We start from the raw sequence: 115,343 nt of genomic DNA on the forward strand, positions 1-115,343 counted from the left end.
CATTACTCAACCCATCGCTGCGGAGATTCATCCAGAAATCCCGGTAGCTACCGGTGGTATGACCGTCACCGACTGGAAGGCGCTGAAGTCTGCATTGCAGGAATCAGACAAGCCACTGTTCGTTTTTGGAGGAAATGACTGGTCTCATGAGGGTGCTGAGGCATTTACCCGGTGGCTAGAAGAGCACGACCTGCCTGCCGCGGCCGAATGGCGCTGTGAAGGTACCGTTCCCTTCGATTCGCCGTCCTATGTGGGTCCGATCGGTTACGGCCGCCCGCGCCCAACCTATGACCTGCTCGAAGAAACCGACCTATTGGTCTTCGTCGGCACCGTTCCCGGGGACGTGATCACCAACGGCTTCACCACCCGGCAGAACTGGGAAAAGAAAAACTTCCTCGTCACCATCGATCCCTCGCTGCGCGGTCGTTCCGGTCCGGTCTCTCACCAGATCGTGGCCAAGCCCGATGTGTTCATCCGCGACCTGGTGCTAATGGATCTGCCGGTGAAGGAGTCCTGGAAGGAATGGACCACGCGGATGCGTGGTGAACAAGAGAAGTTCGCTTCGCTGCCAGAAGCCACTCCGGGCGACGGGCAAGCCAAGATGGCCACCTTGATGGCTAACCTTGTGCCAACCCTGCCACGCGATGCCATGGTCACCTTCGGTGCCGGTGAGCATACGAACTGGGCGCACCGTTACTTCCCAACCAACGGTTACGCCTCGATGATTTCGGCGCGCAACGGATCCATGGGTTACTCCATCCCATCCGCTGTGGCCGCCTCGCTGTCCTACCCAGGACGCCGCGTCGTGACCATTGCCGGTGATGGTGAGTTCTTGATGAACGGTCAGGAGCTGGCCACCGCTGCACAGTACGGTGCAACGCCATTGGTGGTCGTGATGGACAACCAACAGTACGGCACCATCCGCACCCACCAGGAACGTGATTACCCGGGTCGTGTCTCGGGAACCCAGCTAAAGAATCCGGACTTCGCGCAGATGGCCGAATCATTCGGAGGCTTTGGTGTCCGGGTGGAGAATGACGCCGAGGTGCCGGCCGCGATCGATGCGGCGCTGGCAGCCATTGATGAACAGGGAACCTTTGCGCTGATTCATCTGGTCGTGGAGCAAGGCGTGAAGGCCTACTAGAGCTCAAAGATAATACTTGCACCTGTCGGTGCGGCCTCGGTGTCCCCTGAAATTTCGGGGAACACCGGGGCTTTTTAACGCCTGATTTCTTCGGAACAAGAACTGGTCCGTCGGCGCAGTTTTCATAGCATACCGTGGTGAAATGCGCGTTTACCCGCGCCGGGTGTGGGTAAGCGAACGGTGGGGGATTCTCACGCAAAACTGGCATGACAGCGGCCGCTAACCGGCATAAGATGAATTGCTACAAATCATCACTCAAACCGAAGCGGAGTAGTCATGGCACAGATGGGCGCAGAGCTCATTGAGCAGTGGGCGGATGTCACTGCGGAAATCTATAACGAGTCGCTCACCGGCATTAACCTGACCCGACTTGAGGGTGCGGTGGATAAGTACATTGAGTTATTCGCCGAAACTGAGAACCTGACCTTTAACCCGGATATCACCCCATTGGACTATTTTGAGCGTCATCCTTTTCACGCGGTGACCTCTATTTTGAATATGCCTGAGGCCCAAGAGCTTCTCGACTCGGACCAGCTTGATGAGCTGGATGCGATTGCGGACTTTACCGAGGCTTGGAATAGCTTCGATGCCGAGCAGGAGCCCGAACTAGGAATCTCTGAAGCAGACGACGAGGACGAAGACTGGTAAGCCAGTTACCGCCTTGCATCTTGGCCCCGGACTAGCTTCCGGGGCCTTTAGCTTCTTCACCCCGCCACAGCCCTTGAATGCATAGCGAGCTATTCCCAAATGGATGCACAACTGGCACTATGCGCATATGAGCCAGTTCACCGTATTCGAAAATGTGGAGATCATTCATTTGCCGGTTGTCCGGGTGTGGGAGCTGCTGACCGATTGGGGCTCGGCCAATTTGTGGATGCCGCAGGTGACCTACATGGAGGCCACCGAGGATCCGCCGCGGGTCGGCACCGTGTTGGATTACCAGAGCGCGAAATTCACCCGACAATTTATAATTCACCAGCTGGTCGAGCACACCGCTCTGGTGTTACATACCGCGGACGACTCCGACAGTTTGTCTTATCGCTTCGACCTCAGCCCCAAGGGCGCCGACACGCAGGTGATCTTGCAGGTAACGATCATTGATCCGGATCTCTCGGTCTCCGATTGTGAACAGCTGGCCGCGCAAGTGCGTGCCGTGGATGCCCCGATGCTTAGCCAGCTGAAAAGCTACGCGCAACTCGCCCCCTGAAACGTGGTGGATCGGTCATCGCTTGACCTAGGGGGTGCGGTTAGCTCCGGCCGAGGTATCCAACTTGGTGTATACCGCTCCGGCGGTGAAGTCCGTGTGCGCGAACAGCTCATCGACGGTTACGAGCACGTAGCCCTGATCGCGCAATTTCTGGATTAGTTCGGGAACCGCGGCCACGGAGCTCTCATGAATATCGTGCAGCAGGATCACCGACCCCGTCTGCACCTCGTCGAGGGCGATCTCGACAGTTTGTGCTGGGTCATGGTGCGACCAATCTAGGGTGTCCACATCCCAGAGCAACAGCGGAGTGGGAATCAACCGGTTGTATACGGCGCCGTGGGCGCCGTAGGGCGGACGGAACACGGTTGGGTTCACCCCCGCCGCCTCCTGGATCGCCTCGGCACTCCACTGAACCTCGTGCTCAATCTCTTCTCGGGTGAGCGTAGTGATGTCCTTATGCGCGAAGCCATGGCTACCGATTTGGTGCCCCTCCGAAACCATCCGTTGTAGCGTTTCCGGGTACTTCGAAACGTTCTTTCCGAGGACGAAGAAGGTACCAGGCGCCTGTGCTTGGGCTAATTTATCCAGAACTTCATCGGTGTACTGGCTGGGTCCATCGTCGAAGGTGAGTGCCACGCACGCTACCTGTTGGCAATCCGTACTTTTGTCGGTGACCGGCTCGATGGACATTTGCGTCTCGGGCTGCGACGAGCAGCCGACGACTAGGGCAAGAATTGTGGCCGTGGTAGCAGCCAACGCGAGGGTACGGGACAGTGCTCGGGACATACTCTCACTGTCACCTCGTGGACTGCCTAGCGGAAGCACGCCACGCTGGGTGAAGCAAATTCTCAGGGAATTGTGGGGTCCTTGCGGGGCTACGCGGTACGCGGGTGGAACGGAGCCGGAGAAAAATTACCGGTGGGTTCTGACGTCAATATGCGTCAGACCCCACCGGTTTACCCTTGCGTCGCGGCCTTGTTTAGGCCAGCAGTTGACGCTTGGAAGAAATCACCCCGGTATTGAAACCGGCCAATCGCAGTCCGCCGTGGAAGCGGGCATGTTCGATCTTCACGCAGCGGTCCATCACCACGTTCAGGCCTGCGGCTTCGGCACGTTCAGCCACTTCCTCATGCCAGGATCCCAGCTGCAGCCAGAGGGTTTTTGCGCCCACGGCCAATGCCTCATCCAGCACCCCGGGCAGGTCATCATGCTTGCGGAAAACCTCGACCAAATCGGGAGTTTCGGGCAGATCGGCCAGCGACTTGTATACCGGCTGACCCAGAATCTCATCCACTACCGGGTTGATGAAGTACACCTTGTAGTTCGAGGAGGACAGTAGATAGGTGGCGACGAAATAGCTGGCGCGCGAAGGTTTATTCGAGGCACCAACGATCGCAATGCTCTTGGTGTTGCGCAGAATGTTTAGTCGTTCCGCGGCGCCGGGACCTTCCCAAGTACGTGTTGCGGTGCTCATTAGTTCGCTCCCTTTCCACCGGTAGGTACGGCGCAGGCGGCACCGTCATAGACTTCGACCGCTTCCGCGGAACCGGCCAGGGCCAGCTGCGAGGCTTCCAATGCCTGATCTAGGTCCCAGAGAATATCTTCAACATCTTCCAGACCCACTGACAGCCGGATCAAGTCCTCTGGTACGCCACCGGCGACCAACTGTTCGGCGGTGAGCTGCTGGTGAGTGGTGGAGGCAGGATGAAGTACCAAGGTGCGTGCGTCCCCAATATTGGCCAAGTGGCTGGCTAACTGCAGCGCCTCGATGAACTTCGCGCCGGCAACTCGCCCGCCCTTGACACCGAAGCTGAACACCGAGCCGACGCCTAGTGGTAGCAGTTCCTTGGCTCGTTCATGCTGTGGGTGGCTTGGCAGCCCAGCGAAGTTCACGTAACTCACCCGTGGATCGTTTTCCAGCCATTCGGCCACGATCTTGGCGTTTGCCACGTGATTGTCCATGCGCTGAGCGAGCGTTTCCACGCCCTGCAACAACTGGAAAGCGGACTGGGCTGGCAGTGAGGGGCCGAAGTCGCGCAGCTGTTCGCTACGCAGTTTGGTCAGGAACCCGTACTCCCCAAAGTTATCCCACCACGACACGTTGCCGTAGCTAGGCACCGGGTCGGTCATCGTCGGGAACTTGCCGTTGCCCCAGTTAAATTTGCCCGACTCGATGACCACGCCACCGAGGGTGGTTCCGTGCCCGCCAATGAACTTGGTGGCCGAATGGATCACGATGTCCGCGCCGTGCTCGATCGGGCGCAAAAGGTACGGCGGGGTCAGGGTTGCATCCACCACTAGCGGTAGCCCGTGGCGGTGTGCCATCTCGGCCAGCCCCTTCAAGTCGGCGATATCGCCCGAAGGGTTAGCCACCACCTCGGTGTACACCGCCTTCGTGTTTTCCTGGATAGCGGCTTCAAAATCGGCGGCCTCGGTGGAATCGACAAAGGTGGTTTCGATACCGAAACGACGCAGCGAGACATCCAGCTGGGTAATGGTTCCACCGTATAGTTTAGCTGAGGCCACAATATGGTCACCGGCCTGAGCCAACGCGGCGAAGGTGACGAATTCGGCGGCCATTCCCGACGCGGTGGCTACAGCACCGATGCCACCTTCCAGCGAGGCCATCCGCTCTTCGAAGGCTGCCACGGTCGGGTTGCCGATACGCGAGTAGATATTTCCGTACTTCTGCAGGGCGAAGAGATTCGCTGCATCATCGGCATCCTTGAACACGAAGGATGTGCTCTGGTAGATCGGCACGGCACGGGCGCCATGCTCGGCATCGGGGGTGCCGCCGGCGTGCAGGGCACGGGTGCGGAATCCAAACTTGTGGTCGGCCATGGGGCGTACGACTCCTTCTCGGCTCGTCTTTCGGCTCACCGTGACCCAAAGATCCGGCGAGCACTCAAGGCTGTATCCCGGGATAGTGACTGACTTCGCTGAATACGCCTGATTGGCCGAAGGCAGCTCCATCGTTCCTGGCGGTAGCACCATATCCACCGGTTGTGGCAGGTTGCTGCGGCGTCATCGAACCAGATCTCTCGGCCGCTCGGGATGGTTACTCCCAGTGTCTCAATATGGAGGAATGTGACCCAAGTTGTGCGTCGAAAGATTGCGTCGCGTGCCACACATTCTTGATTGTATCGATCACAGCTGGCGTTGGCGCTCGGTGAGTCTGGCTAGACTCGTGGATATGGACAGCGTTTTGGCTTTGGTACGTCACGGGCAGACCGATTGGAATTTGGTGGGTCGGTTGCAGGGGTAAACTGACATCCCCCTGAACGACACCGGACGAGAACAGGCCAGAACTGTAGGCAAAGAATTGGCTGGGCAGGGATGGGACTTGGTGCTAGGTTCCCCACTGGGTCGGGCTCAGCAGACCGCCGAGATTATTGCCACCGAGCTGGGAGCTGCCACCGGCCCCGCCGTGGAGCAGATCGTGGAACGCGGTTTCGGGGCGCTAGAAGGTCAGTGTCGTTCGGAACTAGACGATGATTTGGTCCAACAGTTGCTCGAAGCGGCCGAACCTCGCCAACACGTGTTGCAGCGCGCAATCCAGGGCCTGAACGGCATTGTGCAGACCTTTCCGGGACGACGCATCCTCTGCGTGAGCCACGGGGCCACCATGCGCATTGTGCGTGACACCCTGGCTGGATTCCGGCTGGAGCGGGGAGTGGAGAACGGTGAGGTGTTGCCCGTCGACGTGCAGCAGTTGGCTCAGCTACATCGTCAATTGCTCAATGGCAGCATCCCGGTAGTCTAATGCGCGCAGTTGATGGATGCGGAAAGTTTTTCTTCTTCACGGCTCACACTTTGCGCTGCTGCACCGTTTACTAGGAAAGACACCTGAGCCCCGGGAGCCATATGAAGCAGCCCTTTGAATACATCGTGCAACAGCACGGGGTGAGCATATTGCGTGTCTGTCGAGCCTTGTCAGATGAGCATCGAGCCCAAGATGCCTGGTCCGAGACATTCTTGGCGGCCTTGCGCGCCTACCCGGAGTTGGATGCCGAAGCTAACGTCCAAGCCTGGTTGGTACGTATCGCCCATAACAAGGCGATCGATGAGTTGCGGCGGCGTCCGCGTGAGCAGCTGCATGAAGAACCCGGAACGCTACAGTCATCACCGGATCCCGGCCCAGCAGAGCAGGCACAAAACCGGGAATTGTGGCATCTCGTCTCACTCCTACCGGAAAAACAACGCCTAGTAGTTGCATACCGGTATTTGGGTGACTTGGACTATCGCCAGATCGCTCAGATTCTCGGGGGGACTTCGCAAGCAGCACGCCGGGCATCCGCGGATGGCATTGCAAACTTGCGAAGGATATTGGGCGACGAGAACTTTTTGGGAGATAACTGATGAACGAGCAACCCTTTGCCGCCACTGAAGCCGAGACACGTGTGCTTGAGCAATTGCATGACCGGTTGGGGGCGGCCGCAGAACTGGAGGGACTGACAGATCTCAGCTATCGGGTGGTCGATTCACCGCTGGGTAAGCTGCTATTAGCCGCGACCGAGCAAGGCATGGTGCGATTGGCCTTTGACAGTGAGAACCACGAAGCTGTCTTGCAATACCTCAGCGACAAGGTCGGCTCCCGGATGCTGCGCAACGAGGCGAAATTCGATGCTGCCGCGAAACAGCTCGATGAATATTTCAGCGGAATTCGAAAGTACTTTGAGTTGCCACTGGATTTACGTCTGTCGACTGATTTCCGCCGTACGGTGCAATTGGAGCTCGGCGCTATTGACTATGGGCAGACACGTAGCTATGCGGAAGTCGCCCAACGTATTGGGAAACCGAACGCGGTGCGGGCGGTGGGGACTGCCTGCGCCACCAACCCACTGCCGATCGTGTTGCCCTGTCACCGGGTGCTTCGCAGCGATGGAACCTTGGGCGGATATCTGGGCGGCCTAGCGGCCAAACGTGTCCTGCTGGATTTGGAATCCCAACAGTCGCGCAACCCGCGAGAAGTTGGAGAGTCCTAGGACATTATGGTTGACGAAATGTCGCACAACGAAGTTTGCACGTGAAACAACCGTCATAGATTGAACTGCGGGATTTTGTGCATCAAATTCCGGAAGTGTCCATGTCATGAAGATATTAAATTCTTCTCAGAACATTGCCGCCGAATAGCAGGACTGAAGTTGACCGAACGTGAAAACGAAAACGGTTGTTTCCAAGTGCTGACCCAGTAGTTCAGTGAAGTACGGCCCACGCTTGGCGCCGGTAGTGCTGGTACGGAAGAATCTCAGTTTTTCAGATGAACGTTCCGCGTTCTACCGCCGAGTGAAACATGGACGGGTTGTTGATAGATGGCTGGTCCTGCTCAAGCAATTCTCCGGTTCGGGATATTACCAGTGGGTTACTGATGCTTGAAGGGTTGGCTTATATGACCAATCAAATTTCCCGTATCCAGCTGGCAGGACGTGGCTGAGTGCTGTCCATCCCGACGTCGAATCGTCATGGCGCAACTGCTACGGGCGTAGCTGGGAAAGTTCAGCTAAGCCAATGGTTGGGTATCGCTCTACACGCTGGTGGAGCGAGCCCGATCATAGCCCACAATCTCGCCTATGCGCGTCGAGCCGTACAGATCGCATCCAGTTCCGGGATGCACGGCTCGTTTTGAAGGCTGGTGGTATCCCCGAGGGTGGTACCTTCAAACAGTTGAGTCAGCAACCGGCGCATAATCTTGCCCGAACGGGTCTTGGGAACATCCGGGACGAAGACGATATCGCGCGGCTTAGCGATCGGCCCGATCTGTTCGGTCACCGTTGCTCGAAGCGTCGCAGTGAATTCCTCTTGCCGTGCACGGGTCGCTGCATCCGGATTCTCGGCCACTAATGATTGGTCCAAAGGCACCACAAATGCGGTGGCGGCGTGACCGGTCTTGGTATCCGGTGTCGGGCAGACCCCGGCTTCCACGACACCGGGGTGGGTGACCAGCGCGGATTCGATCTCAATGGTGGAGAGGCGGTGCCCGGAAATGTTGATGACATCATCGGTGCGACCCAGGATCCAAATGTCGCCGTCCTCATCGAAACGTGCCCCATCGCCAGCCAAGAACCAGCCCTGCTGCACATATTGCTGCCAGTAGCTGGTGTAATAGCGGTGTGGATCGCCCCAGACGGTGCGAGCCATGGCCGGTCCGGTCTGGGTGATCACGATATTGCCCTGCTCATTCGGCGCCACGCGGGTTCCGCTGGCATCGACGATATCCACTGACACACCGGGGGTAGCGCGGGACGCGCAGCCAGGCTTAAACGTCGTGTCACTGGGGCGAGGGGAAAGAATAGTTGCCCCGGACTCAGACTGCCACCAGGTATCTACCATCGGGATGCCTGAAGGAGTATCGCGACCCACCTGCGCGCGGAGCCAACGCCAGGCCTCGGGGTTCACCGCTTCACCTACGGTACCTGCCACGCGCACCGAGGAAAGATCGTAGTTCCCCGGGATGCCGTCGGGGAACCAACCCATCAGCGAGCGCACCAAGGTTGGGGCCGTGTAATAACTGGTGACCTGGTAGCGTTCAATAATTTCAAAGTGGCGTCCCGGATGCGGAGCATTGGGCACACCTTCGTAAATCACTTGGGTGACCCCGTTGGACAGCGGCCCATAAATTTCGTAAGTATGCGCGGTCACCCAGGCCAAATCCGCCGTGCACCAGTGGACGTCCTGCGCACGTTCGGACTCTTCCGGGTGAGCAAAGAGCAGATTATGGCTGTAAGCGGCCTGCGTCAGGTACCCGCCGGTGGTATGCACCAACCCCTTGGGCTTACCCGTGGTTCCGGAGGTGTACATGATGAACAACGGGGTTTCCGCATCAAAGGCCTCGGCCTGATGTTCTCGCGGCTGGGTTTCCACGACCTCATGCCACCACAGGTCACGGCTCTCGGTCCAAGAGATTTCGTTGCCGGTCCGCTTGATAACCAGCACATGCTCGATATTGTTGTCCCCGGCCACCGCCTGATCGGCATTGTCCTTCACCGGTACTGCGGTCCCACGGCGGAATTGCCCATCGGTGGTGACTAGCAGCTTGGCGCCGGTGTCCTCAACGCGGAACTTCAATGCTTCGGCGGAGAACCCGCCAAACACTAGGGAATGTACCGCACCGATGCGAGCGCAGGCCAGAGTGATGACAATAGTTTCTACCAACACCGGAAGGTAGATCACCACCCGGTCGCCTTTGCCAATGCCCAAGGTTGTCAAGGCATTGGCCGCTTGAGAGATTCGTGCGGTCAACTCGGCGTAGGTGATGGCCGCACGGTCACCGGGTTCACCTTCGAAGTACAGCGCAACCTTGTCGCCGCGTCCGGCTGCCACATGACGGTCGGCGCAGTTGACCGCCGCGTTCAAACGCCCACCCAAATACCAAGAAATCTGTGGGCCGCGTTCGGCCACCGAGTCAGCTGGCACAATCTGGCTAGTCGTGTGCCAACGGGTTTCCCAGTCCAGCAGATCTGCGGCCCGAGCCCAAAACTCCTGGCGTTCGGCCTCGCTGGCGGGTGCGTGGTGATCCAGCTCGGTGGTGGTCATGGACGTACCTTTCGAAGGGGAAGAAGAGTGGGACTAGGCCCAACGGGCGATGGCTTTGCGTTCAGCCACGGAAAGCAATGCGTCGGTAATCTTGCCGAAGATTGCCAACAGGATGATGGTGAGAATCAGCCGGTCGATCCGGCCGTTATTCTGCGAATCGGTGAGCAGGAAACCCAGCCCCATAGATGCCCCGAGAAGTTCGGCCGCCACGAGGAAAAGCCAAGCTTGGGCCAAGGCCAGCCGCAGCCCGGAGAAAATCGCAGGGACCACGGCGGGTAACTGGACGGTGCGTAGTAACGCTAACCCGTTGTACCCGAAGGAGCGTGCGGCCTCGATCAGCTGCTTGTCTACGTGACGCAACGCTAGGGAGACCGTGGTGAACACCGGGAAAAAAGCACCAATAATGATCAGGGTGACCTTGGAGTCTTCACCCATCTTCATCCAGAGCACCAGCAGTGGAACCCAGGCCAGCGACGGTACCGCGCGCAGGGCCCCCACGCTTAGGCTCAACAAGGCATCGGCAAGCTTGGACAGTCCGACCAAGGCGCCGACCACTAGACCTAGCAGCGAACCGATGGCAAAGCCGAGCAGAACACGTTGGGCAGAGATTCCAATATGCGGAGCCAACTCGCCACGTTCGGCCAGATCTACCGCGGCCCAGAAGACCGAGGCAGGGGTCGGCAAAGCATACGCCGGAACCAGCCCGGTGGCCGTGCTGACCTGCCATAACAGGAGTACCAGAACCGGCACTAGCAGTCCTAGTAGCCAATGCGGAAGCCGCAGTAACGCGGCCACTGGCCCGCGGGACTCGCGCTGATCGGTGTGCTGTGCTTTGGATGTCTCGACGGTGCTCATGACCTACTCACCGGCAATCTTTGAAGCATCGGCATTGCGGGCGAACTGGTCATCAACCAGAGTTGCCAGCTTTTCATCCACTACGTCTTGGCTGGTGACATCGCCACTTTCAACGAACACTGGCCCGATGTTGCGTAACACGTCGACGAAGCTAGCCGAAGGGACCGCATCCACATCCAGATTGGAGCGTTCTTCGATCACCACGGTGGCCACTTCAAGATCAAGACCGGCCACATCGGCCAGGATCTGCGCGGTTTCTTCCGGGTTCGCAGCAGCCCACTGGCGTGCCTTTTCGTAGGCGTCCACGACGGTCTGAGCCAATTCGGGGCTTTCCTCGATGAAATCTTCGCGGGCGTTCAATGCTCCATAAGTATTGAAGTCTAGATTCCGGTAAACCAGAGTGGCACCTTCCTGCTCGGCGCCTGCCATAATCGGATCCAAGCCGCTCCATGCTTCCACCGAACCGTTGACCAGTGCGGTACGCCCATCGGCGTGCTGCACATTCTGTAAGGTGATGTCCTTCTCGCTCAAACCGGCTTCTTCAAGTGCCTGCAGGAGGAAGAAGTAGGGGTCGGTACCCTTGGTGGCGGCGACCTGCTTGCCCTTCAGATCCGCAACATCCGTAATGTCTGAATCTGCGTTGACTACCAGAGCAGCCCATTCGGGCTGCGAGTACAGGGCGATGGTTTTGATCGGTGAGTCGTTGGAGCGCGCCAGTAGCGCGGCGGAACCTGCGGTGGAACCTACTTGGATGGCGTCGGCACGCAGTGCCTCATTGGCTTTGTTTGAACCGGCTGACTGAATCCATTCCACGGTTACCCCGTCGTCGGCCAAGGCATCTTCGAGCCAACCCTTTTCTTTCAGGACTAGGCTCAGTGGGTTGTAGGTGGCGAAATCTAACGAGAGTGTGTCGCCGCCTGTGGCGTTTTCGCCGGCGCAACCGCTGAGCGTACTGACAGCCAGTGCCACGGTGGTCAAAGCGAGGGCGGAACGGCGTGAGAAGCTGAATTTTGGCATGGTAATCCTTAAACGAGTGGTGTCAGAGCGCGGCACAATGAGGTCTCAACCCCATTACGGTGCCTGAAAAAGGGAAAGCTCTTTAGTGGTTCGTTGGGTCTACACCCAATAGACGCAACAGATGCATTCGGTGGGAAATAAACTGTGCCGAAGCGTGATCCCGTGGCCGGGTGGTTTCCAAGGTGAGATCCTCAACGACCCCTGCGCCAGGTTGACCTTCGGTGCGACCCAAGACGATCACCCGATCGGCCAAGGTGAGCGCCTCGTCCACATCATGGGTCACCATCAGTACCGTGGTCGGGAAGGCCCGGTGGATATCAAGTAGCAAATCCTGCATTTTGAGCCGGGTCAGCGCATCCAGAGCACCAAATGGTTCGTCCAGCAGCAGCACGCCGGGACGCCGAGCCAAGGCCCGCGCCAGCGAGACTCGTTGTGCCATCCCGCCAGAGATCTCGCGGGGACGGAGGTCCGCGGCATGCGATAGCTCGGTGAGGTCGATTAATTCTTCGATCAGTTCCTGACCGGCCTGCTTGCTCATTGCAGGGGCCAGACCCAAAGCAATGTTTTCACGCACGCTGCGCCAAGGGAGCAACCGTGGTTCTTGGAAGGCGAAGGCACAACGCTCGTCGATGCCTTGCACCACAGTGTCCGCGATTCGCACCGCACCATCGCTGGGGTGGTCCAAGCCGCTAACTGCGCGAAGTAGGGTCGACTTGCCGCAGCCACTGGCTCCGAGAATCGCGACAACTTGACCGGCTGGGACCTGCAGGTTCACCCGGTTCAATACAGTGCGCGAGTCTTTGCGGGTGCTGAAAACTCGGCTGACCGCATCGAAGGTCACCGGCAACGCAGCGGAGATCTCGGCCTGCAAAGGAGCGGGCTGGGCATACGCAGTAGACATCATCAACTCCATCGGTTCTGGCGGTAGCACCGGCCCTCACGGGTGGTTGCTGCGGCGTTATCGAGCCAGATCTCTCGGCCGCTCGGGATGGTTACAAGACAATCTAAACGATTCGAACAGATGGAACGCAAATTCTTCGTAATGTGAGAAATATTCGATTGAGATCCCAAAAACGTGAGAAATTCTGAAAATTCTTTGACCTTTGATCGTTTTCGTTGATGAAAGTAGCTATTGGATGAACTGTCGTTGAGTTCCTCCGGCAGCCTTCTGGTAACTGTTCGATCTGTTTCCCTCGGGTGATGGAGAAATATGACGCGATGGCTTGTGGGCGGGTCAGCAGGGTCGGTAGAAATGTTCGTGAACCATCCAGAGCGGCTGAGAGATCTGGCTCCACGACGCCGCAGCAACCACCCGTGAGGGCCGGTGCTACCGCCAGGACCGATGGAAGAATTGAGGATTGTGCATGTCTGTTGGCGCCGCCGAACCTGATTTTAATGAGCTGAGCAGTCCCGAGCACAACCCCGGCTCGGTTGTTGACCTCGACCAACATGAAGCCCCAAACCCTGCCCGCCAGTTACTCAAGGCCACACCGGGGCCAGGCTCTGATGCACAATACGAGCAATTGGCCAGCATTTTTCGGCCCTTGTTCGCACAGATTGCCGAGGGTGCTGCCACCCGCGACCGTGAACGGATTCTGCCCTTCGAGCAAGTTGGTGTGCTCAACCGCGAACGCTTCGGGGCCTTGCGGATCCCCGTGGAATCTGGCGGCCACGGAGCACGCCTGAGTGATGTCTTTCGGTTACTGATTGAGTTAGCCGAGGCGGACTCACATTTGGCGCAACTGTGGCGGGCACAGTTCGCCTTCGTGGAAAATGTCCTGAAATTTGAGGACGAGGCCTTGCGTAGCAAATGGATCGAACGGCTGGCGGCCGGCCATATTGTGGGTAACGCCTATACCGAGCGTGGCGGAAACCGATTAGGAACACTCAATACAACCGTGCACAAACGTGATGAGCGTTGGCTGGTGACCGGAGAGAAGTTTTATTGCACCGGGACAATTTTCGCGGATTGGACCACCGTAGCGGTGAGCCATCCAGAAATTCCCGGACGACGAATCGCCGTCGTGTCCACCCAACATTCAGGGGTGCGTATTCTGGACGACTGGGATGGGTTCGGGCAGCAACTCACCGGCACCGGGACCACCGAATTCACCGACGTACCGGTGGATTGTTTCATCCCGCAGCCGGACAATGATCCGGAATCGGCGATCTTCCAACTGGTGTTATTGGCAGTTCAAGCCGGAATCGCACGAGCCGCACTCAATGACCTGCGGCGATCGGTTCAGCAGCGCACCCGAACTTTTAGCACCGGTACCGGGGTGCCGGTGCGTCACGAGCCACAGGTTCTGCAGGTTGTCGGAGAAGTCTCCGCTCAGGTCTTTGCCATCGAATCGGTAGTGATGGGATCGGTTTTAGAGGTTGAGGCTGCTCTGGCCGAACCGCATCTGAGCCAGGCCGAACGCTTCGCGGTCTGTGAGCTGGCCGCCAACCGGGCACATTCTATCGTTCAGCCGCTGGCTATCGGGGTGACGAGCAAGCTCTTTGATCCGCTGGGTGCTTCCGCTACCCGGGCTAGCTGCAATATGGACCGGCATTGGCGCAACGCGCGCACCATTGCTACCCACAACCCTGCCATCTATAAGTCACGCATCGTGGGGGACTACGAGATCAACGCGATCCCGCCGGCTCGACTGAACTCCATCGGCGAGGTTCCCGCACATACCTAGTGCTGAAAAGCCACCCAAGTTACCACCGACTGACGAACTTAGCTTCGAGAAAAGAAAAGAGAACACCATGAGCGAAAAACGCCGGGAAATTCTATTCAACGCCTTCGATATGAACTGCGTGGTCCACCAATCGCCAGGGCTGTGGCGTCACCCGGACGACAAGGCCGCGACCTACAACACCTTGGGTTACTGGACCCACCTGGCGAAGGTACTAGAAAAGGGCAAGTTCGATGGCTTGTTTCTCGCCGATGTCCTTGGCACCTACGACGTCTACAAGGGCACCAACGAATCCCCGCTGCGTTCTGGAGCTCAAGCACCGGTTAATGACCCGTTCCTTTTGGTTTCTGCGATGGCGGCGGTGACCGAGAACCTCGGGTTCGGAGTCACCGCAGGCACCGCCTATGAACATCCCTACGCGTTTTCGCGTCGTTTGGCCACCTTAGATCACTTGACCAATGGTCGCGTGGGCTGGAACGTCGTGACCGGTTACCTGCCCTCGGCCGCCCGAAATATGGGTCAGGAAGACCAGATGGAGCACGACGAGCGTTATGACCACGCCGATGAGTACCTCGAAGTGGTCTACAAGCTGCTGGAAGGCTCTTGGGAAGATGATGCGGTGCAGAACAACAAGGAATCCGGTGTCTACACCGATCCGACCAAGGTGCACGACATCAACCACGAAGGCAAGTACTTCAAGGTGCCCGGGATTGCCATCACCGAGCCGAGCCCACAGCGCACCCCGGTCATTTACCAAGCTGGTGCGTCGAGTCGTGGAACCAAATTCGCTGCAGAGAACGCCGAAGCCGTTTTCGTTACCTGCCCCACGCGCGACCTGCTCAAGGCGGCCGTCACCAAGATCCGTGATGCGGCTGAAGCCGCGGGCCGTGACCGCTACGATGTGAAGGTCTTCGCCATGCAGACCCTGATCACCGCGCAGACCACCGAAGAAGCCCAGGCCAAGTACGAAGATTACAAGTCCTACGCTGACGTGGAAGGCGCTCAGGTGCTGATTTCTGGCTGGATGGGTGTGGATCTATCCGAGCTGAACCCGGATGAGCCACTGGGGGCCAATGTGAAATCCAATGCGATTCAGTCCAGTGTGGAGACCTTCCAGAAGGCCAGCGGCGATGAAGGAAACCCGTGGACCATCCGCCAGCTGGCCGAATGGGTGGGCGTGGGTGGTTTCGGGCCGATCATCGTTGGCTCGGGAGCCGAGGTCGCTGAGAAGCTCATCGACTGGGTGGACTACACCGATGTGGACGGCTTCAACCTGGCCTACGCAATCACCCCGGGAACTTTCGAAGATATCGTCGAATATGTGGTGCCAGAACTCCAAGCACGCGGTGCTTACAAGACCGAATACGCCGAAGGTAGCCTGCGTAATAAGCTCTTTGCCGCGGGTGACCGGGTGAAGGATACACACCGCGCCGCGCAGTTCCGCGTGGCTAATCGCCTAGCAACTCAGGCCTAGCTTTCCAGCGGGAGTGAATACCCCGACAGGCACCGGATTCATGAGTACCTGTCGGGGTATTCTGCATTCCATGCTGAAACCCCCACCAGAAACGGACACAGCGGTCTTCCGGAGGATGCCTTCAACTCACCGAAAGAACCCTTTTAGGTGGAGATGAGTTCCTCATTGGATGACCGCAAGAGGTCTTCAAAGATCGCCTTATTCCACTGGAATCCGCGCTTAGCCTCGTCGAGTATGGCCGCGCCAATCTGTGGATCTGCGCCGAGCGCGTCCAATTTAGCGCGGTAGGCATCTTTGTACAGTTTCGGCTTCTCGATTTCACCGAAATCCCACATGTTCAATGCTTCGTAACCAATTCCGTAGTGCCGAGCTACGAGTTTACCGATGGCCAGACCGCCGGAGAGGTCCCCGAGATAACGCAGGTAGTGGTGGGCAACTAGTCGAGCGGGCTCTGTGGCGGCCTGATGAAGGGAACTGTTGCGGTAGATCGCCGCCTAGCCACTCAACTGGCTGTTCGGGTGGGAGGCGAAGGCAATGTCTACCTGAATATCACTGACGTCACGGCCCAAGTTCCCATTGCATGGAATCCCTTCGCACCGGTAGACAGTGTTGTTGGGGTGACCCTGAGTAACGAGGGAAATCTGCGGGCACGTGGCAGCTATACCCTAAGAATATCCGGACCTTTTGGGCTAGGAGCCGTCACCCAAACCTACAGCGCCGAAGAAATGCTACCTGGCTCAACATTATCTATCGAGCAACATATTCCTGGGCTTTGGCCAGTGGTGTGGCAGCAAGCCGAAGCAAGTTTGACCGCGGAAGGTGTGGATTCGATCCCGGCTGGTACCAGTAGCGTGAGCACTACCTTTTGGAGCCTGCCCGCGGGCTGGATCATCATCCTCTTGCTCATCATTTGTGCCGGAATCGCCATCGGAGTTCGTCGTGCTCACAGGTGGGAGGATGAAGATGACCATGGGGAAGCGAACAATCCGACCTAACTAAACGACAGCACATCGATTCAAGGTAGCGGTAATCCATCGACCGCCAGATACTGAACGGCCCGTCCTCGGCACCTGAGGCTACGGGCCGTTAGCAATTTGCGAAGGTCATCACGCGTCGAATTTCTCATCGAAGGTTGTGCCGAAAATACGTTGCTACGACGGGTTGCTAAGGAATGAAGTTCAATCTTGAATGGCGGAGCATTCCATCGTCTGTACAGTGGCTGAACGCTTCAATTAGTCAGATTCCACATTCTTATGAAGGCAGACCGAATACGGTACCTGCGGCCACATTGGGTTGACCCAGTCCGGGTTCTTTCGACGTGCATTCTCTGCCAAGCGGTTAGCCGGCAAATCGTCCCTTAACGCATTTTGCAGAGGCTAATTATCCCATCACAGGTCACTGTCGCGGGGGAGGGTGCCTTTAGCGATGTCATATTTCGGTCATATGACGAAGCATCTCCTGCTGTTGGGCATTCTGAGCGGCCCAATAAGGCGTCTGATGACTTTGTGACGAGGTTATTTCGTCATCCTTGGTCACATTCGCTAATGCGCCGCAAACTGAATTGGTCGGCGATGAAACCCGACAGGAAACCATCCAGAGCGGCCGAGAGATCTGGCTCGATGACACCGCAGCAACCACCTACTTAGGCCGGTGCTACCGCCAGAACCGATGGAGCGGTCTTGCTAGCGCTACCTGTGACCTTGAGTCTCACCTGTAGTGCGTGGTGACCACATCGGTGCTTCCAAGACACAGGAGACACGATGAAAACCCTTGGTAGTTTGGAGGGTCGCGCATGATTGAGATACGTGACTTACACAAGCACTACGACACTACTAACGGCCGTATCGAGGTGTTGCGGGGTATCGATCTGCAAGTCCATTCCGGATCGATTACCGCAGTCGTTGGCCCCTCAGGCGCGGGCAAATCCACGCTCTCACATTGCATTTCCCTATTGGAGAAACCCAGTAGCGGTCAGATACGTATCGATGGGAAAGACCTGTCCGCGCTTTCTGGTAAGACCTTGCGTGCCGAGCGGCGCGCCATCGGAACAATTTTTCAAAACTCTGCGTTGTTGCGTCGGCTCACGGTCGCCGAAAATATCGCGCTACCGCTACGCAACCTTGGAGTTGTTCATCACCAGATGCAGGATCGGGTGGCCGAACTTCTCGAACGTGTGGGCCTTGCAGATAAAGCCAACGCCTATCCAGGGCAACTCTCTGGTGGTCAGCGTCAACGAGTTGGAATCGCCCGAGCTCTAGCCCTACGCCCACGGTTGCTGCTTTCCGACGAGTCGACCTCGGGTTTGGATCCGGAATCCACGGCTCAGGTGTTGGCATTGCTCGATTCCTTGCGCAGTGATTTGGGGTTGGCAATTATCTTGATCACCCATGAGATGGACGTGGTTCGCCACATAGCTGACAACGTGGCACAACTGGAGCACGGGCGGATTGCAGAACATGGGGCTGTCCGCGAATTAATCGCAACCACCGATTCGGAAACCGGAGCCAAGCTACTACCGTTGCGTCCGGAAACTCTGCCAGACGGATTCGACTACCAGTTGGCCGTGGCCTATCGCCAACCGCATGTTGATCCGACCTGGCTTACGCGGTTAGCGGTGGAACACAATGCGTTGGTCGCTCTGCTAGGTGGATCGGTGGAATCTCATCATGAGGGGACACTGGGACGGGTGCGTCTTGGCGTCGCCGGAATCGAAGCACACAAAGCGATTGCTCTGCTCGACTCTTGGGGATTGACTGCGACGTTGAGTGAGCATGTGAAGTCCACGGAACCTGAACGAATTGAGATCACGGTATGAGAATCCCTACCGAAAACGCGGCAGTTGGTACCGACACTCCATTGGCGGAACTTCCAGCGCTGCTACTACCGGCTTATGGTCAGACTTGGGCGATGGTCGGCATTGTGATGGTCTTAGTGATCACCTTGGGTGGGGCCATGGGTATCGCGTTGTACAACACGGATCGTGTAGGTCTTTTCCCGCGGCCGCGGATTCATGCGGTGCTTAGCTGGATCGCGAATATGGGCCGTTCACTACCTTTTTTGGTGCTCATGGCGGCAGTCATTCCCTTCACCAAATGGGTCACCGGGACCACAATTGGTATCGCCGCGGCAGTCGTTCCGATGACCTTGGCCGGAATCCCGTTCTTCGCTCGATTGGTACAGAACGCCCTAAACGACTTACCTCGCGAAAACCTTGCTGTGGGATTGGTGACCGGTGGTTCTCCGGCCCAGGTAATTTCTACAACGCAGATCCGCGAAGCACTACCGGCTCTCGCTTCGGCGATTACGTTGAATCTGATCTCCATGATCGAATACTCGGCCATTGCCGGAACCATTGGTGCCGGAGGTATTGGCTACCTTGCAGTGACCTACGGGTATCAACGTTTTGATATGAACGTCATGCTCGCGACAATCGTGGTGTTGATTCTCACCGTTCAGATTGTGCAATTCCTTGGCGACCGCGTTTCCCGCGCGCTGACTCGCCCATAACGCAACCGCTACGAATTAGGCAATAACTACAATGACAACACCGACAACCGGACATCAGCACGGATTCACGTTGCGCAAGAGCACTCATACCCTACCTTGGACTATTGCTGGCATCGCCACGATACTAGCCATTGTCTTGGGCATATTACTGATACAACAGCGTAGCCAGCCCGCACTGGCAGCGGAAGCAGGTACCAAAACCGAATTCAAGGTCCACTTCGAACCAGCCATGGCTGGTGAGGAAAAGATCCTAGAATTTGTGGCAGAAACGATTGCGCCCGATTATGGAATCACTATTGAACCCGTCGGCTTGCAAGATCCGATACAAGCCAACCAAGCGGTAGCTTCAGGACAATTCGACGCGACCATTTTCGAACACGAATGGTATATGCGACAGTCAGCCGAAGCCGCAGGGGTGGAATTGACACCTACCGTCGAACTTTACCAGTGGGGCTTCGGGCTCTATTCGACTCGCTACACTTCGGTTGACGAACTTCCTCAAGGCTCAACCTTGCTTTTGCCCAATGACGTGGCCAATCAAGGCCAAGCGCTCTGGCTATTGGACCGTGAGGGTCTGCTTGGGCTAGACCCGAGTATCGAACCACGTACCGCGAAGATCGCCAATGTTATTGAGAATCCACGCGGTTTTGACCTGAAAGAAGCTGATCTGCTGGCCATGCCTCGCATGCTCGACGACGTCGATGTTGCCATCGGCTATGTGTCTCAATTCGATGCCGGCAAAGTTAGCCGGGATAAGGGAATCTTGTTCCCGGAGCCGCCACGCACATTCGCTTCGCGTCTGATTTTCGGCAGCGATTTCGCCCAGAGCGCCGACGCGCAGAAACTGATCGAAGCCTTCTCGGATCCGCGTTTGCAGGAATACCTGAAGACCACGGAGGATCCGTTGGTCCAAGGTGTGCTGACCCCCGTCTCGGAAGATTAGGGGTCTACCAGCCCGAAATACGGTTCGCGGGTTACCTCCCATTCTGAGGGCGGTAACCCGCCTAACTGTGTGATGGGTTGGAACTTTTTGCTCTCGTAAGAATCAACCAAAAGTGCTTCATCGCTTTGGCCAGCCAGTTGCTCAGTCGGTCAACGCTTGGGACTCGCAGTGTTCCCTCATGCCCCGCAAGCTTGTAGGGTGACGCCATGAGCTCAGCACATGTTAACGACCCAGAAGTTGTCCACCGACTACTGACCACCCCAGCACGTTGGGCCGTCGTTGGACTGACAAATAATCCGCGCCGGGTGGCCCCGGCTATCGCCAAATACCTGCGCGATGAATTAGGCATGCAGATCATCCCGGTATCGCCACGTGCCGAAACAGTCTTAGGCGAACCCGGCTACGAAAGATTAGCCCAGATTCCCGGCCCCATCGATGTTGTGAACTGCTTCGTCAATTCCCACAAGGTCGGAGACATCGTTGATCAAGCGATTGACGTGGGTGCCAAAGCGGTGTGGATGCAACTCGGGGTGATCGATCAGTCCGCTGCGCAACGTGCAAAGGCTGCCGGGCTAGAAGTAGTCATGGATACCTGCCCCAAAATTGAATACCCGTTGCTGTAAGACCACGATGAATACCAAAAAATTCAAAGATCGATTAGGGGTGAAAGTAGGGGTGAAAAAATAGATTTCGCGCGGTAATCTCCAATTCCCTATATAGGCTCCAAGTAGTACAACTACTAGTTGGGTGCTGGGGACCTAACAAATACCTGAAGGCTCGTTCGAACTCGCAATCCGAAACGAGTATTTAGATACTGCATACCCACATACTCGTCCGAACTCGCAATCCGAGACGGGTATTGGGTAATGCAATAACGTATCTCGACGGTGTTGACTATTTCCTATCACCCATGCATATTAATGGGGATTCTTTGGTGTTAGGCAAATCTGTAAGGGGCATGCCTGCGCAAGGGCAAGGTCGTCGACTTAATCGCAAGAGTCAGGCGCGGCGAGCTTCTTGGCGCAGTCGGTCGTTACACTCACTCGTTGGCTTGACGCTGAGCGCTACGCTCATTGCTAGCATGACTTTTTCTGGTGGAATGTCACCAGCTTCCGCGTCCGCGTTGAACGAGGGCGGAATCCCATCTAACAAGCAGCAGGTTCAGACAACTGACCTAGTGCCGGTAGAGTCTAAAGCTGCTGAAGCGTTCCTTCCAGAAGCTGAATCAATCGACGTAACTGTGCCAGAGGCAACCTCGGAACCTGTCACCGAAGAGCAAGAAACTGCCGCCGAGGACCAGAAGCTGGCGGATGAACCAGCTCCCTCCGCACCTGTCGAAAAGCAGGAATCGGAAACTGTGCGTGAAGCTCCACTTCCAGAGAGCGACGCCCTTGAAGCCAGTACGCCCACTGCTGAGGAACCACGCAACTCGGTGTCCAGCCTGGACGGTAACGGAAACATCGTTGCTACTTCCCCGAGTGCGAACACCAGCATTATCAAGGTCACCAAGCGGGACGTGCGCACATCGCCTACTGCGGTTGGCTACAAGTATGCCGAAGGCGCCAGATTCCGCTTGTATAAAAGAACTATGTCTTGGGGTCAAGAGACCATCACCGAGATCACCGCAGCGTGGGGTACCTGCCAAATCCAGGCCACCGACAACGGAATCTGCTATTTCTCGGTTCCCAACACGAATAGCAACAATGGAAATCGTGACGCCCAGTTCTATGTCCGTGAAATTGCGCCAGCTGCTGGAACCCCTGCAGCCGCGAACTACGACATGATCGATACCTTCAATACCGGTGAGAACGGCGTAGATACTACGCCTCGTCAGTACCGTACCCCGGCGATGCGAGCCAACATGACTTACGACATCCCAAGTCAAGCGACCTCACCTTCATCCAACGGTGGCAACAATTTCTGGGCTAATCCGATCAAGAACCCGTCTCTACCATTGCGCTGTGAGTCAGGTATTCGCGTTGCGATGCTGTTTGACCTTTCTAACTCGGTTCCAAATGCATATGCCAGTGCATCACTTGGCGAAGCCGGCAAGAGCTTCGTTGACGCACTAGCAGGCACCCAGTCTTCGGTTGCGCTCTACTCTTTCGGTACTGCATCTCCTTACCGGAACACGTCAAACCATACGAACTTGCGCAGCACTCTTCTGGATGCTGATGTAACAACGCTAAAGAACCAGATCCAGCAGTATGTCAACGCACTACCGACGCCTAACAACGGTGGTAATTACGGTGGTACCAACTGGGATGAAGGCTTCTGGAAGGTTGCCGAAAACTCGGCCAACTATGACCTAGTTGTAGTGCTCACCGATGGCAACCCAACTTTTTCGGGTCCCGGCGGAAATACTGGTCCGGGAAATAGTACTCATATGCGCGAATTGGAACGTGCAATCGCTTCGGCCAACGCTATCAAGGACAAGGGAACTCGCGTGATCCCTGTCGGTATCGGCGCTGGCCTGAACGCGGACCACAATCTGCGCTCCATTTCTGGCCCAAACAAGTATGTGCCTGGTGCTTCGCTGAACACCGCTGACTACGTGAACGTCAGCTGGGAAGCGTTGGATCCGCTACTGCGAGATTTCGCGCAGGCGATCTCATGCGAAGCGGATCTGGTCGTCACCAAGATGGTCAAGGACTTACAAGGGCAAACTTCGCCAGCCGAAGGGTGGGCCTTCAACGCGTCGATCAACGGTGTAGGTGCCATGATTTCTCCGGAAGTCGAGACGACCACCAACGAACAGGGGCAGATTGACTATGATTTAGCCTTCACCACCCCGACTGGTAGTTCAACCGTTGATATTACTGAAACCCAACAGGATGGCTACACCTTTGAATCTGCCGTCTGCACGGTGAACGGGCAAACTCGTCAGGTAACTCAGAGCGAGCAATTCCAGCTGCTGCTGACTGTCGGTGACAACGCTGAGTGCACCGTGGTGAATGCGATGGTCCCATCCTCACTGGATGTTTCGAAGTCCTCGAACCCGGTTTCGGGAACCGAAGTCCAGCCCGGTGAAGAAGTCGAATACTTTATTAGCTTTGAAGCCGAAGGTCACTTCCCGATGGACGTGGCCTATGTCGATCATCTTACGGGAGTTCTCGATGACGCCGACTTCATCGAAGGTTCGCTAACCGCAGGCAACGGCCTGAACGCTGTTCGTAGCGGAAACCAGATCGCTATCACTGGTTCGATCGAACCTGGAGAGACGGTGGTGGTCAGCTACAAGGTCAAAGTCAAGACCGAAGACTTTACCGACGGTTGGCTGCGCAACTTCGTACGTCCGGCCGGTGAGCAACCCCCGACCGAGTGCCTGCCCGAGGATCCACTGTGCACCGAACACCCGATCCCAGGTGAACTAACTGTAGGAAAGTCTTCGGATCCAGGATCTGGTCAGTACGTGGCACCTGGTGAAACAGTGGACTACACCTTGACCTTCGATAATTCAGGAGCCTCTGAAGTTGAAGTCAACTACGTAGACCACCTAGTCGACGTACTTGATGATGCCGAGTTCGTTGAAGGGTCGCTCGTGGCCAGTAACGGTTTGAGTGCCGTGCGCAATGGTAACCAGATCACCATCACCGGTGATTTGCCCAAGGAAAGCACCGCTACCGTCACCTATTCGGTCACCGTCAAGACTGCCGAGTTCGGCAACGGGATCGCCCGCAACTTCCTAGTCCCTGAAGGTGAGACTCCTCCAGAGGAATGTGAGCCGGAGGACCCGAACTGCACCGAGCACCCTATCCTGGGCTCAGTGATCTGGGAAAAGGTAGACGAAGCCAACAATCTGCTAGAGGGTTCCGAATGGAAGCTGACCGGACCAGATGGTGCCGTCATCGAGATCTTGGACTGCACTGTTGAACCTTGCACCGGTGCAGATAGCAACCCGAATGCAGGTAAATTCCAGGTCACCGGTCTGGAATGGGGACAGTACACCTTGGTGGAAACCAAGGCACCTGCTGGCTACTTACTCAATGAGAAGGAGTTCGACATCGACATCCAGGGCGATATCGAGCCAGCAAAACTTTTGATTGACCTTGGTCAGATCACAAATGAACAGCGAGAGGGGCTTGCCCTTCCGCTGACCGGTGGTCTGGGAACCGATGAATTCCTGATTGGTGGGGGAATCGCACTTGTTGCAGCCTTAGGAATCATTGCCTGGAACCGTCGGAAAGGGGCTGCGGAAGTAGTGCCGCTAAAGATCGACGGCTAACGCCGGCTGCTTACGCGCGGGGAAATCCTCGCAATCTCACAAAATAGTTTTTCAAAGATGTGACCGCCGCAGGGGATGCGACGGCACCGTAGAAAGGAACGAACTCGCATGGCTGAATTCAAGGCAGCCCGAGGAAAGCGTGCATTGGCAGGTATCGGTGCACTTGCACTGGCCGCTGCAGGCCTGCTCGGGGGAAGCACCGCCGCACTGGCAACCACACCCGAAGGTCTGAACTTCGGTAACATTGATGAGACCGCCTCTGGAACCATCAACATCCACAAGCACGAGCACCAGAATGGTACCGATGCTACGCAGAATCCTGATGGTTCCGGTACCGCCATCCCAAGCGATGGGATTGAAGGCGTAACGTTCACCGCGTACCCGCTGACGGGCATCAACCTCAAGGATTCCGAAGACTGGGATCTGCTAAACGATCTACAGGGACAGTTGACCTCCGCGTGTGCGATTCCTGGCCAAACTCTTGGCACCGGTATTGTGTCTGCAGCGACCGACCAGACCGGGTTCACACAGATCAACGTCGACTCCATTGGCGCCTACCTGATCTGTGAAACCGGCGCGCCGGCCAGCGTCGTAGACCGTGCCTTACCATTCGTTGTCACCATCCCATTCCCTTGGGATAACGGCTGGCTCTACGAAGTCAATGTCTACCCGAAGAACGGCTTAACCGGTATCGAGAAGACTATTGAAGCTCAGGAAGGCCTTGGCCTCGGTTCGGTGGTCAAGTTCCCGGTGACGGTGACTGTGCCGTTGACCCAGGGCACCGATGTCCTGACCCGCTTCGTGGTCCAGGACGTCTTGGATCCTCGCCTGAGTGACGGCGCTGTTGAGAGCGTAACTATTGGTGGCGTTGCAGTAGACCCTAGCTACTACGATGTCGCGGTGGACGGGCAGACCGTTGAGGTTGTTTTCAACGTGGCTGGCCTGAACTGGTTGAAGGGCCGCGGGCAGCAGCAGATTGAGGTTGTCTTCACCGGTATCGTGGCTGATGTCCATGATGGTGAGATCAAAAACGACGCGACGCTCTATGCTAATACTCCACACAATGAATTCGAATTGGATTCCAATGAGGTTCAAACCAACTGGGGTAACGCAGTCATTACCAAGGTGGACTCCGCTGACCCTGCCACCGTGTTGGAAGGCGCCATCTTCGAGGTTTACGAAGCCGCTAACCCATACGCAGTTACCTGTGACAAAGCACTGCCCGACCCAGCGAACCTGATCTCCATTGATGGGAGAACCCAGTTCACCACCAATGAGAACGGCATCATTGAGCTCCTCGGCTTGTTCGTTAGCGATAGCGAAAACCCAGCGGTCAACGCCGAGCAGCGCTGCTACGTGCTGAAGGAAGTCAAAGCTCCAGCTGGCTTCGTCACCCCTGAAGGTGACGCTGCATTGACCGCGTTGGCAGTGAAGACCGGCCAGACCACCGGTGTTGACGTTGAGATCGCGAACGTCCAGCAGGATGTTCCTGAACTGCCATTGACCGGTGCGCAGGGCCAGCTCCTGATGATTGTCGGTGGTACCGCAGTATTGCTGATCGCAGGTGGCCTGGTGGTATTGAACCGCCGCCGTGCAGCAGCTGACAACAGCTAAGAACTGAAGGCTAATCATTAGCCACCCACTGATGGCGGGAAGAGCAACAGCGCTTCCCGCCATCAGCATTTTTGATTATTTCCTCTCGCATGTTGTCCGCGCGACACCATCCCGCTACGACAAGTAGGACATCACCATGTCACAGGCTCCTCACCCGGTTCCCAGCAGCACCATGGGTCATGCCACTCCCGGACGGCTCGACGCTAAACGGTCTTGGCGACCCAGCAAGTTGACCATCCTGAGCGTGATCTTGGCGGTGGTTGGAATGAGTGTGCTCCTGTATCCCAGCGCTGCAAGCTGGATGAGTTCATACAACCAGTCGAAGCTTATTGAGAACTTCACTCACAGCATTGACGAGGCAAGCCCCGGGCCCGTGCAACAAATTGCTACCGCCCACGCCTACAACGATGCCCTCAGTTCCGGGGTGCGGCTTGATGCCAACACCAACGTACCCACCGGTGAAGGAACGAGTGCCGATAAATCCTTGGTGTACGAGGATATGCTCGCTACCGCTCAATCAGACATTATGGCCCGGGTCCGTATTCCCACGATCGACGTTGACCTGCCAATTTATCACGGGACGAGCGACGAAACTCTACTTAAAGGTGCCGGACACCTCGAAGGATCGCACCTGCCGGTTGGTGGAACCGACACCCATTCGGTGATTACCGCGCATCGTGGGCTGGCTCAGTCTACGATGTTCTCGAACCTCGACAGGGTTGAGGTCGGAGACACCTTCACCATCGAGGTCTTCGGTGAGGTACTCAGCTACCAGGTCCGTGAGACTAAAGTGGTTGAACCGGAGGACACGGACACCCTACGAACCGTTTACGGCAAGGACATGGTGACTCTCGTGACCTGTACTCCGTTGGGTGTCAATAGTCACCGGATATTGGTGACCGGTGAACGCATTACCCCGACTCCCGCTGAAGATTTAGAAGTCGCGGGCCAAGCCCCGAATATTCCAGGCTTCCCGTGGTGGGCCGCCAGCTACGGTGCAGGTTTGTTACTCAGCGGGATCTATCTTTGGCGCGCCGGTTACACTGACGCGAAACGAGCACTAGCTAGGGTCTCACGCGGCCGGTGAACGGCCGTGACCACGGTACTGGTGCTACGGTGAAACCGGGAACTGGAGAGCAGGAACCCGGGAAGGAAAGCCATGGCTAATTCCGAGCACGAGCAGCTGCATGAACAGTGGCGATCGCTCTGCCTTTCCATGCCCGGAGCCTACGAGGACCACCCCTTCGGCGCGGACAGCACCGTATTCAAGATCGCCGGTCGTGACCGCAGTCGAAATAAGATGTTCGCACTGCTGATGATTCACCAAGCAGAGCTGGTACTAAACCTGAAATGTGAGCCGGCCATAGCCGAGGAACATCGTCGAGAATACCCGCAAATCACGCCCGGTTATCACATGAACAAGAAACACTGGAACTCTATTCGTGCCGGATTAGACCAACGGATACTGCGGGAACTGATCGAAGACTCTTATGACTTGGTGGTCGAGGGTTTGCCCAAGCGTGATCGAGAATTCATCGCGCTGCAACGGCATATCGACGAAGGGTCACTAGACTAGAAGAATGTACTTCATCGTAGTTAAATTTCAGGTAAAGCCAGAATTCACCGAAGGATTCATGGAACGAGTCGCGGACTACACCGCCAAGACTCGTGCCGAAGAGGGAAACCTCTGGTTCGATTGGTCCATCAGCGTAGAGAACCCCAACGAGTATGTTCTCGTCGAGGCCTTCCGCGATGACGAGGCTGCCGCGGCCCACGTGAACTCCGCTCACTTCAGCGAAGGGCTAGAAGCCATGCGCCCGGCACTAGTTGCCACCCCCAAGATTGTCTCCCGCAAGGTCGATGGCGAGGACTGGGACGACATGGGCGAATTGCAGATCGGCTAGTTCCTCTGCAACTCATATTCACGGCGTGGTACGGATATTTCCGTACCACGCTTTGTCGTTGGTGAGCGCTAACGAGACAACGCAGGCTAAGCCCGGGTAGCGCAAAGACTTCCAGAAATATCTCGATTCGCTCTTTTCAGGCTCACCTTTATGGCTTGCATCTGGTGGCCGCGGTGTGAATACTCGGCCGTGGAGAGCAAGCTACCGACGGATGAGAGGTAACCATGAACCAGGATCTAGATGTCATTATCATTGGCTGGGGCAAGGGAGGGAAGACTCTGGCGGGAACCTTGGCCCGTAACGGACAGCGGGTGGCCATGATCGAAGCCTCGGCAGACATGTTTGGCGGCACCTGCATTAACATCGGTTGTGTCCCCACTAAAGCGCTGATCCATGACGCGCAGATTCGTGATTCTGTGGGCTTTGACCCGCAGTATTTTGAACACTCAGTCAAGCGCCGAGACCAACTCACCGCCATGATGCGGCAGAAGAACTACGCCATACTCAACGAATTGGACGCGGTGGCCTTGTTTACCGGCCGCGCATCCTTTACCGGTGCTGACACTGTCCGGGTGAGTACCGATACCGAGCAGATCGAACTACGAGCGGCAAAGATTGTTATCAACACCGGCTCGTTGCCCACAGTCCCGGCGATTACCGGTGCACAGGTTGGCGGACGGATTCATGATTCGACAACGCTGCAACATGCCGACCTGCCGCACCACCTAGTGGTGGTGGGTGGTGGCTACGTCGGTATCGAGTTCGCCTCAATGTTCGCCCATTACGGGTCTCGGGTCACCATTTTAGACCGGGGCACCAGGCCGTTGAAGAAGGAAGACCCGGATGTCGCCGCCGAGGTTGTCTCAGCGTTGGCTGATGCCGGGGTGAAAATTTTAAGTGCGGCCACGGTGACTGAGCTTTCTGCGGAGTCAGACCGGGTGATGGTGCAATACCAAATCGCGGGGGAGCACTTTCAGCTGAATGCCGATGCTGTGCTCTTAGCTTTGGGTCGAACGCCCAACACCGTTGGACTCAATCTTGCCGCGGCTGGTGTCGAAGTGGGTGAGCGCGGGGAAATCCTGGTGGATGAATACCTGCGAACAAGCGTGGAAGGCATCTATGCGGTGGGGGATGTGAACGGTGGTCCACAGTTCACATATATCTCGTTGGATGATTATCGGATCTTGGCCGATCAGTTTCTCGGGGATGGCACCCGCCGTACCACTGATCGAGTGGCTGTGCCCAACACCATCTTCACCACCCCGCCACTGGCGCGGGTGGGATTGAGCGAAGAACAGGCCCGCGAGCAGGAATACCGGATCAACGTAGCCGTGAAGCCGGTTTCCGAAATCGCCGCGATGCCTCGACCGAAGATTGTCGGGGAGACCCGCGGGATCGTCAAATTCGTTGTTGACGCCGTTGATGATCAGATTCTTGGGGCAGCTTTAATGCATATCGACTCTCAGGAAGTAATCAACTTGGTGGCCTTGGCCATGCGTCAGTCGGTAACGGCCAGCGAACTACGCGACCAGATTTTCACCCATCCGTCCTCAACCGAGGCTTTGAACGAAGTGCTGGGTCTACTGGACTAGTTATTGCCAAAGAACACAAGAACACCGCTGGTGGTCTCTGTGAGGGGAGACCATCAGCGGCGTTCTTGGTGTGGCTGGCGCCTAGTGGGTGTTCTTGCGGCTGCGGCTACGCAACAGCACTAAGATGATGCCCAGCAAGAGGACGGCAGCCGCTCCGATACCGATCCATGCGGTATTGAAACCGGTGTTCACCAAGTCGCGGTCCTCATCTGGAGACTTGGAAGTATCCGGGGTTTTGGTTGGTTCGCTAGTTGGCGTAGTCGTCGGCTCAGCGGTCGGTTCCTGAGTTGGGGTTGGCGTCGGGGAAGGCTCTGGTTCTTGGCTACTGACAATCAGTGGAACCGAGATGTCCTCCCGTGCTACCTGCGAAATGCTTAGGATGTAATCGCCTTCGGCCTGATCGGCTGGAACCTGAACCTCGAAGCTGGTGGCTCCGGCGGCATCTGCTTCAGCAATGTCCGGCACCGAGACCGCACCGTCAAAAGCCGATGCGGTGATTTGGGCGCCTTCTTCAAGCCCCGTAACCTGGACGGTCACCGATTCACCCGGGGCCGTGGTTGGGCTGGAGAGGCTAACGGTAGCCCAATCGGTACCAGCCACGACGGCACGGCCAAGTGGGGCCGGGTCGACTAGTTCGTGGGACTTGAAGAAGTTTACGGTTGCCTCCAAGTCGATCTGGCCGGTATCGGTGTGGCCGGTCGCCTCACCGAACGCAGCGAAGTTATCTCCGCCGGAGGCTAGGAAGGAATTAGCAACCACCCGGAAGCTTGCTTCCTCGTTCAGCGGTTCGCCGTTGAAAGTAACAGACTTGATGCGTTCGCCACGGGCAGCGTCCTCATCGTAGGTGTAGCTCAGTCCATCGGAGATGCCCAAGTGGAGCTTGGGGCGGGAAGAACCATCTGGCTGCCACTGCTGTTCCAGTGCCTCACGGATCTGGGCGCCGGTCATGTCCATGGTGATCAGATTATTCGCGAAAGGCTGGACTTCGGCTGCTGCCTTGTAGGTGACTGTCCCATCCTGACCATAGTGCAGGTCGGCGCGCAGACCCCCGGGATTCATGAAGGCGATTTCGGCTGGTTCTCCGCCAAAGCCTTCGTTCGAGGTTGCCCAGAGATGAATGTCAGCCACGGTGTTACCCAAAGTGGACTCGACTCCGCGGTCATCACCTGGAACTTCACCGCCGCGGAGGATATCCCCGCTAATCTGGCCGATCTCTTCCTGTCCGACCACCTCTGACTCTTCTACAGCCTGATCAACTATTGCGCTAACCTCTTCGGAAGCGTCGAAGAGCGGCTCATCATCCTCATCGGTAAGTACAATCAGCTCGGTGGCCGACTCCTGAACCTCACCGGTGCTGGCATCCACGTCGAGGGTGATTTTGCCCAAGGTCGTGCCGTATTGGTCGGCCTGAATCACCGGACGAGTCTGCTCCCCGCCGGCCACTGGAACGTCACATTCATAGGCCTTATGCGTATGCGCGGAGACGATCGCGTCGATCTCTGGGCTGGCTTCGCGAATGAGCTGACCAAAGTTGGTGTTCTCGACCGAGAGGGTTTCACAAGCGGTGGCTTCGGAGCCATCGTGAGTCAGCAAAACCAGCACATCGGCTTCGCCGTTGGACTCCTCGCCATCGGAGAGTTCTGCGGCTACACGGTTGGCCGCTTCAAGCTGGTCACCGAAATCGATAGAGGTGATGCCATCCGGGCTGACCATGGCTGCGGTGTCGGTGGTGACGGTTCCGATGAATCCGACCTGTACCCCCTCAACGTCGCGGATGGTGTATTCCTTCAGCGCTGGAATGTCGGTGCCCTTGTCATAGACGTTGGCACCCAAGGCATAGTCGGTGCCATCGGCCCCAGTCTTTTCTGCGAAGCGTGGGATCACCCGGTCAACGAGATCGGCGAACCCGCGGTCGAACTCGTGGTTACCCACGACGGACACATCCAAGCCACTGGCGCTCAGTGCGTCGATGGTGGGGTTGTCTTCCTGGGAAGCTGAGGCGAAAGTCGAAGCACCAATGTTGTCACCGGCGGATACTAACAGGCTGTTGGGGTTTGCCTCGCGGTGGGCGGTGACCGCACCGGCTAGTACTGCAGCGCCGGCGCTGCTCCCCTCTTGCTGAATACGACCGTGAAAGTCATTGAAAGTCAGCAGGTCAATGCTGACTATCTCGGGATCAATGGGAGCGGCTTGGGCAGCCACTGTTCCGCTGGCAACCAGTGAAACGGTTGCTAAAGCGGCGAGTGAAGTGGACCTGATTCTTCGTGAAACAGACATAGAGTCTCCTTGGAATGCGCAAGTGAACTGTCATATGTCTATCGCACTGTGGTGAACCTGTCGATGTTTTTTCTTAAATTCGCGTTAATGGAACATAAAGTCTTGCCCCTCGAGCGGCTCCTGCGGAGGCTATATGGTGTAGTTCATGAGTGAAAATTTACCGGCATGCCCGCAGTGTTCGAGCCCGTACACCTATGAAATGGACGCTTTGCTGGTCTGCCCTGAATGCGCGCATGAATGGAATCGCGATACCGACGCCTTGGAGCCGGAAACCGGGGCAGTTATCAAGGATGCCGTGGGCAATGTCTTGGCAGATGGCGATACCGTAACCATCACCAAGACGCTGAAAGTTAAAGGTGCGCAAAGCGCTCTGAAAGCCGGAACTAAAGTGCGCAACATCCGGCTGGTCCAAGGTAGCGGGGACCACGACATTGCTGCGAAATTGGACGGCTTCGGGCAGATGGAGCTGAAATCGTCGATCGTGAAGAAAATCTGAGTCTTATTTGATGCGTGAGACGTGGGTGACGCGCGAGGCGCTGACCATTCGGGAGACAGTGGTGATCACGGCCAGAATGAACAGCAAGTATGCGGTGGAGAGCAATCCGTAGGCAAGTTCTCGTTGGTCTGCGTTCAGCGACAGCACAAAGCTTGCGGCGCTAAGAGCGAGCAACAGTACTCCGAGGATCCGTCTTTTCATATTTTCGCCCCACCTGAACTTTCGTATCACGACAAGCCGGATTAGCTAATCGATGTACTTATAATGATTGCACAAACGATTTGACTTTCCATCGTCCGAAAGTAGGATTTTTGCGCTGGCGGCATCCGTCCGAGGTGCGAAGCTGCGCTGAAAAGTTAGAGGCAGTCGCGCAATAGTTTGCTGATCGCCTCATGCTCCGCCTGCGTCATCCAAGCCTGATACTTGGCTTTGACCTGTGTTTGACGTGAAACGTAGGAGCAACGGAAAGAACGGTTTGGCGGTAGCCAGGTTGCCGCATCTTTGTCACCCTTGGCGGCGTTGGTGGGGCCATCCACAGCCATCAGGTTCAGCGGGTCATTAGCGAAATTCAATCTAGTTTCCGCATCCCATTGCTGCGCGCCCTTCTGCCAAGCATCGGACAGGGCTACCACGTGGTCGATCTGTACCGCAGTGCTGGTGCCCTGCCCGCGGGTGAAGGGGATTTCCTTGCCGCTATAGGGGTCATTCAAGACACCGCGCAATACGACGCATTCGATGCGTGCTTCGCGGAATTCCACATTTGTTAAATCTCGCGCCAAAATGTCATTGCGCGCATCGCAGCCATTGCGGTCCGGATCTTTCCAGCCTTTCCCGAAGAGGTCGCGATCATAGCCGGTCTTTGGAGCCCGGCCTTTGACCTCGATCTGCTCCAGCAACGCTAAGGACTCGGCAAACTCCACGGACTGATCCGCGGTCAGCGGTATGGCGCTGTCGGAGGTTGGTACTTCGCTTGGTGGCAGAGTCGCCGGGACTGACTGAGAACTTGGGGCCGGGGCGGTGTCGATCTCTCCCACGGACCCCACAGAGCACGAAGAGAGGGCCAGAGACCCAAGCAGTACAATCAAGCCAAGTGTGCGACGCGAGTTGCGCATGCGAAAGCAGGTTCTCCTAGAAATGGTGCGGGGCAATGGGTAGCGTCCCCATCGCTACTCATGCACCATATCGCCTAGTCCCGACAGGATGGAGTGAAACGCCGAGATTAGCCGTGTGGCATAGCTCCCGTTAGGCGCAGCGGTGCCACACGGTCCAATAGGTCGGTCTACGACTGGTCACTCGTTGCCCATGCCGCGGATTCAATGAGGGCTGCCAAATTCTTGGTTGACTGATTTGCTCCGAAGGCGGGTTGGCCCGGCTGGAGCCGCTTGCCTTCGCTCAGTGCACCGATGGGCAGTGGATCAAATCCAAAGTCATCCACAATCTGGGCGGTCACCGATACGTCCGCTGCTGAATCGCCGGCGATCGCAATGGCCTTGCGTTGCGTTTCGCCGCTGGTGCGGGCTTCATCCTCAAGATCGTGATAGCCCATGTGATTGAAGGCCTTGACGATCCGTGAGTCGGGTAGGAAATCCTGAACGAGCTGACTCGTCGAAACCTTGGGATCGGCGAATTCCTCTCTGATGCCGTCGGTCTCCCACCAGTAATTCATCGCATCGATGACCAGTTTGCCGCGCAACTCGGTGACCGGGATGCTCTGATATTTACCCAGCGGAAGAGCCAAGATTACCGTGTCGGCCTGCTCGGCGGCGGTCACCGCATCTACAGCGATGGCTCCTGGAGTAAGGATCTCGATGGTGAGAGCAATTTTTTGCGGATCACCCGACCCCGCAATGAGTACGCGGTAGCCAGCGTCGAGGGCGCGGCGAGCCAGGACGGTGCCAATCTTTCCAGCACCCAGAATTCCGATGGTTGGTTTCGTCATGCTCAGTCCTTTCGTACTCAGCGGGCGGCCGTGGCCAGTTTGGGTTGTTCGGCGAGGATTTCACGAACTAGTGGAATCACCTTGGTGCCGTAGAGTTCTACGGCGCGCAGGCGGGCTGCGGAGGAAACTGCCCCGCCGGTGTAGATCAGATCGAATCGTCCGATCCCGAGCGTGCTAATGGTGCGTGCGATTTTGCGCGCCACCGTTTCCGGGGAGCCGATGTAGAGCGAGCCATGTGTGGCCTCGTTCTCGAACTCATCGCGAGTCATCGGGGTCCATCCGCGGGTGGCACCGATCCGATCGCGTTGAGCCTTGTAGTGTTCAAAGATCAGCTCCTTGGCCTCATTATCGGTGTCGGCGATGAATCCCGGGGAGTGCAAGCCGACGGGAAGAGCCGGGTTGCCGAACTCGTTGGCGGCCCGCTGGTAGAGGTCGATGTATGGTGCGAAGCGCTCTGGGGGACCGCCAATGACGGCGAGCATCAGGTTGAAACCGTAATGTGCGGTGCGGATGACCGACTGTGGTGATCCACCGACGCCCACCCAGGTTTTCAGGCGCCCCGAGTCGGTTTTCGGGAAGACGTCGGCATCGGTCAACGCGGCGCGGGTGGTGCCTTGCCAGGTCACCGGCTTCTCGTCGAGTAGCTGGTGAAAGAGCTCGATTTTCTCTTCAAACAACACCTCGTAGTCGGCCATATCGTAGCCGAAGAGTGGAAAAGACTCGGTGAAGGAACCGCGGCCAAGCATCACTTCTGCGCGCCCATTGGAGAGCGCATCCACGGTGGCGAAGCGCTGGAAAACTCGTACCGGATCATCCGAAGAAAGTACGGTCACGCCGGAAGCCAGCTTGATATTTTTCGTCGCGGTGGCAATGCCTGCCAGAACGGTTTCGGGGCTGGATATCGCGTAATCGGGGCGGTGGTGTTCACCCACGGCGACCACGTCGACACCTGTCTGGTCGGCGACGATGGCTTCTTCGACGGTGGCGCGGATGGCCTGTGCGTGAGACACGACATTGCCTTGATTATCACGTGGGACATCACCAAAGGTATCGAGCCCGAATTCGATGTTTTCGATGGCAATCATGGAAGCTCCCGCCCTAAAGATTTAAGTTGATATATCAATCATGACATTAGTTTATTGACGTGTCAACTATAAGGTCGGTGTGCGATTCGTTGATGGGAAGGATGATTCACGGTAGCGGCGTCAGGAGCGGCAGTTATCCTCGACGCTGCTTCCTTGATCTAGATTTAGGGTCCAGCTCACCAGATCATCGTTGAGCGAAGATTCTTCGCCTACCAAGCCCATGTGTTCCAGACCCGGATACTCGCGATAAAAGATCTGAGTACCTTGGGTGCAAGCTGCATCCCGCCAACTACGCTGCATCGCGGGGGTTACCAGCGAGTCACCGCCGCCTTGGGCAAGAAAAACCGGACCCGGAACTTGTTGTGGGGCAGAATTCTCCATCAGTCTGTCGCCAATCGGCCCATCAAGGGCTGCTGCCGGAAAGATCGGCTCAAAGAGCTGGCTCGCCTCAGCCAACGCGGAGAGGACCTCGCTACCGCTAAAGCAGTTCGCGCCGATGCGCTCCAGCGAACGGGTTGTTGACCCCTGCAAACCCTGCAGAATGTCTAACTGCGGGTACAGCTCATCCCAGCTGGTGGCGATATAACTGCTGATCACCTTGCCTGCGGCGGTATCCGCGACGGAAGCCGCCAAAAGTGGCAGATCGCTGGCTGGTGCCATGGCCGCGGTACCCAGCACGGTGAATTCTGGGGCGTAGTCGGGCGCATAAGCGGCTGCTGACAGGGCGGCATGACCGCCTTGCGAATGACCCCAGAATACGGTGCGCTCCGAAAGTGTGAACTGCTTTAACTGCCCAGCTGCACGGGTTGCGTCCAATATTGCGGCGGCTTCGGCCTGCGGCACCAGATAGGGGTGCGGGCCGCTGGTGTCTAGGCCGGGGTAGTCGGTGGCGACAATTGCCCACCCGGCATCGAGCATTGTGGTGCGCGCTCGGCTCGGACCATCCTCATAGGGATTGTCAGCCAGCGATAAGGCGCAACGTGGTTGGACCCCCTTGGTTCCGTTGGCCCAGGAAACCACTGGTAGGTTCGTGCCGCCCTGCGCTGGAACTGTGACTACGCCCGAGGATAGGGTTGGTTCGCCGATGTGATCGGTGGTCGTATAGAGAATTCGCCAAGCCCGGGCGGCTGCTGGGACTCCACGTTCGAGCGGCTCAGCCCGCACGAGTTGCCCTGGTTGCTTAGGAACGGACGCCGGAGGCAGATAGAACTCGTCCGGGGCCGCATGAGGGCTGGAAGCATAGAGTTGTGCGGTCACGACGCCAAATCCCAGCGTGATCAGTAATCCCGTCGCGGTGAGTACGCCGTGACCAAACCGAGTCAATCTCGGAAGCCACCGCGGCGCGGCTGGAAGTCGATCGGCCCACGCAAGATACAGCGTATGTAGTCCGAGTAATATCAGCCAACCGCCGAAAGGCCACAGCCACTACCCACAGCGAGAGTCGTGGCCAGAAGAGCACCAATACTGAAGCGAAGAGCCCGGTTAAAGCGCTGAGCAAGCCCCGCCAACGGGAACCACGGGGTTGCCCAACTGTAGAGAGCAGCCGGGCGATACCGCTGACCAGTAACACCAAGGACACGCTCAATGCGAGAACCGGTAGGCTCGCGGTACGCCAGAGCAACAACACCACTCCGGACACAACGAGCAACATTGCAGCAGTTAGGTGCACCGGACGCCATCGAGTACTCTGCAAGGCTTCAATGAACCGCAAGACGCCCACCAAAACAAGGCCGCTGCAAAGCAGCGCAAGCAACAGCGCAATCGCGGCCGAGGTGTTGGCCAGCAACATGGTCCCTAGACGCGCGAGCGTTACACCCAACAAAGTTTGCCCAGGCCGCTGCATGCGATGCAGAAATTCCATGTCAGAGTCCTTGAGGGTTAACGGATTGCGGGTCACCGGCCAAGCCTATTGACTAGTCCCTCAGCGGCGCACCTTCTTGCGCCGTAACGTCCAGTAGGAAGAAATATGCACCATTTTCTTCTCTAACCCCCACTGGGAAACAATCTCGCTCATGGCTTTGCTGGCGCTTCGCTCAGCATGAGCCATGACCGAGGTCATGCGGGGCGGTGGTGGTATCTCGCCTAGCGCACTCGGTAAGAGGTCGGTCGTTCCGGCTGCAGCGCCAGCGCGGTGCAGCCAACGAAGCTCGATGCCCGCCGGATGCGGGATCGGAAACTCACCTTCGACACCTGCAACTTCCAAGAAAGCTACGCCTTGAGCTCCTTCTGGCAGCTGAGACAACGCCGAAGAAATCGCCGGGATGCCAGCCTCGTCCGCGGCAAAGAGGAAATACTCGGCGTCTCTCCGGGGAGTAAATTTGCCGCGTGCCGCGGAAATTACCAAGGTGTCACCGACCTGAGCGGCGGCAGCCCACGCACCGGCCGACCCGGGGTCTTGGTGCAGGACAAAATCGATGGCTAGTTCCTCGGCAGCTTCATCAACCCAGCGGATGGTGTAGGAACGTGAGCGCGGCATGTGCTGGCGCGGGAGAACCTGCCGTAGCTCCTTCAAATCATAAGGCGGCTCCAAACCGAGTGCAGGGTCGGCATAGTACATTTTCACGTATTGATCAGCTTTGGAACTCGGGCGGAATCCGGCTAACCCCGGAGCGCCGGCAACAATACGCACCATCTGCGGACTCAAGGACTCCAGACGTCTAATATGCAGCACATGCTGGCCCTTGCCTTGCAGCTGCGTGCCGCGGGAGCGTTCGGAAGCCAATATCGCTCCGGGGGTGTAGCCAGGGGCCGGTACCTGGCGTGGATCCACTGATGCCATCGGTACATGTTCGGGGATGCTGCCGGTCGGCGCTGGGGCATCGTGGGCAAGATTTTTCTGCAGTATCTTTCGTGCGGCATGCACCGCCGCCGCGGCGCCCGAGCGTTGCGCCGCGGCGTAGAGCTCTTCGAGTTGTTCCCCGGTAAGTGTTACGCCATCCTGTGCAGCACCTTTCAAGGCCTTCTGAGCCGTTTTCTTTCCGGCCTTCGCGCCGCGTGCCTCAGCTAACTGAAGTACCCGTAACACCAAATGTTCCTGTACCGGTACCGCCAGCTGCGCGGTGGGCCCATACTTTCCTTGATGCTTCCGATAGTTCTTGTACTTCTTCTGGTGCGACATCGCTAGGCTCCTTAGGCTGCACTCTTGCGCCACTGTGTCATGACTCGAGTTTGCAGGCTAACTAGGCGGTAGACAAGAGGTCGCAGCTTGCCATTGCTTCTTTCCCAAAACGCAATGTTGCCGTGCTGTCATCGTCTTCCTGCCGGTTTTACGGTTAAGACCCACCATCACTAACCGAGCTAAGGCAGTGAGAACAATGAAAGCCCGCTGGATACCGCGGATCTTAGGAGTCGGAGCACTGGGACTGAGCTTGGCACTGAGCGGTTGTACTACCGGTGATGAGGCCACCGTGGAGCCAACTTCGGCCCCCATGCCGGTTGAGAGTAGTCTGCCAGCGCCAGATCCCACGAGTCAGCCGCCGGTACAGGGTGAAACGGCCGAAAGCACCCCGTTACCAACCACCTCTGATCCCACTACCGCGGCCCTAACACTGTTCTACGTGGCCGTGGGGGACGCTGGAGTTGCTGGGCCAGAAATTGGTTGTGGGGATTCGATTGTCGCAACCGAAACCACACCAATGGAGTTCACGGACCCAGTGGGTGCAGCACTCAGCACGCTCTTAGCGTTCGATGAACCAGAGCACGGCGCTTCGGGCCTGCAAAATGCGCTGGCTGAGTCGGATTTGCATTATGTATCGGCGACAGTGGCTGGGGACACCGTCACCGTTGAACTCAGCGGGTCGGTAGTTTCCGGAGGGACGTGCGATGATCCACGAATTATCGAGCAATTGCAGTACACCGCGATGACTGCCGCCGGAACCGGTCACGCCGAGATTCGGGTGGATGGCCAGCCCCTTCAGGAAGTACTGAGCGTCAAATGAGCGTCCTACGATCACCCCGTGAAAAGCGCTGTGGCTCGTTTCCCTAAGGAAACGAGCCACAGCGCTTAGCCTGTCAACACCACGACTTTAGCCGAAGTACTTGACCATAGTGCCTTCGTGAGCTTCACGCAGTTCATCCACGGTGGCGGTGAACTGACCCTGAACTTCCAAGGCACCGGACTGTGCATCAACTACACCTAGACGGGCCACGGTGATTCCGCGGGCGCTGGTCATATCGTTGAAACGCACCTCTTCACTGCGCGGCACCGCAACCAGTGCGCGAGCCTGCGACTCGGAGAACAATGCGGTGAACGCGTCGATACCATCGCGGTCCATGATCTCGTCCAAGGCCACGCGGGCACCCACACCGTAGCGCAGCACCATCTCGGACAGGGCGGCGGCCAGACCGCCTTCGGACAAATCGTGCCCGGCATCGATCATGCCGTCACGGCTGGCGTTGATCAGCACCTGACCCAGAGCCTTTTCTGCGGCCAGATCAACCTTCGGTGGTAGACCGCCGAGATGTCCGCGCAGGTTCGCGAACTCCGAGCCGTCCAGCTCGTCAAAGGTCTTACCGATCAGGTAGATCGCCTGCCCATCGGCTTCTTCGCGCCAGCCCGAGGGGGTACGGCGAGCCACGTCATCCAGACGGCCCAAGGTGGCAACCACCGGGGTTGGGTGAATCGCCTTGTCGCCGGTCTGGTTGTAGAGCGAAACGTTGCCGCCGGTCACCGGAACACCGAGTTCCATACAGGCATCGGACAGTCCGCGGATACCTTCGGCCAGCTGCCACATGACATCCGGATCCTCAGGTGAACCGTAGTTCAGGCAGTCGGATACCGCTGCCGGAACGGCGCCGGAGGTGGCGACGTTGCGGTAGGACTCGGCCAAGGCCAGCTGCGCACCCACGTAAGGGTCCAAGTACGCATAACGGCCGTTGGCGTCGGTGGCGATGGCCACACCCAGCCCAGTTTCCTCATCCACGCGTACCACACCGGCATCATCCGGGGCGGAGAGGGCGGTATTGCCGCCCACATAACGGTCGTACTGGCGAGTGATCCAGGACTTGTCACACATGTTTGGGCTGGCGATCAGTTCCAGGACCGCGGCCTTCAGCTCGTCCCCGGTAGCTGGCAGGTTGGCGCCAGCCGCGGAGGAGCGGAAGGTATCGGCCTGCAAGGCGTCCTGCCATTCTGGGCGGGCGTACGGGCGGTCATAAACCGGGCCATCGTGGGCCACGGTCTTGGGATCCACGTCCACAATGACTTCACCGTTCCAGGTGATCACCAGACGGTTGGTGTCGGTGACTTCACCCAGCCACGAGTATTCGACGTTCCACTTGGCCATGACCGCTTCGAAAGCTTCGACGTTCTGCGGGGTGACCACAGCCATCATGCGTTCCTGAGATTCCGACATCAGAATTTCGCCCGGGGTCAGGGTGGAGTCGCGCAGCAACACATTAGTCAGTTCCACATGCATGCCACCGTCACCATTGGACGCCAGCTCACTGGTGGCGCAGGAAATACCGGCAGCCCCCAGATCCTGAATACCTTCCACCAGTGAAGCCTTGAACAGTTCCAGACAGCACTCGATCAGGACCTTCTCCGCGAAGGGGTCACCGACCTGCACGGCTGGACGCTTCGAAGGCTTCGAGTCGTCGAAGGACTCGGAGGCCAGCACCGAGGCGCCGCCGATACCGTCGCCACCGGTGCGTGCACCGAAGAGCACTACCTTGTTGCCCACGCCGGAGGCGTTGGCTAGGCGTAGATCCTCGTGGCGCAGCTTACCGACGGCAAGCGCGTTGACCAGTGGGTTGCCCTGATAAATCGGGTCGAACACGGTTTCGCCACCAATGTTCGGCAGGCCCAGCGAGTTACCGTAGCCACCGATGCCGGAGACCACCCCGTGCACCACACGCTGTGAATCCGGGTGATCGATGGCGCCGAAGCGCAGTGGATCCATCACGGCAATCGGGCGAGCGCCCATGGAGATAATGTCACGCACAATACCGCCAATACCGGTGGCCGCACCCTGATAAGGCTCGACGTAGGAAGGGGAGTTATGCGATTCGATCTTGAAGGTGACGGCCCAGCCATCGCCTAGGTCGGTGACACCGGCGTTCTCGCCGATGCCGACCATTAGATCCTTTTTCATCTCCGGCGTGACCTTCTGGCCGAACTGGCGTAGATGATTTTTGGTGGACTTGTATGAGCAGTGCTCGGACCACATGACCGAGTACATGGCCAGTTCCGCGGCGGTCGGACGACGTCCCAAGATCTTGATGATCTCGGCGAATTCGTTATCCTTGAGGCCCAGTTCGGCCCACGGCAGCTGTACATCCGGGGTGCTAGCCGCATTTTCAACGGTATCGATGTTGAATTCCTGGGTCACTTCTTGCCTCCAACAAGCTGGGTCACGACGCTGGTGAAGAACCGCAGTCCGTCGGTTCCGCGGTGATCCGGACCGAAGCCGGATTCGATGGCGTGCTCCGGGTGCGGCATGAGACCCACCACGTTGCCTGCCTTGTTGGTTACGCCGGCAATCGAGCGGCGTGAACCGTTCGGGTTCCAGCCCACGTAGCTGAAGGCCACGCGGTTTTCGGCTTCCAGTTCATCCAGAACCTTTTCTTCGGCCACGTACTGGCCATCCTGGTTCTTCAGCACGATGGTGATCTCTTCACCCTTGGCGTATTCGTTGGTCCACGCGGTCTCATTGTTTTCCACGCGCAGCACCTGATCGCGGCAGATGAACTTCAAATGATCGTTCTTAATCATCGAACCGGGCAACAGATGTGCCTCGGTGAGGATCTGGAAGCCGTTGCAAATACCTAGAACTGGGAGTTTGGCATCGGAGTTTGCGGCATCCACGATCTTGCCCATCATCGGAGCGAAGCGGGAGATGGCCCCGGCGCGCAGATAGTCACCGTAGGAGAAACCGCCGGGGATGATCACCGCATCCACATCCTGCAGATCGGTGTCGGCATGCCACAGTGCCACCGCGTCGGCGCCGGCGGCGCGTACGGCGCGGGCCGCATCGCGGTCATCCAGTGTGCCGGGGAAAGTTACCACGCCAATGCGGGCACCAGACAGTTCGGTAGTAGGCGTCGAGTAGTCGCCAATCAGGGGTAGTTCGGTACTCATTAGTCCGCTACAACCTCGACGTTGACTACATCTTCGATCACCGGGTTGGATAGCAGGGTAGCTGCTGCCTCACGGGCTTGGGCGAGAATTTCCTCGGTCACCTCACCGTCCACGGTCAGTTCGAAACGCTTGCCCTGACGGACAGCATCGAAAGAGGAGAAGCCTAAGCGGGGTAGTGCTCCCGCAATCGCCTTGCCCTGAGGGTCAAGGATTTCTGGCTTGAGCATGACATCAACAACGATCCGGGGCATCCGGCATATCTCCTGTGCGCGAGGGTGGTTAAATGCCACACGGAGTGCCGTCTCACACCAGGGGGAATTGGCGCTCCGCGAGCTTGCTGTTCCAGTCTACCGGCAATGTGACCAATCACCGGGCCCAGTGTGAGCTAGTTATCCGTTGCCGAGGAATTAAATGCGGTTCAACGCCGACCAAACTGGAGGATAACGCAAAGAAATCTGCGGATGTAAAGGCCGCGACCGTAGGGAAGCGGCGGATTCACGATATTTCTGCCACTCACCTCGCCGCGGATGTTCACTTGCTCACAGCGAAGTCATTTAGCCACTTTTCCAGACCCTACTTATCAGTAGCGGTGCGTGGTTTCTGAGCCTACTGCGTGCTTTGTCTTAGCGGCGGGACTGTGGGGCATAAATCCGGTGCGGCCAGTAGGCTGGTGAAGATGAAGATTTTGCCTGATGCCACGTGTCCCTGCCGGGTTGGCCAAGCCGAAACGTTGAGTTACGCAGAGTGTTGCGAGCCTTGGCATGCCGGACGCGCCGATGGCAGTGCACAAGCACCCACCGCGGAAGCTCTCATGCGTTCGCGCTACAGCGCTTTCGTCCTGGAACTGGCCGATTACCTGTTGGCGAGCTGGCACGAAAGTACCCGACCACGAACTCTGGAGTTTGATCGGCAGACGCAATGGTTGGGCTTAGAGATCCTTCAGACCCGATCCGGTGGAGAAGCTGCCCAGCAGGGCGTCGTGGAATTTAGTGCCCGCTACCGCAGTGCCGGACAAGTTGGCCAGCAGCATGAGAAAAGTACCTTCGTGCGGGAAGCTGGCGCGTGGTATTACGTGACAGCGATCTGACCGGGCGTTAGCGTGCGGCGCTGCGGATGGCCTGCTCTATCTGCGTCTGGCCCCACTCTTCGGCCAATTCCAAAGCATTATGGCCGGTCCGGTCGCGGATCGTGGGGTCTGCTCCCGCCAAGAGCAATAAGCGAACAATGCTGACGTAGTTTGAGGAGCCTTGGCCGAGCACAATCGCCTCATGTAGCGCGGTCCAACCCAGATCATTGACATGATTCACGGCTACATCATGCTGCAATAGTAGCCGCACGGCCTCCACCTCACCGTTTTCACTGGCTACCAAGAGTGCGGTGCTGCCCATCCGGTTGGTGTCATGGAGGTTCGCGCCATGCTCGATTGCTGAACGCAGTACCGGCACCTTGCCGGTGGCGCTGGAGCGTAAGAACGCGGTGTCTTGGAAATCATCAGGATTATTCGGGTCTGCGCCCCAAGACAGCAGCCGCAATGCCATGGCCTCATCGTTGTTGACCAGCGCTCGCATCAACGCGCTACGCCCGTAGGAGTCCTTGGCTTCTAGATCTGCGCCCTGCGCTACCGCGTCCTGTGCCGAGTCCAGATCCTTGGCAGCGATCGCGGCGGCAAGTTTGGCCGTTACCGGGTCATAGTCATCAGCGGCACTAGGAGCCACCGACACCGGGGGGAGACTTGCGCTGGCCCCCGCGGTAGACAGGGGAGCGACTTCAAAATCTGATACGTCCGAAGTGGGTGGCTGGCCGACAGTGGCCGAAACCGTCACGGTGGCCTCTGGCCCGGCGTCGGATTTGGGTGAAGTATTCTCTGGCAGGGCAAACGGGGTGGCTTCGGTGGCCGCGACATCGTCCAAGGGTGCGCTCGGCGTGGAACAACCGGTGCAGCTGACACTCAAAGCGGCAATCACGGGGACTGCCGCGAACACCAAAGAACGGCGAGGTGAGGAGCGACGAATCTGCGGTGCCATTGTCCCTTTCCGGATTCCGTGCATAGTCAATCGGGTGGGCTCATGGTTGAGCCTTCTAGGATTGAGACTATCGTTCAAACCTGAAAAAATCCGGGCAATCAGCATCGAGGACCCTTGGCTCGTCGTTCAGCTGGATTCGATAACATGGCGATCACCATGGAATGTCTATATTTCGCAGCTGATCGTTGCCGCTCCTGCACCTTGCTGTCGCTCCCATACACGCAACAGCTGCAAGATAAGGTCGAGGACTGCCGATCCTTGCTGGCCGAACACACCTCGCTGCGTTTCCTCCCTGCCCAGCCCAGTGCCGAATCCGGGTTCCGAAACAAGGCAAAAATGGTGATTTCGGGCACGAGCGAGAACCCTAATATCGGCATTCTGGACGCTGACGGTCAGGGGATCGATCTGCGGCATTGTGGAGTGTGTGCTCCTGAGCTGCGCGCCGCATTCCCGGTGATTGAACGCTTCATCCGTCAGCTTGGGCTGATTCCTTATGATGTCCCCAAACGCAAAGGCGAACTCAAACACGTGATCATTACGGTCTCGCCGAAAGGTGAGCTGATGGTGCGTTGGGTGGTGCGTACCAAGAAGCACTTTGTGGCCTTGCGGGATTCGCTCGAACTGTTCCGCAAGGCTTTGCCGGCGGTGCGAGTAGTCTCGGTGAACTTCCTGCCCGAACATAAAGCGGTGCTCGAAGGTGACGAGGAAATCGTGTTGACCGCCGCTCAGACCCTAGAAATGGAATTGAACGGAATTGGGATGCACCTGCGTCCACAGGGTTTTTTCCAGACCAACTCGGAGATTGCTGGCGCACTGTACCGACAAGCCCGGCAGTGGGCTGATGACCTACAGCCGCAGAGTATCTGGGATTTGTACTGTGGGGTCGGTGGCTTTGCTCTGCATTGCTCCGACGCGGAACGTACGGTGATCGGCGTGGAGTCCAGTCACGCAGCGATCCAGGCCGCCGAACGCAGTGCCAAAGATTTAGGATACGAGAACACCCGGTTCATCGCCCAAGACGCCACCGAATTCGTGCTCAGCCACAAGGAATCACCAGACCTAGTGGTAGTGAACCCGCCACGTCGCGGAATAGGTGCAGCGATGGCTGACTGGCTGAATAACTCCGAAGTGAACCAGCTGATCTATTCAAGCTGTAACGCCAAATCATTGGCAAAGGATCTAGCGCGGATGAGTAACTTTGAGCCGCTGGACGCCCGGGTGATGGACATGTTCCCACAGACCACGCACTATGAAGTGATCGTGCGCCTGCAGCGGCGCGGATCCTAGCGTAGTTCCGCCTCAGCGTCTGGCGCCCGCAGTGAGCGGTGGGTCCTAGACGCACCAGCAGGAGAAGACGACGCAGCAGATTTTGATGACAAGGAAACCTAAGCATATTTGCTGTCCTTGTGTGACAGTGCCCAACCATTAATGAGGAAGTATGTCTCGCACCCCCGTACGCCGCGCAGCCGTTGCCGGCCCCTCCACGACTGACCAACTGACCATCGCCGTGGATAAAGATTCCGGACCGGTGAATATTTTTGCGGGTACCTCGGGTGACGCGATCATTGAATTGGTTTACGACAAGCTTTTTGCGCCGTCACCTTAGGCGGAAGAAATCCAGCCATGGTTGGCCACCGAGGCTCGTGCGATTGATGCCTCGACCTGGGAAGTGGACCTGCGTACGGATGTGACTTGGCAGGACGGAGAAAAGTTCACCCCGGAAGATGTGGTGTTCTCCTTCAACTTCATGCATCAGGTGCCTACCGGACGCTACACCCACCACGTGAACGACACCCCGATCATTGAGCAGGTCGTCAAGATGGATGAAGACACGGTGCGTTTCGAATGTGGGGGGTATTGCCCGTCGCTGGCCGAAGTCACCCTGGCTGACCTTCCGATCGTAGCTGAACATATCTGGTCCTCGGTGTCGGCAGATGATGCCAAGACAGTACAGGATTTACCCATCGGAACCGGACCGTACCAGCTGACCAGCTACAGCCCAACCGAGGGATACATCTTCACCGCGAACGAGAATTACTTCGCGGGCACCCCACCGTCAAGACGCTGTCGATGCCGATCATCACCGATCAATCGGCCACCTTTACCGCCCTGCAGTCCGGGGAAATTGATGCCACCGTCCGCCCGGTCAGCCCAGAATTGGTTGAGGAGTTTAAGGAGCCATCAAACCTGACCGTCTTTAACACCACCGCGTTGAACTTCCCGGAGGTCAAAATGAACTTCCGTGAAGCCCCGTTGGATGAAGCGACGTTCCGCCGCGCGATCTCGGTGGCCCTCGACAAGGAACAAATGCTCGAGGTAGTCGCCCTGGGTCAGGGAGAATCCGCGGTGAAGGGCTACCCACACCCGGCTGCCCCGTTTGCGAACCCGGACAATGACCAGCCAACCGATCCCGAAGCTGCTAAGAAGGCGTTAGACGAACTGGGCTACACCGACACCGATGGTGACGGAATTCGTGAAATGGACGGACAACCGCTGACACTGACGCTGCTGGTCAACTCGGGACTGCCGCAATATGTCAGCGCCGCCTAGCTCGTGGCCGAGGACTACGCCAAGGTCGGTATCGACATTGAAATCAAGGGCATGGATACCGCCTCGCTCTCCGAAGCTTCGGCCGAACGCAACTACCACCTGCTCATCGGCTCAATTGGCGCCCACGGCGTAGCCGACTCGGATCAGTTCATCATGTCCCACCGCTCGGGATACCTCTGGGAAGAGGGCTTGGAATGGGAAGCCTGGGATACCACCTATGAGAAGTGGTTGGAGCAGACCACCCATGAGGGCCGGGTGGCTGTGATGAAGGATCTGCAAAGCGTCCATAATGAAGCTCCAACGAGCATCCCGCTGTTCTACCCGGATGAATACTTCGCGGTGGCCAACACCTTCTCCGGATGGGTTGAAACTCCCGGCTACGGTGTGCTGCATAAATGGTCCTTCCTACCGGCCGAGGTAGTTGAAGCGGCCCATGCAGATACCTCGGGCACCGTGGTCTACAACTAGGCCCGGATTCGTTCGCACAGTTTGCGCCCATCGCCGGTTCTGCGCTCCGTCAGGACCGGCGATGATTTTCGGAGAGGAAGCATCCCCATGCGTCGGGGAGCGTGGGTATCTAAACTAGGCCAGTACTTGGTGGTTTTCTGGTTAGCGGTGACCATCAATTTTGCGTTGCCACGGCTGGCGCCGGGGGATCCGGCACTCATGCTTTACACCGGCGAGGGGATCCCCAGTGCCGAAACCTTGGAAGAAATTCGCAAGATCTATGGGCTGGAAGGGTCGGTTCTCTCCCAATACCTTAATTTTTGGGGAAATCTCTTGCAGGGGGATCTGGGGCTATCCACCGGACATAATCGTCCGGTGACCGATATCCTGCTCGAACGGCTCCCTTGGTCGATCACTCTGATTGCCCTGGGGCTCGGCACCGCGGTGCTCTTAGGCGCCCTCTTGGGAGCTTGGTCTGCGTGGCGGCGTACCACTGGGCGCACCGGTAGCGATAAAGGAATGATGGTCACCGTCCTAGGGTTCAATTCGATGCCCGGGTTCTGGTTGGCAATGCTCCTCATCACCCTGTTCTCCGCCAAACTTGGCTGGTTCCCTTCCTATTCGATGACGCAGATGCCCGAACCGGGCTACCGTGCTTGATCGAAATGAGCCGGCGCTTGTTCATGCCGGTGCTGACCATGACACTGGCAACTTTCGGGAGCTATTACCTGCTGGCCCGAGCATCAATGATCACCGTGCTCGGCGAACCATTTATTCGGATGGCCCGCGCCAAGGGGCTGGCCGAGAACGCCATCGCCATCCGTCATGCACTGCGAACCGCCCTGCTCCCAGTGGCCACAAATGCTGCGATGGCCGCCGGAGCCGCAGTGTCCGGTGCCGTAGTCATTGAAACCGTGTTCTCCTTCCCCGGACTGGGGAAGGTGATCGCAGATGCGGTCACGGCCCGCGACTACCCACTACTGCAGGGTGCATTCTTACTGGCCACCATTGGTGTCATTGCCGCCAATATTCTCGCCGATGCCATCTATCCGCTCTTGGATCCGCGCGTCCGTAATTCGAAAGAGGTCATCGCGGCATGAAGAAGTTACTAACCGGATGGCGTGCACTTCCCGTCACTTCACGCATCGGCATTGGAATCGTGGCGTTCTTGGGACTATTGGCCATTTTTGGGCCATGGTTGGCCCCCTATGACCCCACCGTGCGCAGTGGCGCACCCTTTGCTCGCCCCTCGGCCGAGCACTGGCTGGGAACTGACGATTCGGGACGGGACCTGCTGAGCCTAGTGATTGTCGGTGCCCGACCCTCCTTGCTGGTAGGGGTGCTTGCCGCTGTGGTGGCAACCGGCATCGGCACCGCGGTGGGACTCGCCGCAGGATATTTGCGCGGTGCGACCGACACCGTGCTGATGCGGCTGGTAGATATCATCATGTCGCTACCGGTGGTTCCCTTGACCTTAGTGATCGGCGTGCTCACCGGACCCGGATTGTGGACCCAAGCCTTCGTGATTGCCATTGCGCTGTGGGCACCGATGGCCCGTGAACTACGATCGCAGGTGCTATCGGTGCGCGAACGTGACTTCATCCAAGGGCTACGTTCCATGGGTGCACGGAACGGCTACGTGTTGACGCAACACGTTTTGCCCACCGTAGCCCCCTTGCTGGTGCCGCAACTGGTTTTGGCGGTGCAAACCGCGATCATGCTTGAAGCTTCACTGGCCTTCCTCGGCTTGGGTGACATCAACACCATGAGCTGGGGAATGATCCTCGCCACCGCCAACCAACGCAGCGCCTTCCTCACCGATGCTTGGCTGTGGTGGGTGGTGCCGCCCGGAGCGCTGATTGCTTTGACGGTACTCGGCTTCGCGCTCGCCGGCGGTGCCATGGAACGCTCGGCGGGTCTGAGCGCCCAGGTCCGCTCGCGCGCGCGGAAGAAACCTCAGATCCTGGCACAGTCCCCGGGTGACAACGTTGAACACCGCAGCGCTGCGGAGGAATCAGCGCCCGAAACACTGCTTGAGATTTCGGGACTGAGCGTACGCTACGGTGACACTGAATCAGGGGTAGGTGGTTGTACCGCGGTCGATCTGCGGCTGGGACGCGGACAGATTCTCGGCTTGGTCGGCGAATCAGGGTCAGGAAAATCCACCGTTGCCGCCGCCATCATTTCGCTCTTGCCAGGCGCCGGAACGGTGCACGAAGGACGCATCGTGCTCGCTGGACGCAACCTGTTGGAACTGAGCGAAAATGAGCGGCGAGCGCTACGTGGAGGACAGATCGGATTAGTTCCCCAGGAAGCTCAATCCGCACTGAACCCGGTGCAGCGCATCGGTTCCCAACTGATCGAAGCTATCCGCGGTCATTCGACGGTAGACAAAGTTGCTGCCCGGCAGCGAGTGTTGGAGCTCCTTGCTCTGGTGGGGCTGCCTGCGGAGAAGTTCTTGGCCTACCCGCATCAACTCTCCGGTGGTCAGCGTCAACGCGTGGTGATTGCGATGGCTTTGGCCGGTGACCCGGTACTGCTCTTGGCTGACGAACCCACCAGCGGCCTGGACGTGTTGGTTCAAGAGGAGATTCTGGACCTGCTGACCAAACTGCGCGAGCAACTGGGATTGAGCATCATTATTGTCACCCACGATCTGCCGGTCGTCGCCCAAGTCGCCGATCAGGTAGCCGTGATGCGTGCGGGTCTTGTAGTGGAACAAGGAGAGGTCTGCACGGTATTCAACCGTCCGCAGCACCCGTACACGCAAACCCTGTTGGCTTCACTCCCGGGGATCGAACAGCTGCAAGGAGCTACGCCATGACAATGACCGATACCGCTGTCGCGACGCTCAGCGTCCGCGCGCTGAACGTGAGCTATGGAAAAACCACGATTGTTAGTGATGTGGACCTGGACCTCTTCCCCGGTGAAACCCTAGCGCTCGTTGGTGGATCCGGTGCCGGGAAATCTACCGTCGCCAAGGCCATCGCTGGGTTGGTTAAACCCTCCGCTGGCCGCATCATGCTTGATCGACCGGCGGCCGGTATCCAGCAGCCGGAGTCCAGCGAAACAGCGATCGACCTGCTAACGCTTTCGCGGAAGCAGGCTCGGGCGGTGCGCCGTAGCATCAACTTGGTGATGCAGGATCCCTATACCTCTCTGCCACCGCATCGACCCGTGGCAGAGACCGTGATGGAACCGCTCAAGATTCACCGAATTGCCGATAGGGCACATCGCTTAGCGCAAATGCGCCAAGCTCTCGACGCGGTGGGCTTAGCACCGGATCGCTACGCGAAACGTTACCCCCATGAACTTTCCGGAGGGGAGCGGCAACGCGTAGCCTTCGCCCGGGCGATTATCTCGCAGCCGCGCGTGATTTTGGCCGATGAGCCCACCGGAATGCTCGATGCCAGTATGCGGGCCGAAGTATCATCGCTGATGACCTCGCTGGCGCGGGATTTGGGCACCGCATTTCTGCATATCTCGCATGACCTGGCCCTAGCTACGCATACCAGTGATCGGGTAGCGGTGATGCACAATGGGCGTATCGTGGAACAGGGACCGTGCCAGCAACTGCTCAATCAGCCCTGCCACCCCACGACGCAACGGCTACTCGATGTGGCCTTCCGCGGGTTACGTCGCGTGCAGGCTGGCTAAGTTTGCCGAAGTGCTTCCCACTCAGCTCGCACCCCACCCGAAACCTTGGGGTAGTGCTTTGACCTCGGCTAATCAAGCCGATGGAAGCGAAAGCACCTCGGCACGGGATCTAAGCCGGAGCTCTGGCCGTTAAAGCGTAAAGACCCTTGCAAGATTCCGTGGGAGGACGCTGTCACTCCAGCTAATTTATTGGCAGGTCACTGCCTTGGCCCAAAAGCGAGGCAAGCGTGTCCCATTCATCGATGTAGCAGCCGTTGCTGCGGGTGAATTCGGTGCTGAACTCTTTACCGTTCAGGGTTCCACTGACAATAGCTTTACTCGGCCCGCCATAAATCTCGGTGCACATCCGGTTTCCGCCTCGTTGCGGGGTGAGGATCTGGGGGTGCTCATGAATTGTTTGGCATGCTGCCTGCGGATCCGGGGCTTGGCTCTCACCGATCGGTTCAGCCGCAGCACACCCCAAGCTGTACTGACTACCCGCTGTGCTGCCATCGGGGAAGAGCTGTACCGTGAGCGTTACGCTCGAGTTGGTACTCCCGGAGGGTTCGGAAGCCGAAGCAGTCGGCGTGGCGGAAGGACTTGGCGTGCTCGATTCGGGTGCTGCGCTACCAGGTTCGTCGGCCGCACCACATCCGACACATAAAACTAATGCCGCGAGAACGGCGCTGGTGGTACCGGCCATGCGGATGGCTCGAGAAGTCTGCATAGTTCATTGTGCCCCGAAGGTGAAGTTCGAGACTAGGCAATTCGCTGTGAATTCAGCATCTGGCCGGTTAGTCCGAAGCTGGCTCTGAGTTACGCGGTCAGCACAGCTGTGTCGGGGTGCGCCCGTTCAACGCCCCTCTTGGGTCACAGTCTCAGTGGAGCCCGTCGGTAATTTGATCGAATTCACTACGTCGAGTAGCCGGGTGCGCAAGACTTCAGCACGCTGCGCAAAACGTTTTTGTGCACGCACGTATTCGGCCTTACCTTCGGGGCTCTCAATGCGGATGGCCGCATAACCCCATTCGGCCAAATCATAGGGTGAAGCCTGCATGTCCATGGTGCGGATGTCCCACGCCAGCTCGAAGCAATCCATCATCAGCTCGCTGGGGACCAGCGGCAGCAACTTATAAGCCCACTTATACAGGTCCATATTCGCGTGCAGACAGCCCGGCTGCTCCAAGTCTCGTTGTGTTTCACGTGTTGGTTGCAACTCATTGAGTTCCACGGCCTGCGGCGAGTAAAAACGGAACGCATCAAAGTGCGTGCAACGGATTCGGTGTTCCTCCACCACCCGATCGGTTCCACGCGCACCCAAGCGCAATGGGAGATAATCGTGACGGATCCCGTTGACTTCTGACTTATAGGCCATCGCCCATTCATGCAGACCGAAGCACGCAAAATTTGCCTGACGTTGGCTAGTTTTACTCAGCAAAATTCGCGCAAACTCAATCATCCGGGCGCGTGCCGCAGCGAAGGCCGGGACGTCCACCTCTGCATAAGAGTCTGGGCCGGCTTCAGTGAAGCGATAGAACTTCACTTCTTGGTAATCACGGGCCTGTTGGCCGACTAACCGCACCCCAGCTCCGGGATGCCACCGATAGAGCTGCCCTGGCTTCTGCGTGTAGTAGGTGAACAGGAAGTCTTCGATGGGATGCTTAGCGCCGGTCATTCGCCGGGTAGTAAAGGGCTCGCCAAAACGCCGAGCTCGCCGCTGATGAGCGGCGGCAAGCTCACTCCACTGTGCGGCGGGCAATTCAACGAGCGCGGAAACGGACATGACTTCCATTATCCAAGGTGAATGCCTAAGGCTGCCAGCTTTCGTCGTACAGTTCACAGCCCGCACAGCACTAGACTCCCGTGCCCGTGCGGCTTAGCGGACACGGGGCGGCCCCGGGAGAAACTGTTAGCCCAGCTGGAGCAGACCGAAGAGCCACAGAATTAGCGGGAACCAACGCAGACTGGATTGCTATATCGGCTGGCCGGTGAGCGTCACGACGTCCAGCAGCATTCACAACACACCTCGCTAGTTTCGGCAGTACTGGGCAATGCGGTAGGGGAACTGCAACGAGGTGACGGAACTCGAGGGACGCCCGAACACCGTTATCTGACGCTAAAGCGATAACTTAGTTAAGATTGGTTCGATCAGCACACGTTCGAAGGAAGAATAAATCAGTGATGTCTCTTCGCGGTGGTAAACCGTCAGGTGCCGGAAAAGCTGGCGCTCCAGCATGGATGAAGCCGGTACTCACGGTGGTCTCCCTCCTCGTGCTGGCAGCCCTTGTGGTGTTGCTGGCACGCTGGTTGCGCACACTGGAGCCGGTGCAAGAATTTATTTCCCAATATCCCGGGCACGCCACACTGCCTGATAACGCCCCGGTTGGTTTGCCGGCGTGGTTGGGGTGGCAGCACTTTCTGAATATGTTCCTGATAGTGCTGATTATTCGTACTGGGTGGCAAGTCCGAACCACCGAGCGGCCTAAAACCTTCTGGACCCGAAACAACAAGGGTCTGATCAAGACCAAGGGAACGCCGAAGAAGATCAGCTTGGAACTCTGGCTACATTTGAGCCTGGATGCGCTTTGGGTGCTCAATGGATTGGTCTTTTACGTGATGCTATTCATCACCGGGCAATGGATGCGCATCGTGCCCACGCATTGGGATATATTCCCCAACGCGCTTTCTTCGGCCTTGCAGTATGCCTCCTTCGACTGGCCACTGGAGAATGGGTGGACCAACTACAACGCACTGCAGGTTATCGCCTACTTCCTAGTGGTCTTCGTGGCCGCTCCACTGGCGGTCATTACCGGGTTGCGAATGTCCAACGCCTGGCCGAAGGACTGGAAGCTGAACAAGATCTACAAGATGGAGTTGGCTCGGGCGATTCACTTGCCAACGATGCTGTTCTTCGTGATGTTCATCGTGGTGCATGTGGTGCTAGTCTTTACCACCGGCGCGCTGCGCAACCTCAACCACATGTACGCCTCGCGCGATGACACCGGCTGGCTGGGGTTCTGGATCTTCCTTGGCTCGGTGCTAGTGATCGCGGTGGCTTGGGTTTTGGCCCGGCCTATCTTCCTGCGTCCGATCGCCGCCTTGAGCGGCAAGCTCAGCCGCTAAGCAGCGGGCTTCGACCTAAGACGAAAGATCGCCTCGACCGTTTCGGTGAACGGTCGAGGCGATCTTTTGTCTTGTGCTGAGTTGTCGAAACTTAGCGTCCGGTGCCACCGTAAACGGTTGCTTCCACATCGGCGTCCAAGTTGAAGGCCGTGTGGATGGCTCGGACCGCGTCGTTGAGCTTGTCGGCATCAGTAACAACCGAGATCCGGATCTCCGAGGTGGAGATCATGTCCACATTGACTCCGGCCTGATGCAGGGCCTCGAAGAACGTGAAGGAAACCCCAGGGTTCGAACGCATGCCGGCACCGATCAGCGAGAGCTTGCCGACCTCTTCGTTGTATTCCAAATCCTCGAAACCGATTTCACCCTTGGCAGTGTTCAGCGCATCTAGCACGCGCTTGCCCTCAGTCATCGGTAAGGTGAAGGAGATATCGGTCTTCCCCGAACCGCGGGTGGAGATGTTCTGCACGATCATGTCGATATTGGCCTTGGCAGCGGCAATCACACCGAAAATCTGGGCAGCCTTGCCAGGAATGTCCGGAACGCCGATGACGGTGACCTTGGCTTCGGAGTGGTCGTGGGCGACACCGGAGATGATTGGCTGTTCCATGGGTTCTCCCTCTTGGATGGTGATCTTGTCGTCGGGGTTGGGAATAACCCAGGTACCCTCGTTGGTGCTGAATGAGGAGCGTACGTGTAGCGGAACGCCGAAGCGGCGGGCGTATTCCACGCAGCGCAGGTGCAGAATTTTAGACCCGCTGGCGGCCATTTCTAGCATTTCTTCGCTGGAGATCTTATCGATCTTGCGGGCTGCTGGCGCGACGCGGGGATCGGCGGTGAACACGCCGTCCACATCGGTGTAGATTTCGCAGACATCGGCACCCAGTGCGGCCGCCAATGCCACGGCAGTGGTATCTGAGCCACCGCGACCCATCGTGGTGATGTTCTTGGTTTCCTTGCTCATCCCCTGGAAACCGGCGACGATAGCGACATAGCCACGTTCGATCGCACGGTGTACGCGTTGCGGGGAGACCTCCATAATGCGAGCCATACCGTGGCTGGCATCGGTGATCAAACCGGCCTGTGAACCGGTGAAGGATGCAGCTTTTTCGCCCAGTTCGTCAATGGCCATGGCTAGCAGTGCCATGGAGATGCGTTCGCCGGCGGAGAGCAACATATCCATTTCGCGGGCTGGGGCATCGCTGGTGAGCTGCGCGGCTAAGTCCAGCAGTTCATCGGTGGTGTCACCCATGGCGGAAACCACCACGACAACATCATTACCGGCGGCCTTGGTGTCAATAATTCGACGCGCAACACGCTTAATACCTTCGGCATCCGAGACCGAGGAACCGCCAAACTTTTGGACAATCAGGCTCATGGGCAAGCACACTCCAACTGATGAACGTTGTTCTCAACCGCGAGATCAAAAACAACCATGAGGAGGCCGAGGTGACTCTTCCGGAAAGTGCCGGAGAAACTCGACCCTACTTTCAGCTTCCTATTGTGACAGCCGCGGCCCGCTTGACCTAGTTGATGTGCTTAACATTAGTCATATTGTCCAGCCGCAGGACACATAGCTGTCAATAATCCTCATTAAACCCGTTTTGGGTCGGGCAAAGAGTGGATTATTGGCTCATCGAGTCCAAGAGCGAACGCCAAAAGTCCCTCCAGCTCGGAATTTGATCGGGATCCGGATGCTTGCGGTGATTGATCACCAAAGAGGTCTTTTCACCCTTGCGACCAATGTCGACCGAGATCATGGTTCCGTCTTGCAACGCAACGCGCCAATAGCGCCATTTTTCGCTGCTGCTAATGTGTGGCTGGCCGGTGGCGGCCTTCCCGTGGAAATTCGGCATGGAGCCGACCGTCTGTGTCCAGCGTTCCAACGTTGTATCCAAGTCTGCGTCGAAGGTGCGGCTGAGGGAGAACTGGAAGCTGCCATCCGCAGCTTGTCCGGGCAATCTGCGACCAATGTGCTGTTCATAGGCCACCGCTACTGCCTGTGCCCACCAGCCGGGATTCGGAACCGAAGAATCTAACTTTTTCTCTGCTAGTTGGGCGATAATTCGGTGCGGCTGGTTCGCGGCATTGCAAGATTTCAAGTATTGCACCCAGACATCCCACTGCAGGCCGGTAGCACGTTCGATGGCGGACACATTGCTGGCTTTGCTCATAATTGACTGTAGAGCGCTGGGCGCGGTGTTGTCACCGGTTGATGAGTAAACCCAAAAAGTGCGGGGACAAGAAAATAATTCTCGTCCCCGCACTTTGGGGTAACTTTACGGACTAACGTTGTCGAAACTCGATGTTTAGTCGGGAGAGCAGCGAAATCAACTGATCAATATCCTCCACAGGCCAATCCTGCATCCGGGCTTTCCACTGGGTTTGATGAGACTGCATGACGCTCTCCCATCTGGAGGCGGCTAGCTCAGTTGCACTGATGCGGGTGACACGGCGATCTTCCGAATCAAGCGTGCGGGTGAGGAATCCCGCTGCTTCTAAGCGAGTGACCAGCCGCGACAGGCTCGCCTTGTCCACCATTAGGCGTTCGGCAATCTCGAACTGCGAGATCTGGTCGTGCTGTAGTGCGAGCGCCAATACGGGCACAGCAGCCGGTGGGAGATCCTCTTGCAGCATAGTTGCGAACTCGCGCTTGGCGTGGGCGTTAGCAATCTGCAGTTGGAGTAGCTGCTGATTAAGTGCCTCAAACATTTGCTCGGTAATTTGCGAGTCTGTGGACACCGCTACGATGTTGGGCATCTGTTACCCGTCGGTTGCTTCTTTGCGTTCACCAGTCACAGTGCCGGTGCTAACAGCCGAGACGACCGCGGGTTCTTCGCTACGAACCATGCCGCTCTCAGCAGCTTGTTCTTCCTTGAGCCTTTCGGCGCGGGTCTGGTTGCTCAACGACTGGTTAGGGATCAGTAGCACTGCCACGATGGTAATCAGGCTCAGTGGAGCGGCCAAGGCGAACAGGCCAGCGACCGCATCGCCGTAAGTTGATTCAATGATCAACTGGATTGGGCCAGGAAGGGCCGTGACATCGGGTAGCGAGCCGGAGCTCAGTGCGGCGCCCACCTCGGCGGCTTGATCACCCAAGGCGGCCAGCGCATTGGTCAGTTCGGTTTTGCGTTCGGCGATCATCGCAGGAACGCTTGCGGCAAGAACCGCACCCAAACCTGCGGTACCTGCGGTGCCACCCAAGGTGCGGAAGAAAGTGACCGCGGAGGAAGCCACGCCCAATTCCTTCTGCGGGACAGCGTTCTGCACAACCAGCACCATATTCTGCATGACTAGGCCAACGCCGGAACCCAGAATAAACATATAAATGCCTACGAGGACGAAGCTGGTGTCGTAATGAATGGTTCCTAAGAGGAATAGCCCTGCTGCTTGTAGCACCGATCCGATAACCACCAGCATTTTCCAGCGGCCATACTTCGAGATCATCCAGCCTGCGCCGGTGGAGATAATCAGTAGTCCGGCCATCATTGGGAAAGTCATCAGGCCGGCTTGAGTGGCGCTAGCGCCACGGGCCATGATCATGTACTGGCTAAGGAATACCGAGGTGCCAAACATGGAGATGCCAACGGCAAGCGAAGCAATCACCGCGAAGGTAAAGGTGCGATTGGCAAACAAGCCGAGGTTGATCAGCGGCTCCTCTGCCTTGAATTCCACCAAGACAAATAGACCCAGAGAAAGTACTGCGCCACCAATCATGAGGTAACTCGTTGTCGAGGCCCAATCGAATTCGCTACCGCCCAGTGACATCCAGATCAGTAGCAGCGCCACACCGGTGGAGAGCAAGATGATGCCCAAGTAGTCGATCTTCACGGCGCGCTTGGCGATCGCTGGCAGGTGCAGTGTGCGCTGGATAATGATCACGGCAACGATGGCCACCGGCAGCGCGACGAAGAAGTTCCAACGCCAGTTGATGGTGTCGGTAATGAATCCGCCAATGAGTGGACCGCCGACGGTACCAACGGCCATCACAGCACCGAACAGGCCCATGTACTTGCCACGCTCACGTGGTGAAAGGATGTCCGCCATGACGATCTGACTCAACGCGCCCATGCCGCCACCTGCCAGGCCCTGAATGATCCGCATGGCGATCAAGAAGTTAGTGTCCTGGGCAAAACCTGCGGCTGCTGAGGCCAATACGAACATGATCATCGACAGCTGCAGTAGCAGCTTACGGTTACTAATGTCGGCTAGTTTGCCCCAAATAGGGGTGGAGATGGTCGTCGCGAGCAAGGTCGCGGTAATGACCCACGTGTAGGCGGTCTGGCTGCCGTTCAGGTCGGAGACGATAACGGGCAACGAGCTGGAAACAACGGTTCCAGCCAAAATTGAGACGAACATGCCAAGGAGCAGTCCGGTTAGTGCTTGCATGACCTCGCGGTGGGTCATGCGCGGCGCTTCGGCCACGGCGGGGATCGGGGGCATAACACTCCAAAGAAATAGTTGATTTATCTCAACTGTATAATAATGGTTGATATCTATCAACTAAAATGTTGGACTACACACGCGGCGGTGACCCCCGGGACATTTCTCGATGTGGAGGTCGAAGACCAGAAAACCGCCTCCCACCGTGACATACGGTGAGCAGGCGGCTTTGCAGACTGAAGCTTTTTGGTAGCGGGCCCTAAGCTAGGAATCGCTGGACGGGGTTACCGAGGCGGAAGGGGCCGTGTCGCGACGTCCTTCGAAGGCGCGAGCCAAGGTGACTTCATCGGCGTATTCCAAATCGCCACCCACGGGTAGGCCGGAAGCTAGACGCGTGATGCTGATCCCCAAGGGGCGAAGCGCGCGAATCAAATAGGTTGCGGTGGCTTCACCTTCAAGGTTCGGGTCGGTAGCCACAATCAGTTCGGTGATTGATTCATCGCCCAGGCGGGCGAGTAGCTCCCGGATACGAAGCTGTTCCGGGCCGATTCCCTGAATCGGGTTAATCGATCCACCCAAGACGTGATACCGGCCGGCGTAGGCACGCGTCCGCTCGATGGCAAGCACATCCTTGGACTCTTCCACGATGCATATCTTGCTGCCATCACGTCGTTCATCACGGCAGATAGCGCAGATGTCCTGCTCGGTGATGTTGAAACAGATCTCGCAAAAGCGGACCTTTTCTTTCACCGTTTGAATGGCCGCGGCCAGCTTCGTCATATCCGCGGGATCGGCATCCAAAATGTGGAAAGCGATGCGTTGAGCTGACTTGGGGCCGATCCCGGGAAGCCGACCGAGCTCATCGATCAGATCCTGAACTGCACCTTCGTACACTGCTGCTCTCTTTCCATGGGGGTAGTGGCACCGGATGGCCCATAACGGCCAGCAACACCACCTTCTAGATTAGCGTCTCGCACCGACACCTCGACAGCGGATTAGATGTTGCGTCGGATTTCGACAATGTTGCCGTTTGCATCGCGTTGCTCGATAACCATGCCATCGAGCAGACGCTCGATCGCCGGAACACCGATCAACGCGGAATCCTCGACCGCGATGTCATCATCGCTCGGAACGAATTCCTCGGGCTCTGGAGTCGGTTGTGGTGTCTGGCGCCGGGGGACCGAAGGTTGCGGTTGCCCCCAAGAGCCGCCGCTAGTTTCCACCGGCGTGTTTGCAGCACCCTTGGACTGGTTCATCAGTTGCTGGTAGCGACTGAGCTTCTGACCTACCGCTGGCGCAGCCGCCAGAGGCGGGTCAACCGGCGGCGTAAGATCTTGAGGCTGACCCCATGTTGAGGTGGTTGTTGTCGGAGGCTGACTACTCGGCGGCCGCGTAACGGTTGGTTCCGCGGGCGGTGGCGCAACCGGTGTGGCAAGTGGCTGTTCTTGCGGGCGAACCACGGGTGTTGAGCTGGCAGCCTCGGCTTCGGCAATAGCCTGAACGCTCTGCGGGAACGAATCTGTGGTGCTTCCCGGACGCAATGGAACATCGCTGACCGGCCGGCTGAAAACTTGAGCTTGGGTTACCGGGAATGGGGGCGCGTCGACTTCTTCCTGTCGAGCCGCCATACCCGCGGTCATCCGAGGAGGGGGAGCGATGGGTGGACCGTCAAAGGTTCGGGTAGTTCGCGGGGCTGGATTGCCGGAGGTTTCCGGGCGCGGCGATGTGACCGGAGCAGGTTTTACCGATTGCTGCTGCGTCGGATCCGAAGCCGTAGCGTCCCGGGACACGAAACGCTCTTGGTTATAGCCCGGATCTTCCGGTGGGTAGGCATCGACATAGGGGTCGAAGGGTGGCTCATCCAGATACGGTGGTTCGTCGCTAGGGACATCAGTGGGCGCGGGTTCAGGCCTGTGCCTTGGCGCTTGTGAAGATGCCGCAACCGCCGAGTGCGGGGCTACCGCCTGAGACGCAGATGCATCCGCCTTGTTGCTCTGTGCACGATCAACTACTGGGGCGGACGCCGGCTGTGGCCGGCGTTCACCTTTTGGGGAACCACCACCGGCTGGAGCCGAACCGCCCTCGGTGATAACGACGTCAACCTGTTGTCGCATGACTTGAGATATCGTGTTAGTCAGCAGACCCATCATGTCCGGCCGGTTACGCAGGTTCACCAAAGGCCCGGAGGCAGAGAACGCCAAGGTTAGGGTGCGTCCGTCAAAACCAGCGACCTGAGCATAGTTCGCAATCATCGAGTGCAGCACCCTTGAATTGCCTTGTACCTGCTCCAAGATTGTCGGCCAAGCTTGCTGGAAGGCCTGAACGGATCCGCCCTGGCCCGGCGGTGCACTGACAGGCTGCTGAGGGGGCTGTTGACGCTGTGCTTCGCGGCGCGTTTGTTCTTCGGCTTGCCGTTGTTGTTCGGCGAGTTGCGCGGCGTCGCGTTGTTGGCGTGCTGCTTCTTCGCGTTGGGCTTGTTCGCGGCGTGCTTGTTCCTCGGCTTGGCGCTGTTGTTCGGCATCGCGTTGGGCTTGTTGGCGTGCGGCCTCGTCGCGTTGGGTTTGCTCGCGGCGCGCTTGTTCCTCGGCTTGGCGCTGAAGGGTGACCTGATGCTCCGCAGTGTCATTTGTCGCAGGTTGTTGCTGCGCGGCCTGCGCAGCTTGATTTACCTGCTGTGCCGCGGGTTGCTGCTGTGAACGCTGCTCCGCAGCACGTTTGGCGAACTCTGCCATTGCTGCGTTTTGTTTAACGTCATCAATGGGTACTCCGGTTCCGAAGGAGAGATCCTCCCCGCTATTCGGGTCCGGCACCAAACTGAACGGCGAAACACCCGCCGGACGATCTGCGGGCACGCTTGGAGTCGGAGTGACTTGGGTGGTGACAGGATTGTTTGGTTGATCATCAATGGGACCCCAAGTGGCTCCCCAATCTGCATCCGCTCCAGTGTTCAGCGTCCCGCTGTCTTTCAGGGGATCGGATTCCGCAGCCGGCTCGGGCTGTGGCTGCGCTTGGGGGACTTCAGAAGCACGTGGATCGACGACTACTTGGGGCTCTTGTGCCGCGGGTGCAGGCTGGGAAGGCGCATCCGGCGGTGAGGCGTCGTCAGCTTCCGGCGAGATTCCCTGCGCACGTGCGCGGGCTGCGGCTAATGCTTCGCGTACCGCGGCGGCTCCTTGGCGGTTGGATTCGGGCGAAGGGCGGTAACCGCTTGGGGCAGCAGGGCTGTCCTGCTGTGTAGGAAGATCGGGAAGACCGCCACCGGTCATGGCATGGCGTTCAAGTCGGTCTAGACGAGCCGCGACCGAGCTTGCGCTGTCGTCGGAGCCCGGTAACAGGAGCCTTGCCGCAAGGAGTTCAAGATGCAGCCGAGGGGAAGTCGCCCCGGTCATTTCCGTTAGCGCTTGATTAGTCACATCAGCCCAACGGCTGAGCTCGGAAGCACCGAAAAGTGCTGCTTGATCAGACAAGCTCTGCAACTGATCGGCGGGCATCCCGCGCAGGATCTTTTCCACGCCCGCTGGGACGGCCTTCGCAATGATTAAGTCGCGGAAGCGTTCGAGCAGATCTTCAACGAAGCGTCGTGGATCCAGTCCAGTTTGCACGATTCGATTGATGGCGCTGAAGAGTGAGGCCCCATCATTCTCATGCAGCGCAAGAGCCACTTCATCAAGAAGCGTGGCGTGGGTGTAGCCCAGCAGTGATACCGCGGTTTCGTAATCCACGCCGTTGGCCGTTGCACCAGCCATTAATTGATCCAGAACCGAGAGGGTGTCACGAACCGAGCCACCGCCGGCACGGATAACCAGTGGTAACACTCCGTCGGCGACTTCAACGTTTTCGCGTACACACAGCGTCTTGAGGTATTCCAGCAAGGCCTCTGGTGGCACTAGTCGGAACGGGTAGTGATGGGTACGCGAACGAATGGTCCCAATGACCTTGTCCGGTTCGGTCGTGGCGAAGATGAACTTAATATGGGCCGGGGGTTCTTCAACGATTTTCAGCAGTGCGTTGAAGCCAGCGGAGGTAACCATATGTGCTTCGTCGATGATGAAGATCTTAAAGCGATCACGGGCAGGCGCGAAGGTGGCGCGTTCACGCAGATCGCGTGCATCTTCGACACCACCGTGACTAGCGGCATCGATCTCGATAACGTCGAGTGATCCGGGGCCACCGCTGGCTAGCTCGACACAGCTTTCACAATTTCCGCACGGGGTAGGGGTAGGGCCCTGCGCACAGTTCAGGCAACGAGCCAAGATGCGCGCACTGGTGGTCTTGCCGCAACCGCGAGGGCCAGAGAACAGGTACGCGTGGTTAACCCGGTCCTTGGCTAGCGCCGTCATCAACGGAGTGGTCACGTGCTCTTGCCCGATAACGTCGGTGAAGGTGTCAGGACGATATCTACGGTAAAGCGCTGTACTCACACCGGTACCCTATCCGTTATGCGATGCGTTAGGCATCAGCTGTTGAACTATTTCTTCTGGCCGCACAATCCATGGTTCTCTGGGTAGCTGTGCCGGGTCAAATGCCCGTAACGCAGCATCCAAAGATTCAGCGGGCAAGCCCAACGACTCTAGCAAGAGCTCCCGTACTTGGGCTGGATTGATGCCTCTTTCGGAAAGGTCTTCGAGAGTCACTGAACCGTCTCGCTTGGCCAAGCGTTTGCCATCGGTATTCAAGGCTAACGGCACATGTGCGTAGCTGGGAATCGGCAAATCCAAGAGGGACGCGAGATAGGCCTGACGCGGGGAAGAGGTCAGGAGGTCGTCACCGCGGACCACCTGATCGACCCCGGACTGGCCATCATCGACGACGACTGCGAGGTTATAAGCCGGAGTTCCGTCATTGCGCAGCAATACGAAATCATCGACCAATCCAGAATATTCTCCATGGAGCTGATCGGTGATGGTGAAGCTGGAGACCTTAGAGCGCAAACGTAACGCCGCCGGACGCTCAAGCGCTTTTTCGGCGCGCTGTTTCTCCGTCAGCTCACGACATGTGCCAGGGTAGGCGCCAGGGGCGGCATGCGGTGCGGAACCCGCCTCAAGAATGTCTTTGCGAGAACAAAAACACTCATAGACCAGACCTTGAGCTCGGAGCTGATCAACGACCTTGAGGTAGGAGTCGAGACGCTCATGCTGACGGATCACTGGACCATCGAAAGTCAGCCCGAGGTCGGCCAGCTCCTTGAGTTGAAGCTGTTCAGCCCCGGCGCGGACTCGGTCGAGATCTTCGATACGAAGCAAAAAATCGCGATCGCTGGATCGCGCGAACAACCATGCCAGAATGGCGGTGCGAAGGTTCCCAAGGTGAAGAGGCCCAGAAGGGCTAGGGGCGTAACGTCCTGCGCCCAAGGAATCTCCATTCACCATGCTTTGAAAAGTAAAGACCCCTCATGCACCTGCCAGAGCCCATCTACCCTTGCTACCTTCCGGTCCTGGGGGAGTTCAACAGGATGACACCACACGAGGGGTCGTAGAAAATACTACCGGAGAGCACGGTCGTAGGAAAATCGGCGATGAGTGCCCTTGCTCTCACTGCTATGTCGAAGCGCCGCGCTACCGAACCCATTGCTTAGCTGGCTTGTCGCTCCGGCGGGGGATCATGCCACCCTAGAACCCGTCGCAGCTGATCCGTGACTTCGATGCTCGGCAACATTGGGTTGCGAATCGGATCAGGATCAAAGGACTCCAAAGATCGGATACTCCCGGGCAGTTCCGTTTGGATAACCCCATGAGGGGATCGCCAAAGTACGGAACCATCAGGCATATACGTGGACTGCCAGCCCAATGCATGTTTGTACATCTGATGCTGGCGGCAGAGGAGCCGAGTGTTGCGTTTGCTGGTTTCCCCGCCCTTCGCCCAGTCCTTAATATGATCGATTTCGCTGTTATCAGGTTGCTTTCGACAACCGGGGAATCGGCAATGCTCATCTCTGACTCGGAGGAAGTCACGCAACACCTGCGATGGCCGATAACGCTGTCTACCGATGTCAATCGGTGCCCCAGTCCAAGGATCAGTGAGAACCCTGAGGAACGAGGGCGCTTCTTTCGCCATTTGAAGCGCTAGACCCATAGGGATGGGGCCATAACCTTCCAAATCAGCTAGTGAGCGGTTGCGGTCGACTAGCATTTCCACGGCAGGGATTGTGATGGTGACTCGTGGACGAGCCGCCGCACCTTTAGTTTCAGGCCATCCGTTGAGGAATACATCGCAGAAAATGTCAGCTCTTATCTGCTCATCGGTGCGTTCATCGTTGGGATCCCTTAGATCTTCGCGATGCCAGTTCAACGTATTGACTAACGCCATAGCGAACGGGGCAGCGACATATGCCTGAACCAGAGCCATTCCGTTCTTTTCTGCCCACCAGCGCACATAACGGGATCTATGATCCTTTTCATGCCGTTCCTGTGCCGTTTGCGGCAGCATCCGAGCGCGAAGTTTGCTGGCGTGACGAGTGACGGTGTCGTCGGTACTGGTCCGCGCGACCGGCAAAAGTACCTGTTCAAGCTGACCGACCTGTTCGGGTTGCAAATCCTGGGCACTCGAAACGATCTCAATAGCGCTTTTAGTGGTGATATTTCCCAGACACAGCTCGGCAAGGGTCGCTGGGCAGAGATTTCGTAGCCCCTCGGCGGTGGTGAGTTTCCTTCGCACTACGCGCTGCGGCTGACGAGAGACCATGGCGGCCTCCGTGACGAAAGAGGAGCGGACTAACTCGGAATCGCTTGGGTCGACCTGATAATGATGAGCAGACTTTTCTTGCAGCTCATCTTCGAATAGCGTGCCTTGCACTGCGGCTTCGGTCATTCCCCGTTGCGCCATCTCGTGACCATCTGCCAGCAAAATGGCTTCTAACGCATCGAGTTGAGAGCGCAATTTGGCTGCGATTTTTAGTTGCTTGACGATTTCTCCGGTGTTGCTAGCGATCTCTTTCGCGTGCAGCTTGCGCAAAGAATCTTGCATCGAGCTGAGTATCACTTCGCGTTCAACATGCGCGGACCATTGCCCATCCGACCCGCAGAAATCTCGATAACCGGATGGGAAAATCGCCATTCGCCGAGGATCATCCTCGGTGTGAAATGCGTCTCTCTTTCCCATGTCCTCATTATCCTCTATGGGTCCGACAGTTTAGTTCGGGCTGGTTCGAAGTGGGGAGAATGGTTGAAAATTCCCGGAATTACGGGGTTCTTTCTATCCTGTCGGGAGCATTTGTGAGCCGGTTTGACCCGATTCGTGCTTCGTGAAAAATTTCGATATGCTAGAGCCTGCTCTACAGAGCGCTATTGGAGGATTCGCCTAGCGGCCTATGGCGCACGCCTGGAACGCGTGTTGGGTTAACGCCCTCGGGGGTTCAAATCCCCCATCCTCCGCAGTGAAAACCCCGGAATTTCTTTGAAATTCCGGGGTTTTCGTTTTACAGGGACGCTGGATAAAGGGGCTACACGCGGTGTAAGTGCTAGCGGATGTAACATCGGCGGACGATGCCTCCTCTTCACAGCTTCCTAAACCCGCACCGCAGCGATACTCATCCAAGCCGGAGAACCAGCAACACAATTCGCCAAAGACATTGGAAAGTACTGTGTAATGCTCCTGCGACGATTGCCCGCCAGCGTGCACAGAGTTCACTACCTTAGGCAACCTTGTCAGAACCTAACTTAAATCGTCGCAACAACCGGCTATGCTGACGCACATACGCTGCACACCGACCGAAACCGGAGCTGGGACTTGGCCAGAATCAGAAAATCCACTACTGAGGTTGTAGAGCTACTACGCAACGGGAAGACATTGCCCACTGCCATAGAGGTCGAGAATCATACTGTTTCGTTCTACCCTCGGCATTGGCTGAATCGGTGGGATGAGGGTATGCCATCCGTTCCTTCCATCCTTCAAAGCGAAGAAACAGACGGGCGCGGTCGCATCGCTTTGAGTCGAGGCGACCTGTTCGATTTGGGCTCCAAAGTGGCGACTGTGCAGGACGCCGTGAACTTCTATGTCGCAGTCTGTTCCTGGGGTGCAGGGACTAAGGCCCGCGATATTTACCGCCGTATTGCCACATTGAATGACCGGGACGCTGGAGAAAAACTCCTTGGCGGAATTACGCTAGCGAGAGACGCGCAGGTCGCAGCAGAAGATGCCTACCACGCCTTCTATACAAGTGCCCGATACCGGCTCAACGGACTAGGCCCAGCTTTCTTCACTAAGCTTCTCTACTTCGCAGCCGGCCCCACCGATAGCCGGAAAATGCGCCATTTAATTCTGGATAAGAAAGTCGCAACTTCCATTGGTTGGCCTAACAAAGTTTGGTGGACTCCGTCGGAGTATCAAGACTATGTTGAGCTGATCAACGAAACTATTGACATCATGTCTGAGGCGGAGCGCTCCGACTGCATCGAAATGCGCCTCTTCAGCCCATAGCGCATCCTAGAGACCTGTTCCAGAAACGCCGGAACTCGGTCTCGGTCTCGGTCTCGGAGCAGTGAACATTCAAAACATAGTTTCAGGAAACCCGGAACCTCGAAAGGCTGTGGCTAAAGTGTGGCCGGTGAATCACGGCCTCCCACTTCCCGTGCGCGATCGTTTTGGGGTCCCCTGATTCGGGTTATGCCGGAAAAGCGTCTGAGAACATACATCAACTGGTAAGTTATGCCCCAAGACCACCCGTGATCATGTGGAGAGGGGTGCAACATGGCGAGCCTGTTTACAGAGCTTTGTATTGACTGCAAGAATCCCCGTCAGTTGGCTCAATTCTGGCAAGAGGTGTTGGACTACGCCGTGATTAGCGTGGATGAAGACCTCGTCAGCATCGGGTCGTCAGTGGCTGCCCCGCCTAGTGGTGGAAGCAATTCGATACCAGTCACGCTGACTTTTGCGCGAGTTCCAGAAGACAAAGCGGTAAAGAACCGGCTGCACATGGACTTACGGCCCCAAGGTACTAAACAACAAACCGAAGTTGCGCGGCTGTTGAGCTTAGGCGCATCCTTGGTAGATGTCGGACAAGGTGAGAGTGAGTGGGTAGTGATGGCAGATCCGGAAGGTAATGAGTTCTGCGTCCTTGCTCAGCTTTCATAGACAGATGATTGTCATGTTCGGCTATGAAAGTCATGCAGATTGGCGCAATTTCGCCGACGAAATGGGCTCACTGGGGTAGTATCGGCTGTACTTGGGACAGTTTTTATCGTTCATCGAATGTTGGGGCATAGAAGATGATGAATGAGAAGCACAGTGCTCTGCTCATTTTTGACGACAAATCGCTTAGTGCCGAGCTGAGCGAAGTTCTTCGGCATGCCGGATTCATGGTGCGGGAATCGGACGGACGCCAGACCGGCACCCAACTAGTTGAGCCCGATACCGATTTGGTGGTCTTGGGGAGTCTTCTACTGGGTTTAGACGCGCATGAAGTGATCCGCAGATTGCGATCGCACACCAACGCTCACATCATCCACATCATGGATCAGCTAGACGAATTTGATGCGGTACTTGCGTTGGAAGCCGGTGCAGACCAGTTCATGGTCAGCCCAATTAGCCTCAGAGAGTTTCGAGCCCGAGTCAACGCGATCTTGAGGTTACGGGATCGTCTGATGAGGCATCCGGAGGTTTCTGAGCTGGAAGCTTCGGAGCTCGCACAGCATGGGGACCTACTGCTGAATGCTGGTACATGGGAAGTGTCGATCTCCGGTGAGATCATTCCGTTAACCGCCACGGAGTTTTCGTTGCTGCAGGTGCTGATGTCACCGCCTGGGAGAGTGCGGAGCAAGCAAGAACTTGCCCGACATGCCAACGGTTATGACGAGCATAAGGATAGCTATATTTCCGAGGCGGATCAGCGAAGTATTGAAGTTCATATTGCTAATCTGCGGCGCAAGTTAGGCGACTCGGCGCGGGATCCCAAGTGGATCGAAACAGTGCGCGGCGTGGGGTACCGGATGGTAGTTGAGCACCGCATGCCGAACTCACAACAAGGTTAGCAAGATTAGGTTGTACCTGAGAGTAATTGCGGCGAAAATTAAGTCTTAAAGCTGAGAATAGGGTCACGGCATTGGCCGAGAGTGCTTTGACGGTGACTGGCTGATTTCTTGGGGGAGTAGTCCACGGTTTTATCACTCGCACTCATACAGCAATGCTGGCCGAGACCAGCCAAGAGGCGGAATCGACCAGCATTGCTGTATTTCAACTTAAGCGGAGATCTTGTTCTTCACTAGCTGTGGGTAATGAATGGCCGCGGTCTGTGGGTGTGCGCGCAACCATCCCTTCAGCACGTTAGCGCCGTAGGAAGCCAGCATCGGGTTCTCTGGATCATCCGACACACCGCGAGCATCTGCGGCCAATTCGGCAGGCAACTGCACCTTGTCGATGACCGCATCAAGTCGTGGCGAGTAGAAGAACGGTACCGAGTAGCGGTCGACGCCTGCTGGCGGGGCAATCACTCGGTGGATGGTAGCCATGAGGTAACCGTCGGTAGCTACTTCCAGCATTTCACCGAGGTTCACGACCAATGCGCCAGGAGTTGGTGGCACCTCAATCCATTCCTCTTGACCGTAGGGTTGGACCTGTAGGCCGCCAACGTCGTCCTGCAGCAACAGCGTTACGAACCCGTAGTCGGCGTGCAAGCCCACACCCTGGTCGCCAGCGTCCGGCACCACGTCGCCGGAGACATAGTGAACCAACTTGCCCATCCATGCCGGAGTGTCGGCGAATGGCTCGTCGAAGTGATCTTCGGGAAGGCCCAGGCCCACGGCAATGGCCGACAGTAGAGTATGCCCGGTTTCGTGCATCAGCTCGGCCCATGCCATGGCACGTTCCTGCAGCTGTGGGTAATCAGCGGGCCACTGGTTCGGGCCCTGCAGGTTCAGGTACGGTGCATCGGCAGGGACGCTGTCCAAGGCGGGACGTTCCGGACCGTAATCGATCTGTTCGCGGGCGTCGGCTCGGCCGCGGGTAATTTCGGTACCCATCCGGGTGTAACCACGGAATTGCGCACTATTTCGGTTATCGAGTTCGAGCTTGTCTGCTTCGGGCTTGGCGAAGAACTCTGCCAGCGTCTGTAACAGCTGCTGATCCTGATTTTCGGTTTTGGCGTAGCCAATGATCTGGAAGAAACCTACGCGGTGCGCCGCATCGCGTAGTGCTTCGACGAACTGCTGATTAAAGGAGCCGTCGGCATTGCGGGCGGTGGAGATGTCAAGGACTGGAATCTCAGTGACTGCGTTGTTCATGCCCTCAATGTTGCACCGAATCACCCGATTGTTACTAGCGAAAGTTACGCGCGGTTCCCTCCGGTGAACTAATGCGTCGAAAAGTTTGAATCGTCGATGAAATGGGTCGATAATGCCTTTTTGCATCTTGCGTGCGATGTTTGGCGGGGCTTCTAGGCTCCCGGCTCGGCGTGATCATACCCTACTTTTGGATGGTGCGTGGCAAACGTTGCGAAGTACCGCTGAGCGCGCGGTGTTTTCTATGCTGGAATGGTGATTTTTAAAGCCGTTGGAGACTCTCGCCCTTATCCAGACCATGGTTTCAGCACCACTCGCCAGTGGGGAACCATCGCGCCGCAACAAGTGCGGCTCGAAGAGTTGACCACCACCAAGAGCACCTTGGATCTCTCGGCCTTATTGTCCGAGGACTCCACCTTCTTCGGGGATCTCTTTCCCCATGTAGTTCAGTGGGAAGGAAAGCTCTACCTGGAGGATGGGTTGCATCGGGCGGTGCGTTCGGCGCTGCATCACCGTTCGATCATTCACGCGAGGGTCTTGAACCTCGACGTGTAGCCGGTAAGCTTCAGGACACGAGGAATCCCACGTCGGATGCGATATCCGCGAAGATGAGCAGGGGTGGTGCACGATGAGTTCACGAGATGACCGGGATAACGCCACGCGTTGGCATGGGCAACGTATCGTTGGCGAACGAGAACTGGATTTCCACTCCGATGCGCAAGCGCTTCGCCGCCGTCGGCGCCGGCAGAATCTGATTTTTGCCCTGGTTGCGCTGTTGGTCAGCGGCGTGCTGGTGTTCGCCGTGCTGGTGTTTAGCGGCCGAGTGCAATTGCCCGGTCAAGGCACAGGTTCGCTGATGACCCAGCCCGAAGAGATCGAAAACCCGCAATGTCCGCAGCAGGAGTTTTCATATCTAGAACCCGAAGGAGTACAGGTGCGCGTGCTCAATGCCACCGGTGTTTCGGGACTGGGTGGACAAACCGCAGAACTGCTTGAAAGCCGCGGTTTTGTGGTGAGCTCGGTAACCAGTGCGGTTAGCGATTATTCGGAGGAAGTCGGTGTGGTGGTTTCCGGCCCACACGGGTACGCCCAAGCCTTGAGCTTGCAACGGCATCTGCCGGGGGCACTCTACGTTTATAACGAAAATATGGTCGATGACGAAGTGGATTTTGAGGTGGGCACGAAGTTTGCCGAACTGACCAAACAACGACATTTGGAAACCACAGCCGGGATGTTGCAGTGCGCTAATCCTCCGGCCACGGACGAAGCCTTAGACGACCAGTGACGTGATGAAGCGCCCGCGGCCCAAGCAAAAACCTTTGCGTGGACCGCGGGCGTCATATTTATTAGAGTTCTGCGTGCACGGTGCGTAGTGCCTGAGCGAAAGCCTCGGCCGGCTGCGCCCCGGAAATCCCGTACTTGCCTTGTAAGACGAAGAACGGCACGCCGCTGATCCCTAACTGTTGAGCTTGGGCGATATCCGCGTTGACTTCATCGGTGTAGCTACCATCCGCTAGCGCTGCGGCGGCGTCCTGGGGGTCCAGCCCGATCTCGGTAGCCAACTGAACCAAGGTGTCATGATCGCCGACATTGGCTCCTTGGACAAAGTGAGCTGCGAGGAGAGACTCCTTCATGGCATCCCCGGCCCCACGTTGCTTAGCGAACTCCAAAAGCCGCAAGGCGCTAAAGGAATTAGCGGGCTGCACCCTGTCGAAATCGTAGGCCAGCCCTTCGGCCGCGGCCTGTTCGGTCACATGGGCCAGCATCCCGGCAACTTGCTGCGGATCCATCGCCTTGACCGTGGACAGGTACTCTTGCTCGGTACCGTGATAATGCTCGGGCAGGGAGGGATCTAATTGGTAGGCGTGCCAGTGCACCTCAACATCCTCGGCAAAATCCACTAGCTTCAGGGCAGACTCAAAACGGCGCTTGCCGATATAGCACCAGGGGCAGGCGATGTCGGACCAAATATCTACGCGCAGACGGTTTTCACTCATAGTCTGGGCAACCAACCGCGCTGCTGGTTCATTCCCGAGAGGCTGACTGGGACGTGACCGACGGTGCGGCTTGCGGTACCGCGGCTTGTGGCTGAGGTTTAACGAGCAGCTTGTAGCCAACCAGGAGCAGCAGGAGCCAGCCGCCACCCACATAGAGAGCCACGCGGGTCTGCTCGCTCAGGGCCAACAGCACCACCACGAAAGCCATGAAGACCAGTGCGGCCCAGGCCGTGGCGGTACCACCGGGAACCTCGAAGGCATTGCGTTTGGCACCGCTGCGGCCCATTTCGCGGCGCATCGCAATATAGGAGGCCAGAATCATCACCCAGACCCAGACGGTGGCGAAGGTGGCCAAGGAAGCGATCATCAGGAACAAGGATTCGGGCAGCACAGCGTTGAGAATCACTCCGGCTACCAGCACCGCGGCCATCACCATCACGGTCATCCACGGCACTCCGTTAGCGGAGACCTTGGTGAAGGAACGCGGAGCCAAACCCTTCTCCGCCAAGGCAAAGAGCATTCGCCCCGCTCCGAAGGTGTCCGCGTTAATCGCTGAAATGGCCGCAGTAATCACCACAAAATTCAGCACGTGGGCTGCCGCTGGGATCCCCAAGCCTTCGAAAATCTGGACGAAGGGCGAGGCTGAACCATCAATCTTGCGCCAGTCGAAGAGCATCATAACCACGGCGAGCGAACCCACATAGAACAAAAGGATGCGCAGCGGAACGGTGTTGATCGCCGCCGGCACCGACTTGGCCGGATCCTTTGCCTCGCCGGCGGTGATACCAATGGTCTCGATCCCACCGAAGGCAAACATCACCACGGCAAAGGACAACAGCAAACCGACAAAACCATTAGCGAAGAGTGAACCGGAGCCTAGCAGAGTGTCAAAACCCGGGGCGGTGCCCTGGCCCTCGACGCTGAAACCGAAGATGATTAACGCCGCTCCACCGAGGATCATCGCCACAATGGCGCTGACCTTGATGATTGCCAACCAGAATTCGGTTTCCCCAAACACCTTAACTTTCATCAGGTTGATCGCCGCAATCACTAGCACAATCGCGGCCACCCAGATCCACCGAGGCACCTCGGGGAACCAGAAACCCATATAGATCCCGAAGGCGGTGACATCGGCGATGGCCACGATGGCCATCTCGAAGGTGAAGGTCCAGCCGGTGATAAATCCGGCAAAGCGACCCAAATAGCGTCCGGCGTAGTGCGCGAAGGAACCGGAAACCGGGTGCTTGACCGCCATTTCACCCATGGCGCGCATGACGATAAAGACCGCTGCACCACCGATCATGTAGGCGAACAGCACGGCCGGGCCGGCGGCCTGAATCGCTGCGGATGAGCCGTAAAACAGACCCGTTCCGATGGCTGAGCCCAGGGCCATAAAACGGATATGTCTAGCGCTCAGGCCGCGGGCAAGGGCCTGTTTTATTTCACTCACGGTGCGTGTCTTCGTTCTTGGTTGGTTAGATTGGTGTGGTGGCTCGCCGGCTGCGCAAGCGCAGGACGCTTTGTCGGTCCGCGTCTGACCAAACCACGCGGGAGCCGAAGAAATCATACATTTGATGTTCGACGCAAAGTCCGACATTGTGTTGTAGTTCAATATGAGCTTGCTCATGAAGGAGGCGCCCGGTGGCCAGAAATCTATCCATAACCGGTGTTTTCTACGCCGGTGGGGTGACCGCGGTGGCGGGGTTCGTCGATGGGGTGGGGTTCATCCACTTTGGCGGATATTTTCTGTCCTTCATGTCTGGCAACTCCACGCGTTCCTCCGCCGCTTTGGCCGACGGGGACCCTTCTGGGTGGCTGCTAGCCATGAGTTTAGTGGGCTGTTTCGTTTTGGGGGTGATGCTCACGACGTTGCTCAGCTCGCGGGTGCGCCGCTACCGGAGGCCAGCGGTGATGTACACCAGCGCCTTGTTCCTCTGCTGCGGCGCACTGCTCGGAGAGTCTGGCGGGGTATATACCGCCGCGGCACTGGCTGCCTCGATGGGGTCGGTGAACGTGAGTTATTCGCGGCGTGGTGAGGTCTCCTTGGGGTTGACCTATATGACCGGAACGTTGGTAAAGCTGGGTCAGCAGTTAGCCGCGGCACTGAGCGGTGGGAGTCGGACGTTGTGGATCCCCTACGCCATTTTGTGGTCAATGATCACCTTAGGTTCGCTGGCCGGAGCCTTTAGCTATTTGGCAGCGGGGCTGAGCGTGTTGTGGCTGGCCGCCGCGGCGATGCTGCTGTGGGCCAGCTTGGGGCTATTGCGCGAGCGTCGGCTGAACCGGTTAGCGGCCAACACTTAACAGCCGCCCCACCCTTGAGCACAACGCCCGGATGGCGCGCTGGACCTAGTGCGCGGAAACTACGCTTGGCCGGTTACCTGTTGGGCGAGATGACGCAGCCACGAATCGCTAAACCGATGCCGCTGCGAATCCAACCAGGACGCCACCGCCAGATAGGCTTTTTCGCGGACGGCGGGTGCGGAAAGAAACACATCGTGCAGTGCCCCATCCAGCCGCACCAGATTCAGCTCCTGCCCCAGATCCGTGCTGCGTCGCGCGACTTCCTGCACATTGAGGGCCACATCGGCTCGCTGCGCATCGGGGTTCCAGCGAGGCAGTAGGTAGTCGCGGGAAGAGAGCAACACCTGAACCGGGATTTGCAGGTTTAAACCTTTAGCAACCTTAGCTTGGGCTTGGAGCACGGCGTTGATGAAACCGGTGGTTACCCTAAACCCTTGAACCGGACGCCAATCGAGGTTGTAATCCCATTCCCCGTCGTAGGCGCTGGAGATGCTGCGGGTATAAATACCTGAATCGACCCGCGGCAATTCACGGTGCGGGTTGAGGCGGGAACCGGTAGCAAACAGTGCGGAGACGGCGGTTCGCCCAAATTCGGTGGCTTGAAACTCCAGCCAGGGACTATTGAGCACTAAGGCGTCGATGCTGCCAGGGCGGGCCGCAGCATAGAGTGAGGCGCTAAGCCCTCCGGTGGAGTGCCCGAGCAGTACCAGCCGGTGTCGTGGATGTGCGGCGCGGATGATCTCTCTCGCCGCATCAAATTCTTCGAAGTACTGCTCCAAAGAGGAAATGAACCCGGGCTGGGCCGACCCATCCAAATTGCGTCCATAGTGGCGAAGATCCACCGCGTAGAATTCAGCCCCGGCAGAGCTGAAAAATTCGGCCAACTCGTGTTGAAAGAAGTAATCGGACCAGCCATGCACATACAGCACCGCATGACCTCGCAGCGTGCCTGGCGGCCGCCAGCGCAGACCCGGCGGACGATGCCGAATCAAGGTGGCGGTGCCGCCGTCGGCGAGCAGCAACCGGCGATTCTGGAACCGTTCTCCCAGGACGTCCGGCCCCCAGCTACTCTGCTGTGAAAAATGCGATGCTGACATGTTACTAAGCATAGATCGAGGATCTTTGGCCGGTGAGCGGCACAGCTACCAGCCACATGCCGAAGCACCTGCCTGCGCGGTGCGCGATCCGCTTTACCCACACCCTGGGGAATCACCGGGTGAGAACTGACGGACCGACCACTCACGTGCTCAGGCAGGTGCTCGGTGTCTCTGGGCTAGATTAGCTGGCCATCTGGTACTGACGGGCCGGCTTATCTAGATGCCGCAGGTAGGCGTTGGAGGTCAAGAAGCTGGGGAAATCGTCGCGTAATGAGCAAGCCTCGAAGATTTCCAGGGCTTCTTCGAACCGATCGCCCTCAAAACGTTCAAAACGCTCCATCGTTTCCTCCACAAGCTCGCGGACCCAGTTCCGGGTGATGATTTCGCCAGTATCGGTGATTGCCGACTGGTGAATCCACTGCCACAGCTGGGAACGGGAGATTTCGGCGGTGGCCGCATCCTCCATCAGGTTGCGCAGGGCTACCGCCCCGTTGCCACGCAGCCAAGACTCGATGTAGCGGAGACCGATTTCGATATTGTCGCGGACCCCCTGCTCGGTGATCTTGCCCTGAACTCCGGTGACATTCAGCAATGCGACAGCCGATGGTTCCACATCCTCGCGCAACTTCGCGTTCTGGTTCGGGTTGCTGCCCAGCACCTGGTCGTAGATTTCCTGAGCCACCGGCACCAGATCCGGATGCGCTACCCAGGACCCGTCGAAACCGTCATTGGCCTCACGCTGCTTATCTTCGCGAACCTTGTCGAAGGAGCGTTCATTCGCCAGTGGGTCCTTGCGGCTAGGAACGAAGGCGCTCATTCCGCCGATGGCCATCGCCGAACGACGGTGGCAGGCACGCACCAACTGTTCGGTGTAGGCGCGCATGAACGGGCTGGTCATGGTCACTGTGTCGCGGTCCGGGAAGACGAAGCGCGGCCCACGGGATCGGAAATTCTTGATGATTGAGAAGATGTAGTCCCAGCGGCCAGCGTTCAGTCCAGCCGAGTGATCACGCAGCTCGTAGAGGATCTCCTCCATTTCGAACGCCGCGGTGATGGTTTCGATCAGCACGGTGGCTCGGATGGTGCCCTGCGTGATGCCCAGCAGATCTTGGCTCATCACGAAAATATCGTTCCACAACCGAGCTTCCAGATGGTTCTCCAGCTTCGGCAGGTAGAAGTAGGGGCCGCGGCCAGCGGAGATCAGACGCTGGGCATTGTGGAAGAAATGCAGCCCAAAGTCGACGAAGGCTCCGGCGATCGGCTTACCGTCGATCAGCAGATTTTTCTCCGGCAGGTGTAATCCGCGGGGACGAACCACAATGGTGGGTAGTTCGCGCAGATCGGTGCTGTGCAGCTTGTACTCGCGGCCCTCCGGGGAGGTGAAATCGATGGTTCCATCGAGCACCCGACGCAGATTCACCTGATTTTTGATCACGTTCGCCCAGGTGGGGGAGCAAGCATCTTCCATATCGGCCAGCCATACCTTGGCTCCGGAATTCAGCGCGTTGACGGTCATTTTGCGTTCGATGGGACCGGTAATTTCCACCCGTCGGTCCTCCAACCCCGGAGCGATCGGGGCGACCTTCCAGGAGTTGTCTTCGCGGATATGTCGGGTTTCTTCCAAGAACTGTGGGTCCCGGCCATTGGCGATGCGCGCCCGGTTCAGTTGCCGGCGCTGCATCAACTCGACACGGCGAGGTTCGAAAGCTCGGTGCAGCTGGGCGATGAAGTCCAAAGCATCGGTGGTCAGGATCTGCTCCTGGTAGCGCACGGGGGAAGCGGTGATGGTGATGTTGTTCAAGGTGATTGGGGAGTTCATGGCTACATATCCTTAGAAAACTGTGAATGCTGGTGGGGCCCGAGAGTTGGTGACCGGTGACGACTGAGACTGTTGAGTTTGTCCGGTCAGCTCAGCTCCGGGCCCCACCAAGACTCGCAAGGAGTCCGATTAGTGGAATTGGCCTTCCTCGGTGGATCCCACCAAGGCCAGAGTGGAAGCGTTCGGGTTCAGCGTGGTCGAAATATCATCGAAGTATCCGGTGCCGACCTCGCGCTGATGCTTAGTCGCGGTGTATCCACGATCTTCGGCGGCGAATTCGCGTTCTTGCAGGTCCACGTAGGAGGTCATGCCGTTGCGGGCGTAACCATGGGCCAGATCGAACATGGAATAGTTCAGGGCGTGGAAGCCAGCCAGGGTGATGAACTGGAAGGTGAAGCCCATGGCACCTAATTCGCGCTGGAATTTGGCGATAGTGGCATCGTCCAGGTGCTTCTTCCAGTTGAAGGATGGCGAGCAGTTGTAGGAGAGCATCTGATCCGGGAAGTCCTTCTTAACCGCTTCAGCGAACTTCCGGGCCAGTTCCAGATCTGGGGTGCCAGTCTCCATCCAGATCAGATCGGAATATGGGGCGTAGGCTTTGGCGCGGGCGATGCAAGGTTCGATGCCGTTGCGAACCTTGTAGAAGCCTTCTGCGGTGCGCTCGCCGGTGATGAATTCGCGGTCGCGTTCATCGACATCGGAGGTGATCAATGTGGCTGCTTCGGCATCGGTGCGGGCGATGATGACGCTCGGGGTGTTGGCCACATCGGCGGCCAGCCGGGCAGCGTTCAGTGTGCGGATGTGCTGCTGGGTCGGGATCAGCACCTTTCCGCCCAGGTGGCCACACTTCTTTTCGCTGGCCAGCTGGTCTTCCCAGTGCACGCCCGAAGCGCCGGAACTGATCATTGATTTCATCAACTCGTAGGCGTTCAGTGGGCCACCGAAGCCGGCTTCTGCGTCAGCGACGATGGGAACCATCCAGTCTTCGACGGTTTGAATGCCTTCGGAGAATTCGATCTGATCGGCCCGGAGCAGTGCGTTGTTGATGCGGCGAACTACTTGCGGGACGGAGTTCGCCGGGTAGAGCGACTGATCCGGGTAGGTGTGGCCCGAGAGATTGGCGTCGGCTGCGACCTGCCAACCCGAAAGGTAGATGGCGCGTAGGCCGGCCTTGACCTGCTGTACGGCCTGGTTTCCGGTCAATGCACCGAGGGCGTTGGTGTAGCCTCCGGTCGGAGCTTCCTCGGTCAACTGATTCCATAGTTTTTCGGCACCGCGCTTGGCTAGGGTGTGTTCCTCCTGAACTCGGCCTTGGAGCTTGACGACGTCGGCGGCCGAGTAATCGCGGGTGGTGCCGGCCCAACGTGGGTTGGTCGCCCAGTCGTTTTCGATGGCGGCGATCCGGTTCTCGGTGCTGTTCTGCTCGGTCATCTTGTGCTCCTTTGCTTAGTGCTGTCCGTCCGGAAGTGCTTTCCGTGGACTTCCTCGTGACAACTACTTTTCCGCACCTGCAAGGGCTCCGCTAGAGATTTTTTGCGGAAAGATTGGCGATTCTTTAGCGAGAGAAAATTTTTGAATTTTTGCGACCAATAAGTGAATAAACTGCGCGAGTACCCTCAAAGTTCAAGAAACAGAGAGGAAGAACCGCTGATATTTGTAGCTTCTATGGTTGCTGAAGGTCCGCAGCGGGGCGGTGCGTAACCTGAACTGGGGCGATGGGAGAGAGTGTAGGTGTCGCCATACCGTCGGTTGACCCGAGATTATGCGACGCGTTGCGGGGTAGGTGAGCCCTCTAAGGCAGGTCGCAAACGCCGCACGGGCAGGGGGAGTGGCGGAAAATCCGGAGAGTTTCCCGTATCAGGAGATTCGCCGAGCGGCGATCCCTTTCACTCTCATCTGCCAAGACTCGCAGCGAGAAGAATGGCGTTTCTTAAGAAAGGACGCTCGGAGGCAATAGCGCGGAAAAGTGAGGTGTACTGCCCCAAGCGAGTCAGTCAAGCTAAGCATCGACCGGATCTAAAGACACCACCGCAAGTACTCCGCGCCCGCTGAGTCGAACCTGAGCTTGATCGCCACCAACCACGGTGTCACGTAATTGCAATTTGGTCTCTCCGGTTTCGCTCATAACGACCGCTTGGCCTTGCAGCAGCATCCCTAACTGGCCGTCAAATAAGTGTTGTTCGCGTTTTTTCGAGAGCTCGATAATGCGCACCGTGCCTCGAACGCGTTCGGGATCTACCGCTAGATGGAGGAAGAGTAGTTCTTCGGCCGGTTGACTGAACTGAACAGGTGTTTGGCTGACGAAGGGGTAGGGGCGCAGTGGTTCTAAGCCTTGCACGGTCCCATCGGCCGAGAGCTGCAGAAAGTCACCAATAATCAGGGTCAGCGTATGCCGCAGTGATTTGGTGCTAAAGGAGCCGGATCGAAGTACGGAGCGTACCGAGAGCTCCCAACTGGACTGCTCCACTCCGGTAGCATGCAGTTTCCCATCCGCATCCAGGGTCCCGGAAGCTAGCTGCCGCAGTTCACCTAATTCCCACTGAGTTTTCTTCGCGGAAGACAACGCCAGGGTTGAACCTGCGGTTAGTGCGGCACGGTTATCGCTCATATAGGTAGTCTACCGGCGGGTCATTCGTACATGCGTGGCTAGGCGACGAGAAACTGTCGTGCGGGGTAGCTGCGGCGGGTTCCACCGAGACAGCGCAGGCGATAACAGTTACTGATCCAAGTCAGCGCAAGGTTGCGGAAGGATCTTCCTTGCTTTTGGCATCCCGCAAGAGGTAGTGCCCGCACCATGGTGACGGTGATGCTCGGTGCTCGGCATGGACGAGGAGATGGTTTGATGAGCGCATGCAAGGTCGGACGATCCGTCCGTTCCCGGTGGCTAGCCACCGCTCTGTCATTGATCGTTGGTTGCCCCAGCGCTGGTTCAGAGCGGCCGGTTCCATTGAGTGCTACGCCGGTAGCTGTGGGCCACGAGGGTGCGGTTTCTGATATCGCCGGAGCCTACGGGCCTGAAGTAACTGTTCGCATGATCGATGCAGTGATGAGCGCCAAAGTGGGTCCCGAAATCCTCTGCCGCACCTCCGGTAAGGATGAGTACTTCACTTAGCTGTTGCGGAAGCCTAAGCTGCGGTGGCATATGTCCGCTGTGTTAATGCGTTCCCGTACTCATTGACGCAGGGTTGAAGAAAAGAGAAATTTTCACCCATTGGTTTGTTAGAACACGGGTTCGGCCCGGATTCTCCGTATGTTTGTGGAAAAATATCTGGTTCTTCTAATACCATGGCAGGTGTGAGCGTAAACACATGGAACCGTGGACCGGGTGACTCGGTCGATGAAACCCCGCAGAGTCAAGATGAACTGGACGTGATCGCCTTAGGGCGTCGGATCAGGCATCTGCGGAAGTTGCGGAGAATGACCTTAGACGATCTCTCGGCGCTGGTGGATACCGCTCCGAGCCAGCTGTCGCTGATCGAAAACGGCAAGCGTGAACCAAAGCTGTCTCTCCTGAAGACTTTGGCCGCGGCCTTGGACTCGGGCGTCGACGAATTGTTGGGTTCGGAGCCGCCCTCGCGTCGTGCGGCTTTGGAGATCGCGCTGGAGCGCGCACAACGTGGTCCGCTGTATGCGGCACTCGGATTGCCGAAGGTCCGGGTCGGTTCTCGGCTTCCGATGGATGTGTTGGAATCCTTGGTGGGGCTCCAATCCGAATTGGAACGCCGGTTGAATGAACAGGCTGCCACGCCTGAGGAGGCGCGCAGAGCCAACACTCAATTGCGCGATCAAATGCGCCAGCGCAATAACTACTACAAGGAGATCGAGCGGGAAGCTAGCTCGTTGCTCAATGCGGTGGGGCACTCGGGAGGTCCGCTATCGCACCACCGTGCCGCGGATATTGCCGAGCATCTGGGTTTCAGTCTGCGCTATGTGGGGAACTTGCCACACTCCACACGCTCGGTGACGGACTTGAAGAACCATCGGATATACCTCACCCAGTCACATACCGCGGATCATGACCCGCGGTCGGTGTTGCTCCAAGCCCTGGGGCACTATGTGCTGGGACATCAGACGCCCACCGATTACGCGGATTTCCTCGGCCAACGCGTGGCCACCAATTATTTCGCCGCCGCCTTGATGATGCCGGAAAAGGAAACCACAGCATTTTTGCAACGGGCCAAGAATGAACGAGAACTCGCGGTGGAAGATATTCGCGATGCCTTCGCGGTCTCCTACGAGTCCGCGGCCCACCGATTCACCAACCTCGCCACTGAGCATCTGGGAATTACCTGCCACTTCCAGAAAGTCCACGAATCAGGGATCCTGCATAAGGCCTACGAGAATGACGGGGTGAACTTCCCCTCCGATCACACCGGGGCCATCGAAGGGCAATCAATTTGCAGATACTGGACCAGCCGCGTGGTTTTTGATGTGGCAGATAAGTTCCGGTCCTTTGAGCAGTTCACCGACACGATCCGCGGAACCTACTGGTGCACTGCACGCACCGAACGCCATTCCTCGGGACTCTACTCGCTGTCCATCGGCGTACCTTTCGAACATGTGAAGTGGTTCCGCGGACGGGATACCAAGGAACGCTGCCAGTCGAAGTGCCCAGATGAGAATTGTTGTCGACGTCCACCGGCAGATCTTTCCTCGCAGTGGTTTGGTCATGCTTGGCCAGCAACGCGGGCCAATACACACTTGCTGGCGGCGTTGCCGACCGGCGCGTTTCCCGGGGTGGATGAAACCGAGGTGTACCGTTTCCTGCAGGCTCAGCAGTGAGACCGGCCCTTAGGGGTTAGATCAGCCCGTCAATGAAGGCGTGCACCGGGGTGGCTAACTGGGCGCCGTCCTGCAACACGCTGCGACCGGAACGTGCGGTCTTGAAAGAATGATCCCCGCCTTCAATCATTTCCACGCTGGCACGCGTTCCCAATTGAGCCAGGATGTCCTGTAAGAGCGGGACTTGTGCGAAAGGATCCTTGGTTCCTTGCAGGAATAGCATCGGTGCGGTGATGTCGTAGAGATGCTCTGTGCGCAACTTCTCGGGTGTTTTGGGGGAATGGAGCGGGTAGCCGAGAAAGATCAGTCCGGGCACGTCGCGCCCCTCGGCCACCATCATTGAACCCATGCGTCCACCGAAGGACTTCCCGGCGACAAAAACCGGCAAAGTATCGGCCAGGTTTTGTTGTGTCCAGTCGTAGACGGTGTTCCAGACGCTCACCGCCACGGGTGCACGATCAGGAAACTTCTTACCGGCATCCATGTACGGAAAATTGAAACGCAATACGTTGATGCCTAAAGGCGATAGGGCTTGGGCAAAACCTTCTAGGAAGGGGTGTTCCTTGCCCGCTCCAGAGCCATGCGCAAGCACCACTACAGCCCGGGCCTCGTCGGTAGCATCCCATAGCGCGCTGAGTTTGCTCTCGCCAAAGGGAATGTCAAAGTTTCTTGCCATGCTTCTCAGACTACGCGCCGGATGGCGGCTTAGTGCGGATCGGAGAGGCAGAAAATCACGCCGAATGGATCACGCAGTACGCTCCACCCAAATTCTTCACCGCCGCCGTGGGTTTCTAGCACGGTGGCGCCGGCAGCGACAAATTGTTCGATCTCCGAAGTCCGGTCGGCGGCAGATTCCAAATCCAGATGTACTCGATTCTTTCCGGAGGTAGGCTCGGCAACCTGTTGGAATGCAAGGTGGACCGCGGTGCCGGGAAGCGAAAGAATTGTGAATCCCGGGTACTGACCCACGTACTCTGCAGCTAACTGTTCGCGCCACCACGTTGCGGCGGCACGCTCATCCTGAACATCGATAGTGATCATTCCCAGAGTTGCCATGCGCATAATCTACCGAACCCGCGGACCGCTGGATAGGGGTTACCCCGGACAGATTCTGGGCAAAAAGCTGGGCCCGGGATGAACCATCCAGAAGGAAAAATTCAGCCCGGGCCCAGCGCCTATGCTCCTAGTGCTTCTAGACGCCGAAGTACTCCACGGAAGCCGGTACGCTTACTGGCTGCTGCTTGGCCACGGAAAGCTTACCGTCAAGCACGTCCACCACTACGGTGTCCCCAGCGCTCAGCGCATCGGCCACTAGCAGGTCGGCGATCGTGTCATGCACCTGGCGTTGCACCAACCGGCGAAGTGGGCGGGCACCGAACTCCGGATCGTAGCCCTCCTTGCCCAACCACGTGGTGGCCGCATCGGTGACAACCAAGGAAAGATCCTGATTCGCTAGGTGCGAACGGGTTTCCTCCAACACCAAGCTGACAATCTGTGCGATCTCGGATTCGTTGAGCTTGTTGAATAGCAGCACCTCATCGAGCCGGTTCAGGAACTCGGGGCGAACGAATTCGCGAACCTTGCCCATCACCTTGGCACGGATTTCATCCTGCTCACTTTTCGCATTGGTCGAAGCGAAGCCGAGCGCACCGGTGCGGCTGGCCAGGTATTGCCCGCCCAGGTTACTGGTCATCAGGATCAGCGTATTTGAGAAGTCCACGGTCCGGCCCTGCGAGTCGGTCAAGCGTCCATCATCCAAAACCTGCAGTAGCACGTTGAACACATCCGGGTGGGCCTTCTCGATCTCATCGAGCAGGATCACCGAGTATGGATTGCGCCGAACCTTTTCGGTCAGTTGGCCCGGTTCGTCGTGACCGATGTAGCCAGGAGGCGCTCCGATCAGCCGGGAAACGGTGTGCTTCTCGCCGTACTCACTCATGTCCATCCGGATCAACGCCTCGGACTTGCCGAAGAGGTTAGTGGCCAGTGCCTTAGCCAATTCGGTCTTACCGACACCGGTGGGTCCCAAGAACATGAAGGAAGCGATCGGACGGTTGGCGTTGGTCATCCCGGTGCGTGAGCGACGCACCGCACGAGCCACGGCCGACACCGCTTCGTGCTGCCCAATCACTGAGGCGTGCAGCTCGGTTTCCAAGTTGGCCAGTCGCGACTTGTCATCGGCGGTGATCTTAGCGGCCGGAATACCGGTGGAGCGTGCGATGACCTCGGCGATCTGTGCCTCGTCAACGACCCGGGTGACGGTTTCGCCGCCGGACTCTTCAACCTGCACAATGCGTTCGGTCAGTTCCTTGATGTGATCGCGCCAAGCCCCGGCATCTTCAAAGCGTTCCTCGGCGATGGCGCGAGCCTTGTCACGTTCGGAATCGACCAGTTCGGCACGCAACGCCTGCACGTCCTCGGTGCCGCCCGCAGCGATCGAGCGTCGGGCCCCGGCGATATCCAGCAGATCGATGGCTTTATCCGGCAGTTGGCGGTCGGTGAGGTAGCGTGCCGAGAGAGTGACCGCGGCCTGCAACGCGGCTTCGGTGTACTGCACCTGATGGTGATCCTCGTAAGATTCCTTCAACCCGGTCAGGATCTGTAGGGCATGCTCTTGGCTTGGTTCCTTGACAGTTACGGTGCCAAAACGCCGGGTGAGCGCGGCATCCTTCTCAACCTTGCGGAACTCGGCCAGCGTAGTAGCACCGATGAGCCGTAGTTCCCCGCGCGCCAGTCGTGGCTTGAGAATATTTGCGGCATCCATGGTTCCGGACTCTCCGGCCCCGGCACCAACCAGCAGGTGAATTTCATCGATAAATACGATGACTTCACCTTCAGCATCCTCGATTTCCTCCAATAGCGAGGTCAAGCGTTGTTCAAAGTCGCCACGGTAGCGGGTACCGGCGAGCATGCCGGGAAGGTCAATAGAGATCAGCCGGGCACCGGAAATTTGCTCCGGAACTTCATCGGCAACTATCGAACGGGCCAACCCTTCGGCGATAGCGGTTTTACCCACGCCGGCTTCACCGATCAGCACCGGGTTGTTCTTGGTCCGGCGGGCCAGGATTTCGATTACCTGTTCCAGCTCTTGATCGCGGCCGATCACCGGATCGATCTGTCCATCGACGGCCAGTTCGGTCAGGTCGGTGCCGTAGCGCTCGAGCATTGACTCGTTCTGTTCCGCAGATCCTTGCGAATTCTCTTCCTGAGCACGCTGCACCTGTTCGGCGGCGGCCTGCTGGAGCGATTGCGCGGTGACACCGTGCTCGGCCAAGAGGACACCCACCGGGGATTCCGGGGTGAAGACAAAGGCGAGGAACAGGTGTTCCGGATCAATGTAGGTCGAGCCGTAGTTGCGTGCCACCTGATAGGCATCGAAAAGTGTGCGCTGCGCTGCGGAAGAGAGTCGCGAAGTTTTTTCAGCACTTTCGCTACGCTGCGGCATGCGCCGTGCGGCGGCGGTGGCGAGCGCCTCAAGATCTACTCCCATGAACTTCAGGTGGGAGGAGACCGGCTCACTCTGCAGCAGGGCTGTTAGTAGGTGCAGGGCATCGATTTCATCGTGGCCATTGTCGGTGGCTACACCGGCAGCGCGGGAAACCACTTCATGGGTGCGCTGGGAGAGCAATCGGGTGATGTCGATGGGGCGTGCTGATTGGGCTCGTGAGGAGAGGAACCGTGAAAGGAATTCCTCGAACGAGCCATCGGCGGAAGAACCGAAGAATGCTGGCAAGTGAGCCTCCTGAACTTGAGTGTCATGTACTCATGTTCAACGCTGTGGCTCTAGATCTATTCCCTGCCGACAAAAAAATTTCTCTTTGTTGTGTGACTCACAGGCGTAGTGAGGGCATTAATGATGCGGCGGATTGATTTCGTGGGAATTCAAATCCACCAGTTCTAACTGAGCGGCGACAATCAGAGCCTGCACCCGATCGCGTACTCCGAGCTTGGTAAAAATTTTGGCCATATGCGTCTTAACCGTGGTGTCCGCGACGTTCAGGTAGCGGCAAATCTCAGTGTTATTTTTTCCCTGGGCGAGTAACGAAAGGATTTCAAGTTCCCGGTTGGTTAACCCCAGTTCGTTGGCAACCTCATCGGTTACTTCGGGTTTGCTGTAGGCATTCTGCACGGCGGCGATGAGGTCGGTGGAGACCGAAGGAGAGATCGCGGCCGTGCCGGAATGCACCGAAATGACGGCCTTGACGATGTCTGCCGGGTCGGTGTCCTTGACTAAGTAGCCCGAGGCGCCCGCCAGTAGCACAGGAACAAGGTAGTCATCCGAGGCAAATGCGGTTATCGCCAAAACCGCAGTGTCGGGTTTAGCGGCTTTGATCAGTCGGGTAGCTTCCACTCCATCCATGATCGGCATTTGCAAGTCCATCAGGACAACGTCCACGTCATGGGCGGTGCAATAGTCTACTGCTTCTTGCCCATTTTGCACGGAATTTAATAACAATGTGGCATCGTCTGTTGCTAGGATTGTGCCTAGGGCGCGCCGAATGAGGGGTTCATCGTCTGCAACTAGAACCTTGATTTGCTCCATGATTCGTTCCTCAATCGTTGGGCTCCGCAACCGCGGACCTGTGCCTGCAGTATATAAGCTCACCTTGTCAGGCAAGTTAATACCATTGGAGTACATCATGAAGCTCGCAAAGATGCTTGCAATTGCAGCCCTAGCCATTGCGCCCATTGCTGCAGTGCAGACCGCAGCGCCCGCAGAAGCAGCCGTTACTACCGTTGCTGGGCCACCCGTAGCCGAAACTGCCGGTCTAGCCACCGAGTTCTCTAAGTGGGTATGTCAACGTTTTGGTATCGGTTGCGGTTCCTAAAGACTCCATGCCGTGCTCCGAACTTTTGCTAAGGCACGTCATTAGATGACGGCACAGACCAGCACGCGCTGGAGGGGACTCTTGGGTGGGCCGCGCACCATCGTTCTTACCGGCCTACTCGTCTTAGCGATAATTTTCGGCACGGAAATCCTTACCCTCGTCCAAGAAGATGGAGGGCTCGAGTCATCAGATGTACTAAGTACAGCAGCTTTGGGGGCGCTGCTGTTCTTAGTTCTGCTGGTGGCCTACTGGCAGATACCAGCTGCGCTGGGAGCCTATATTGCGCTCTTGCTCTTTGGCTTCAGTAGCGCAGACCAATTATTCTGGCTCGTCACCTCTCTGGTCGTCTTTACCGCCTTGGCGGCTAGCCTTGAATCGGCGCTTATTCGGCATCTGTACCTTGCCTTTATCGCGATATGGATGCTGCAATTCGCACTCCGCTCTGAACGCGACGCCATTATCTTGGTGGTACTGGCCCCCGTTGTCGCGCTGACCTACTTGGCTGCGCGCAGCATTTTCGTTCTGCGCAAAAAGAATCAGCAGAGCATCAGCCAGATGGAAGCGTTACGCCAACGTACCGAAGAAGCGATCCGTAACGAGCGCAAAAATATTGCCCGCGACCTCCACGATATCGTCGCTCACGACATCACCATTGTGGCGATGCAATCCAAGGCCGCAAAGTTCGCGAATGATGAGCAGACCAGCCGCGAGGCCATCGAAATTATTTCCAAGCTCAGTTCCGAGACATTGCACGATTTGCGCCTAATGCTCAATGTGCTGCGCACCGACGGCACCATGAGTGACATTGGGGCGGCGGATGAGATGAATCCTGCCGCGACCACCATTCATGCCCTGCATGGGGTTCAGGTGTTTTCGCAGCGACTGAAAGATGCCGGTTTCGAGGTAGAAACGATATCGGCTAAAGAAGTTTCGGAGCTTCCGCGATCGGCTCATACGGCGCTTTACCGGGTGATGCAGGAAGCCACGACCAACATCATCAAACATGCTGAACCTAACAGCCGATGTTCTATCTCGCTTCGCCGGGTGGGGGAGAAGGCGGTGTTGCGGATGGTCAACCAGCTACCCCAACAACGTACCAAATCGACAAGAGATGCCTTGTGGGGCGGCAGTGGGCTGATCGGCATGGAAGATCGGATGCAGGCTTTCGGAGGGCATTTTCAGGCCGGTTCGCAGGGTACTGACTGGGTGTTGATTGCCGATATTCCCTTCTAAAAAGGTGGCATCCTACTTAAGTACGATTTCGCATTTTCGCTGAACGGGTTAAGTTAGATATGTATCGGTGAAGACCGGTCACAGCGGCACTTGACTGTTGAGGTTTTGCGAGTGGCTTCAGCAGTCAGCCGTGGTGATTAAAAGGTACGTTGCATGAATAACGAACTTGAATTATCGGTGATGTGCCCCCATCGCATGCCGTGTTCGAGCATCCGTGCGACGTACCTTTTATAACGTCATGGTTCATTCAACGCTACTGAATCCCCCAAAGCAGTGGCTGAACCTAACCAATCACCCCGGGTAGTCCCACCAAATCGGTGGAGCTACCCGGGGTGATTGGTTCTGTTGGGGTCTTAGCTATTTAGCGTCGGCCCAGGTTGTCCGGTGTGCTCAACGAAACGCACCGTCATGGCTTTGAAACCTGGAGTGTTGGACTCGCGAGCCACCAAGTCCCGGTGCACCAGCGCGTTGGCTTCAGGGAAATACGCTGCGGCACACCCTTTGGCCGTGGGGTAGGAGATCAAACGGAAACGGTTCGCTCGTCGTTCGGTTCCCTGGAACGTGGAAATCACGTCCACCAGTTCGCGGTCTTCGAAGCCAAGCTCGCGCAGGTCCTCCGGATGGATCAGAATCACCCGACGCCCGTCCTTGATGCCGCGGTAGCGATCGTCCACCCCGTAGAAGGTGGTGTTGTATTGATCGTGGCTGCGCATGGTCTGCAGAATCAGGTGTCCGTCGGGGGCATGCAGGGCTTCGAATGGTGAAACCGTGAAACGTCCCTTACCGATATCGGTGGCGAAGGAGCGAGAGTCGCGTGGTGGGTTAGGTAGCACGAAGCCATTCTTCTGACGGATCCGACGGTTGAAGTCCTCAAACCCGGGCAGTACGCGGGAGATATGATCCCGAATCACATCGTAGTCCTCGGCCATGGCTCGCCAGTCAACGATATGGTCCTCACCGAGAATCGCGGTGGCCATCCGCGCCACGATGACCGGCTCGGCCAGTAGGTGGTCGGAGACCGGGGTGAGGCGTCCTTGAGTGGAGTGGATAACCGACATGGAATCTTCAACGGACAGGAACTGTGCTCCCGCCTGATGCTTGTCATCTTTGTCGGTGCGCCCCAGCGTGGGCAGAATCAGTGAGGTCATGCCATGCACCACGTGGGAGCGGTTGGGCTTGGTGGAAATGTGCACGGTCAGCTTGGCGCGTTGCATGCCAGCTTCCAAGATTTCGGTCTCGGAGTTGGCCAGCGCAAAGTTTCCGCCCATTGAGACGAAGACGTCCACCTCATCCTTTTCAAAGGCGTGCAGGGTTTCGGTGGAGTCATAACCGTGCTCCCGCGGGGAATCAATCCCAAACTCCTGATCCAGAGCCTTGAGCAGTTGTTCGGTTGGCTTTTCCCAAATACCCATGGTGCGATCGCCCTGCACATTCGAGTGTCCACGCACGGGGCAGGCGCCGGCGCCGGGTTTACCGAAGTTCCCCTGCAAGAGTAGGAGGTTGATGATTTCTTTCAGGGTGGGAACCGAATGTGGTTGCTGAGTTAGTCCCAAGGCCCAACAGATGATCGTGGCCTTGGACTTGATCAGCAGCCCCGCGATCTCGGTGATTTCTTCGCGGGTCAAACCGGTGGCTTCTTCTGTCGCCGCCCAATCCAGCGTGGCTCGGGCCTCCTTGTAAGCTTCGAAGCCGTCGGTGACCGAGGCGATGAACTCATGATCCACGGCACTACCCGGGTTGAGTTTGTCTGCTTCCAAAATCAGGTGACCGAAGGCTTGGAACAATGCTAGGTCCCCGCCCACCTTGATCTGCAGGAAGTCACTGGACACCGGGGCGGACTTGCCCAACATGCCCGAGACACTCTGCGGATCTTTGAAGCCAAAGAATCCGGCCTCGGGAAGTGGGTTGATGGCAACCACCCGGGCACCGCGCTTGCGAGCATCGGCCAGCGCGCTGAGCATCCGTGGGTGATTAGTGCCCGGGTTTTGCCCGACGACAAAGATCACTTCGGCGTGTTCGAAATCTTCCAGCGACACGGTACCCTTGCCGATGCCGATCGTTGGATTAAGCGCGGATCCGGAAGATTCGTGGCACATATTCGAGCAGTCTGGCAGATTGTTGGTACCGAGGGAACGTGCCAACAGTTGGTACATGAACGCGGTCTCGTTAGCGGTGCGTCCGGAAGTGTAGAAGACGCAACGCTCTGGGGTGGTGGCGTTGACATGCTCGGCGATGGTCGAAAAAGCATCGCTCCAGCTGATCGGGGTGTAGTGAGTTTCGCCCTCGCGAATGATCATCGGGGTGGTGATGCGGCCCTGAGAACCAAGCCAGTATTCGGTCTTTTCACGCAACACACTGATCGGGTGCTCGGCCCACCATTCGGGAGTCACCGTACGCGCACTGGCTTCTTCGGCAATCGCCTTGGCGCCGTTTTCACAGAATTCCGCGGGCTTGCGGGCCCCGGTGATGGACTCGGGCCAGGCACAGCCGGGGCAATCGAACCCCCCGTGCTGATTGACCCGGAGCATCGAGCGTAGGGTGCGGGATACCCCGGCTTCGGCAAAGCCGCGTTCCATCGAGACTAATACAGCCTTCGGCCCGGCGGCTGCGCGCTTGGGGTCGGTGACCTTCAAATCATCTTCGTTGATGTCCTCAGTTGGTGCGGGGCGATGCATGGCTTCTACTCCATCTAAGTCTGCTGCTGAGCGGATCGGGTGGTTTCAGGCACCCACGACGCGTTGTGCATGAGTGTATAGGTTGATGCTGGTGCCACGGGAGAATGCGGCGAGGGTGAGTCCGGATTCATCGGCTAGATCTACAGCTAAGGAAGACGGGGCGCTCACTGCGCTGAGTACGGAGATCCCGGCCATCGCGGCCTTTTGAACTAGCTCGAAGGAAGCTCGGCCGGAAACTTGGAGAACAGTATCGCGTAGCGGCAGTCGGGATTGGCGGAGCGCGGCACCGATAACCTTGTCCACAGCGTTATGTCTTCCCACGTCCTCACGCAGGATCAAGAGCTCACCGGAGGTATTGAAGAGTCCGGCCGCGTGCACCCCACCGGTAGCCGAAAACAGGCTCTGAGATTTCCGCAAGGTATCTGGCATCCCGAGCAAGGTTTCAAGTTCGATCAGTCCGTCGGTGGGGGACAGGACATAGCGCGACTTTTTACGGACTTCTTCAATTGAGTTGGTGCCGCAGATCCCGCAGGCGGAACTGGTCACCACATTTCGAGCTAGGCTCAGATCTGGAAGTCGAGCGCCGGCTCCTAAGTGCACCTCGATAACGTTATAAGTCTGTTGCCCTTCGGCATCAGTTCCCGCGCAGTAGCGCATTGAAGTGAGTTGTTCGGCATGATCAACTATGCCTTCGGCTAGCAGGAATCCTGCTACCAGATCGAAATCATTGCCGGGGGTGCGCATGGAAGTGGTGAACGAGGTGGCATCAAAACGGATCTCTAATGGTTCTTCTCCGGCTAGTTTTTCCTCGCGAGTGATGCAGCGCCCATCCAGGGTGGCGCGAATTATGCGCCGTCGGGTGATCTTGCGTCCCATGATGGTGCTCCTTTGCTGGGCGAGTAACGCGTTTGGTTGCTGTGCACCGTCCATTGGGGATCGAGGTAGGCAACCGCGCGGGCACGTATCCGTATCCTCTACCGTAACCCTGCAAGGTTACGGCTTGCTAGTGATGCGCAATACGTATATCTAAGGTATATCAATTACTGAGCCTGTGTCGCTGGTCACAAAAACTTGTCGCGCCTTGTCTGCATCGATAATGATTGAAGTGTCAATCTTTTCGATACTAGGAGCAATTCATGACTGAACAGCTAACCGCCGCCGCAACCGATGCCTTTACCCTTTCTCCCGAGGTGATGGATCAGCTGTTCTTTGAAGCACGTAGCGCCAACTCCTTCAGTGAGGAGCCAGTCTCCGATCAGGTCCTCGATGCCATCTACCAGGCCACCAAGATGGGCCCAACGTTGATGAACAACCAGCCTCTGCGGATCAGCTGGATCAAGTCCGATGAGGCTCGTCGCGCCGTAGCTTCTACCATGGCTGGACCGAACGCAGCCAAGGCGCTGGCTGCACCGGCATTGGCCGTGCTCTCCTTCGACCCCGACTGGCATGAAGAGTTTGAGTTCTTCTTCCCGCATGCCGCAGAACGAAAGGCGATGTTCGAAGAGCCAGGGATGCGCGCTGCGGTGGGCGGGAATAACGCTTGGCTGCAAGCCGGATACTTCATGATGGCCGTACGCGCCGCAGGCCTAGCTGTTGGGCCGATGGGTGGTTTCGATAGTGCGGCTCTGGATGAGGCGATCAACGCCGAAACCGGTCACAAGTCATTCCTGATCGTGAATGTTGGCAAGCCGGGCCCGAACCCTTGGTTCGATCGCCTGCCTCGTCACGACGCAGACTTTGCGGTACGTAGCCTCTAGGATTTCGGTCAATAGTATGAGACCGCGGCCTATCACTGAGCATTCCAGTGGTGGGCCGCGGTCTTTTTTGGCTGTCGAGCTCTACTTGGCGGTGTCGTCGAACAGTAGATGATCCGAGACCTTTTCCAGGGCGCGTTCCAATGATGTGCGAACAACCTCAGGAACCGTAATATACTCATCGATCACGACAAGGCCCTCGCGTTCAAAGCAACGTAAGATGCGCTCCACCTGCGGAACCGTGGCCTGCAGTTGCGGCAACAGGTGCTGCTGCTCTTCAGGGAGATCTTCTGCCGAGGGGACTTGCAGCGCGAACTCAGTCCGGGGTTGAGTCGAGGATGCCGCGCTACTGAGCACACCGGCTACCATTTCGGCCACATGGCCTTGACCCGGAACGGCGAGGGCGTTGGTCAGGACGTGGGAGAACAGAACTTCCGCGATCAGTTCCTTGATCAACCGCGCCCCGGGGCCAGTGTTCGACTTGAGCGCCTGTGACAGGTTTTCGGTCGGTACGGCATTCGGTTCCTGGTAACGCAATAGCGCTGTGCCGATAAATGCATCCCAATAAGCGGCCAATCGTGGAATGTCACCCAAGACGGCTACGGTGCTTCCGTCGGCTGGCTCCCACGCGGTGTCATCGGGCTGCGCCGATTCGTCAACGGTCACGATGATGCCTAATGCTTCGGCCGCGTCGGCTAGGACCGTTGCGGAGAGTACTCCGCTGGGATCGGTGGGTTGACCTTCTGCGACCCACTGAAGCAGTTCACGTGCGGCAAAAACCATCGGGAGCTGTTCGAAGGCTGCGTTGGCCTGATCGTCTTCCATGAAGGGAGTCACGATGGGTGAATCCCCGGCCATTTTGGAGAGGAATTCGAAACTGGTCTTAAACTCCTCGACGCTGCCACCAAAATTCGCGCTTTGACCCAGAAAGACCAGATATTGCTTCAACAGATTCGCGCTGGTCTGCTGGACCTGTTCGCCCAGTGAGCGAAGGTGGCCGAGCTGTTCGCCCAGCGCGTTCGTGTCGAAGCTAGTGACATCGACCTTCTGGCGAAGTTGCGCGTGAACTGTTAACAGGGTGGTCACCCCTTCGATGGCCGAACGGGTTTCGCTGGCCGACCCCTGGTGGAAATGCCGATGCAGGGCCTGCTTGAACGGTTGCAGAGCCTGACGAACCTCGGTTTCAAAGGGTACGGAGCTACCCCCATCGCGTCGCGCGGGGTGTCCCTGAGAAGTCTTTTTCTTGCTGGGCTTACGTGTTGCCATGATCGGCGTAGTGTCCTTAGTTCAGCGTGTAAGTCGTGCCTCCAGTCTACGCAAGCCTCAAGGTGTGGGAGTTGAGCAGGGGAACGCGATATTTAGCAGGGATAAGTATGGCTAATCGCTATGAAGTCGGGGAACTATGAGTGAATATACCTAAAGATCCGTATATATTTCGATAGAAATCGAAAAGTTGGCTACTTAATACGATTATTGCTTGAATGTGCTCCGGATCACCGCTGATTTATCAGAATGCGTTGCATTTGCCTTGAAAAGCAGAGACAGTGAGTGCAAAGTCCTTCCCATGATGGGAAGCCGAGAAAAGTCTTTAAAGGAGTGCGGCTCATGGCCAAGGGTGCAATGCCGGATCATGTTGTCATTGTCGGTGCCGGTTTCGTCGGGCTATCCACTGCCTGGTATTTACAGGAGCATGGTGTCAAGGTGACCGTCGTGGATCGTGGCGGTGTGGCCTCCGGCGCTTCATGGGGTAACGCGGGATGGCTTACTCCGGCATTGACTCTGCCGATCGCCGAGCCGGCAGTCTTCACCAATGGGTTGAAGATGATGTTTGACCCGGCTTCCCCGCTCTATATTCCGTTGAAGGCCGATCCGAAACTGATTCGTTTCTTGCTTGGCTTCGCTTGGCACAGTACCCCGAAGAACTGGGAACGCGCCATGCGGACCTTCTCGGAGATCGGAATCACCGGTCTTGATGCCTTCGACGAAATCTCCGAGTCGACGCAAGCTGGCCCCGGGGTCCAGGAGCAGACGATACCTGCAAACCCCTTCCTGACCGGCTTCCGAAACTTTGCCGATCGTGACGGGCTGCTTCGCGAGTTCGAAATGATCCATAAGACCGGTGGCCACGTGGAATACGAATTGCTCAGTGGCGATGAGCTGCGCGAACTTGAGCCCACCCTCTCTGGGGAGGTGGCCGCGGGTATCGCCATTAAGAATCAACGCTTCTTGAACCCACCGAAGTACATGCTATCCCTCGCGGACTCGGTGCTGGCACGTGGCGGCGATATTATCGGCTCCTTCAACGTCACCGATGTGCGCGACAATTCAGGATCGGTCACCGTGATCGGTTCCGAAGGCCGTGCAATTACCGCAGATCACGTGGTGATGGCCACCGGTGCGTGGATGAATGATCTGACCAAAAAGTTTGGTGTAAATATCGTGGTTCAGGCTGGGCGCGGCTACTCCTTCACCGTGGAACCAGAGCACATGCCAACACACCCGATTTACTTCCCGGCGCAGCGTGTGGCGTGCACCCCGCTGGGGGATCGTTTCCGGATCGCTGGAACCATGGAATTCCGCGATGTGAACCACAAGTTAGAGCCCAAGCGTATCGAGGCAATTGTTGCGGCCGCGAAGCCGGTCTACACCGGTATTAATTGGGAAAGCCGCAAGGAAGAGTGGGTGGGTGGACGCCCATGCACCGCCGACGGCCTACCGTTGATCGGTCAGACTAACTCCGAGCGCGTCTCTGTTGGCGGTGGCCACGGTATGTGGGGTGTGGCCCTGGGGCCACTGACCGGCAAGATTCTGGCTAACCAAATTACCGGCCAGCCGGTGCCAAGTGTGGCACGGCACTTCAACCCACTGCGCAAGGGGTTCTAAGCCAACGCCATTTGATCGAGCGTCCTGCATAATCCGGACAGGGTTGTGTTGGACGCTCGGGCGTTTAAACGTTCGTGGCGCAGTGAAAGAGCCGGTGTCTTTAGGGGTGCCGTGCGGCCGAGCCCCGCAAAATTGCCCGATAGCCTTCTTGATAGTTCGGAAAGGTGGGTTCCCAGCCGGTGGAGCGTAATAATGCGTTGCTCAAACGCCGATCGGCCCCCGCGGCAGCTTTCGATTTATCGGGCTCTGGAACGGGCAGCCGCAAGGAGTCTGCTAGGTATTGGTAGACCTCCGCCAGCTGAGCGGGCTGATTGTCGGTCACGAGATAAAGCTCGCGGACGTCTGTGCCAAGTTGCGCCAGATGCACCACCGCTTTGGCCAGGTCGTCACGGTGAATTCGGTTGGTCCAGCGCGAGCCGCTGGGAACTCGGGCCTGCCCGTTGCGTATTTGATTGATGAGGTAGTTTCGACCCGGTCCGTAAATGCCAGAGGCACGCAGGATTGTGACCGGCAGCGCGGAACCTAATAAGAGATCTTCGGTACGCGCCAAGATGTGCGCGGTATCCCGAGACGGTGCTTTGGGGTGCTGCTCATCAATCCATTGCCCGTCGTGGCCGGCATTAACTGCGGTGGATGAGATGTAGAAGAAGCGGCTGAGATTCGGGGCCTGTTCCTGTAGGGCGTCGAGCAGGCGTCCGGCGGTCTGCAAGTAGTCGCGCTCATAGCTGGCGGCATCACGTTGGGCGGGCACCGGGGTGAAGACAACGATGTCAGTTTCGGGGTCGATACTCGGCAACTCATCGGTACTCAGATCCACCCGGTGCGCATGAAAGGTTGCTGGCAGGCGGCCGGGGTTACGTCGCCAAGCGGTCACCTGGGCACCGCGAGCTTGAAAACGCAACCCAGTTTCGATTCCGACATCTCCGCAACTAACTAGTAGTACCTTCGTCACCGTGACTCTTTTCGTGGCTGGAACTCGCTGGGTGGATCGCATGCTTGTATCAAGCATAGGCATCAGTGAGAGAAAACTTGCTAGAATTTGAATTGTTCGAATATGTGTTCTAGGAATGGTGGGGTGCGGTGGCGGAACAACAGGTTATCCCCGAACCGTCCAGCTCTGGTCCGGTCGGCGCCGTGCAAGCTATGGGCTTTCCGTCACCGGCTAGGGATTACTATGACGCGGGACTTGATCTCAACCGTCTGCTGATCAGTGACCGGGTTTCCAGCTTCATTATGCGAGTCAGTGGTCATGCCATGGAATCTGCCGGTATCTATGACGGGGATGAAATCATCGTCGACCGTGCCAGAACACCACAGCACGGCAATGTGGTGGTGCTACGACACAATGATCAACTGTTGATCCGCCGCTGGATGCTCGACGGACCTCGGGCTGGACTGCTCAGCGACGAAGCTACCGAACCGCAGTGGCTCAGCGAGGGTGACGACGTGGAAATCTTTGGACTGGTGACCCGGTGTTTGCATTATGTCCGCTAGAGAGCGAAGCGAATCGCGTGAACATATTGCATTAGTAGATGTGAATAACTTCTATGTCTCCTGCGAAAGAATTTTTGACCCGACCTTACGTGAGAGTCCGGTAGTGGTGCTGTCGAATAATGACGGGTGCGTCGTAGCGCGTTCGCAGGAAGCTAAGGACTTGGGCATCTCCACTGGTGTTCCCTATTTCAAGGTTCGCGACCTCGAGAAGAGCCATGGCTTGCGGGTGCGCTCAAGCAACTACGAGCTGTACGGGGATATTTCTGCCCGCGTGATGAACCATCGACTGTTGCGCGAAATGCAACTCGCAATCATTCTATGACCCCATAATAAGCGATCATTCTCATCTAGTGCTGTCGCTTTACCTAGTATATCTCGGGTTTGCTCGGTCGGCTATTGACCGATGATGCATTCACCCTTACATTGTTGTATGTGGTGCAACATTCAGATGATGTAATGCGGACTCTTCGCGCCGTGTCGGACTCGTCCAATGTGGCGTTTGCGACGCCGGAAGCGACGGTGTTTGAGGCCATGCTTGGTGGTTGGGACAGCCAACAGCGCAGTCGGGGGCTGCGTTCGACGACTATTGCGACTCGGCGGCGTCTGATCCTGCGGTTGCAGGAGTTTTCTGGAAGGATGCCGTGGGAGTGGAATGCTCAAGACGTCGAAGAGTTTATCTCGGGACCAGATCAACGGCTCAAGTCGCTTTCAACTATGCGGCACAATCACAATGCGATTAAGACGTTCTGTGCGTATTTGATTGATCCGAATTATGACTGGGTGGCGATTTGTGAAAACCAGTTTGGTAGCCACCCGGTGCAGGTTTGTCTGCCCTGGAATACGGTGGCACATAAGGCTCAATATGAGGGGTCTGGAAAACGTCGTCCTCTGTCCTTCGACGAGGTGGAAACCTTATTTGATACGGCTGATGCCAAAGTCGAAGAACTCGCTGCGTCAGGGAAGAAGGGCGCGCTGGCCGCGCTTCGAGACTCTCAGATATTCAAGACGGCTTATGCTTTTGGGCTGCGACGAAATGAGCTGGCGCAGTTGGATCTTGCGGATCTGCACTACAATCCCGAAGCTAAACAGTGGGGACGTTATGCGGCTTTGCATGTGCGATGGGGCAAGGCCGCCGGCGGCGGTGCACCTCGACGTCGTACTGTTTTGCTCGTGCCAGAATTCGATTGGTGGGTACCGGGTATGCGGCAGTGGGTTGAGCAAGGCCGTGATCGGTTTGATCCAGGAGAACTCGATGCTATTTGGGTTACCGAGCGACGGACTCGCATCTCTGGGGGTTATCTTGATCGCCGGTTTGCCGAGCTTCGTGCCGAAGCTGGGTTGCCGGAAGAGCTGACGTTGCACAGTTTGAGGCATTCGTATGTCACGCATTTGATTGAGCATGGGTATGCTGACCGCTTCGTGCAGGAACAAGTGGGGCACCAGCACTCGTCTACCACCTCGATTTATACCTCCGTGAGTGGAGATTTCAAGAATAGAATTTTGGCCCAGGCGCTGCGAAAAATTACCGAGGAGGAGGAGGGGTAGGAATGATTGAGCTGCATACTACGTGGAACCTTCGAGCCATTATGGCTTCGAAAGGGCTATTCCAAACGACTGATCTTCGCCCTTTATTGGCCGAGCGAGGCGTTGAGCTGTCGCGGGAGCAAGTGTATCGGTTGGTCACAACGCCACCTCGCCGCATTAGTCTGGAGGTGTTGTCTGCGCTGTGTGATGCGCTGGAGTGTTCTAAGGATGAGTTGATCGTGACGGAGCGGCGTGAAGTCGAAGCGCCGAAGACTGCTGTGGCTGAAGGTAGTAAAGCGCCTATTGGTGATCTGCGTCCGGTGCGGGCCAGGATCAGACGGCCTAAGTACTAACGAAAGCTCCTTATGGATACAGTGACACAAGACATTGTCTTGATTCTGGAGCCTTATGTCCCAGAAATTGCGCCGAGTGTTCTGGCCGCCATGATCGATTCTATTGCGCCGGTCCATCGGACGCGTCGGAGGCTGTTCATCGCGATCAGTAAACGGCCCGGGATTCTGACTGGTGAGGACCCGAACGTGCCCGTGACGGTTCAAGCCTTGACCGCTGCTCTCAGGGAGGCTGGGGCCGTGGCGATTGTGGTGCCGGGATGTGAGAGTTGTGGCCGAAAGATGCAGTTGCCGCATCGAGCTCCTCAAGGAGGTCGCCACTGTTCTCGGTGCGAGAAAAATTATCGAGCGAGACCATGTGTTGGCTGTGGGCAACGGCGACCCATCCATAAAAACCTTGATGGACAGTACTTTTGCAGACCGTGTTGGAGGCTCGATCCACGCTCCTTTGGCGTATGCCATCGCTGTCAGGAGACAACCTCTGTTAAGAATGCTTTAGACGGAACGTTGGTCTGCAATCGCTGCTATGAGCGTCCCAAGGCTGATTGTTTCGGCTGTCAACGTCTTCAACCCATAGCCCTACACCTGCAAGGGAAGACGATCTGTCCCAATTGCTACTACGGGATGCGTTATCCTCGGCCTTGCCCAGGCTGTGGTGAACAGAAATTCCTCACCCACATTGTAAACGACCAACTGTGCTGTGCTTCGTGCGCAGGTCAACCCGAAGTTTTAGCATGTCCGGGATGCGGTTCAGTGAAGAACGTGCGCAAGTTCCACCTGTGCATCGAATGCCACCGCCCTGAAACAATCCGAACGATGCTGGCAGATGCCGACGGGGCTGTGCGGCCTGAGCTTCGACCGTTAGAAAAGTATTTATTGGAAGGGCCTGCGCGAGCTGACTCCCTCATGGGGTGGCAATACACCAACCGTGTCAGTGCTGCGGTGCTGCGAGAATTAGCCACCGGGCAGTTGCCCCTAGAATTCGAGGCAATCTTTACCCGATGCGGAGGAAAACAAGGGGCAACGTTCTTACTGAGCCTGCTCGTGACCTCCGGCGTGCTCCCAGACATCGATGTCAATGAGGAACGATACTACCTCTGGTTGACCTCGTGGCTCTCGGAACAGACCAACTCGACTCATCGGTTGTTGCTGCGCCGATACGCGCAATGGGGGCTCTCGACCAAACCCTGGGCAGGGTACGCGATACGACCTACCGATCCCAATAACCGGTTTCACCGGCTCCGATCTCGACTACAGACCTGTGCTGAATACCTTCAATTCGTCGAGGAGCAGGGATATACGACCTTGACCTTGCCCCAACGCGTGCTCGACGCCTACGTTGCTGGCTCAGCGAACCGGCATGATCACATAAGCCACTTCACGCGATGGCTTAAAGACAATGGACTTGCTACAGCTGTCTCATCATATCGTCCAAAAAGAGAACCCGTAAGTTCGATGCCTCCGGATGAACGCTGGGATCTAGCGCGCTGGTTGCTCCGAGATCAAACCCTAGAACCGCAAGACCGTGTCGCAGGACTATTTGTGTTGTTATACGGACAACCACTGACTCGTATTGTCGCCATTCCACGTACTGCGGTGCATTTCAGCAAGCAAGGCGTTTCCGTCACCCTCGCCGATGATCCTATTGAGCTGCCTGAACAACTCGGGCATGCTGTCACGCTGTTGTACCAGAACCCACCCAGAACTCACCGGGATATAAATGACACATGGATATTCCCCGGAAGGTGGCCAGGTAGACACCTCACCGCAGGGGCCTTAGGAAGCCGGTTGAATCGATTGGGTATTCCGGTCAATCGTTCTCGTTCGGCCGCACTCCTGGAACTTGCCGCTGAAATACCTGTGCCACTCTTATCGGATCTGCTCGGTATCTCCACCGTCTCAGCTGCAGCCTGGGCAACAGCAGCAAACCGCGACTGGTCAACATATCCTGCACTACGCACGAAGGCTTGCCCGGCAAGATATCCGCCACGGAACTGATACAATCCAGGGTATGGCAGGTTCCTCTGCGGCTGCAGCCGCCGTGACGAAGATGCTCCGCTAGCGGCGGAGCACGTAGTCCTTTAATCTTTAGATGCTTCGCCGCTCTACGGCCAGTCCGGAGCGGCGCTTAGTGCTGCCCGGAGTTCTTCTGAACGATGGAGCACGACTTGGTTCCCACTAATCTTTCTTCTCAATCTAAAACCACGGCGGTGCGGGCTTGGGTGACGCTCGCCTGTCTTTCCATGTTGCAATTCTTGATCGCGGTAGATGTGACCGTAGTGAACGTTGCCCTTCCGTCCATCGGTGCCGAGTTCGGTGCCAATGCTAGACAACTGACATGGGTTGTCGTCGGGTACACGATCACCGGTGGCGGTCTATTAATGCTTGGCGGCCGGCTCGGGGACCTACTCGGGCAGCGCCGGTTGTTAATGATCGGCACAACTGTGTTCGGCCTCGCTTCACTGCTGGCGGGACTTGCCCCTACGTATCCTATTCTTGTAACCGCGAGGCTGCTTCAAGGGGCAGGCGAAGCAATGGCTTTGCCAGCCGCAATGGCTGTGATTGTTCTCTTGTTCCCCGAAGGTCGTGGACGATCACGCGCGCTGAGCGTGTGGGCGGCAGTTGCTAGCTGCGGGCTTGTGCTTGGCTTCATTCTCTCCGGAGTCATCACTGAGTTTTTAGGGTGGCGCTGGATCTTCCTTGTATCGGTACCCTTTATCGTGTTCGTCCTCATCGCTTCGGGCATTCTCATCCCGGCAGACCAGCCAAGAAGGCGTATGAAACTCGACCTTCCTGGTTCGGTCCTGTTGACAGCTGCGCCACTTCTGTTGGTATTCGGGATCGTCGAAGCAGGAGAGGCTGACGGAATCCCCCGTTGGGCGGCCGTAGTCGTGCTAATCGGAGCTGTGATAGCCGCATATTTGTTTGTTGTTGTTGAACGACGGGCCACGAATCCGCTGATACCCCTGGAGTTCTTCCGAAACCGAACGCGGGTGTGGGCCAATCTTGCGACTGCTCTGCTCAGCGCTGCTTTGTCCACATCGTTCCTGCTGTTCACTTTCTACCTGCAGAACCGGCTAGGACTCAGTCCGTTGACCACAGGACTGACGCTGGTGCCACTAGCGATCTCGCTTGTTGCTGCCGCAACCTTGGTACCTCGATTCCTCGGACGATGGGGTGCCCGATTTTGCGCCGTGACCGGCATCGGGTTTACGGCTCTCGGGATGGTGGCTATCGCCATCGTCACGTACGTGGAGGCTGCAGCTATTGCGATGATTCCAGCTATGGTTCTCATCGCAGTCGGGATGGGTTTTGGGCTAGTCGGGCTTCAATACGCGGCTGTTACTGGAGTGACCGAATCGGATGCCGGTACAGCTTCTGGAGTCCAGCGAGCAGCAGATCAGCTCGGCGGGTCAGCAGGCATCACCCTCTACATCGGCGTCGGTTTTTCTGGAGCTTCCTTCGGAATAGACCCATTTCTGCTCAGTAGTACGTTTGCCGTCATCGGGTTAATCGGGGCAGGACTGATAGCCATGCGTATATCCATGCCGCGTCATGGTGCTGAGGAAGACGCGTAGCAACGAAACCATCCGAGTCAGCTCCCGTGACATATGCTGGGCGCATCGTGACACCGTTTTCTCCGCCTTGGCACAGCGCAGTGACAGGCCCACGACGCGCCCAGCAGGGTATATCCTGCTGTAACGCAATCGACACGATTCAATAGTGAACAAATTGATATTCGCCAGTACCAGTAGAAGTGCTGGGACGGTTCGGCAGCTGGCAGGAAGTGTACTCCATTGATGAATCCTTTTTAGGACTTACTGGCACCGTCCGGCAGGTACAACGTGCCGCCGCGGAAATTCGAGCAGCGGTGTATCAATCGATTGGGGTTCCGGTGTGCGTTGGAGTTTCCTCCACCAAGACTCTGGCAAAGTTTGCCAACCACGTGGCCAAGAAAAACTCGAATATGGAGGGGATCTGCGTTACCGACCTCATGAATCCGGCGGTATTGCATAAGATCAAGTCGCGCGTGCCGGTCACCGAGGTCTGGGGTGTTGGTGCGAACACTGGACAAAAACTTACCGGGATGGGGATTCAAAGTATCGCGGATCTAGCTGACGCGGACCCACATCTCATCCGCAAAAAGTTCTCGGTGGTTTTGCAACGCACGGTCTTCGAACTCAACGGTACACGGTGCATTGGGCCCGTTGAGGAACGATCCAATAAAGGGCAGGTCATGTTCACCAGATCCTTCTCCCAGCCCGTACGCACTAAAGAACAAATGCGGGAGGTGATGAGCTTTTATGCGCAGAAGGCTGCAGCACGGCTCGCCAGTGAGGGACGCTATGCGAGTTTAATGACCGTGATGGCCGGAACCAGCCGGTTTGCGGCAACTGGCCAAGCATTTCCTTCCACCCAGATTCGGTTGCCACACCCGACCCGAGATCCGATTCTGCTCACCAAGCTCGCAGTGGCAGCAATGGACGAAGTGCTAGAGCCGGGCTATGACTATGTGCGTGGCGGCGTGATCCTCTCCGGATTGAGCACCCAACCAGCTGCCGAGGAACTTGACCTAGACTTCGGCGAGCTGGCCCACCCGAACGACCAGAAGAAGTCAGGCGCCGATGGCGAACAGATCAGCCAGATGATGAGCCAGGTGACGCAACGCTTCGGAAACAGTGCGATCGGGCTGGGCCGTAGCGGAATGCTGGCCGCACCCGAATGGTCGATGAAGCGGGAGTTTATTTCCCGCCGCTACACCACCGACTGGCGCGAATTGCCGGTGGTCGACGCCTAAACGTTTGCGAGGAAGTTGCGCAGAATCCTTGAAAAGCAGCCCTCGGTGATGTTCCGCGTTGCTAGGACAGTGCCACAATGAGTTTATGAACCTCAGACGTAGCGCCCGTGTCCTAGCCCCATTGCTGGCGTTAAGCCTAATCGGGTGCGCGGTGGACGCCCCGCTCCCGTCCGAGACTACCCGCCCGAGTGAAAGCGGTGACTCGTCGAGCAGGAATCCTGGGCCGAGCACTACTCCTACTCCCACTCCCGAGCCAGCCGACGTGGCTGCCGAGCTGGTGAATGAGATGGATCAACGTCAGCAGGCGGCGTTGTTGGTGATGGCCGGGTTACCAGCAACTGGAGCAACTCAAAGGCAATTACAAGCGCTCGCCGAGGCCGGGATCAACAGTGTTTTCCTGCGGGGCCGTTCGCAGAAATCATTGACGGCTACGCGTGCGGTGGTCGATGAGATCACCGCGGAATTGGAAGGAAACCTTCCCGAGAATTACCCGGTGTGGGTTGCCACGGACCAAGAAGGTGGATTCGTTCGGGTGCTACAAGGTGCGGGATTCAGCGAATTGCCCACCGCGGTCGAACAAGGTGGCTGGTCCGAATCTCGGCTCCAAGAGACCATCGAAGTGGTGGGTGCCGAACTGGCCGAAGCCGGAATCAATATTAATCTCGCTCCGGTAGCCGATACCGTGCCGCAGCAAACAGCCGGGTCTAATGCCCCGATCGGTTACTGGAAACGGAACTATGCTTTCGAGCCGGTGCCGGTGAGCATGGCGGTGCGGCAGGTTAACGAGTCATTCTATGCCGCTGGAGTCCAGCCGGTGGTGAAGCATTTCCCGGGGCTGGGACGAGTGAAAGCCAATACAGACACCGCGGCCAATGTGATCGATGCGCAGACGACGACGCAGGATGAATACCTTTTGCCCTTTGCGGACTCGATTACTCAGGACGTGGCATGGGTGATGATTTCGAACGCCAGCTATCCCGAGTTGGATGAAGAACACCTGGCCCCATTCTCCGAGGCCATCATTACCGATCTTTTGCGCACCGAACTGGGTTATGACCGGCTGGTGATCTCCGATGATCTGTGCGACGCCGTCGCGGTGTCGAAGCTTGATGTGGGCCAGCGTGCGGTTCAGTTCATCGAGGCTGGGGGCACGTTAGCGCTCTGTGTGCAGAGCGGACCGGCGGTGCAGATGGTGCAAGCGCTGATCGATCAAGCCGAGGCAGATAGCGAATTTGCGCAGAAAGTTCGGCAAGCCGCCACCGTGGTGATGACCGAGCGTCTTTTGGCGGCCGAACAAGACTGATCCCCGGCACTGGGTGTAGTGCCGGGGACCGAATCTCAGTACGGACTATTTCTTCCCTTTCCCTTTTCCTTTATCCTTGCCTTTTCTATCGGCTTCGATGGTCAGCACCTCGGCCCGGTCACCATCATTTGCGCCGTGCTTCTTGCTCTTGCGTTTGGCGTCCAAGTCTCCGGTGGCGTTGTGCAAGTGAAGCAGCAACACCTCGGATTCCTGTTTGGTGTCCTTCACCGTTACCGGGATGCGGGTGTTCTTCACACTGGTAAACAGTGAGCCGGTAGCACCGAAATCAAGTTGCGGAGCAGTCACGTTGAAATCGATCCATTCGGTGGTGTCTACCGGGATCAGCGCACCGTTGGCATCGGTGTGGTACCAAGAGTAAGTTGCTACTCGGTAAGAGATGTCATTGCTCGACTCATCCAACCCCAACGCCGAAAGCGCTACCGGTAGTACCGCGACGTTCGTGTCGAAGTTATTGGTGTCGACATCTCCGAGCACCCCGTTGACCGGCTGCAGATCTACCTGGGTCCCCGTCGCCAGATCAAAAGTGGCTGCTAGGTCCAGATCAATGCCATCGATCTGCGTGTTGAAGGTAACGAAATCCGCTTTCCCGTCCGAGTTGGTGTCAAACTCGATATTCAGCTCGGTGGCGCTGGACATGCTTGCCCAGTTCTGCCACGTTGAGATGCCGATATTGAGCAGACCGTCGGCGACACCGCTTGTCGGTGCGGTGGAATTAGCTCCCACATACTGCAGATCCATTGCACTTGCTGCAGGAATCGCAGCAAGACGATCGGTTTCTCGCTTACTCTTCGCACCTAATTCGAAGGCTCCGAGTAACGAGGTGATTTGACCGTTACCGCTGCCCAGTTGCAGATCCTGTCCCTTGAGCTTGATGGTCGTGGTGTTCGCACCCTTCTTGAGCTTGTCCACCTGTCCACTCATTGATGCTGTGGGTTTCGGCGCGGCCTGAACCGGCACACGCAGGGTAGGAGCCTTGGAACTGGTCATTTCCACACGACCGGTGACATCGCTGACCCACTGTCGTGGAAGACCGGACTGCAGGGAATCCATGGTCGGATCCATGGTTTTGGAGAACTTCCGTGGATCCACCCTCAGCGTCACCTTGACCGTGGCCGATGCCCGGGGAGCAAGCCTGAGTGACTTGCGGTCCAAGCTGTAGCTAGCACCGGGAATCTCGGTAGCTGGCACGTACTTCAGCTTGTAGTCCACTCGTTTATTCGAGGTGTTTTTCACCGTAATGGTGCGGGTAGCGGAGAACTTCTTCTTTGCATCCAGTTCGATGACTCCAAAGACTACCGAGGTCAGATCCGGATTCTTCGAATCGAAGGCATAGGCTGGGGAAGTGATTGCCGCATCGGCCATCACCCGACCGGCGCCCACCCGATTGGGGCCGAATGGTTGACCATTGGCTGCCAGCACATCGGCGGCCGCAGTGTTCATGATCAGGCTCTTGGCCTGTTCGGGAGTGTAGTTGGTTCCTTGCAGAACTAACGCGGCGATACCGGCAACCATCGGGGTGGCCATCGACGTACCGGACTTAACAGAAGGTTTATTGCCGGTGCCCACGGCCACCGAACCGATCTGGGTACCCGGAGCGGCGACGTCCGGTTTCACGATTCCATTGGAACCATGAACGCCGCGCGAAGATGAGGCGTTCAAGGTATCTTGCGCCCCGGAGTTACCGGAAGCCGCACCGATGAGCTCGGGAGACAATGTCACATTCAGGGTGCCATTCTGCGCTGCGGGACGCAGCTTCTGGGAATTATCCAGGGTCAACTGAGCTCCCGGGATCACCGCGTTGCCGGCGATCCCGGCATCGAAGAGGTTGGTCTCGGCATCCAGCAGCACGCCGGTTGCGCCGCCGGCGGCGGCATTATCAAAACGGGCGCCCGAACCACAAGGGAACTGGCCATCCTCACTCCATTGCAACCAAACCCATTTACCGTCCAACGAACCGGGCTCGAATGCCTGGCAACCAAAGCGGTTACTTTCGGGGGCCATGATCACCGCACCGCTCAAGGCGGCTGGGTCGGCCGACGTGTAATCGAAGTTCACCGAATACTGACCAGCAACGTTTCCGCTCAGTTCCGCCGGAGCGTCGACCTGAATGGCATCCATGGTGACCTGAGAACCGACGGTATTGGCCACCGTCAAGGAACTGCGTGAGTTACCCGGCGACCCACCGATGTCGGTCACATCGCCGGCATTACCGCTAGCTACCACCGAGAGGATCCCGGCTTTGGTCAGCGCATCGACGATATCGTTTTCTGGGTCATCGGTGGGCGAACGATCTGAGCCCAATGACATATTCACGACATCCGCGCGATCGGAGAAGTCACCATCCCCGTTGGGATCCAACACATAGTCCAAAGCCTGACCCACCACGGCCGAAGACCCGGCGCAACCAAAGACGCGAATGCCAATAATCTGCGACTTCGGTGCAGTGCCGGGGCCAACACGCATTTGTGCAACGTCCTCGGCGGACAGCGAGGAATAATCGCCACGGAAAGTGGAACCGTCGGCATTCACGCCGTAGCCGGAGGAGCTACCGGCCACGTGGGAACCGTGTCCGGCAGTCTGGCAATCCAGCGGGTTCGGATCCGGTTGGGGAACTGGCTGATAGGTGGGGTCCGAAGGATTCGCGTTATAACTATCGCCCACAAGGTCCCAGCCGCCGACAAACTTCTCGGGATCGATGAGCCCGGAATCTGCCGCGGGCAGTTCGGTGGAAGCCTGTGCCTGGGCGTATCCTTCCGCGGTGCCCGGTCCGCCAAAGCCGGAATGGGTGTAATCCACGCCGGTGTCTAGGACGGCAATTTTGATCCCTTCACCGGTTTTCTCTAGCACAGTCCAGCTTTCTAACGAGCCGGTATCGATGACGGAGCCCCGATTGCTCGGGTATTTGGGGACGATGGCGCTGATTTTGGCCACGTCATCGCGGGTTGCCAGCTCCCGGAGTTCTTCGGCATCGCCGCGAAGTGCCACGCCACGTAGGGCGTTGGAGGTGGTGTACAGAACCTTTGAGCCGGATTCGCGGGCGAGGGTCTTGCCCTTGCCCTCAACTTCGGAGCGGATCTTTTTGACCCGGTTGGTGTCACGTTTCTTGGCTTTGACCTCAACTTCTTCGAACGCCCCAGCACCTTCAAGCTGGACGTAGACCGATACTTCGCCCTGGGCCTTAGCCAGTGGGCCGGAAACTTTTAGAGCAGAGAGTGACGAGGTGCTCTTGCCTCCGAGCGACAGTGCCTCTTCACCATCAGCCGGCCGCGGAACGGGGTCCGCGGCGGCGGGTGAAGCGACGGTGACGGCTAATGCCAAAGCAGTAGCCGACGCCATGATCGTCCGGGCAAGGCGCGGGGTGCGCCGAGTGATCATGATTCTCCTAGGTGAAACGCGGAAGTAGCACTTGCGAGTGCCGATAACCGAGCCGGAGTCCCCATGTCACTATGCTTGCCGGTTATCGCTTCCGGGTTCGGCGTCCGCAACTGCGCCTGATCCCTAGTTGGCAATCATATGTGACTCACGCTACATTTCAAGCGGTTATTGAACATCAATTCCATGACTTGAGCGCAACCGGCTAGGCGCTTCAGACCTAGAAATACTACTGAGTAGGTATGATGCGACTTGGCACGGGGTTGACTAGGTGGCTAATTTCATATTAACCATTCGGCTAATTAAGTGAGACACCTGTCTAGGTGAGCCCTGGGCGGCGGCCTTCCGCTTGTCAGAGCCTAAAATCGTTGAAAGTTGTTGCTAACTTGTGCATGCGTTTTCAGGATCCGAAGGGCGATAACTAGTGCCGGATCGTGAGGGGCGGGGTGCCTCGGAGAGGCCACACGGCTATTCGAGCGACCCTGAGAGTGTGAGCAGATCACTATCCCGATTGGAATGTCACGAGGTCTTCATTGGCCGGGGCGCTTGACGCTCAACGTATGTACTGGGCATGACGCGGTGTTATCGCGGCCCATTTCGCGCATGGCTGCGTTTCCAGCCGTGCCGGAGCCGTCCGCGACTTGCGAGCAAATCGCGGGTTTGCTCCACCGCCGTGAGATGGGCCAAGTAACCTTGCTTAGCCATCGTGGGATCGCATTAGGCCTAGCACTCCGGTTCTGTCGAGGACAGCGCATCGAACGTCTCACCTTCCTGCCAATTGTCGGAACGCACAATTCTGGCAAGGTCGATGGGGTCCGCGCCTGAGTGTGACTGCGAGGGGCGGCGGGGAAGACCTTAGTCATTAAGAGGAGCCGAACCAGTTTGGATGCGGTGTTCGTGACCACCGCGGAAACAGGTGGGAGAGGAGCCGAGATGGCCCGGATGAACGCACTCGTACCCGTTCTCGTGGACATGCGATCGAAGGAGAAAATATCTTTCAGCCCGATAGGTCGTTCACCACGAATGGACAGCGCCGAAGGCTGTTGGCGCAAAAGCTACAGGAGCTGGCAACATCTTGTGTCACCAGCCCCTGTGAGATGGAATTTAGCGGCGTCCGCCCTGCCATAGTGCGTCAAAGGGGGTCGCGCCGGAAACTCGGTTGTGAATGCCGGCGGTAACAAACTCCTTCGCCGTACGTGCCGCTTGCAACGGGGTGGCGCCCTTGGCTAGCTCGGCGGTAATTGCCGCTGCCAGTGAACAACCTGCTCCGGAAACCGCCACGTTGCCGATCTTCTTGGCGCGCAGAACTTCCAGGGTTTCTCCGTCGTAGAACACATCCACCGCGTCCACGCCAGCGATACGAACCCCACCCTTGGCTAGAACCGCAGCACCGGAGATTTCGTGAATCTTTCGGGCGGCGTTGATCAGATCCTGTTCGTCGTTGATGGTCAGTCCGGAGAGCTGCTCGGCCTCAAAGTGGTTCGGGGTGATGAAAGTTGCCAGCGGCAGAAGGTTCGTTTTCAACGCTTCGTCGGTATCCAAGGCGTGCCCGGGTTCTTGACCCTTGCAGATGAGGACTGGATCCAACACGATGTTCTTCCAAGCCTGCCGTCCCAGTGCGGCCGCCACGGTATCGATGGTGGTCGGTGAACCCATCATCCCGAGCTTGACCGTGTCCAGTGATTGGGCGTAGCAGGCCTGAACCGCTTCGAGCTGGTCGGAAATAACCTGAGGATCCACTGGGACGAAACGGTGGTTCCACGAGTCCTTCGGGTCGAAGGACACAATGCACGTCAAAGCAATGATGCCGTAGGTATTAAGTTCTTGAAAAGTCTTCAGATCCGCCTGTGCTCCAGCGCCGCCGGTGGCTTCGGAGCCGGCGATGGTGAGCGTAATGGCGGGACGAGTTGCGGTGCTGGAGGAGTTCATAGGCTTAAGTGTAGGGAATGCACGGCGATGGCCTAAGCCGAGGTGCGCATCATGACTTCGATCGGCGTGGCCTTCGACCAGCCGGTGGCCAGCTTGCTGGCGTTCTCCTCGGAGGCCACAAGGAGCAGCCAAGGCAGACCGTGCTGGTACGCAGCTAGAGCAAAATTAGCCAGAATCGCTCGGCGGGCGGTCTCTGGATCAGCGGGAGAGAACAAATCTGGGTCGGAGATCAGCGCGTAATTTTCGCCCATATGCATCCGGCCGCGGGCCACAGGTCGGTCAAAATCAGCGACCTCAACTACATCGTAGTGATCCATGGGTGCTTCGAAGAGTACCGAGGTATCGGCCAGCTTCACGACTTGCTCAAGTTCTTCGGGCTGACCTGCCAATAGGTAAAGTGTGGCTTCGTGATGCCAGCCGGCATCGGTCAATGTTTGCGCGGCTTTCTCGTTTCGCGCACCCAAGAGCATGAGCCGGTTGACATCCGAGGCGATCTGCCAGGGGTTCTGTGGCCAGTAGCCCAGCAGTTCGATATCTGTGCCGTCCTCATTGACCGAGCGCATGAGCCCGGGAGCGGGAAAAGACTCAATACGATCTCGCAGCTTGGTATAGCCATGTGTCCAGGCCGGTAGGTCACGTACTGAGGTGCTCATCTACTACTCCTCGGAGGCTTAGGATGTCAGGTTTTCACCTTCGACTTTACGCCTATTTTTCTGCCCGCGTAGACCTGCACGCCCCATCGAATGTCGTAGAACAGTTGCCGAAGCTAAGAAGCTAAGAAGCTAACGAGCGACGAGATGGCTGTGTCCCGTGCTCTTCGTTCGTAGCTGACGCGTTTTCATCCATCAAACCCAGCAGATCGTCGAATAACGAGCGAACCACGGGAAGTCGGGATAAGACCGCGAATTTGGCTGCCACCGGAGCCGCATTGCGCATTAACCGTCGTGAACGTGCTTGTTGCTCCGAGTTGTCGTAGGCCCACAAGGTGAGCAACATGCGTGAGAGTAACAGTAAGAAGCGCGGCAGATCTCGGCGAATGCTGAGAGGGGGCAGTGGCCTTGAATGTTCGACTACCTCTTCCCACAGGCGCAGTTCGATCTGCCGGCCGGGTACTTCGGCGCGGGCCTGGCTACCCAGCAGTACCTTGAGGAAGGTGGGTCCGAAGTCGCGGTATTCACCCATCACCTCGGCCGTAGTGTCGAGCGTGAAGCGGATGTTGCTTTCGAGGGTATTTCCCTCGGTGAGTACTGGGTGGCAGCGGTCGAATTGTTCTTGGCGAAGCCTGGTGAGCAATTCGACGACGATCTGCTCTTTGGAGTCGAAGTAGTAGTAGGCGTGCGAAAGCGATAGACCTGCGCGTTGCGCTATGAGTCGCATGCTGGACTGCTGATAGCCCAGTTGCGCGAAACAGTTTAGTGCGGTGTCCAAAAGTAGGGTCTTCGTGTTTTGTCCCTTAGTGGTGCGTGGCTGTTCCAAGCTATCCACCTCCGTACGCTTTCGCTGAAGTCTCAGTCTACCGATTTTTTGAACGCGTTCAAAAATAACTTAGGAGTTTTCAGTAAATCTTCAAAAATGCTCAAACGAAAAAAATTCCTCAGGTTTATTTACAGAAAAATACCAAGTCAAAATTGGTTGATAAGAAGCATGACACACGGTGTGATCTGAAGCATAGCTTTGATTCGTTGGCTTTGTGGGCGCATGGGATACTGGAAAGGCAAGTGCTAATACAGCGGGGGCCGCCCCGGAACGTCCGTAGATCTACGATTTCTGTGCAACACGCCAGCGTGATCTCGGGCAGCGGTACCTTGGCGAACCACTTTGAATAGGAAATTTTTATGGGCGCATCAAACGCCGCTTCTGTATCTTCACGCTCTTCGAAAGCAGTCTTTGCCGCTGCTGGGAGCCCTTACTTTTCAACCGTGCTGGCACTGATGGGTGCGGTGGTTATTCTCTCTAATATCGGCGCGGCCAAGGGCGTCGCGTTGGGGCCGATCATCACCGATGGTGGTTTTTTCCTCTTTCCTCTGGCCTATATTCTCGGAGATGTCATCTCCGAGGTGTACGGCTTCAAGGCGGCACGACGATCCATTCTGGTGACTTTTGGGCTCGCGATCTTTGCGGTGCTGTGCTTTTGGGTCATGATCGCCTTGCCATCGGCTGAATTCTATGACGGACAGCAGGCCTTAGAACGGACTTTGGGGCCCGTCTGGCAGATCGTCCTTGCCTCGATCCTTGGATTCCTCATGGGGCAGCTGGCGAACGCTTGGGTTCTGGTGAAATTGAAGGAGCGTTTCGGTGAGCGTGGACTCATTGGACGACTCATCGGTTCCAGCGGTGTCGGCGAGTTTCTCGATACCTTGATCTTCTGCTCGATTGCGGCCTCGGTGATTGGAATTACCGACGGGGCACAATTCTTGAACTACCTCTTGGTCGGTTTCGTGTACAAGACCGGTGTAGAAATTATTTTCGTTCCGGTAACCGCGGCAGTGATTCGCTGGTTCAAACGCAAAGAACCGGGGTATGGGCAACAAGTCAGCACTTCGGCGTAAGCCGATGACAGATAACGCCTCACAGAGTCGATGAACCGACCACACAAGCGTTCTGCGAGATCGGGCCTGAGCACAGGGTATGGTGCTCAGGCCCTTTGCACGCCGCTAGACCCAGAAGTCGTTGTGGGTAAGGGCTTAGCACTATTGGGTGAACGATAGCGGCAAATCGAGGATTACAGGACGACTAACGATTTTCAAACACAATCATCTGGCAGCGCTACGTACTGCTATGCAGCTGGCGGACGGCTGTCTTTGCAGTATGGCACGGAATCCGATGACTGATTCCGCGCCACTTGGTTCCGCACATCGTTTGATTGAGGCCGGGCCGTTTAGCCGACGACTAGCCCCTGTGGGTCTGGTTTGCCCGCATAGTAACCGCGGAGCACCTCTTCCTTGTACGCGAAGAAGGTTCCATCCTCGATCGAGCGACGAGCCGAGTCGACCAGATTAACGGTGAAATGCTCGTTGTGAATCGAGATTAGCGTATGACTCAGCAGTTCCTTGGCTTTGTACAGGTGATGAATATAGGCACGGGTGAAATTCTGACAGGTGTAGCAGGGGCACCCGTCGACCAGCGGGGTGAAATCACGCTTATAGCGTGCCCCGGAGAGGTTGAATCGACCGTTGGGGGTATAGAAAGCCGAGTTTCGAGCCACGCGGGTCGGTGAGACGCAGTCGAAGGTGTCGGCACCGTTCTCGATGGCGGTAAAAATATCGTCCGGCTCGGAGATCCCGAGTAAATGCCGTGGCTTGTTCTCGGGCAGTTCCTCGGAGCACCAGCCCACGATAGTGCCGAGGTTCTCCTTCTCCAAGGCTCCGCCAATGCCGAACCCGTCAAAGGCCATAGCGCCCAAATCCTGACAGGCCTTGCGGCGTAAGTCTTCATATTGTGCGCCTTGAATGACCCCGAAGAGAGCCTGGTAAGGCTTGGACTCACGCTCATCGGTCAGCCGGAAATGTTCGGCAATACAACGGATCGCCCAACGGCGGGTGCGTTCCAAGGACTCCTCTTGGTATCCCCGCGAATTTTGTAATGTGGTCAGCTCATCGAAGGCGAACATGATGTCGGCACCGATCTGGTGCTGCACCCCCATGGAGACCTCGGGGGTGAAGCGGTGTTTGGTGCCATCGAGGTGCGATTTGAACCAGACACCATCTTCATCCACATTAGCCATGCGCTCCTTCCCGGGCGCCACGGCGTCATCCGGTCCGGACTGATCTACCGACTTCATGTCGATGACCTTTTTGAACCCCGAACCCAGACTCATTACCTGGAAACCACCGGAATCGGTGAAAGTGGGGCCTTCCCAGCCCATGAACTGTCCCAGCCCGCCGGCTTCATCGAGAATCTCGGCCCCGGGTTGCAGATAGAGGTGGTAGGCGTTAGCTAGCACCGCCTGGGCGCCGAGTTCTTCGACGTGCTCGGGGGTCAGCGCTTTCACGGTCGCCTTGGTCCCCACCGCGATAAACGCCGGGGTCTTCACTTGACCATGCGGGGTGGAGATGGTGCCGGTGCGTCCCAGCATCGGGGTTCCGTCCTCGGCTGTCAGCCGGGTGCCGACTTCAAAGGAGAACTCGGATTGGCGGGGATGAGCGGCGGAGGAGTCAAAATTCTTTTCGGACACCACACTAGTCTGCCGTATATTCACGCGGGTGAGGAAAACGACAGAACGGACAAATGCGTAAAAGCAGACATCTGGCCGGTACAACAGGGAGAATGGGGGTGATCGATCTATCCATGGGCAGGTAGGAAGTGGGCATCGCATGCGGCAAATGAGCCTAGCCGGGAGTCTGAAGTCGCTGATCACCTTGGGGCCAGCCCAGCAGGATCATTGGATTGGTTTGCGCACGGCGGTAGGCATCTTCGCACCATTGCTAGTGTTGCTGGCTTTTGACCGTCTCGACTTGATGGTTTTCGTCGTCTTTGGCGCCTTCACCGGAGTATACGGGCGCGTTGATGGCTATTGGAACCGCTTGCGAATGCAGGTGCGTTCCGGGGTGCTGTTCTTCGTGGTGATTGCACTAGCTTTGGCTGCCTCGAACTGGTGGATTGAGCATCAAGATCCGGAACTAAAATCTTGGCAGGTGGTTCTTTCCACAACCCTGATTGCCGGTGCGTGCTCGGTTGCCGCCGGATTCCTCCGATTACGACCTGCCGGCTCCCTCTTTCACATCTTCGCCTTTGCTGCGATCGCTTCCATTGCTCAGCCCGCCCCGGCGTTTCAAGCACTCGCGGCCACGGCTGCCACCATCGTTTTTCAGATCCTGATCGGGGCTAGCGGCGCCATTGGTCAGTGGGCAAATGTCTGGCAGCGCAGCCCCCTGCCACCGCTATCCGACAATGTGCGTAGCGCCATCTGGTGGGAGGGACTTTTCTACATCCTCACCGCCGGGGTGGCAGGGGTAATCGCAAATATTGTGGGTAGCCGGTTGGATGCCGGGCATAACTATTGGGCGATGGTTGCCGCGGTCGTTCCTTTGGTCGGGCACACCACGCGGCTTCGCGTGCGTCGAGGGGTGCACCGAGTGTTGGGAACGCTCGTGGGCATGATCCTGATGGCCGCGCTGGTGGTTCTCAACCCGCCGTTGCTGGTTCTGGTGATTTGCATCGGGCTTTTCCAATTCATGGCCGAGATTCTGGTCATCCGTAACTATTTCTTGGCCCAAATCTTTGTGACCCCCT

The 115,343-nt window shown here is 57.4% G+C and carries 100 protein-coding genes, 1 tRNA gene, 1 other RNA gene, 4 pseudogenes and 4 riboswitches (2 of these 110 only partly in view); of the genes and pseudogenes, 55 read left to right on the plus strand and 51 right to left on the minus strand.

Annotated features, from left to right (window positions below; translation table 11 throughout):
- From ACQQZ8_RS01105 to ACQQZ8_RS01115, 3 genes are all read left to right on the plus strand, one after another.
- Positions 1-1,144 carry the 3' portion of a thiamine pyrophosphate-dependent enzyme gene (locus tag ACQQZ8_RS01105; RefSeq protein WP_431710920.1) on the plus strand. It extends 512 nt beyond the left edge of the window, so 1,144 of the gene's 1,656 nt are visible here — the last part of the coding sequence; its start codon lies beyond the left edge, outside the window; its stop codon occupies positions 1,142-1,144.
- Positions 1,145-1,420: 276 nt separating this feature from the next.
- Entirely contained in the window at positions 1,421-1,792 is a 372-nt protein-coding gene (locus ACQQZ8_RS01110) for a hypothetical protein (protein ID WP_431710921.1), read from the plus strand.
- A gap of 127 nt (positions 1,793-1,919) precedes the next feature.
- The gene (locus tag ACQQZ8_RS01115; RefSeq protein WP_431710922.1) at positions 1,920-2,351 is read left to right on the plus strand and encodes a hypothetical protein; all 432 of its coding nucleotides are present in this window, start codon (positions 1,920-1,922) and stop codon (positions 2,349-2,351) included.
- A 27-nt stretch (positions 2,352-2,378) separates the two neighbouring features.
- Here ACQQZ8_RS01115 and ACQQZ8_RS01120 read toward each other — a convergent pair whose 3' ends face one another.
- The 3 genes from ACQQZ8_RS01120 to ACQQZ8_RS01130 all read right to left on the minus strand — a co-directional run bounded on the left by ACQQZ8_RS01120 (position 2,379) and on the right by ACQQZ8_RS01130 (position 5,192).
- Positions 2,379-3,137, minus strand: a complete 759-nt coding sequence (locus ACQQZ8_RS01120) for a polysaccharide deacetylase family protein (RefSeq protein ID WP_431710923.1) — start codon at positions 3,135-3,137, stop codon at positions 2,379-2,381.
- 193 nt (positions 3,138-3,330) lie between these two features.
- Positions 3,331-3,825, minus strand: a complete 495-nt coding sequence (locus ACQQZ8_RS01125) for a CoA-binding protein (RefSeq protein WP_431710924.1) — start codon at positions 3,823-3,825, stop codon at positions 3,331-3,333.
- A complete protein-coding gene (locus ACQQZ8_RS01130) occupies positions 3,825-5,192 on the minus strand; it encodes an O-acetylhomoserine aminocarboxypropyltransferase/cysteine synthase family protein (protein WP_431710925.1) in 1,368 nt (455 codons plus the stop codon). The genes ACQQZ8_RS01125 and ACQQZ8_RS01130 overlap by 1 nt, the downstream gene beginning before the upstream one ends.
- A gap of 125 nt (positions 5,193-5,317) precedes the next feature.
- A riboswitch (SAM riboswitch) is annotated at positions 5,318-5,412 on the minus strand.
- 216 nt (positions 5,413-5,628) lie between these two features.
- Here ACQQZ8_RS01130 and ACQQZ8_RS01135 point away from each other — a divergent pair.
- The 3 genes from ACQQZ8_RS01135 to ACQQZ8_RS01145 all read left to right on the plus strand — a co-directional run bounded on the left by ACQQZ8_RS01135 (position 5,629) and on the right by ACQQZ8_RS01145 (position 7,336).
- Entirely contained in the window at positions 5,629-6,114 is a 486-nt protein-coding gene (locus ACQQZ8_RS01135) for a histidine phosphatase family protein (protein WP_431712104.1), read from the plus strand.
- 101 nt (positions 6,115-6,215) lie between these two features.
- Positions 6,216-6,710 (plus strand): RNA polymerase sigma factor, encoded by a 495-nt coding sequence (locus ACQQZ8_RS01140; protein ID WP_431710926.1) that lies wholly within the window; start codon positions 6,216-6,218, stop codon positions 6,708-6,710.
- Positions 6,710-7,336, plus strand: coding sequence for a methylated-DNA--[protein]-cysteine S-methyltransferase (locus ACQQZ8_RS01145; RefSeq protein WP_431710927.1), 627 nt, complete (start codon positions 6,710-6,712; stop codon positions 7,334-7,336). The genes ACQQZ8_RS01140 and ACQQZ8_RS01145 overlap by 1 nt, the downstream gene beginning before the upstream one ends.
- 583 nt (positions 7,337-7,919) lie before the next feature.
- Here the strand turns inward: ACQQZ8_RS01145 and acs are convergent.
- The 4 genes from acs to ACQQZ8_RS01165 form a co-directional block, all read right to left on the minus strand.
- Entirely contained in the window at positions 7,920-9,884 is a 1,965-nt protein-coding gene (gene acs, locus ACQQZ8_RS01150) for an acetate--CoA ligase (protein ID WP_431710928.1), read from the minus strand.
- 33 nt (positions 9,885-9,917) lie between these two features.
- Positions 9,918-10,739 (minus strand): ABC transporter permease, encoded by an 822-nt coding sequence (locus ACQQZ8_RS01155; protein WP_431710929.1) that lies wholly within the window; start codon positions 10,737-10,739, stop codon positions 9,918-9,920.
- Between the two features lie 3 nt (positions 10,740-10,742).
- Positions 10,743-11,756, minus strand: coding sequence for an aliphatic sulfonate ABC transporter substrate-binding protein (locus ACQQZ8_RS01160; RefSeq protein WP_431710930.1), 1,014 nt, complete (start codon positions 11,754-11,756; stop codon positions 10,743-10,745).
- Between the two features lie 82 nt (positions 11,757-11,838).
- On the minus strand, positions 11,839-12,660 hold the full coding sequence (locus ACQQZ8_RS01165; RefSeq protein WP_431710931.1) for an ABC transporter ATP-binding protein: 822 nt from the start codon (positions 12,658-12,660) through the stop codon (positions 11,839-11,841).
- Positions 12,651-12,751, minus strand: a riboswitch (SAM riboswitch). It overlaps the preceding gene by 10 nt.
- Positions 12,752-13,016: 265 nt before the next feature.
- Positions 13,017-13,105: riboswitch (SAM riboswitch) on the plus strand.
- A 15-nt stretch (positions 13,106-13,120) separates the two neighbouring features.
- On the opposite strand from ACQQZ8_RS01165, the gene ACQQZ8_RS01170 reads away from it, so the two are divergent.
- Both ACQQZ8_RS01170 and ACQQZ8_RS01175 read left to right on the plus strand, forming a co-directional pair.
- Positions 13,121-14,443 carry an acyl-CoA dehydrogenase family protein gene (locus ACQQZ8_RS01170; protein ID WP_431710932.1) on the plus strand — a complete coding sequence of 441 codons (1,323 nt, stop codon included), beginning with the start codon at positions 13,121-13,123 and terminating at the stop codon, positions 14,441-14,443.
- A 67-nt stretch (positions 14,444-14,510) separates the two neighbouring features.
- On the plus strand, positions 14,511-15,914 hold the full coding sequence (locus ACQQZ8_RS01175; protein ID WP_431710933.1) for an LLM class flavin-dependent oxidoreductase: 1,404 nt from the start codon (positions 14,511-14,513) through the stop codon (positions 15,912-15,914).
- 143 nt (positions 15,915-16,057) lie between these two features.
- On the opposite strand, the gene ACQQZ8_RS01180 is transcribed toward ACQQZ8_RS01175, so the two are convergent.
- Positions 16,058-16,402, minus strand: a complete 345-nt coding sequence (locus ACQQZ8_RS01180) for a biliverdin-producing heme oxygenase (RefSeq protein ID WP_431712105.1) — start codon at positions 16,400-16,402, stop codon at positions 16,058-16,060.
- Between ACQQZ8_RS01180 and ACQQZ8_RS01185 the strand changes: the two genes are divergently transcribed.
- The 11 genes from ACQQZ8_RS01185 to ACQQZ8_RS01235 all read left to right on the plus strand — a co-directional run bounded on the left by ACQQZ8_RS01185 (position 16,379) and on the right by ACQQZ8_RS01235 (position 29,699).
- Positions 16,379-16,909 (plus strand): hypothetical protein, encoded by a 531-nt coding sequence (locus tag ACQQZ8_RS01185; RefSeq protein ID WP_431710934.1) that lies wholly within the window; start codon positions 16,379-16,381, stop codon positions 16,907-16,909. The two genes, ACQQZ8_RS01180 and ACQQZ8_RS01185, sit on opposite strands and share 24 nt — an antisense overlap.
- Positions 16,910-17,500: 591 nt before the next feature.
- Positions 17,501-17,589: riboswitch (SAM riboswitch) on the plus strand.
- A 117-nt stretch (positions 17,590-17,706) separates the two neighbouring features.
- Positions 17,707-18,729, plus strand: a complete 1,023-nt coding sequence (locus tag ACQQZ8_RS01190) for a methionine ABC transporter ATP-binding protein (protein ID WP_431710935.1) — start codon at positions 17,707-17,709, stop codon at positions 18,727-18,729.
- Positions 18,726-19,421: a methionine ABC transporter permease gene (locus tag ACQQZ8_RS01195; RefSeq protein WP_431710936.1), complete on the plus strand. Its 696-nt coding sequence runs from the start codon at positions 18,726-18,728 to the stop codon at positions 19,419-19,421. The genes ACQQZ8_RS01190 and ACQQZ8_RS01195 overlap by 4 nt, the downstream gene beginning before the upstream one ends.
- A 31-nt stretch (positions 19,422-19,452) precedes the next feature.
- Positions 19,453-20,364 (plus strand): MetQ/NlpA family ABC transporter substrate-binding protein, encoded by a 912-nt coding sequence (locus tag ACQQZ8_RS01200; protein ID WP_431710937.1) that lies wholly within the window; start codon positions 19,453-19,455, stop codon positions 20,362-20,364.
- A 206-nt stretch (positions 20,365-20,570) separates the two neighbouring features.
- Positions 20,571-20,987 (plus strand): CoA-binding protein, encoded by a 417-nt coding sequence (locus ACQQZ8_RS01205; protein WP_431710938.1) that lies wholly within the window; start codon positions 20,571-20,573, stop codon positions 20,985-20,987.
- Between the two features lie 476 nt (positions 20,988-21,463).
- The gene (locus tag ACQQZ8_RS01210) at positions 21,464-24,589 is read left to right on the plus strand and encodes a SpaA isopeptide-forming pilin-related protein (protein WP_431710939.1); all 3,126 of its coding nucleotides are present in this window, start codon (positions 21,464-21,466) and stop codon (positions 24,587-24,589) included.
- Between the two features lie 108 nt (positions 24,590-24,697).
- Entirely contained in the window at positions 24,698-26,203 is a 1,506-nt protein-coding gene (locus ACQQZ8_RS01215) for a SpaH/EbpB family LPXTG-anchored major pilin (RefSeq protein WP_431710940.1), read from the plus strand.
- A gap of 136 nt (positions 26,204-26,339) precedes the next feature.
- A complete protein-coding gene (locus tag ACQQZ8_RS01220; RefSeq protein WP_431710941.1) occupies positions 26,340-27,290 on the plus strand; it encodes a class C sortase in 951 nt (316 codons plus the stop codon).
- 72 nt (positions 27,291-27,362) lie between these two features.
- A complete protein-coding gene (locus ACQQZ8_RS01225; protein WP_431710942.1) occupies positions 27,363-27,779 on the plus strand; it encodes an MmcQ/YjbR family DNA-binding protein in 417 nt (138 codons plus the stop codon).
- A 4-nt stretch (positions 27,780-27,783) separates the two neighbouring features.
- A complete protein-coding gene (locus ACQQZ8_RS01230; RefSeq protein WP_431710943.1) occupies positions 27,784-28,107 on the plus strand; it encodes a putative quinol monooxygenase in 324 nt (107 codons plus the stop codon).
- Between the two features lie 224 nt (positions 28,108-28,331).
- On the plus strand, positions 28,332-29,699 hold the full coding sequence (locus ACQQZ8_RS01235; RefSeq protein WP_431710944.1) for an FAD-dependent oxidoreductase: 1,368 nt from the start codon (positions 28,332-28,334) through the stop codon (positions 29,697-29,699).
- An 81-nt stretch (positions 29,700-29,780) separates the two neighbouring features.
- Here the strand turns inward: ACQQZ8_RS01235 and ACQQZ8_RS01240 are convergent, their stop codons facing one another.
- On the minus strand, positions 29,781-31,976 hold the full coding sequence (locus ACQQZ8_RS01240) for a bifunctional metallophosphatase/5'-nucleotidase (RefSeq protein WP_431710945.1): 2,196 nt from the start codon (positions 31,974-31,976) through the stop codon (positions 29,781-29,783).
- A gap of 145 nt (positions 31,977-32,121) precedes the next feature.
- Here ACQQZ8_RS01240 and ACQQZ8_RS01245 point away from each other — a divergent pair, with 145 nt between their 5' ends.
- Positions 32,122-32,472, plus strand: coding sequence for a zinc ribbon domain-containing protein YjdM (locus tag ACQQZ8_RS01245; protein ID WP_431710946.1), 351 nt, complete (start codon positions 32,122-32,124; stop codon positions 32,470-32,472).
- A 3-nt stretch (positions 32,473-32,475) separates the two neighbouring features.
- On the opposite strand, the gene ACQQZ8_RS01250 is transcribed toward ACQQZ8_RS01245, so the two are convergent.
- The 7 genes from ACQQZ8_RS01250 to ACQQZ8_RS01280 all read right to left on the minus strand — a co-directional run bounded on the left by ACQQZ8_RS01250 (position 32,476) and on the right by ACQQZ8_RS01280 (position 38,614).
- Positions 32,476-32,673, minus strand: a complete 198-nt coding sequence (locus ACQQZ8_RS01250) for a hypothetical protein (protein ID WP_431710947.1) — start codon at positions 32,671-32,673, stop codon at positions 32,476-32,478.
- 155 nt (positions 32,674-32,828) lie between these two features.
- Positions 32,829-33,584 carry an HNH endonuclease family protein gene (locus ACQQZ8_RS01255; protein WP_431710948.1) on the minus strand — a complete coding sequence of 252 codons (756 nt, stop codon included), beginning with the start codon at positions 33,582-33,584 and terminating at the stop codon, positions 32,829-32,831.
- 167 nt (positions 33,585-33,751) lie between these two features.
- Complete coding sequence (locus tag ACQQZ8_RS01260; protein ID WP_431710949.1) at positions 33,752-34,411, minus strand: NADPH-dependent F420 reductase; 660 nt, start codon at positions 34,409-34,411, stop codon at positions 33,752-33,754.
- A 17-nt stretch (positions 34,412-34,428) separates the two neighbouring features.
- Positions 34,429-35,496: an LLM class flavin-dependent oxidoreductase gene (locus ACQQZ8_RS01265; protein WP_431710950.1), complete on the minus strand. Its 1,068-nt coding sequence runs from the start codon at positions 35,494-35,496 to the stop codon at positions 34,429-34,431.
- A gap of 120 nt (positions 35,497-35,616) precedes the next feature.
- Complete coding sequence (locus tag ACQQZ8_RS01270) at positions 35,617-36,753, minus strand: alpha/beta fold hydrolase (protein WP_431710951.1); 1,137 nt, start codon at positions 36,751-36,753, stop codon at positions 35,617-35,619.
- A complete protein-coding gene (locus ACQQZ8_RS01275) occupies positions 36,677-37,393 on the minus strand; it encodes a DUF308 domain-containing protein (RefSeq protein ID WP_431710952.1) in 717 nt (238 codons plus the stop codon). The genes ACQQZ8_RS01270 and ACQQZ8_RS01275 overlap by 77 nt, the downstream gene beginning before the upstream one ends.
- Before the next feature lie 24 nt (positions 37,394-37,417).
- On the minus strand, positions 37,418-38,614 hold the full coding sequence (locus tag ACQQZ8_RS01280) for a siderophore-interacting protein (protein WP_431710953.1): 1,197 nt from the start codon (positions 38,612-38,614) through the stop codon (positions 37,418-37,420).
- 196 nt (positions 38,615-38,810) lie between these two features.
- On the opposite strand from ACQQZ8_RS01280, the gene ACQQZ8_RS01285 reads away from it, so the two are divergent.
- Positions 38,811-39,434 (plus strand): GerMN domain-containing protein, encoded by a 624-nt coding sequence (locus tag ACQQZ8_RS01285; protein ID WP_431710954.1) that lies wholly within the window; start codon positions 38,811-38,813, stop codon positions 39,432-39,434.
- Positions 39,435-39,521: 87 nt separating this feature from the next.
- Here the strand turns inward: ACQQZ8_RS01285 and purL are convergent, their stop codons facing one another.
- Genes purL through purS form a run of 3 tightly spaced genes read right to left on the minus strand, consistent with a single transcriptional unit; the run spans position 39,522 to position 42,825 of the window.
- Complete coding sequence (purL, locus tag ACQQZ8_RS01290) at positions 39,522-41,825, minus strand: phosphoribosylformylglycinamidine synthase subunit PurL (protein WP_431710955.1); 2,304 nt, start codon at positions 41,823-41,825, stop codon at positions 39,522-39,524.
- Complete coding sequence (purQ, locus tag ACQQZ8_RS01295; protein WP_431710956.1) at positions 41,822-42,574, minus strand: phosphoribosylformylglycinamidine synthase subunit PurQ; 753 nt, start codon at positions 42,572-42,574, stop codon at positions 41,822-41,824. Before purQ ends, purL begins: the two co-directional genes overlap by 4 nt.
- Positions 42,574-42,825 carry a phosphoribosylformylglycinamidine synthase subunit PurS gene (gene purS / locus ACQQZ8_RS01300; protein WP_431710957.1) on the minus strand — a complete coding sequence of 84 codons (252 nt, stop codon included), beginning with the start codon at positions 42,823-42,825 and terminating at the stop codon, positions 42,574-42,576. Before purS ends, purQ begins: the two co-directional genes overlap by 1 nt.
- A gap of 479 nt (positions 42,826-43,304) precedes the next feature.
- On the opposite strand from purS, the gene ACQQZ8_RS01305 reads away from it, so the two are divergent.
- On the plus strand, positions 43,305-43,661 hold the full coding sequence (locus tag ACQQZ8_RS01305) for a YchJ family protein (protein ID WP_431710958.1): 357 nt from the start codon (positions 43,305-43,307) through the stop codon (positions 43,659-43,661).
- A 7-nt stretch (positions 43,662-43,668) separates the two neighbouring features.
- On the opposite strand, the gene ACQQZ8_RS01310 is transcribed toward ACQQZ8_RS01305, so the two are convergent.
- Positions 43,669-44,598, minus strand: coding sequence for an ankyrin repeat domain-containing protein (locus ACQQZ8_RS01310; protein WP_431710959.1), 930 nt, complete (start codon positions 44,596-44,598; stop codon positions 43,669-43,671).
- 144 nt (positions 44,599-44,742) lie between these two features.
- Between ACQQZ8_RS01310 and rlmC the strand changes: the two genes are divergently transcribed.
- The 9 genes and pseudogenes from rlmC to ACQQZ8_RS01355 all read left to right on the plus strand — a co-directional run.
- On the plus strand, positions 44,743-45,885 hold the full coding sequence (rlmC, locus tag ACQQZ8_RS01315; protein WP_431710960.1) for a 23S rRNA (uracil(747)-C(5))-methyltransferase RlmC: 1,143 nt from the start codon (positions 44,743-44,745) through the stop codon (positions 45,883-45,885).
- Between the two features lie 151 nt (positions 45,886-46,036).
- Positions 46,037-46,204, plus strand: a complete 168-nt coding sequence (locus ACQQZ8_RS01320) for a hypothetical protein (protein ID WP_431710961.1) — start codon at positions 46,037-46,039, stop codon at positions 46,202-46,204.
- A gap of 63 nt (positions 46,205-46,267) precedes the next feature.
- Positions 46,268-46,528: pseudogene (locus ACQQZ8_RS01325) on the plus strand (ABC transporter substrate-binding protein); the annotation flags it as partial.
- 74 nt (positions 46,529-46,602) lie between these two features.
- Positions 46,603-47,148: pseudogene (locus tag ACQQZ8_RS01330) on the plus strand (ABC transporter substrate-binding protein); the annotation flags it as partial.
- Between the two features lie 3 nt (positions 47,149-47,151).
- Positions 47,152-47,616: a hypothetical protein gene (locus tag ACQQZ8_RS01335; RefSeq protein ID WP_431710962.1), complete on the plus strand. Its 465-nt coding sequence runs from the start codon at positions 47,152-47,154 to the stop codon at positions 47,614-47,616.
- 87 nt (positions 47,617-47,703) lie between these two features.
- Positions 47,704-48,255: an ABC transporter permease gene (locus ACQQZ8_RS01340; RefSeq protein WP_431710963.1), complete on the plus strand. Its 552-nt coding sequence runs from the start codon at positions 47,704-47,706 to the stop codon at positions 48,253-48,255.
- A 5-nt stretch (positions 48,256-48,260) separates the two neighbouring features.
- Complete coding sequence (locus tag ACQQZ8_RS01345; RefSeq protein ID WP_431710964.1) at positions 48,261-48,695, plus strand: ABC transporter permease; 435 nt, start codon at positions 48,261-48,263, stop codon at positions 48,693-48,695.
- Entirely contained in the window at positions 48,692-50,419 is a 1,728-nt protein-coding gene (locus tag ACQQZ8_RS01350; RefSeq protein ID WP_431710965.1) for a dipeptide/oligopeptide/nickel ABC transporter permease/ATP-binding protein, read from the plus strand. The genes ACQQZ8_RS01345 and ACQQZ8_RS01350 overlap by 4 nt, the downstream gene beginning before the upstream one ends.
- 101 nt (positions 50,420-50,520) lie before the next feature.
- A pseudogene (locus ACQQZ8_RS01355) lies at positions 50,521-51,252 on the plus strand (ABC transporter ATP-binding protein); the annotation flags it as partial.
- A 181-nt stretch (positions 51,253-51,433) separates the two neighbouring features.
- Here ACQQZ8_RS01355 and ACQQZ8_RS01360 read toward each other — a convergent pair.
- On the minus strand, positions 51,434-51,958 hold the full coding sequence (locus ACQQZ8_RS01360; RefSeq protein ID WP_431710966.1) for a hypothetical protein: 525 nt from the start codon (positions 51,956-51,958) through the stop codon (positions 51,434-51,436).
- 126 nt (positions 51,959-52,084) lie between these two features.
- Positions 52,085-53,014: a 3-methyladenine DNA glycosylase gene (locus ACQQZ8_RS01365; protein ID WP_431710967.1), complete on the minus strand. Its 930-nt coding sequence runs from the start codon at positions 53,012-53,014 to the stop codon at positions 52,085-52,087.
- Between the two features lie 398 nt (positions 53,015-53,412).
- Here ACQQZ8_RS01365 and ACQQZ8_RS01370 point away from each other — a divergent pair, with 398 nt between their 5' ends.
- On the plus strand, positions 53,413-54,354 hold the full coding sequence (locus ACQQZ8_RS01370) for a cytochrome b/b6 domain-containing protein (protein ID WP_431712106.1): 942 nt from the start codon (positions 53,413-53,415) through the stop codon (positions 54,352-54,354).
- 91 nt (positions 54,355-54,445) lie between these two features.
- On the opposite strand, the gene ACQQZ8_RS01375 is transcribed toward ACQQZ8_RS01370, so the two are convergent.
- The 9 genes from ACQQZ8_RS01375 to ACQQZ8_RS01415 all read right to left on the minus strand — a co-directional run bounded on the left by ACQQZ8_RS01375 (position 54,446) and on the right by ACQQZ8_RS01415 (position 65,790).
- Positions 54,446-55,732, minus strand: coding sequence for an aspartate kinase (locus ACQQZ8_RS01375; RefSeq protein WP_431710968.1), 1,287 nt, complete (start codon positions 55,730-55,732; stop codon positions 54,446-54,448).
- 247 nt (positions 55,733-55,979) lie between these two features.
- A complete protein-coding gene (locus ACQQZ8_RS01380; protein WP_431710969.1) occupies positions 55,980-56,528 on the minus strand; it encodes a hypothetical protein in 549 nt (182 codons plus the stop codon).
- 112 nt (positions 56,529-56,640) lie between these two features.
- Positions 56,641-57,114, minus strand: coding sequence for a MarR family winged helix-turn-helix transcriptional regulator (locus ACQQZ8_RS01385; RefSeq protein WP_431710970.1), 474 nt, complete (start codon positions 57,112-57,114; stop codon positions 56,641-56,643).
- A gap of 3 nt (positions 57,115-57,117) precedes the next feature.
- The gene (locus ACQQZ8_RS01390) at positions 57,118-58,797 is read right to left on the minus strand and encodes a DHA2 family efflux MFS transporter permease subunit (RefSeq protein WP_431710971.1); all 1,680 of its coding nucleotides are present in this window, start codon (positions 58,795-58,797) and stop codon (positions 57,118-57,120) included.
- A 204-nt stretch (positions 58,798-59,001) separates the two neighbouring features.
- Entirely contained in the window at positions 59,002-59,631 is a 630-nt protein-coding gene (gene recR, locus ACQQZ8_RS01395; protein WP_431710972.1) for a recombination mediator RecR, read from the minus strand.
- 101 nt (positions 59,632-59,732) lie between these two features.
- Entirely contained in the window at positions 59,733-63,158 is a 3,426-nt protein-coding gene (locus tag ACQQZ8_RS01400) for a DNA polymerase III subunit gamma and tau (RefSeq protein ID WP_431710973.1), read from the minus strand.
- A 9-nt stretch (positions 63,159-63,167) separates the two neighbouring features.
- Complete coding sequence (gluQRS, locus tag ACQQZ8_RS01405) at positions 63,168-64,106, minus strand: tRNA glutamyl-Q(34) synthetase GluQRS (protein WP_431710974.1); 939 nt, start codon at positions 64,104-64,106, stop codon at positions 63,168-63,170.
- 9 nt (positions 64,107-64,115) lie between these two features.
- Positions 64,116-64,212, minus strand: an RNA gene (gene ffs, locus ACQQZ8_RS01410) — signal recognition particle sRNA small type.
- Positions 64,213-64,308: 96 nt separating this feature from the next.
- Positions 64,309-65,790 (minus strand): DUF222 domain-containing protein, encoded by a 1,482-nt coding sequence (locus tag ACQQZ8_RS01415; RefSeq protein WP_431710975.1) that lies wholly within the window; start codon positions 65,788-65,790, stop codon positions 64,309-64,311.
- A 232-nt stretch (positions 65,791-66,022) separates the two neighbouring features.
- Between ACQQZ8_RS01415 and ACQQZ8_RS01420 the strand changes: the two genes are divergently transcribed.
- The 4 genes from ACQQZ8_RS01420 to ACQQZ8_RS01435 all read left to right on the plus strand — a co-directional run bounded on the left by ACQQZ8_RS01420 (position 66,023) and on the right by ACQQZ8_RS01435 (position 68,702).
- Positions 66,023-66,107, plus strand: a tRNA-Ser gene (locus tag ACQQZ8_RS01420).
- Between the two features lie 415 nt (positions 66,108-66,522).
- Positions 66,523-67,152: a hypothetical protein gene (locus ACQQZ8_RS01425; RefSeq protein WP_431712107.1), complete on the plus strand. Its 630-nt coding sequence runs from the start codon at positions 66,523-66,525 to the stop codon at positions 67,150-67,152.
- Positions 67,153-67,422: 270 nt separating this feature from the next.
- Positions 67,423-67,806 (plus strand): VOC family protein, encoded by a 384-nt coding sequence (locus ACQQZ8_RS01430; RefSeq protein ID WP_431710976.1) that lies wholly within the window; start codon positions 67,423-67,425, stop codon positions 67,804-67,806.
- Between the two features lie 134 nt (positions 67,807-67,940).
- A complete protein-coding gene (locus ACQQZ8_RS01435; protein WP_431710977.1) occupies positions 67,941-68,702 on the plus strand; it encodes a response regulator transcription factor in 762 nt (253 codons plus the stop codon).
- A gap of 207 nt (positions 68,703-68,909) precedes the next feature.
- Here the strand turns inward: ACQQZ8_RS01435 and ACQQZ8_RS01440 are convergent, their stop codons facing one another.
- Positions 68,910-69,950: an isopenicillin N synthase family dioxygenase gene (locus ACQQZ8_RS01440; RefSeq protein ID WP_431710978.1), complete on the minus strand. Its 1,041-nt coding sequence runs from the start codon at positions 69,948-69,950 to the stop codon at positions 68,910-68,912.
- A gap of 252 nt (positions 69,951-70,202) precedes the next feature.
- On the opposite strand from ACQQZ8_RS01440, the gene ACQQZ8_RS01445 reads away from it, so the two are divergent.
- Positions 70,203-70,502 (plus strand): type II toxin-antitoxin system VapB family antitoxin, encoded by a 300-nt coding sequence (locus ACQQZ8_RS01445; RefSeq protein WP_431712108.1) that lies wholly within the window; start codon positions 70,203-70,205, stop codon positions 70,500-70,502.
- A gap of 73 nt (positions 70,503-70,575) precedes the next feature.
- Positions 70,576-71,232 carry a LytR C-terminal domain-containing protein gene (locus ACQQZ8_RS01450; protein WP_431710979.1) on the plus strand — a complete coding sequence of 219 codons (657 nt, stop codon included), beginning with the start codon at positions 70,576-70,578 and terminating at the stop codon, positions 71,230-71,232.
- Positions 71,233-71,293: 61 nt separating this feature from the next.
- On the opposite strand, the gene ACQQZ8_RS01455 is transcribed toward ACQQZ8_RS01450, so the two are convergent.
- Together ACQQZ8_RS01455 and ACQQZ8_RS01460 are read right to left on the minus strand one after the other, a co-directional pair.
- Entirely contained in the window at positions 71,294-71,944 is a 651-nt protein-coding gene (locus ACQQZ8_RS01455) for a DsbA family oxidoreductase (RefSeq protein WP_431710980.1), read from the minus strand.
- Positions 71,945-71,972: 28 nt separating this feature from the next.
- A complete protein-coding gene (locus ACQQZ8_RS01460; protein WP_431710981.1) occupies positions 71,973-73,394 on the minus strand; it encodes an amino acid permease in 1,422 nt (473 codons plus the stop codon).
- A gap of 191 nt (positions 73,395-73,585) precedes the next feature.
- Here ACQQZ8_RS01460 and ACQQZ8_RS01465 point away from each other — a divergent pair, with 191 nt between their 5' ends.
- Positions 73,586-74,248: a YoaK family protein gene (locus ACQQZ8_RS01465; RefSeq protein ID WP_431710982.1), complete on the plus strand. Its 663-nt coding sequence runs from the start codon at positions 73,586-73,588 to the stop codon at positions 74,246-74,248.
- 59 nt (positions 74,249-74,307) lie between these two features.
- Here the strand turns inward: ACQQZ8_RS01465 and ACQQZ8_RS01470 are convergent, their stop codons facing one another.
- From ACQQZ8_RS01470 to ACQQZ8_RS01485, 4 genes are all read right to left on the minus strand, one after another.
- The gene (locus ACQQZ8_RS01470; RefSeq protein ID WP_431710983.1) at positions 74,308-75,345 is read right to left on the minus strand and encodes an alpha/beta hydrolase; all 1,038 of its coding nucleotides are present in this window, start codon (positions 75,343-75,345) and stop codon (positions 74,308-74,310) included.
- Positions 75,346-75,526: 181 nt separating this feature from the next.
- A complete protein-coding gene (gene aceB / locus ACQQZ8_RS01475; RefSeq protein WP_431710984.1) occupies positions 75,527-77,164 on the minus strand; it encodes a malate synthase A in 1,638 nt (545 codons plus the stop codon).
- Between the two features lie 129 nt (positions 77,165-77,293).
- Complete coding sequence (aceA, locus tag ACQQZ8_RS01480; RefSeq protein ID WP_431710985.1) at positions 77,294-78,595, minus strand: isocitrate lyase; 1,302 nt, start codon at positions 78,593-78,595, stop codon at positions 77,294-77,296.
- Between the two features lie 568 nt (positions 78,596-79,163).
- The gene (locus tag ACQQZ8_RS01485) at positions 79,164-79,772 is read right to left on the minus strand and encodes a HutD family protein (RefSeq protein ID WP_431710986.1); all 609 of its coding nucleotides are present in this window, start codon (positions 79,770-79,772) and stop codon (positions 79,164-79,166) included.
- Between the two features lie 234 nt (positions 79,773-80,006).
- Here ACQQZ8_RS01485 and ACQQZ8_RS01490 point away from each other — a divergent pair, with 234 nt between their 5' ends.
- A complete protein-coding gene (locus ACQQZ8_RS01490; RefSeq protein WP_431710987.1) occupies positions 80,007-80,276 on the plus strand; it encodes a hypothetical protein in 270 nt (89 codons plus the stop codon).
- Between the two features lie 173 nt (positions 80,277-80,449).
- Positions 80,450-81,946, plus strand: a complete 1,497-nt coding sequence (locus ACQQZ8_RS01495) for a helix-turn-helix domain-containing protein (RefSeq protein ID WP_431710988.1) — start codon at positions 80,450-80,452, stop codon at positions 81,944-81,946.
- Positions 81,947-81,962: 16 nt separating this feature from the next.
- Here ACQQZ8_RS01495 and ACQQZ8_RS01500 read toward each other — a convergent pair whose 3' ends face one another.
- From ACQQZ8_RS01500 to ACQQZ8_RS01515, 4 genes are all read right to left on the minus strand, one after another.
- Positions 81,963-82,622, minus strand: coding sequence for an alpha/beta hydrolase family protein (locus tag ACQQZ8_RS01500; RefSeq protein WP_431710989.1), 660 nt, complete (start codon positions 82,620-82,622; stop codon positions 81,963-81,965).
- A 29-nt stretch (positions 82,623-82,651) separates the two neighbouring features.
- A complete protein-coding gene (locus ACQQZ8_RS01505; protein ID WP_431710990.1) occupies positions 82,652-83,002 on the minus strand; it encodes a VOC family protein in 351 nt (116 codons plus the stop codon).
- 136 nt (positions 83,003-83,138) lie between these two features.
- Positions 83,139-85,679, minus strand: coding sequence for an ATP-dependent Clp protease ATP-binding subunit (locus ACQQZ8_RS01510; protein ID WP_431710991.1), 2,541 nt, complete (start codon positions 85,677-85,679; stop codon positions 83,139-83,141).
- A gap of 117 nt (positions 85,680-85,796) precedes the next feature.
- Entirely contained in the window at positions 85,797-86,489 is a 693-nt protein-coding gene (locus ACQQZ8_RS01515; RefSeq protein WP_431710992.1) for a response regulator, read from the minus strand.
- Positions 86,490-86,586: 97 nt separating this feature from the next.
- Between ACQQZ8_RS01515 and ACQQZ8_RS01520 the strand changes: the two genes are divergently transcribed.
- Positions 86,587-86,775 (plus strand): hypothetical protein, encoded by a 189-nt coding sequence (locus tag ACQQZ8_RS01520; RefSeq protein WP_431710993.1) that lies wholly within the window; start codon positions 86,587-86,589, stop codon positions 86,773-86,775.
- A 45-nt stretch (positions 86,776-86,820) separates the two neighbouring features.
- Complete coding sequence (locus ACQQZ8_RS01525; protein WP_431710994.1) at positions 86,821-88,008, plus strand: sensor histidine kinase; 1,188 nt, start codon at positions 86,821-86,823, stop codon at positions 88,006-88,008.
- Between the two features lie 353 nt (positions 88,009-88,361).
- On the opposite strand, the gene ACQQZ8_RS01530 is transcribed toward ACQQZ8_RS01525, so the two are convergent.
- Both ACQQZ8_RS01530 and fdhD read right to left on the minus strand, forming a co-directional pair.
- Positions 88,362-90,683 (minus strand): FdhF/YdeP family oxidoreductase, encoded by a 2,322-nt coding sequence (locus ACQQZ8_RS01530; RefSeq protein WP_431710995.1) that lies wholly within the window; start codon positions 90,681-90,683, stop codon positions 88,362-88,364.
- Positions 90,684-90,728: 45 nt separating this feature from the next.
- Positions 90,729-91,559, minus strand: a complete 831-nt coding sequence (gene fdhD / locus ACQQZ8_RS01535) for a formate dehydrogenase accessory sulfurtransferase FdhD (protein WP_431710996.1) — start codon at positions 91,557-91,559, stop codon at positions 90,729-90,731.
- Between the two features lie 260 nt (positions 91,560-91,819).
- On the opposite strand from fdhD, the gene ACQQZ8_RS01540 reads away from it, so the two are divergent.
- On the plus strand, positions 91,820-92,440 hold the full coding sequence (locus ACQQZ8_RS01540) for a malonic semialdehyde reductase (protein WP_431710997.1): 621 nt from the start codon (positions 91,820-91,822) through the stop codon (positions 92,438-92,440).
- Between the two features lie 81 nt (positions 92,441-92,521).
- Here the strand turns inward: ACQQZ8_RS01540 and ACQQZ8_RS01545 are convergent, their stop codons facing one another.
- Entirely contained in the window at positions 92,522-93,703 is a 1,182-nt protein-coding gene (locus ACQQZ8_RS01545; protein WP_431710998.1) for a hypothetical protein, read from the minus strand.
- Between the two features lie 339 nt (positions 93,704-94,042).
- Here ACQQZ8_RS01545 and ACQQZ8_RS01550 point away from each other — a divergent pair, with 339 nt between their 5' ends.
- A complete protein-coding gene (locus ACQQZ8_RS01550; protein WP_431710999.1) occupies positions 94,043-95,320 on the plus strand; it encodes an NAD(P)/FAD-dependent oxidoreductase in 1,278 nt (425 codons plus the stop codon).
- Positions 95,321-95,420: 100 nt separating this feature from the next.
- Here the strand turns inward: ACQQZ8_RS01550 and ACQQZ8_RS01555 are convergent, their stop codons facing one another.
- Positions 95,421-96,272, minus strand: a complete 852-nt coding sequence (locus ACQQZ8_RS01555; RefSeq protein WP_431711000.1) for an NAD(P)H-binding protein — start codon at positions 96,270-96,272, stop codon at positions 95,421-95,423.
- Positions 96,273-96,400: 128 nt separating this feature from the next.
- Between ACQQZ8_RS01555 and ACQQZ8_RS01560 the strand changes: the two genes are divergently transcribed.
- From ACQQZ8_RS01560 to ACQQZ8_RS01595, 8 genes and pseudogenes are all read left to right on the plus strand, one after another.
- Complete coding sequence (locus ACQQZ8_RS01560) at positions 96,401-96,814, plus strand: LexA family protein (protein WP_431711001.1); 414 nt, start codon at positions 96,401-96,403, stop codon at positions 96,812-96,814.
- Positions 96,804-97,091: pseudogene (locus ACQQZ8_RS01565) on the plus strand (DNA polymerase V subunit UmuC); the annotation flags it as partial. The gene ACQQZ8_RS01560 and the pseudogene ACQQZ8_RS01565, both read left to right, overlap by 11 nt.
- Positions 97,092-97,210: 119 nt before the next feature.
- Positions 97,211-98,359: a tyrosine-type recombinase/integrase gene (locus ACQQZ8_RS01570; protein ID WP_431711002.1), complete on the plus strand. Its 1,149-nt coding sequence runs from the start codon at positions 97,211-97,213 to the stop codon at positions 98,357-98,359.
- A 2-nt stretch (positions 98,360-98,361) separates the two neighbouring features.
- Positions 98,362-98,691: a helix-turn-helix domain-containing protein gene (locus tag ACQQZ8_RS01575; RefSeq protein ID WP_047118356.1), complete on the plus strand. Its 330-nt coding sequence runs from the start codon at positions 98,362-98,364 to the stop codon at positions 98,689-98,691.
- A gap of 903 nt (positions 98,692-99,594) precedes the next feature.
- The gene (locus ACQQZ8_RS01580) at positions 99,595-100,686 is read left to right on the plus strand and encodes a hypothetical protein (protein ID WP_431711003.1); all 1,092 of its coding nucleotides are present in this window, start codon (positions 99,595-99,597) and stop codon (positions 100,684-100,686) included.
- A 245-nt stretch (positions 100,687-100,931) separates the two neighbouring features.
- Positions 100,932-102,266, plus strand: coding sequence for an MFS transporter (locus ACQQZ8_RS01585; RefSeq protein ID WP_431711004.1), 1,335 nt, complete (start codon positions 100,932-100,934; stop codon positions 102,264-102,266).
- Between the two features lie 209 nt (positions 102,267-102,475).
- Positions 102,476-103,486, plus strand: a complete 1,011-nt coding sequence (locus tag ACQQZ8_RS01590; RefSeq protein WP_431711005.1) for a DUF4113 domain-containing protein — start codon at positions 102,476-102,478, stop codon at positions 103,484-103,486.
- 85 nt (positions 103,487-103,571) lie between these two features.
- Positions 103,572-104,789 carry a glycoside hydrolase family 3 N-terminal domain-containing protein gene (locus tag ACQQZ8_RS01595; RefSeq protein WP_431711006.1) on the plus strand — a complete coding sequence of 406 codons (1,218 nt, stop codon included), beginning with the start codon at positions 103,572-103,574 and terminating at the stop codon, positions 104,787-104,789.
- Between the two features lie 45 nt (positions 104,790-104,834).
- Here ACQQZ8_RS01595 and ACQQZ8_RS01600 read toward each other — a convergent pair whose 3' ends face one another.
- From ACQQZ8_RS01600 to ACQQZ8_RS01615, 4 genes are all read right to left on the minus strand, one after another.
- Positions 104,835-108,185 carry a S8 family serine peptidase gene (locus ACQQZ8_RS01600; RefSeq protein ID WP_431711007.1) on the minus strand — a complete coding sequence of 1,117 codons (3,351 nt, stop codon included), beginning with the start codon at positions 108,183-108,185 and terminating at the stop codon, positions 104,835-104,837.
- A 1,101-nt stretch (positions 108,186-109,286) separates the two neighbouring features.
- On the minus strand, positions 109,287-110,111 hold the full coding sequence (thiD, locus tag ACQQZ8_RS01605) for a bifunctional hydroxymethylpyrimidine kinase/phosphomethylpyrimidine kinase (protein ID WP_431711008.1): 825 nt from the start codon (positions 110,109-110,111) through the stop codon (positions 109,287-109,289).
- A gap of 32 nt (positions 110,112-110,143) precedes the next feature.
- Complete coding sequence (locus ACQQZ8_RS01610; RefSeq protein WP_431711009.1) at positions 110,144-110,764, minus strand: hypothetical protein; 621 nt, start codon at positions 110,762-110,764, stop codon at positions 110,144-110,146.
- Positions 110,765-110,885: 121 nt separating this feature from the next.
- Positions 110,886-111,587, minus strand: coding sequence for a TetR/AcrR family transcriptional regulator (locus ACQQZ8_RS01615; protein WP_431711010.1), 702 nt, complete (start codon positions 111,585-111,587; stop codon positions 110,886-110,888).
- Between the two features lie 359 nt (positions 111,588-111,946).
- Between ACQQZ8_RS01615 and ACQQZ8_RS01620 the strand changes: the two genes are divergently transcribed.
- Positions 111,947-112,660, plus strand: coding sequence for a queuosine precursor transporter (locus tag ACQQZ8_RS01620; RefSeq protein WP_431711011.1), 714 nt, complete (start codon positions 111,947-111,949; stop codon positions 112,658-112,660).
- A gap of 329 nt (positions 112,661-112,989) precedes the next feature.
- Here ACQQZ8_RS01620 and tgt read toward each other — a convergent pair whose 3' ends face one another.
- Positions 112,990-114,285 carry a tRNA guanosine(34) transglycosylase Tgt gene (gene tgt / locus ACQQZ8_RS01625; RefSeq protein ID WP_431711012.1) on the minus strand — a complete coding sequence of 432 codons (1,296 nt, stop codon included), beginning with the start codon at positions 114,283-114,285 and terminating at the stop codon, positions 112,990-112,992.
- Between the two features lie 139 nt (positions 114,286-114,424).
- On the opposite strand from tgt, the gene ACQQZ8_RS01630 reads away from it, so the two are divergent.
- On the plus strand, positions 114,425-115,343 hold the 5' portion of the coding sequence (locus ACQQZ8_RS01630; protein WP_431711013.1) for an FUSC family protein. It continues 164 nt past the right edge of the window; the window shows 919 of its 1,083 coding nt (coding positions 1-919); it begins with the start codon at positions 114,425-114,427; the stop codon falls past the right edge of the window.

This window comes from Glutamicibacter uratoxydans (genome assembly GCF_050753455.1).
GTDB lineage: Bacteria > Actinomycetota > Actinomycetes > Actinomycetales > Micrococcaceae > Glutamicibacter > Glutamicibacter uratoxydans_A.

What these genes read in the sequence shown, in the direction of transcription:
- fdhD (WP_431710996.1), bottom strand. Translation starts at nt 91,559, where the DNA reads ATGGGACGCAAGATCACCCGACGGCGCATAATTCGCGCCACCCTGGAT.
- ACQQZ8_RS01380 (WP_431710969.1), bottom strand. Translation starts at nt 56,528, where the DNA reads ATGAGCAAAGCCAGCAATGTGTCCGCCATCGAACGTGCTACCGGCCTG.
- ACQQZ8_RS01225 (WP_431710942.1), top strand. Translation starts at nt 27,363, where the DNA reads ATGGCTAATTCCGAGCACGAGCAGCTGCATGAACAGTGGCGATCGCTC.
- aceB (WP_431710984.1), bottom strand. Translation starts at nt 77,164, where the DNA reads ATGAACTCCCCAATCACCTTGAACAACATCACCATCACCGCTTCCCCC.
- ACQQZ8_RS01525 (WP_431710994.1), top strand. Translation starts at nt 86,821, where the DNA reads ATGACGGCACAGACCAGCACGCGCTGGAGGGGACTCTTGGGTGGGCCG.
- ACQQZ8_RS01585 (WP_431711004.1), top strand. Translation starts at nt 100,932, where the DNA reads ATGTTGCAATTCTTGATCGCGGTAGATGTGACCGTAGTGAACGTTGCC.
- ACQQZ8_RS01110 (WP_431710921.1), top strand. Translation starts at nt 1,421, where the DNA reads ATGGCACAGATGGGCGCAGAGCTCATTGAGCAGTGGGCGGATGTCACT.
- ACQQZ8_RS01600 (WP_431711007.1), bottom strand. Translation starts at nt 108,185, where the DNA reads ATGATCACTCGGCGCACCCCGCGCCTTGCCCGGACGATCATGGCGTCG.
- ACQQZ8_RS01345 (WP_431710964.1), top strand. Translation starts at nt 48,261, where the DNA reads ATGAGCCGGCGCTTGTTCATGCCGGTGCTGACCATGACACTGGCAACT.
- ACQQZ8_RS01530 (WP_431710995.1), bottom strand. Translation starts at nt 90,683, where the DNA reads ATGCATCGCCCCGCACCAACTGAGGACATCAACGAAGATGATTTGAAG.
- ACQQZ8_RS01350 (WP_431710965.1), top strand. Translation starts at nt 48,692, where the DNA reads ATGAAGAAGTTACTAACCGGATGGCGTGCACTTCCCGTCACTTCACGC.
- ACQQZ8_RS01310 (WP_431710959.1), bottom strand. Translation starts at nt 44,598, where the DNA reads ATGGCACCGCAGATTCGTCGCTCCTCACCTCGCCGTTCTTTGGTGTTC.
- ACQQZ8_RS01285 (WP_431710954.1), top strand. Translation starts at nt 38,811, where the DNA reads ATGAAAGCCCGCTGGATACCGCGGATCTTAGGAGTCGGAGCACTGGGA.
- ACQQZ8_RS01145 (WP_431710927.1), top strand. Translation starts at nt 6,710, where the DNA reads ATGAACGAGCAACCCTTTGCCGCCACTGAAGCCGAGACACGTGTGCTT.
- ACQQZ8_RS01245 (WP_431710946.1), top strand. Translation starts at nt 32,122, where the DNA reads ATGAGTGAAAATTTACCGGCATGCCCGCAGTGTTCGAGCCCGTACACC.
- thiD (WP_431711008.1), bottom strand. Translation starts at nt 110,111, where the DNA reads ATGAACTCCTCCAGCACCGCAACTCGTCCCGCCATTACGCTCACCATC.
- ACQQZ8_RS01200 (WP_431710937.1), top strand. Translation starts at nt 19,453, where the DNA reads ATGACAACACCGACAACCGGACATCAGCACGGATTCACGTTGCGCAAG.
- ACQQZ8_RS01470 (WP_431710983.1), bottom strand. Translation starts at nt 75,345, where the DNA reads ATGTCAGCATCGCATTTTTCACAGCAGAGTAGCTGGGGGCCGGACGTC.
- ACQQZ8_RS01265 (WP_431710950.1), bottom strand. Translation starts at nt 35,496, where the DNA reads ATGATTGCCATCGAAAACATCGAATTCGGGCTCGATACCTTTGGTGAT.
- ACQQZ8_RS01190 (WP_431710935.1), top strand. Translation starts at nt 17,707, where the DNA reads ATGATTGAGATACGTGACTTACACAAGCACTACGACACTACTAACGGC.
- ACQQZ8_RS01205 (WP_431710938.1), top strand. Translation starts at nt 20,571, where the DNA reads ATGAGCTCAGCACATGTTAACGACCCAGAAGTTGTCCACCGACTACTG.
- ACQQZ8_RS01195 (WP_431710936.1), top strand. Translation starts at nt 18,726, where the DNA reads ATGAGAATCCCTACCGAAAACGCGGCAGTTGGTACCGACACTCCATTG.
- ACQQZ8_RS01165 (WP_431710931.1), bottom strand. Translation starts at nt 12,660, where the DNA reads ATGATGTCTACTGCGTATGCCCAGCCCGCTCCTTTGCAGGCCGAGATC.
- ACQQZ8_RS01500 (WP_431710989.1), bottom strand. Translation starts at nt 82,622, where the DNA reads ATGGCAAGAAACTTTGACATTCCCTTTGGCGAGAGCAAACTCAGCGCG.
- ACQQZ8_RS01505 (WP_431710990.1), bottom strand. Translation starts at nt 83,002, where the DNA reads ATGGCAACTCTGGGAATGATCACTATCGATGTTCAGGATGAGCGTGCC.
- ACQQZ8_RS01240 (WP_431710945.1), bottom strand. Translation starts at nt 31,976, where the DNA reads ATGTCTGTTTCACGAAGAATCAGGTCCACTTCACTCGCCGCTTTAGCA.
- purS (WP_431710957.1), bottom strand. Translation starts at nt 42,825, where the DNA reads ATGCCCCGGATCGTTGTTGATGTCATGCTCAAGCCAGAAATCCTTGAC.
- ACQQZ8_RS01415 (WP_431710975.1), bottom strand. Translation starts at nt 65,790, where the DNA reads ATGGCGATTTTCCCATCCGGTTATCGAGATTTCTGCGGGTCGGATGGG.
- ACQQZ8_RS01495 (WP_431710988.1), top strand. Translation starts at nt 80,450, where the DNA reads ATGGCAGGTGTGAGCGTAAACACATGGAACCGTGGACCGGGTGACTCG.
- aceA (WP_431710985.1), bottom strand. Translation starts at nt 78,595, where the DNA reads ATGACCGAGCAGAACAGCACCGAGAACCGGATCGCCGCCATCGAAAAC.
- ACQQZ8_RS01580 (WP_431711003.1), top strand. Translation starts at nt 99,595, where the DNA reads ATGGGGTGGCAATACACCAACCGTGTCAGTGCTGCGGTGCTGCGAGAA.
- ACQQZ8_RS01365 (WP_431710967.1), bottom strand. Translation starts at nt 53,014, where the DNA reads ATGTCCGTTTCCGCGCTCGTTGAATTGCCCGCCGCACAGTGGAGTGAG.
- ACQQZ8_RS01485 (WP_431710986.1), bottom strand. Translation starts at nt 79,772, where the DNA reads ATGAGCGATAACCGTGCCGCACTAACCGCAGGTTCAACCCTGGCGTTG.
- ACQQZ8_RS01385 (WP_431710970.1), bottom strand. Translation starts at nt 57,114, where the DNA reads ATGCCCAACATCGTAGCGGTGTCCACAGACTCGCAAATTACCGAGCAA.
- ACQQZ8_RS01360 (WP_431710966.1), bottom strand. Translation starts at nt 51,958, where the DNA reads ATGCAGACTTCTCGAGCCATCCGCATGGCCGGTACCACCAGCGCCGTT.
- ACQQZ8_RS01185 (WP_431710934.1), top strand. Translation starts at nt 16,379, where the DNA reads ATGAAGGGAACTGTTGCGGTAGATCGCCGCCTAGCCACTCAACTGGCT.
- ACQQZ8_RS01210 (WP_431710939.1), top strand. Translation starts at nt 21,464, where the DNA reads ATGTCACCAGCTTCCGCGTCCGCGTTGAACGAGGGCGGAATCCCATCT.
- ACQQZ8_RS01610 (WP_431711009.1), bottom strand. Translation starts at nt 110,764, where the DNA reads ATGAGCACCTCAGTACGTGACCTACCGGCCTGGACACATGGCTATACC.
- ACQQZ8_RS01220 (WP_431710941.1), top strand. Translation starts at nt 26,340, where the DNA reads ATGTCACAGGCTCCTCACCCGGTTCCCAGCAGCACCATGGGTCATGCC.
- ACQQZ8_RS01455 (WP_431710980.1), bottom strand. Translation starts at nt 71,944, where the DNA reads ATGAGTGAAAACCGTCTGCGCGTAGATATTTGGTCCGACATCGCCTGC.
- purQ (WP_431710956.1), bottom strand. Translation starts at nt 42,574, where the DNA reads ATGAGTACCGAACTACCCCTGATTGGCGACTACTCGACGCCTACTACC.
- ACQQZ8_RS01120 (WP_431710923.1), bottom strand. Translation starts at nt 3,137, where the DNA reads ATGTCCCGAGCACTGTCCCGTACCCTCGCGTTGGCTGCTACCACGGCC.
- ACQQZ8_RS01450 (WP_431710979.1), top strand. Translation starts at nt 70,576, where the DNA reads ATGAGTTCACGAGATGACCGGGATAACGCCACGCGTTGGCATGGGCAA.
- ACQQZ8_RS01175 (WP_431710933.1), top strand. Translation starts at nt 14,511, where the DNA reads ATGAGCGAAAAACGCCGGGAAATTCTATTCAACGCCTTCGATATGAAC.
- gluQRS (WP_431710974.1), bottom strand. Translation starts at nt 64,106, where the DNA reads ATGGTGAATGGAGATTCCTTGGGCGCAGGACGTTACGCCCCTAGCCCT.
- ACQQZ8_RS01160 (WP_431710930.1), bottom strand. Translation starts at nt 11,756, where the DNA reads ATGCCAAAATTCAGCTTCTCACGCCGTTCCGCCCTCGCTTTGACCACC.
- ACQQZ8_RS01130 (WP_431710925.1), bottom strand. Translation starts at nt 5,192, where the DNA reads ATGGCCGACCACAAGTTTGGATTCCGCACCCGTGCCCTGCACGCCGGC.
- ACQQZ8_RS01250 (WP_431710947.1), bottom strand. Translation starts at nt 32,673, where the DNA reads ATGAAAAGACGGATCCTCGGAGTACTGTTGCTCGCTCTTAGCGCCGCA.
- ACQQZ8_RS01390 (WP_431710971.1), bottom strand. Translation starts at nt 58,797, where the DNA reads ATGCCCCCGATCCCCGCCGTGGCCGAAGCGCCGCGCATGACCCACCGC.
- ACQQZ8_RS01520 (WP_431710993.1), top strand. Translation starts at nt 86,587, where the DNA reads ATGAAGCTCGCAAAGATGCTTGCAATTGCAGCCCTAGCCATTGCGCCC.
- ACQQZ8_RS01230 (WP_431710943.1), top strand. Translation starts at nt 27,784, where the DNA reads ATGTACTTCATCGTAGTTAAATTTCAGGTAAAGCCAGAATTCACCGAA.
- ACQQZ8_RS01430 (WP_431710976.1), top strand. Translation starts at nt 67,423, where the DNA reads ATGGCGAGCCTGTTTACAGAGCTTTGTATTGACTGCAAGAATCCCCGT.
- ACQQZ8_RS01255 (WP_431710948.1), bottom strand. Translation starts at nt 33,584, where the DNA reads ATGCGCAACTCGCGTCGCACACTTGGCTTGATTGTACTGCTTGGGTCT.
- rlmC (WP_431710960.1), top strand. Translation starts at nt 44,743, where the DNA reads ATGGCGATCACCATGGAATGTCTATATTTCGCAGCTGATCGTTGCCGC.
- ACQQZ8_RS01320 (WP_431710961.1), top strand. Translation starts at nt 46,037, where the DNA reads ATGTCTCGCACCCCCGTACGCCGCGCAGCCGTTGCCGGCCCCTCCACG.
- ACQQZ8_RS01550 (WP_431710999.1), top strand. Translation starts at nt 94,043, where the DNA reads ATGGCCAAGGGTGCAATGCCGGATCATGTTGTCATTGTCGGTGCCGGT.
- ACQQZ8_RS01340 (WP_431710963.1), top strand. Translation starts at nt 47,704, where the DNA reads ATGCGTCGGGGAGCGTGGGTATCTAAACTAGGCCAGTACTTGGTGGTT.
- ACQQZ8_RS01620 (WP_431711011.1), top strand. Translation starts at nt 111,947, where the DNA reads ATGGGCGCATCAAACGCCGCTTCTGTATCTTCACGCTCTTCGAAAGCA.
- ACQQZ8_RS01260 (WP_431710949.1), bottom strand. Translation starts at nt 34,411, where the DNA reads ATGACGAAACCAACCATCGGAATTCTGGGTGCTGGAAAGATTGGCACC.
- ACQQZ8_RS01170 (WP_431710932.1), top strand. Translation starts at nt 13,121, where the DNA reads ATGTCTGTTGGCGCCGCCGAACCTGATTTTAATGAGCTGAGCAGTCCC.
- ACQQZ8_RS01215 (WP_431710940.1), top strand. Translation starts at nt 24,698, where the DNA reads ATGGCTGAATTCAAGGCAGCCCGAGGAAAGCGTGCATTGGCAGGTATC.
- ACQQZ8_RS01155 (WP_431710929.1), bottom strand. Translation starts at nt 10,739, where the DNA reads ATGAGCACCGTCGAGACATCCAAAGCACAGCACACCGATCAGCGCGAG.
- ACQQZ8_RS01575 (WP_047118356.1), top strand. Translation starts at nt 98,362, where the DNA reads ATGATTGAGCTGCATACTACGTGGAACCTTCGAGCCATTATGGCTTCG.
- ACQQZ8_RS01515 (WP_431710992.1), bottom strand. Translation starts at nt 86,489, where the DNA reads ATGGAGCAAATCAAGGTTCTAGTTGCAGACGATGAACCCCTCATTCGG.
- ACQQZ8_RS01280 (WP_431710953.1), bottom strand. Translation starts at nt 38,614, where the DNA reads ATGTCGCACCAGAAGAAGTACAAGAACTATCGGAAGCATCAAGGAAAG.
- ACQQZ8_RS01140 (WP_431710926.1), top strand. Translation starts at nt 6,216, where the DNA reads ATGAAGCAGCCCTTTGAATACATCGTGCAACAGCACGGGGTGAGCATA.
- ACQQZ8_RS01545 (WP_431710998.1), bottom strand. Translation starts at nt 93,703, where the DNA reads ATGGCAACACGTAAGCCCAGCAAGAAAAAGACTTCTCAGGGACACCCC.
- ACQQZ8_RS01235 (WP_431710944.1), top strand. Translation starts at nt 28,332, where the DNA reads ATGAACCAGGATCTAGATGTCATTATCATTGGCTGGGGCAAGGGAGGG.
- ACQQZ8_RS01115 (WP_431710922.1), top strand. Translation starts at nt 1,920, where the DNA reads ATGAGCCAGTTCACCGTATTCGAAAATGTGGAGATCATTCATTTGCCG.
- ACQQZ8_RS01125 (WP_431710924.1), bottom strand. Translation starts at nt 3,825, where the DNA reads ATGAGCACCGCAACACGTACTTGGGAAGGTCCCGGCGCCGCGGAACGA.
- ACQQZ8_RS01540 (WP_431710997.1), top strand. Translation starts at nt 91,820, where the DNA reads ATGACTGAACAGCTAACCGCCGCCGCAACCGATGCCTTTACCCTTTCT.
- ACQQZ8_RS01490 (WP_431710987.1), top strand. Translation starts at nt 80,007, where the DNA reads ATGAGCGCATGCAAGGTCGGACGATCCGTCCGTTCCCGGTGGCTAGCC.
- ACQQZ8_RS01370 (WP_431712106.1), top strand. Translation starts at nt 53,413, where the DNA reads ATGTCTCTTCGCGGTGGTAAACCGTCAGGTGCCGGAAAAGCTGGCGCT.
- acs (WP_431710928.1), bottom strand. Translation starts at nt 9,884, where the DNA reads ATGACCACCACCGAGCTGGATCACCACGCACCCGCCAGCGAGGCCGAA.
- ACQQZ8_RS01375 (WP_431710968.1), bottom strand. Translation starts at nt 55,732, where the DNA reads ATGAGCCTGATTGTCCAAAAGTTTGGCGGTTCCTCGGTCTCGGATGCC.
- ACQQZ8_RS01435 (WP_431710977.1), top strand. Translation starts at nt 67,941, where the DNA reads ATGATGAATGAGAAGCACAGTGCTCTGCTCATTTTTGACGACAAATCG.
- ACQQZ8_RS01595 (WP_431711006.1), top strand. Translation starts at nt 103,572, where the DNA reads ATGAACCTCAGACGTAGCGCCCGTGTCCTAGCCCCATTGCTGGCGTTA.
- ACQQZ8_RS01440 (WP_431710978.1), bottom strand. Translation starts at nt 69,950, where the DNA reads ATGAACAACGCAGTCACTGAGATTCCAGTCCTTGACATCTCCACCGCC.